Source organism: Enterococcus caccae ATCC BAA-1240, from assembly GCF_000407145.1.
GTDB classification, from domain to species: Bacteria; Bacillota; Bacilli; order Lactobacillales; family Enterococcaceae; genus Enterococcus_L; species Enterococcus_L caccae.
In genome coordinates, this window is the sequence record NZ_KE136473.1 from 1 (window position 1) to 115343 (window position 115343).

The 115343-nt window shown below is 36.2% G+C and carries 100 protein-coding genes, 25 tRNA genes, 1 riboswitch and 3 other annotated features (1 of these 129 running past the window's edge); of the genes, 107 read left to right on the plus strand and 18 right to left on the minus strand.

The genetic code is table 11. The features are described from left to right. Positions 1-11: 11 nt before the first annotated feature. The 37 genes from I580_RS05485 (at position 12) to I580_RS05665 (ending at position 14292) form a co-directional block, all read left to right on the plus strand. Positions 12-84: transfer RNA gene (locus tag I580_RS05485), tRNA-Val, on the plus strand. A 6-nt stretch (positions 85-90) separates the two neighbouring features. Then, a tRNA-Lys gene (locus tag I580_RS05490) sits at positions 91-163 on the plus strand. Between the two features lie 12 nt (positions 164-175). Continuing rightward, a tRNA-Leu gene (locus I580_RS05495) sits at positions 176-257 on the plus strand. A gap of 31 nt (positions 258-288) precedes the next feature. After that, positions 289-361: transfer RNA gene (locus I580_RS05500), tRNA-Thr, on the plus strand. Positions 362-369: 8 nt separating this feature from the next. Next, positions 370-441: transfer RNA gene (locus tag I580_RS05505), tRNA-Gly, on the plus strand. A gap of 10 nt (positions 442-451) precedes the next feature. Then, positions 452-537, plus strand: a tRNA-Leu gene (locus I580_RS05510). Positions 538-580: 43 nt separating this feature from the next. After that, positions 581-654 (plus strand) — tRNA-Arg (locus I580_RS05515). A gap of 10 nt (positions 655-664) precedes the next feature. After that, positions 665-738, plus strand: a tRNA-Pro gene (locus tag I580_RS05520). A gap of 10 nt (positions 739-748) precedes the next feature. Next, positions 749-821 (plus strand) — tRNA-Ala (locus I580_RS05525). Positions 822-839: 18 nt separating this feature from the next. Further along, a tRNA-Met gene (locus I580_RS05530) sits at positions 840-913 on the plus strand. A gap of 19 nt (positions 914-932) precedes the next feature. Next, positions 933-1006, plus strand: a tRNA-Ile gene (locus I580_RS05535). Positions 1007-1043: 37 nt separating this feature from the next. Next, positions 1044-1133, plus strand: a tRNA-Ser gene (locus tag I580_RS05540). 134 nt (positions 1134-1267) lie between these two features. After that, a tRNA-Met gene (locus I580_RS05545) sits at positions 1268-1341 on the plus strand. A 62-nt stretch (positions 1342-1403) separates the two neighbouring features. Continuing rightward, positions 1404-1477: transfer RNA gene (locus I580_RS05550), tRNA-Asp, on the plus strand. A 12-nt stretch (positions 1478-1489) separates the two neighbouring features. After that, positions 1490-1560, plus strand: a tRNA-Gly gene (locus I580_RS05555). 4 nt (positions 1561-1564) lie between these two features. Then, positions 1565-1638: transfer RNA gene (locus I580_RS05560), tRNA-Ile, on the plus strand. Positions 1639-1655: 17 nt separating this feature from the next. Beyond that, positions 1656-1743, plus strand: a tRNA-Ser gene (locus tag I580_RS05565). Between the two features lie 9 nt (positions 1744-1752). Beyond that, positions 1753-1824 (plus strand) — tRNA-Glu (locus tag I580_RS05570). 17 nt (positions 1825-1841) lie between these two features. Next, positions 1842-1931, plus strand: a tRNA-Ser gene (locus I580_RS05575). Positions 1932-2065: 134 nt separating this feature from the next. After that, a tRNA-Met gene (locus tag I580_RS05580) sits at positions 2066-2139 on the plus strand. Positions 2140-2201: 62 nt separating this feature from the next. After that, positions 2202-2275, plus strand: a tRNA-Asp gene (locus I580_RS05585). An 18-nt stretch (positions 2276-2293) separates the two neighbouring features. Next, positions 2294-2366 (plus strand) — tRNA-Phe (locus I580_RS05590). A gap of 17 nt (positions 2367-2383) precedes the next feature. Then, positions 2384-2454 (plus strand) — tRNA-Gly (locus tag I580_RS05595). A gap of 11 nt (positions 2455-2465) precedes the next feature. Beyond that, positions 2466-2539 (plus strand) — tRNA-Ile (locus tag I580_RS05600). Positions 2540-2550: 11 nt separating this feature from the next. Then, a tRNA-Glu gene (locus tag I580_RS05605) sits at positions 2551-2622 on the plus strand. Between the two features lie 254 nt (positions 2623-2876). Continuing rightward, complete coding sequence (gene licT / locus I580_RS05610; RefSeq protein WP_010770984.1) at positions 2877-3716, plus strand: BglG family transcription antiterminator LicT; 840 nt, start codon at positions 2877-2879, stop codon at positions 3714-3716. A 155-nt stretch (positions 3717-3871) separates the two neighbouring features. Further along, positions 3872-5773, plus strand: coding sequence for a beta-glucoside-specific PTS transporter subunit IIABC (locus I580_RS05615; RefSeq protein WP_010770985.1), 1902 nt, complete (start codon positions 3872-3874; stop codon positions 5771-5773). A 73-nt stretch (positions 5774-5846) separates the two neighbouring features. Then, positions 5847-7280 (plus strand): 6-phospho-beta-glucosidase, encoded by a 1434-nt coding sequence (locus I580_RS05620; RefSeq protein WP_010770986.1) that lies wholly within the window; start codon positions 5847-5849, stop codon positions 7278-7280. Between the two features lie 16 nt (positions 7281-7296). Then, on the plus strand, positions 7297-8118 hold the full coding sequence (locus I580_RS05625) for a histidine phosphatase family protein (RefSeq protein ID WP_010770987.1): 822 nt from the start codon (positions 7297-7299) through the stop codon (positions 8116-8118). Between the two features lie 130 nt (positions 8119-8248). After that, positions 8249-9010, plus strand: a complete 762-nt coding sequence (locus tag I580_RS05630) for a tyrosine-protein phosphatase (protein WP_010770988.1) — start codon at positions 8249-8251, stop codon at positions 9008-9010. 29 nt (positions 9011-9039) lie between these two features. After that, the gene (locus I580_RS05635; protein ID WP_010770989.1) at positions 9040-9522 is read left to right on the plus strand and encodes a nucleoside deaminase; all 483 of its coding nucleotides are present in this window, start codon (positions 9040-9042) and stop codon (positions 9520-9522) included. A gap of 168 nt (positions 9523-9690) precedes the next feature. Next, entirely contained in the window at positions 9691-10011 is a 321-nt protein-coding gene (locus tag I580_RS05640; protein ID WP_010770990.1) for a cupin domain-containing protein, read from the plus strand. A gap of 18 nt (positions 10012-10029) precedes the next feature. Beyond that, positions 10030-11667: a peptide ABC transporter substrate-binding protein gene (locus tag I580_RS05645; RefSeq protein ID WP_010770991.1), complete on the plus strand. Its 1638-nt coding sequence runs from the start codon at positions 10030-10032 to the stop codon at positions 11665-11667. A 122-nt stretch (positions 11668-11789) separates the two neighbouring features. Further along, positions 11790-12473 (plus strand): DUF1003 domain-containing protein, encoded by a 684-nt coding sequence (locus I580_RS05650; RefSeq protein WP_010770992.1) that lies wholly within the window; start codon positions 11790-11792, stop codon positions 12471-12473. A gap of 10 nt (positions 12474-12483) precedes the next feature. Then, the gene (locus I580_RS05655; protein ID WP_010770993.1) at positions 12484-13005 is read left to right on the plus strand and encodes a GrpB family protein; all 522 of its coding nucleotides are present in this window, start codon (positions 12484-12486) and stop codon (positions 13003-13005) included. An 18-nt stretch (positions 13006-13023) separates the two neighbouring features. Continuing rightward, positions 13024-13476, plus strand: coding sequence for a GNAT family N-acetyltransferase (locus I580_RS05660; protein ID WP_010770994.1), 453 nt, complete (start codon positions 13024-13026; stop codon positions 13474-13476). A gap of 384 nt (positions 13477-13860) precedes the next feature. Further along, positions 13861-14292, plus strand: a complete 432-nt coding sequence (locus tag I580_RS05665) for a hypothetical protein (RefSeq protein ID WP_010770995.1) — start codon at positions 13861-13863, stop codon at positions 14290-14292. A gap of 274 nt (positions 14293-14566) precedes the next feature. Here the strand turns inward: I580_RS05665 and I580_RS05670 are convergent, their stop codons facing one another. Beyond that, positions 14567-14887: a hypothetical protein gene (locus I580_RS05670; RefSeq protein ID WP_010770996.1), complete on the minus strand. Its 321-nt coding sequence runs from the start codon at positions 14885-14887 to the stop codon at positions 14567-14569. A gap of 360 nt (positions 14888-15247) precedes the next feature. On the opposite strand from I580_RS05670, the gene I580_RS05675 reads away from it, so the two are divergent. The 11 genes from I580_RS05675 (at position 15248) to I580_RS05725 (ending at position 28834) form a co-directional block, all read left to right on the plus strand. Beyond that, entirely contained in the window at positions 15248-15949 is a 702-nt protein-coding gene (locus I580_RS05675) for a response regulator transcription factor (RefSeq protein WP_034860124.1), read from the plus strand. A gap of 314 nt (positions 15950-16263) precedes the next feature. Then, complete coding sequence (locus I580_RS05680; RefSeq protein ID WP_010770998.1) at positions 16264-19680, plus strand: isopeptide-forming domain-containing fimbrial protein; 3417 nt, start codon at positions 16264-16266, stop codon at positions 19678-19680. 22 nt (positions 19681-19702) lie between these two features. Further along, a complete protein-coding gene (locus I580_RS05685) occupies positions 19703-20041 on the plus strand; it encodes an EF2685/EF0750 family sortase-dependent surface protein (RefSeq protein ID WP_010770999.1) in 339 nt (112 codons plus the stop codon). Beyond that, complete coding sequence (locus I580_RS05690) at positions 20038-20847, plus strand: WxL domain-containing protein (RefSeq protein ID WP_010771000.1); 810 nt, start codon at positions 20038-20040, stop codon at positions 20845-20847. Before I580_RS05685 ends, I580_RS05690 begins: the two co-directional genes overlap by 4 nt. 44 nt (positions 20848-20891) lie before the next feature. Beyond that, positions 20892-21665 carry a WxL domain-containing protein gene (locus I580_RS05695; RefSeq protein WP_010771001.1) on the plus strand — a complete coding sequence of 258 codons (774 nt, stop codon included), beginning with the start codon at positions 20892-20894 and terminating at the stop codon, positions 21663-21665. Positions 21666-21786: 121 nt separating this feature from the next. Continuing rightward, positions 21787-22857 carry a WxLIP family cell surface protein gene (locus I580_RS05700; protein WP_010771002.1) on the plus strand — a complete coding sequence of 357 codons (1071 nt, stop codon included), beginning with the start codon at positions 21787-21789 and terminating at the stop codon, positions 22855-22857. 30 nt (positions 22858-22887) lie between these two features. Then, positions 22888-23550, plus strand: coding sequence for a hypothetical protein (locus I580_RS05705; RefSeq protein WP_010771003.1), 663 nt, complete (start codon positions 22888-22890; stop codon positions 23548-23550). A 12-nt stretch (positions 23551-23562) separates the two neighbouring features. Next, on the plus strand, positions 23563-24279 hold the full coding sequence (lepB, locus tag I580_RS05710) for a signal peptidase I (protein ID WP_245558635.1): 717 nt from the start codon (positions 23563-23565) through the stop codon (positions 24277-24279). Positions 24280-24542: 263 nt separating this feature from the next. Further along, a riboswitch (SMK box riboswitch) is annotated at positions 24543-24658 on the plus strand. Then, entirely contained in the window at positions 24656-25843 is a 1188-nt protein-coding gene (gene metK / locus I580_RS05715) for a methionine adenosyltransferase (protein ID WP_010771005.1), read from the plus strand. It overlaps the preceding riboswitch by 3 nt. 491 nt (positions 25844-26334) lie before the next feature. Next, positions 26335-27801, plus strand: a complete 1467-nt coding sequence (locus tag I580_RS05720) for an MDR family MFS transporter (RefSeq protein WP_010771006.1) — start codon at positions 26335-26337, stop codon at positions 27799-27801. A 244-nt stretch (positions 27802-28045) separates the two neighbouring features. Further along, positions 28046-28834: an alpha/beta hydrolase gene (locus I580_RS05725; protein ID WP_010771007.1), complete on the plus strand. Its 789-nt coding sequence runs from the start codon at positions 28046-28048 to the stop codon at positions 28832-28834. Between the two features lie 54 nt (positions 28835-28888). Here I580_RS05725 and I580_RS05730 read toward each other — a convergent pair whose 3' ends face one another. Then, positions 28889-29536: a TetR/AcrR family transcriptional regulator C-terminal domain-containing protein gene (locus I580_RS05730; protein WP_010771008.1), complete on the minus strand. Its 648-nt coding sequence runs from the start codon at positions 29534-29536 to the stop codon at positions 28889-28891. A gap of 228 nt (positions 29537-29764) precedes the next feature. On the opposite strand from I580_RS05730, the gene I580_RS05735 reads away from it, so the two are divergent. Both I580_RS05735 and I580_RS05740 read left to right on the plus strand, forming a co-directional pair. Continuing rightward, a complete protein-coding gene (locus tag I580_RS05735; protein WP_010771009.1) occupies positions 29765-31474 on the plus strand; it encodes an ABC transporter ATP-binding protein in 1710 nt (569 codons plus the stop codon). Beyond that, positions 31467-33236, plus strand: a complete 1770-nt coding sequence (locus I580_RS05740; RefSeq protein ID WP_010771010.1) for an ABC transporter ATP-binding protein — start codon at positions 31467-31469, stop codon at positions 33234-33236. The genes I580_RS05735 and I580_RS05740 overlap by 8 nt, the downstream gene beginning before the upstream one ends. Before the next feature lie 80 nt (positions 33237-33316). On the opposite strand, the gene mnmM is transcribed toward I580_RS05740, so the two are convergent. The 5 genes from mnmM to I580_RS05765 all read right to left on the minus strand — a co-directional run bounded on the left by mnmM (position 33317) and on the right by I580_RS05765 (position 37383). Further along, positions 33317-33880, minus strand: coding sequence for a tRNA 5-(aminomethyl)-2-thiouridylate-methyltransferase MnmM (gene mnmM / locus I580_RS05745; RefSeq protein ID WP_010771011.1), 564 nt, complete (start codon positions 33878-33880; stop codon positions 33317-33319). Then, the gene (gene mnmL, locus I580_RS05750; RefSeq protein ID WP_010771012.1) at positions 33880-34848 is read right to left on the minus strand and encodes a tRNA modification radical SAM protein MnmL/YtqA; all 969 of its coding nucleotides are present in this window, start codon (positions 34846-34848) and stop codon (positions 33880-33882) included. The genes mnmM and mnmL overlap by 1 nt, the downstream gene beginning before the upstream one ends. A 14-nt stretch (positions 34849-34862) precedes the next feature. Then, positions 34863-35513, minus strand: a complete 651-nt coding sequence (locus I580_RS05755; RefSeq protein WP_010771013.1) for a phosphatase PAP2 family protein — start codon at positions 35511-35513, stop codon at positions 34863-34865. A 180-nt stretch (positions 35514-35693) separates the two neighbouring features. Further along, on the minus strand, positions 35694-36725 hold the full coding sequence (locus I580_RS05760; RefSeq protein WP_010771014.1) for a DUF4097 family beta strand repeat-containing protein: 1032 nt from the start codon (positions 36723-36725) through the stop codon (positions 35694-35696). A gap of 1 nt (position 36726) precedes the next feature. After that, entirely contained in the window at positions 36727-37383 is a 657-nt protein-coding gene (locus I580_RS05765; RefSeq protein ID WP_034860127.1) for a DUF1700 domain-containing protein, read from the minus strand. A 294-nt stretch (positions 37384-37677) separates the two neighbouring features. Here I580_RS05765 and I580_RS05770 point away from each other — a divergent pair, with 294 nt between their 5' ends. From I580_RS05770 to wrbA, 13 genes are all read left to right on the plus strand, one after another. Further along, positions 37678-39759, plus strand: coding sequence for a LysM peptidoglycan-binding domain-containing protein (locus I580_RS05770; RefSeq protein ID WP_010771016.1), 2082 nt, complete (start codon positions 37678-37680; stop codon positions 39757-39759). Positions 39760-39808: 49 nt separating this feature from the next. Then, positions 39809-40035, plus strand: a binding site (T-box leader). Positions 40036-40530: 495 nt separating this feature from the next. Beyond that, complete coding sequence (leuS, locus tag I580_RS05775; protein ID WP_010771017.1) at positions 40531-43044, plus strand: leucine--tRNA ligase; 2514 nt, start codon at positions 40531-40533, stop codon at positions 43042-43044. 590 nt (positions 43045-43634) lie between these two features. Then, positions 43635-45236, plus strand: coding sequence for a ribosomal protection-like ABC-F family protein (gene abc-f / locus I580_RS05780; protein WP_010771018.1), 1602 nt, complete (start codon positions 43635-43637; stop codon positions 45234-45236). A 400-nt stretch (positions 45237-45636) separates the two neighbouring features. Continuing rightward, the gene (locus I580_RS05785; RefSeq protein WP_010771019.1) at positions 45637-48288 is read left to right on the plus strand and encodes a fibronectin type III domain-containing protein; all 2652 of its coding nucleotides are present in this window, start codon (positions 45637-45639) and stop codon (positions 48286-48288) included. A gap of 10 nt (positions 48289-48298) precedes the next feature. Further along, on the plus strand, positions 48299-48829 hold the full coding sequence (locus I580_RS05790) for a hypothetical protein (protein ID WP_010771020.1): 531 nt from the start codon (positions 48299-48301) through the stop codon (positions 48827-48829). Positions 48830-48892: 63 nt separating this feature from the next. Beyond that, the gene (locus I580_RS05795; RefSeq protein WP_010771021.1) at positions 48893-49549 is read left to right on the plus strand and encodes a hypothetical protein; all 657 of its coding nucleotides are present in this window, start codon (positions 48893-48895) and stop codon (positions 49547-49549) included. 23 nt (positions 49550-49572) lie between these two features. Next, positions 49573-49896, plus strand: a complete 324-nt coding sequence (locus I580_RS05800) for an EF2685/EF0750 family sortase-dependent surface protein (protein ID WP_010771022.1) — start codon at positions 49573-49575, stop codon at positions 49894-49896. A gap of 561 nt (positions 49897-50457) precedes the next feature. After that, complete coding sequence (locus I580_RS05805) at positions 50458-51291, plus strand: PRD domain-containing protein (protein ID WP_010771023.1); 834 nt, start codon at positions 50458-50460, stop codon at positions 51289-51291. Positions 51292-51462: 171 nt separating this feature from the next. Beyond that, positions 51463-53367 carry a beta-glucoside-specific PTS transporter subunit IIABC gene (locus I580_RS05810; protein ID WP_010771024.1) on the plus strand — a complete coding sequence of 635 codons (1905 nt, stop codon included), beginning with the start codon at positions 51463-51465 and terminating at the stop codon, positions 53365-53367. 131 nt (positions 53368-53498) lie between these two features. Next, on the plus strand, positions 53499-54221 hold the full coding sequence (locus tag I580_RS05815; RefSeq protein ID WP_010771025.1) for a glucosamine-6-phosphate deaminase: 723 nt from the start codon (positions 53499-53501) through the stop codon (positions 54219-54221). Positions 54222-54224: 3 nt separating this feature from the next. Further along, positions 54225-55691: a glycoside hydrolase family 1 protein gene (locus tag I580_RS05820; RefSeq protein ID WP_010771026.1), complete on the plus strand. Its 1467-nt coding sequence runs from the start codon at positions 54225-54227 to the stop codon at positions 55689-55691. Positions 55692-55877: 186 nt separating this feature from the next. Continuing rightward, positions 55878-56195, plus strand: a complete 318-nt coding sequence (locus I580_RS05825; protein ID WP_010771027.1) for a rhodanese-like domain-containing protein — start codon at positions 55878-55880, stop codon at positions 56193-56195. 164 nt (positions 56196-56359) lie between these two features. Then, a complete protein-coding gene (gene wrbA, locus I580_RS05830) occupies positions 56360-56965 on the plus strand; it encodes an NAD(P)H:quinone oxidoreductase type IV (protein WP_010771028.1) in 606 nt (201 codons plus the stop codon). An 80-nt stretch (positions 56966-57045) separates the two neighbouring features. On the opposite strand, the gene I580_RS05835 is transcribed toward wrbA, so the two are convergent. The 6 genes from I580_RS05835 to I580_RS05860 all read right to left on the minus strand — a co-directional run bounded on the left by I580_RS05835 (position 57046) and on the right by I580_RS05860 (position 62656). Next, positions 57046-57678: an ATP-binding cassette domain-containing protein gene (locus I580_RS05835; RefSeq protein WP_010771029.1), complete on the minus strand. Its 633-nt coding sequence runs from the start codon at positions 57676-57678 to the stop codon at positions 57046-57048. Then, entirely contained in the window at positions 57675-59834 is a 2160-nt protein-coding gene (locus tag I580_RS05840) for a hypothetical protein (RefSeq protein WP_010771030.1), read from the minus strand. The genes I580_RS05835 and I580_RS05840 overlap by 4 nt, the downstream gene beginning before the upstream one ends. A 95-nt stretch (positions 59835-59929) precedes the next feature. Beyond that, the gene (locus tag I580_RS05845; protein WP_010771032.1) at positions 59930-60316 is read right to left on the minus strand and encodes a hypothetical protein; all 387 of its coding nucleotides are present in this window, start codon (positions 60314-60316) and stop codon (positions 59930-59932) included. Between the two features lie 183 nt (positions 60317-60499). Further along, positions 60500-61318, minus strand: coding sequence for an amino acid ABC transporter substrate-binding protein (locus I580_RS05850; protein ID WP_010771033.1), 819 nt, complete (start codon positions 61316-61318; stop codon positions 60500-60502). Between the two features lie 15 nt (positions 61319-61333). Further along, positions 61334-61969: an amino acid ABC transporter ATP-binding protein gene (locus tag I580_RS05855; protein WP_010771034.1), complete on the minus strand. Its 636-nt coding sequence runs from the start codon at positions 61967-61969 to the stop codon at positions 61334-61336. A gap of 45 nt (positions 61970-62014) precedes the next feature. Beyond that, a complete protein-coding gene (locus I580_RS05860; RefSeq protein ID WP_010771035.1) occupies positions 62015-62656 on the minus strand; it encodes an amino acid ABC transporter permease in 642 nt (213 codons plus the stop codon). Positions 62657-62713: 57 nt separating this feature from the next. Continuing rightward, positions 62714-62959: a binding site (T-box leader), on the minus strand. Positions 62960-63135: 176 nt separating this feature from the next. Further along, positions 63136-63364: a binding site (T-box leader), on the minus strand. A 255-nt stretch (positions 63365-63619) separates the two neighbouring features. Between I580_RS05860 and I580_RS05865 the strand changes: the two genes are divergently transcribed. From I580_RS05865 to I580_RS05890, 6 genes are all read left to right on the plus strand, one after another. Next, complete coding sequence (locus I580_RS05865) at positions 63620-64342, plus strand: gamma-glutamyl-gamma-aminobutyrate hydrolase family protein (protein ID WP_010771036.1); 723 nt, start codon at positions 63620-63622, stop codon at positions 64340-64342. Positions 64343-64481: 139 nt separating this feature from the next. Continuing rightward, the gene (locus I580_RS05870) at positions 64482-66128 is read left to right on the plus strand and encodes a peptide ABC transporter substrate-binding protein (protein ID WP_010771037.1); all 1647 of its coding nucleotides are present in this window, start codon (positions 64482-64484) and stop codon (positions 66126-66128) included. Positions 66129-66514: 386 nt separating this feature from the next. Continuing rightward, complete coding sequence (gene amaP, locus I580_RS05875; RefSeq protein ID WP_010771038.1) at positions 66515-67078, plus strand: alkaline shock response membrane anchor protein AmaP; 564 nt, start codon at positions 66515-66517, stop codon at positions 67076-67078. Positions 67079-67092: 14 nt separating this feature from the next. Continuing rightward, positions 67093-67308 (plus strand): DUF2273 domain-containing protein, encoded by a 216-nt coding sequence (locus I580_RS05880; protein ID WP_010771039.1) that lies wholly within the window; start codon positions 67093-67095, stop codon positions 67306-67308. Positions 67309-67347: 39 nt separating this feature from the next. Beyond that, positions 67348-67818, plus strand: a complete 471-nt coding sequence (locus I580_RS05885) for an Asp23/Gls24 family envelope stress response protein (protein ID WP_010771040.1) — start codon at positions 67348-67350, stop codon at positions 67816-67818. Between the two features lie 37 nt (positions 67819-67855). After that, positions 67856-68104 (plus strand): GlsB/YeaQ/YmgE family stress response membrane protein, encoded by a 249-nt coding sequence (locus I580_RS05890; protein ID WP_010771041.1) that lies wholly within the window; start codon positions 67856-67858, stop codon positions 68102-68104. 61 nt (positions 68105-68165) lie between these two features. Here I580_RS05890 and I580_RS05895 read toward each other — a convergent pair whose 3' ends face one another. Beyond that, complete coding sequence (locus I580_RS05895) at positions 68166-68486, minus strand: DUF960 domain-containing protein (RefSeq protein WP_010771042.1); 321 nt, start codon at positions 68484-68486, stop codon at positions 68166-68168. Between the two features lie 360 nt (positions 68487-68846). Continuing rightward, on the minus strand, positions 68847-69461 hold the full coding sequence (locus I580_RS05900; RefSeq protein ID WP_010771043.1) for a 50S ribosomal protein L25/general stress protein Ctc: 615 nt from the start codon (positions 69459-69461) through the stop codon (positions 68847-68849). Between the two features lie 643 nt (positions 69462-70104). On the opposite strand from I580_RS05900, the gene I580_RS05905 reads away from it, so the two are divergent. Further along, positions 70105-70860: a 16S rRNA pseudouridine(516) synthase gene (locus I580_RS05905; RefSeq protein ID WP_010771044.1), complete on the plus strand. Its 756-nt coding sequence runs from the start codon at positions 70105-70107 to the stop codon at positions 70858-70860. After that, the gene (locus I580_RS05910) at positions 70850-71533 is read left to right on the plus strand and encodes a YjjG family noncanonical pyrimidine nucleotidase (RefSeq protein ID WP_010771045.1); all 684 of its coding nucleotides are present in this window, start codon (positions 70850-70852) and stop codon (positions 71531-71533) included. The genes I580_RS05905 and I580_RS05910 overlap by 11 nt, the downstream gene beginning before the upstream one ends. A gap of 50 nt (positions 71534-71583) precedes the next feature. Here the strand turns inward: I580_RS05910 and I580_RS05915 are convergent, their stop codons facing one another. Beyond that, entirely contained in the window at positions 71584-72036 is a 453-nt protein-coding gene (locus tag I580_RS05915) for a GNAT family N-acetyltransferase (protein ID WP_010771046.1), read from the minus strand. A gap of 145 nt (positions 72037-72181) precedes the next feature. On the opposite strand from I580_RS05915, the gene udk reads away from it, so the two are divergent. The 28 genes from udk to lepB (I580_RS06055) all read left to right on the plus strand — a co-directional run bounded on the left by udk (position 72182) and on the right by lepB (I580_RS06055) (position 100328). Further along, positions 72182-72811 (plus strand): uridine kinase, encoded by a 630-nt coding sequence (udk, locus tag I580_RS05920; RefSeq protein ID WP_010771047.1) that lies wholly within the window; start codon positions 72182-72184, stop codon positions 72809-72811. Between the two features lie 599 nt (positions 72812-73410). Further along, positions 73411-73752: a type II toxin-antitoxin system PemK/MazF family toxin gene (locus tag I580_RS05925; RefSeq protein ID WP_010771048.1), complete on the plus strand. Its 342-nt coding sequence runs from the start codon at positions 73411-73413 to the stop codon at positions 73750-73752. 262 nt (positions 73753-74014) lie between these two features. Beyond that, the gene (locus I580_RS05930; RefSeq protein WP_010771049.1) at positions 74015-74989 is read left to right on the plus strand and encodes a Gfo/Idh/MocA family protein; all 975 of its coding nucleotides are present in this window, start codon (positions 74015-74017) and stop codon (positions 74987-74989) included. Positions 74990-75653: 664 nt separating this feature from the next. Then, complete coding sequence (locus tag I580_RS05935; protein ID WP_034860130.1) at positions 75654-77522, plus strand: BglG family transcription antiterminator; 1869 nt, start codon at positions 75654-75656, stop codon at positions 77520-77522. Positions 77523-77527: 5 nt separating this feature from the next. Next, entirely contained in the window at positions 77528-77866 is a 339-nt protein-coding gene (locus tag I580_RS05940) for a PRD domain-containing protein (RefSeq protein WP_010771051.1), read from the plus strand. A gap of 57 nt (positions 77867-77923) precedes the next feature. Continuing rightward, a complete protein-coding gene (locus I580_RS05945) occupies positions 77924-78277 on the plus strand; it encodes a glycine-rich SFCGS family protein (protein ID WP_010771052.1) in 354 nt (117 codons plus the stop codon). A 207-nt stretch (positions 78278-78484) separates the two neighbouring features. Next, on the plus strand, positions 78485-78859 hold the full coding sequence (locus I580_RS05950) for a DUF4312 family protein (protein ID WP_010771053.1): 375 nt from the start codon (positions 78485-78487) through the stop codon (positions 78857-78859). Further along, positions 78860-79642, plus strand: a complete 783-nt coding sequence (locus I580_RS05955) for a DUF4311 domain-containing protein (RefSeq protein ID WP_010771054.1) — start codon at positions 78860-78862, stop codon at positions 79640-79642. Positions 79643-79666: 24 nt separating this feature from the next. Next, a complete protein-coding gene (locus I580_RS05960) occupies positions 79667-80329 on the plus strand; it encodes a DUF4310 family protein (RefSeq protein WP_010771055.1) in 663 nt (220 codons plus the stop codon). A 123-nt stretch (positions 80330-80452) separates the two neighbouring features. Beyond that, positions 80453-81772, plus strand: a complete 1320-nt coding sequence (locus I580_RS05965) for a PTS sugar transporter subunit IIC (protein ID WP_010771056.1) — start codon at positions 80453-80455, stop codon at positions 81770-81772. A gap of 54 nt (positions 81773-81826) precedes the next feature. After that, entirely contained in the window at positions 81827-82078 is a 252-nt protein-coding gene (locus I580_RS05970; protein ID WP_051091059.1) for a hypothetical protein, read from the plus strand. Between the two features lie 5 nt (positions 82079-82083). Further along, on the plus strand, positions 82084-83172 hold the full coding sequence (locus I580_RS05975) for a DUF871 domain-containing protein (protein WP_010771057.1): 1089 nt from the start codon (positions 82084-82086) through the stop codon (positions 83170-83172). Positions 83173-83180: 8 nt separating this feature from the next. Next, a complete protein-coding gene (locus I580_RS05980) occupies positions 83181-84290 on the plus strand; it encodes an amidohydrolase/deacetylase family metallohydrolase (protein ID WP_010771058.1) in 1110 nt (369 codons plus the stop codon). Further along, positions 84280-85374, plus strand: coding sequence for a DgaE family pyridoxal phosphate-dependent ammonia lyase (locus I580_RS05985; protein ID WP_010771059.1), 1095 nt, complete (start codon positions 84280-84282; stop codon positions 85372-85374). The genes I580_RS05980 and I580_RS05985 overlap by 11 nt, the downstream gene beginning before the upstream one ends. A gap of 28 nt (positions 85375-85402) precedes the next feature. Further along, positions 85403-86146, plus strand: coding sequence for a 2-dehydro-3-deoxy-phosphogluconate aldolase (gene dagF / locus I580_RS05990; RefSeq protein WP_010770858.1), 744 nt, complete (start codon positions 85403-85405; stop codon positions 86144-86146). A gap of 407 nt (positions 86147-86553) precedes the next feature. After that, positions 86554-87564 carry a sugar kinase gene (locus I580_RS05995; protein WP_010771060.1) on the plus strand — a complete coding sequence of 337 codons (1011 nt, stop codon included), beginning with the start codon at positions 86554-86556 and terminating at the stop codon, positions 87562-87564. Positions 87565-87762: 198 nt separating this feature from the next. Beyond that, positions 87763-88773 (plus strand): hypothetical protein, encoded by a 1011-nt coding sequence (locus tag I580_RS06000; RefSeq protein ID WP_010771061.1) that lies wholly within the window; start codon positions 87763-87765, stop codon positions 88771-88773. 27 nt (positions 88774-88800) lie between these two features. Next, entirely contained in the window at positions 88801-89250 is a 450-nt protein-coding gene (locus I580_RS06005; protein WP_010771062.1) for a YaiI/YqxD family protein, read from the plus strand. 500 nt (positions 89251-89750) lie between these two features. Further along, a complete protein-coding gene (locus tag I580_RS06010) occupies positions 89751-90827 on the plus strand; it encodes a D-alanine--D-alanine ligase (protein WP_010771063.1) in 1077 nt (358 codons plus the stop codon). Between the two features lie 111 nt (positions 90828-90938). Next, positions 90939-92306 carry a UDP-N-acetylmuramoyl-tripeptide--D-alanyl-D-alanine ligase gene (locus I580_RS06015; protein WP_010771064.1) on the plus strand — a complete coding sequence of 456 codons (1368 nt, stop codon included), beginning with the start codon at positions 90939-90941 and terminating at the stop codon, positions 92304-92306. 335 nt (positions 92307-92641) lie between these two features. After that, the gene (gene cshA / locus I580_RS06020; protein ID WP_010771065.1) at positions 92642-94177 is read left to right on the plus strand and encodes a degradosome RNA helicase CshA; all 1536 of its coding nucleotides are present in this window, start codon (positions 92642-92644) and stop codon (positions 94175-94177) included. Positions 94178-94408: 231 nt separating this feature from the next. After that, positions 94409-94762, plus strand: coding sequence for a holo-ACP synthase (gene acpS / locus I580_RS06025; protein WP_010771066.1), 354 nt, complete (start codon positions 94409-94411; stop codon positions 94760-94762). Between the two features lie 125 nt (positions 94763-94887). Further along, entirely contained in the window at positions 94888-96006 is a 1119-nt protein-coding gene (alr, locus tag I580_RS06030) for an alanine racemase (protein WP_010771067.1), read from the plus strand. Between the two features lie 15 nt (positions 96007-96021). Then, the gene (locus I580_RS06035) at positions 96022-96402 is read left to right on the plus strand and encodes a type II toxin-antitoxin system PemK/MazF family toxin (RefSeq protein ID WP_010762593.1); all 381 of its coding nucleotides are present in this window, start codon (positions 96022-96024) and stop codon (positions 96400-96402) included. A gap of 409 nt (positions 96403-96811) precedes the next feature. After that, complete coding sequence (locus I580_RS06040; RefSeq protein ID WP_010771068.1) at positions 96812-97513, plus strand: hypothetical protein; 702 nt, start codon at positions 96812-96814, stop codon at positions 97511-97513. 34 nt (positions 97514-97547) lie between these two features. Beyond that, entirely contained in the window at positions 97548-98903 is a 1356-nt protein-coding gene (locus tag I580_RS06045) for a coiled-coil domain-containing protein (protein ID WP_034860136.1), read from the plus strand. Positions 98904-98935: 32 nt separating this feature from the next. Further along, positions 98936-99301, plus strand: coding sequence for a LysM peptidoglycan-binding domain-containing protein (locus I580_RS06050; protein WP_010771070.1), 366 nt, complete (start codon positions 98936-98938; stop codon positions 99299-99301). 169 nt (positions 99302-99470) lie between these two features. Then, positions 99471-100328 carry a signal peptidase I gene (gene lepB, locus I580_RS06055; protein WP_010771071.1) on the plus strand — a complete coding sequence of 286 codons (858 nt, stop codon included), beginning with the start codon at positions 99471-99473 and terminating at the stop codon, positions 100326-100328. A 215-nt stretch (positions 100329-100543) separates the two neighbouring features. Here lepB (I580_RS06055) and I580_RS06060 read toward each other — a convergent pair whose 3' ends face one another. After that, a complete protein-coding gene (locus I580_RS06060) occupies positions 100544-102025 on the minus strand; it encodes an AcpB/EbpR/MafR family transcriptional regulator (RefSeq protein ID WP_010771072.1) in 1482 nt (493 codons plus the stop codon). Positions 102026-102215: 190 nt separating this feature from the next. Here I580_RS06060 and I580_RS06065 point away from each other — a divergent pair, with 190 nt between their 5' ends. From I580_RS06065 to I580_RS06100, 8 genes are all read left to right on the plus strand, one after another. Next, positions 102216-103559, plus strand: coding sequence for an FAD-dependent oxidoreductase (locus I580_RS06065; RefSeq protein ID WP_010771073.1), 1344 nt, complete (start codon positions 102216-102218; stop codon positions 103557-103559). A 503-nt stretch (positions 103560-104062) separates the two neighbouring features. Then, positions 104063-104290 carry a hypothetical protein gene (locus tag I580_RS06070; protein WP_010771074.1) on the plus strand — a complete coding sequence of 76 codons (228 nt, stop codon included), beginning with the start codon at positions 104063-104065 and terminating at the stop codon, positions 104288-104290. A gap of 252 nt (positions 104291-104542) precedes the next feature. Continuing rightward, positions 104543-107242: a YhgE/Pip domain-containing protein gene (locus tag I580_RS06075; RefSeq protein ID WP_010771075.1), complete on the plus strand. Its 2700-nt coding sequence runs from the start codon at positions 104543-104545 to the stop codon at positions 107240-107242. 593 nt (positions 107243-107835) lie between these two features. Further along, positions 107836-108999, plus strand: a complete 1164-nt coding sequence (locus I580_RS06080) for a cation diffusion facilitator family transporter (protein WP_010771077.1) — start codon at positions 107836-107838, stop codon at positions 108997-108999. A 147-nt stretch (positions 109000-109146) separates the two neighbouring features. Then, positions 109147-109488, plus strand: coding sequence for a hypothetical protein (locus tag I580_RS06085; RefSeq protein WP_034860138.1), 342 nt, complete (start codon positions 109147-109149; stop codon positions 109486-109488). Between the two features lie 113 nt (positions 109489-109601). Further along, a complete protein-coding gene (locus tag I580_RS06090; protein ID WP_010771079.1) occupies positions 109602-111263 on the plus strand; it encodes a MutS-related protein in 1662 nt (553 codons plus the stop codon). A 245-nt stretch (positions 111264-111508) separates the two neighbouring features. Further along, positions 111509-113332 (plus strand): amino acid permease, encoded by a 1824-nt coding sequence (locus I580_RS06095; RefSeq protein ID WP_010771080.1) that lies wholly within the window; start codon positions 111509-111511, stop codon positions 113330-113332. Between the two features lie 142 nt (positions 113333-113474). Continuing rightward, on the plus strand, positions 113475-114383 hold the full coding sequence (locus tag I580_RS06100) for a prenyltransferase (protein WP_010771081.1): 909 nt from the start codon (positions 113475-113477) through the stop codon (positions 114381-114383). A gap of 369 nt (positions 114384-114752) precedes the next feature. Here I580_RS06100 and I580_RS06105 read toward each other — a convergent pair whose 3' ends face one another. Continuing rightward, positions 114753-115343, minus strand: the 3' portion of a protein-coding gene (locus I580_RS06105) for an ABC transporter permease (RefSeq protein ID WP_010771082.1). The gene runs 84 nt beyond the window's last position; the window shows 591 of its 675 coding nt (coding positions 85-675); its start codon lies off the right edge, out of view — the gene reads right to left on this strand; its stop codon occupies positions 114753-114755.

Consider the following 115343-nt stretch of genomic DNA (forward strand, 5'->3'; position numbering starts at 1 on the left):
AGTGTTGTCTTGGAGGTTTAGCTCAGCTGGGAGAGCACCTGCCTTACAAGCAGGGGGTCGGCGGTTCGATCCCGTCAACCTCCATTTTTTGAGCCGTTAGCTCAGTTGGTAGAGCATCTGACTTTTAATCAGAGGGTCGCAGGTTCGAACCCTGCACGGCTCATAGAAATATTTTGCGGGTGTGGCGGAATTGGCAGACGCACTAGATTTAGGATCTAGCGCCTTACGGCGTGGGGGTTCAAGTCCCTTCACCCGCATTTTTAGTCTCGTATAATACTTGGCGAATACGCCGGCTTAGCTCAGTTGGTAGAGCATCTGATTTGTAATCAGAGGGTCGAGGGTTCAAATCCTTTAGCCGGCATCCAAATTGCGGAAATAGCTCAGTGGTAGAGCACCACCTTGCCAAGGTGGGGGTCGCGGGTTCGAACCCCGTTTTCCGCTTAGCTTGTTCGCCGGGGTGGCGGAACTGGCAGACGCACAGGACTTAAAATCCTGCGGTGAGTGATCACCGTACCGGTTCGATTCCGGTCCTCGGCATTGCTTTGACACATTATGAATGTTGGAAAGCATAAAGTTTTAAGCACCCATAGCTCAACTGGATAGAGTGTTTGACTACGAATCAAAAGGTTAGGGGTTCGACTCCCTTTGGGTGCATTTGTAAATACGGGAAGTAGCTCAGCTTGGTAGAGCACTTGGTTTGGGACCAAGGGGTCGCAGGTTCGAATCCTGTCTTCCCGATTTATGTTGTGGGGCCTTAGCTCAGATGGGAGAGCGCCTGCTTTGCACGCAGGAGGTCAGCGGTTCGATCCCGCTAGGCTCCATTAGTACTTTATTATTTTCGCGGTGTAGCTCAGCTGGCTAGAGCGTCCGGTTCATACCCGGGAGGTCGGGGGTTCGATCCCCTTCGCCGCGATATTCTTTTTAAGAGCCAAGGACCTTTAGCTCAGTTGGTTAGAGCAGACGGCTCATAACCGTCCGGTCGTAGGTTCGAGTCCTACAAGGTCCATTGTAGTGACGTTTTAGTGAATAGTACTTTTTATTTCGGAGGATTACCCAAGTCCGGCTGAAGGGAACGGTCTTGAAAACCGTCAGGCGGGTAAAACCGTGCAAGGGTTCGAATCCCTTATCCTCCTTTACTGAGAATCACTGTGATTGGTTTTGCCAGAACAGATGATGAAGAGTACTTGGCGAACAAAGTGAGTGAAGTATCCTTACTAGAAATCACCAAGAATAACACCTTTCTATAGTCATATAGACTATATATTATCGCGGGGTGGAGCAGTCAGGTAGCTCGTCGGGCTCATAACCCGAAGGTCGTAGGTTCAAATCCTGCCCCCGCAATTGCTTTTGAAAGTTATTTCAAAAGTATAGCAATAAAATAGTGACGCAACATATTTACTATTGGTTTGGTAGTTCAGCTGGTTAGAATGCCTGCCTGTCACGCAGGAGGTCGCGGGTTCGAGTCCCGTCCAGACCGTTTTAAATTTTTGCGGGTGTAGTTTAGTGGTAAAACCACAGCCTTCCAAGCTGTTGTCGCGAGTTCGATTCTCGTCACCCGCTTTATGGGCCTATAGCTCAGCTGGTTAGAGCGCACGCCTGATAAGCGTGAGGTCGATGGTTCGAGTCCATTTAGGCCCATTTTAAATTATTTTCTTGGGGAAGTACTCAAGTGGCTGAAGAGGCGCCCCTGCTAAGGGTGTAGGTCGGGAAACCGGCGCGAGGGTTCAAATCCCTCCTTCTCCGTTTCATAGCGGCCCGTTGGTCAAGCGGTTAAGACACCGCCCTTTCACGGCGGTATCACGGGTTCGATTCCCGTACGGGTCATTTTTTAATATTATTTCGGAGGATTACCCAAGTCCGGCTGAAGGGAACGGTCTTGAAAACCGTCAGGCGGGTAAAACCGTGCAAGGGTTCGAATCCCTTATCCTCCTTTACTGAGAATCACTGTGATTGGTTTTGCCAGAACAGATGATGAAGAGTACTTGGCGAACAAAGTGAGTGAAGTATCCTTACTAGAAATCACCAAGAATAACACCTTTCTATAGTCATATAGACTATATATTATCGCGGGGTGGAGCAGTCAGGTAGCTCGTCGGGCTCATAACCCGAAGGTCGTAGGTTCAAATCCTGCCCCCGCAATTGCTTTTGAAAGTTATTTCAAAAGTATAGCAATAAAATAGTGACGCAATATATTTACTATTGGTTTGGTAGTTCAGCTGGTTAGAATGCCTGCCTGTCACGCAGGAGGTCGCGGGTTCGAGTCCCGTCCAGACCGTTATCATTATAGTTTTTTGGCGCAGTAGCTCAGTTGGTAGAGCAACGGATTGAAGCTCCGTGTGTCGGCAGTTCGATTCTGTCTTGCGCCATTTCAAAGAAGAAACATGCGGGTGTAGTTTAGTGGTAAAACCACAGCCTTCCAAGCTGTTGTCGCGAGTTCGATTCTCGTCACCCGCTTTTTTCTTTAAGGGCCTATAGCTCAGCTGGTTAGAGCGCACGCCTGATAAGCGTGAGGTCGATGGTTCGAGTCCATTTAGGCCCATAATTTCAAAAGGCCCGTTGGTCAAGCGGTTAAGACACCGCCCTTTCACGGCGGTATCACGGGTTCGATTCCCGTACGGGTCATGTATTCAAAACATTTTGCTAACGGCTGAATGTTTTTTTATTTTTTTAAAAAAATTTTTATGAAAACGTTGACATCATTGTTGTAATAAGGTATTCTATGCTTGTACACAACAAGTAAATAGTTGGATAGTGATTGTTTAAATACAAGCTAAACCTAATTTTTCCAATGAAGAGGAGTTTCTTCTTTTTTGGAAAGGTTGGGTTTTTCTTTTTTTACAATTAGAGGAGTTAAGTGTGAAGAAGGGAGGGAAAAAATGATTATTCAAAAAATTTTGAATAATAATGTTGTGATTACGTTGGATGATCATAAGCAAGAGCAGATCATTATGGGAAGGGGGATTGCGTTTAAAAAAAAAGTAGGAGATTTTATTCCAGAAGAAGTAATAGATCAGGTATTTCGCCTAGCAAATCAAGATACATCTTTAAAATTTCAAGAATTGCTGGGCGATTTGCCTATGGAAGTAATGCAACTTTCTGATGAAATAATCAAATATGCTAAAACGAAACTTGGAAGAAAACTAAATGATACGATTTTTATTTCTTTGACCGACCATCTGCATACCGCCCTAGAGCGAATTCGACAGGGCATTGAAATTAAAAACTTCTTATTATGGGATATCAAACGTTTTTTTTCAGATGAATATTTTATTGGTCTTAAAGCCATTGAAATGGTTAGGGAAAAATTTGATGTTCAATTGCCAGAAGATGAAGCTGGGTTTATCGCGTTACATTTAGTCAATGCAGAGATGGATGAAGAAGTTGGGAATGTTTATGAGCTCACAAAAATTATGCAAGAGATTACTAATATTGTTAAATATCATTTCAAAATGACGTTCAATGAAGATTCAGTTTATTTTTATCGTTTTAGTACTCATTTAAAATTTTTTGCTTATCGTTTATTAAATCATAAAGAATTTCATGATGAAGATGATGGAGAATTATATGAAGTTATCAAAAAAAAATATTGCAATGCCTATAATTGTGTAAATAAAATTGCTGATTTTTTGATGGAAGGGTATTCTTATTGTATTTCCAATGAAGAGAAAATGTATTTGATTATTCATATTGCACGAGTAGTACAGACAAATAGTTAACAAGATTCTTAAATCTTAACATAGATTAATCATAAAATGAAAGGTGGATAGATGGAACTACCAAACAAAGAAAGACCCCTTGGATAGTGACATTAAGTTGGCTAAACCTTCAAAAGTATTGTACAGAAAAAACTAAATTTTGGAGGAACAAAAAAATGGGAAAATATTATGATTTAGCAAAACAAATCGTCGATAACGTAGGCGGCAAAGAGAATATTAATAGTTTAACGCATTGTATTACACGGTTACGTTTTAAGTTGAAAGATGAATCAAAAGCAAATGATGATGTATTGAAAAATATGGACGGCGTTGTGACTGTAATGAAGAGCGGTGGACAATATCAAGTGGTAATTGGGAATCATGTGCCAGCCGTTTATGAAGATGTTGTAACTATTGCTGGGATTTCAGCTGATGCAGAACAAGAATCTTCTGGTGGGAATCTTTTTAATCGTTTGATCGATATTTTAAGCGGCTGTTTCCAACCGTTCTTGGGGGCACTGGCTGCGGCCGGCATGGTAAAAGGATTGAACGCTTTACTGGTATTCTTAAAATTATATTCAGCTACTTCTGGAACTTATACAATGTTAAATGGTATTGGAGATGCAATATTTTATTTCATGCCAGTCATTTTAGGGTATACAGCAGCTAGAAAATTCAATTTAAACCCAATGGTGGGAATTGTTATTGGGGCAGCTCTTTGTTACCCTACAGTGCAAGGAAGTGCCTTACAAGCAGCATTTGAAACAACTGCTGGGGCTGGTGCGGCAGCGCCTTATAGTCTATTAGGTTTACCAGCTTATGATACGTTTTTAGGTATTCCATGGGTTGGTGCTGGTTATACAAGTAGTGTGGTACCGATCATCTTCATTGTTGCTTTTGCAGCCCAAATTCAAAAACTCTTTAAGAAACTTATTCCTGAAGTTGTTCAAACATTCTTGGTACCATTCTTTGTGTTATTGATTGCATTACCAATTGGTTTCTTAGTAATCGGTCCAATCATCAGTATGTTAACAGATTTACTAAGTGCAGGTTTCCAAGCGTTGATGGGCTTCTCACCAGCATTGTATGGTATTATCCTTGGATTCTTCTGGCAAGTATTAGTTATTTTTGGTTTACACTGGAGTGTTGTACCGCTTGCAATCATGCAAATTACTCAAGAAGGGGCAAGCCAAGTGTTGGTTGGTTCTTTTGCTGCAAGTTTTGCTCAAACAGCAGTTGTTATGGCAATGTTCTTTAAATTAAAAGATGCGAAAATGAAAGCACTGTGTCCTCCTGCAATCATTTCTGGGATTTTCGGAGTAACTGAACCTGCAATTTATGGTATTACATTGCCAAGAAAAACACCGTTCATTTTTTCAATGATCGGAGCAGCAGTTGGTGGTTTATATTTAATGATCAATGGCGTAACTTCTTATACAATGGGCGGATTAGGAATTTTCGGTGTATTAAACTTTATCAATGGTGATGACGCAAGCGGAATGATTCATTCTTTCGTTTCAATCTTGATTGCTGTCGTAATCGGTTTTGCATTGACATTTTTCTTCTGGAAAGATGATACAGTTGTAGAAGAAGTAACTGAAAATAAAAAAGCTCAAAAAGCAATAAAAGAAGCAGTTTTAAGTCCAGTTAAAGGACGTGTTTTACCATTAAGTAAAGCAAGTGACCAAGCATTCGCACAAGGCGCTTTAGGAAAAGGTGTTTTGATCGAACCAACAGAAGGCGTTGTTAGAGCACCATTTGATGGCACAGTCATGACATTATTCCCAACATTACATGCGATTGGTTTGATATCAGATCAAGGGATGGAATTATTGATTCATATCGGTATGGATACAGTGCAGTTAGAAGGAAATGGTTTTGAAGGAAAAGTAGCACAAGGTGATAAAGTGAAAAAAGGACAAGTTTTAGTTACGTTCGATATTGATGCAATCAAAGCAGCTGGTTATAGTGTAGAAACGCCAGTTATTGTGACCAATACTGCTGACTATTTGGATATTGTTGAAACGCAAGAGCGTGATGTTACGTCCAATGATACTTTAATTACTGGATTGACTTAAAAATAGATGAGGATGAAGCTTGTAGTGAAGCGATGAGCTTTACTGCAGGCTTGTAAAAGAAAGGAATTTTGACATGGCATTTAGAAAAGACTTTTTATGGGGTGGCGCAACAGCTGCCAATCAATGTGAAGGCGGGTATAACGAAGGCGGACGCGGGTTAGCGAACGTGGATCTTGCACCTGTTGGACCCGATCGTTTTCCAGTAATCACAGGTGAAAAGAAAATGTTTGCTTTTGATGAAGAACATTTTTATCCAGCCCAAAATGCAATCGACATGTATCACCGCTATAAAGAAGATATCGCCTTATTTGGCGAAATGGGCTTTAAAACCTATCGTCTATCGATCGCATGGAGTCGGATTTTCCCTCTAGGAGACGAAACAGAGCCGAATGAGGAAGGGTTGAAGTTCTATGAAGATTTGTTCAAAGAATGCCGTAAATACAATATAGAACCCCTTGTAACCATCACTCACTTCGATTGTCCAATGCACTTAGTAGAAAAATATGGTGCATGGCGCAGTCGTGAAATGGTTGGTTTTTACGAAAATCTATGTAATGTGATTTTCAATCGTTATAAAGGCTTAGTAAAATATTGGTTAACATTTAACGAAATCAATATGATTTTACACGCACCATTTATGGGGGCTGGTCTTTACTTTGAAGAAGGCGAAAACAAAGAACAAGTCAAATATCAAGCAGCACATCACGAATTGTTGGCTAGTGCCATCGCAACGAAAATTGCGCACGAAGTCGATCCAGAAAATCAAGTTGGCTGTATGTTAGCGGCTGGGACAAACTATGCGTATACGTGTAAACCAGAAGACGTTTGGGCAGCACGTAAAGCAGACCGTGAGAATTTCTTCTTTATCGATGTCCAATCTCGTGGGGAATATCCAGCGTATGCTCTTAAAGAATTAGAACGCGAAGGTATCGAATTACCAATTGAAGAAGGTGACTTAGAATTACTAAAAGAACACACAGTCGACTTTATTTCATTTTCGTATTACTCATCACGTGTGCAATCAACGGATCCAGCGATCAACGAAAAAACAGCTGGGAATATCTTTGCCTCGGTGAAAAACCCATACTTGGAAGCAAGTGAATGGGGCTGGCAGATCGATCCGCTAGGCTTGCGTACAACAATGAATGACTTATATGATCGTTACCAAAAACCATTATTTATCGTTGAAAACGGCTTAGGAGCAGTGGATACACCAGATGAAAACGGCAATGTGATCGATGATTATCGTATTGAATACCTGGCAGCACATATTCAAGCGATGAAAGATGCGGTAGAGCTAGACGGAGTTGATTTACTAGGTTATACAACATGGGGCTGTATCGATTTAGTTTCTGCTGGAACAGGTGAAATGAAAAAACGTTATGGTTTTATCTATGTCGATCGTGATAACGAAGGCAATGGTACGTTGAAACGTTCGAAGAAAAAATCGTTTGACTGGTATAAAAAAGTTATTGCGACTAATGGGGAAGATCTAACGAACATATAAAATAGGGGGAGATCAAATGAAAAAGAGCATAAAACTGTTAGGGGTTTTAATGTTAGGTTTATTAATCGTTGCAGGTTGTAGCAATGGCAATACCCAAAAAGATGCTGATTCAACTGCCAAAAAAACACCAGAAGAATTAACGCTGTACATTGTTCGCCATGGTAAAACGATGTTAAATACAACGGATCGTGTTCAAGGGTGGTCTGATGCAGTCTTAACGAAAGCTGGCGAAGAAGTTGTAACTGCAGCTGGAGTTGGTTTAAAAGATATTGATTTCCAAAATGCTTATAGCAGTGATAGTGGACGAGCCATTCAGACAGCTAACTTGATTGTAAAAGAAAACGAAAAATCATCAGATTTAAAGGTCATTACAGATGAACGCTTACGAGAATTTAACTTTGGAACCTACGAAGGGGACCTAAATCATACCATGTGGCAAGATATTGCGGATGATCAAGGCGTTACATTAGAAGAGTTTATGAAAAATATGACACCAGAATCATTTGCGAATAGTGTTGCTAAGTTAGATGCTAAAAATATAGAAGAAGCAAAAGTCAACTGGCCTGCTGAAGACTATAAGACAATCACCACTCGTCTCAAAGCAGGAGTAGATGATATTGTCAAAAAAGAAATGAACAATGAAGGTTCTGGTAATGTGTTAATTGCTTCTCATGGATTAAGTATTTCAGCACTGTTAGCTACATTATTTGATGATTATAAAATTCCCGAAGGTGGTTTGAAAAACGCAAGTGTTTGTACTGTAAAATATAAAGATGGAAAATATACATTAGATAAAATCAATGATTTAAGTTACGTTGAAGCAGGACAAACAAAATAATCAAACTGGGCGAAAACCAATAAACAAAACTTATGGTTCAACCTCATGTACACAAAATTCGATCAAAGAAACATTTTTGATCGAATTTTGTGTATAATAAAATCAAAAAGAAGGAAAAGGGACTAAAATTATGGTAACTATTACAAATTTCCGTGATATCGGCGGTATCAAAAACAAAGACGGTAAACACATCAAGAAAGATGTCTTTCTAAGATCAGGTGAGCTATCAAAACTAACAAAAGAAGACGAGCAACGTTTAGAAACGACTTATCGATTAGGGAAAATCATTGATTTAAGAAGTGAGGCCGAAGTAGAAGAAAGACCAGATATGTCTGTTCCAAAAACAGAGTATATTCATATCGATATTTTAGAAGATATCCAAGATGAAGGAGCTTCAATCAGTGATTTTGTCAAAATTGGTTCTCCTGAAAAATCAGCATCTTACATGGAAAAATTATATGCTGATATCGCGCTGAATAACACAGCTCAAAAAGGATACAATAAATTCTTTGAAGAAATTTTGGCTTTGCAAAAGCAAGAAAGTATTTTATTCCATTGTTTTGCAGGAAAAGATCGTACTGGGATTGCTGCATTATTGGTATTAGAGACGTTAGATGTACCACGAGAGGCGATTTACAAAGATTATTTATTAACAAATGAATTGAGAAAAAAAGAAAATGCTGAAATTTTAGAACAAGCAAGAAAAGCAGAGTTAGAAGAACAAAATTTAGAAGCTTTACATGTGGCATTAAATGTAGATAGTCGTTACCTAGATAACTTTTATCAAACAGTCGAAGCACAATACGGTGATGTCTCAACTTATTTGAAACAAGCGATCAACATTGACAAAATAACGAAAGATACATTGAATCAACGCTTTCTTTTAGATTAAAGTAAATGATGAGAAGAAGGAGACTTATGATGACTAAAAATCAGCACATTGCATTACTGAATCGTTGTATCGAAATTTCTCAAAATGCTCGTGAACATGGAAATACGCCTTTTGGTGCATTATTAACGGATAAAGAGGGCAATATTTTGCTGGAACAAGAAAATATTGAGGTTACAGAAAATATCTGTACAGGTCATGCGGAGACAACACTTGCTGCAAGAGCTTCTCAAAAATACAGCAAAGAATTTTTATGGGAGTGTAAGTTGTATACGACTGCAGAACCTTGTGCAATGTGTACTGGGACAATTTATTGGGGAAATATAGGGACCATTGTTTATGCAATGACTGAAAAACGTTTGTTGCAGCTAACAGGTGATAATGAGCAGAACCCGACATTTGATTTACCTACAACAGAAATATTGAACCGTGGTCAAAAAGATATCCAAGTAATTGGCCCATTTCCAGAAGTTGAGCAAGCAGCAGCTGATGTACACCAAGGGTACTGGAACTAATCAAAAAATGGGGAGCCTTCATTTTGTGGAAGAGCTCCTACTTTTTTTCTAAATTATCAATAAAAAAGTAAAATGTCAGAATTTTCAAAAATGTTGTTGACTTATTTGGAGCTTAAGGCAATAATAGATAAAATCACCTATTAAATTAGAAAAGGAGTGAGCGACCGAATGATGATCAAACCATCATTGCCTCAAGAAATGACGATTTTTTTTGATGCAGAAAATCAACCCAATGAAAATGTCCAGATGGGCGTAGTGATTTTACAACCAGGCGAGAAAAGACCATTAGAAGGATTCGCCCGACATGGCCAAGACGAATACTCTTATGTTGTTTCAGGTGAGGCCCATACGATTTTAGAAGATGGCCAAGACTTAGTAGGGAAACCTGGTGATGCGCAACTGATCGAGGCTGGGGAAGGACACATCAACTATAATGACGGGGAGCAAGCGGCAGTTGTCGTTTGGATGTTAGTTGAACGTGTAGAATAAAATATAGAGGAGAAGCGTATGAAAAAAGCAATTAAACCATTCATCGGACTAATGCTAGTGATGATGATCGTTTCGGGATGTTCAAGCGGTACGGAAACAAAACAAACACAGGCAACAAAACCATTAAACCTAATGTCACCTTCCGAATTGACTACATTGGATACATCAGTCATGCTAGATTTTCCTGATGCAATCGTTCAAACCGCTGCATTTGAAGGTTTGTATGCATTGAATGATAAAGACCAACTGATTCCAGCGGCAGCAAAAGCTATGCCGGAAATTTCTGAGGATGGAAAAACTTATATTATCAAGTTAAGGGATGACGCCAAATGGAGTAATGATGATCCAGTGACGGCAGCAGATTTTGAGTATGCTTGGAAAAAAATGATCGATCCTAAAAATGGATTTGTCTATAGCTTCTTAGTAGCAGATACAATTTTAAATGCAGAAGACATCTCAAATGGGAAAAAGCCAGTAGAAGAGCTTGGTGTAAAAGCAATGGATGATCAGACGCTAGAAATAAAATTAAAAGAAGCAAAACCATACTTTACTTCAGTTCTTGCCTTTCCAACCTTTTTCCCGCAAAACCAAAAATTTGTTGAGGAAAAAGGCAAAGATTATGGTACTACTAGCGAAAACGTTGTATACAATGGTCCGTTTATTGTAGAAAATTGGAAACAAACTGATTTAAGTTGGGACTTAAAGAAAAATGAAAAATATTGGGATCAGTCAAATGTAAAGTCAGACCAAATTCATTATGAAGTAGTCAAAGAGGCATCGACTGCATTGAATCTATTTGAAGATGGGCAATTAGATGTAGCCACAGTCACTGGTGAATTAGCCAAACAAAATCAAAGCAATCCAGATTATCACTCTTATCCAACCGCAACGATGAATTATATAAGGTTAAATCAAAAACGCAAAGAGAAAGATACGCCTTTGAAAAATGAAAATCTAAGAAAGGCGTTATCACTTGGAATCGATAAAGAGAACCTAGTCAATAATATTATTGCAGATGGGTCTAAACCACTGTATGGAGCAATTACCGAAGGGTTTGTCAGTAATCCTAAAACGGGCGTAGACTTCAGAGAAGAAGCCGGTAATTTGATGATATACAATAAAGAAGAGGCGCTGAAGTATTGGGAATTAGCTAAAAAAGAATTAGGAGACAAAATCACTCTAGATTTGATGGTCACAGATGATGGATCCTATAAAAAAATGGGTGAAAGCCTTCAGGGAAGTCTAGAAAAGCTGTTCTCTGGTCTAACAATCAATGTCACAGCACTACCAACAGAAACAGCGTTGAATCTCAGTCGAGAAAGTGATTATGATCTATTCCTGATTTACTGGACACCAGATTATCAAGATCCAATTTCTACATTAAATATGTTGCGAACTGGTAATGATCGAAATTACTCTAACGCAAAATATGATGGATTATTGGATGATGCTTCTCAGAAATATGCAACCGATTTAGAAAAGCGCTGGGAAACCTTGATTGCGGCAGAGAAAGAAGGAATTGAAAATACAGCTGGAATGATTATTATCAGCCAAAATCAACAATCCGTGTTACAAAACGAACAAGTCAAAGGATTAAGTTATCATACATTTGCGGCACCATTAACACTAAAGAATGTGTACAAAGAAGCAAAATAAAGTTTTTCCGAAAAAACCTTTCTTTTTGAAAGGTTTTTTTGGTCAAATCAATGTATGGAATCAGCAGAACGTTGTATGATAGGTTTATAATATAGGACAAAAAAGTAAAGGAGTAGAAGCAAATGACAAAACAAAGCCATAAAAATACAATACTGCTGAAAAATGTAGAAGAAGAAATTCGGGTCTTTATTCTTAAAATACGTCCTGAACTGACTAATGAATCAAAAATCACTTTTCCAGATCTACTAAACTATCGATTAGATTACATAAAACAAATGATTTCAACTGATTCCGGAAAAATGGATCAACTAAATGAAACGATTGTTAAAAGTATTAAAGACAACACGACGATCACTGACAAATTAAATCCTCCAGCAGTTAAAAAATTAACAACTGGCCAAAAAACAGCGGATGGGATTGCTAAGTTTGGTGGAAGCTGGCCGTTCATTTTTATTTTTATCCTAGTCTTGGCAGTTTGGATTATTCTTAATTCTACGATGATTTTTTTCAAGCCATTTGATCCTTATCCGTATATTTTGCTGAATTTAGCGTTATCTTGTTTAGCGGCGATTCAAGCACCAATCATTATGATGAGTCAAAATAGACAAGAGCAACGGGATCGGGCAGAAGCAAATAATGATTATCAAATCAACTTGAAATCAGAAATAGAAGTTAATTTACTACATGAAAAAATGGATTATTTGATCAATAGCCAATGGCAGCACTTAGTTCAAATGCAGAATATGCAGATTGAATTACTAGGAGAGTTACAAGAACAGATCAACGAGTTAAAAGAAAAGAAATGAGCGGAAGAAAATGACTAGAAAAATCACAGTGGTGCCACCACAGAAAAGTTGGGCAAAACAATATGAACAAGAAAAAATAAGGTTAAAAGAAATCTTCACTAGGCAAATAATAGATATCCATCATATTGGGAGTACAGCCATCAAAAATTGTCAATCAAAACCAGTGATTGATATTTTATTAGTTGTAAAAGAGATTCAGAGTGTCGATATGCATAATCAAGAAATGCAAAAAAACGGATATGAATGTTTAGGAGAAAATGGTATTTCCGGTCGGCGTTTTTTTAGCAAAGGTGGAGATAACAGAAGCCACCATCTTCACGTTTTTCAAGAAGGAAATCCAGAAATTCACCGCCATTTGTTGTTTAGAAATTTTATGAATAGTCACTTAGAAGAGGCTATAGCCTATAGTCAACTGAAAGTAGAATTAGCGAATAAGTTTGCATATGACGCTGAATCTTATAGTGTTGGGAAAGATGAATTTATAAAAAATATCGATCAAAAAGCTCAGAAATGGTATGATAAAATTAGATAAAAGATTTAGGAGAATAATATGAATTACCACCAAGCACAAATACACGAATACCCTCAACTTGTCGATATTTGGGCAAGATCAGTTAAACAGACACACGATTTTTTACAAGTAGAAGATTTTAAAAAGATAGAAAAAGAATTACCAACTTATTTTCCTCACTTAGATGTAAAAATCTGGACAGATCTAGAAAAAGTTATTGGTTTTTCTGGTGTAGATGGAAATAAATTAGAGATGTTTTTTTTAGATCCAAAATATATTGGAAAGGGATATGGCAAACGGATAGTAAGATGTTTACTTGAAGAAAGTAAGATTCAATTTGTTGACGTTAATGAGCAAAATCTCGGGGCAAAAAACTTTTATCAAGTCATGGGGTTTGAGGAATATGACCGAAGTGAAGTAGATGATGCAGGCCGCTCTTATCCGATTATACATTTAAAAACGAATAGTGATTCACTTAAGAACCTTGAATAACGATTAAAAATAATTTTTTGAGCGTTATCGTTTTATCTACGACTAATACTGTGTATAATTAATTATCTAGTAGCTGTCTATATTTAAGCAAAATTAAAGCGTTTATGCCTAATAAAGAATAATAAATATAGTTTATGAAAAAATATAAAAAATAATACTATACAAATGATGACGAAACAATAAAAAAAGTCTGAAACCCTTGTGAATACTGGTGGGTGGGCTTTTTTTTTATTTTAAAGTCTAAAAAAAGTAGACATAGGAATGAAAAAAATGACAAAAAAACTTCAATTTAATAGCATATTACTTGATATAAGAGATCGAGAGATACTATAATGAACATAAGTCAGCGGTTTTAGCTGCTTAGTTATGGGAGGAGAGAGCATTATGTTCAGTTATACAGATATGATTTTGTCAGTAATGCAACGGATTGAAGTCTACAATGAGATTTTTAATGCCATTTCTAAGGAAGTACAAGAGAACAGCTGTAGTCAAGCCATTAACAGAAGAGGTAGAGATACCTATGTATTTTGCCGGACCAATGTTAATCGATTCTTCGTGGAAGAAGCAAGTTTCAGAAAAAATTTAGTATTCTATGGCGAAAAAGAAGCAACAAAAATATTGTTAGAAGGCTTAGATACCTACAAAGAGGGAATCTACTTTTGGCTAGAAGCATTAAATGACAAGTGCGAAGTGATTGATGAGATTAAATACAAACGTGGATTGAATAGTACAGAAAGTTCGTTTAGATTGATCAATCAAGCGTGTAAAGAAGCTTGTGGCGGTATTCAAAGTGCACATAGTGTACATAAAATGTAAGGATAGGTCGTTAATAGTATCCAGATTTTGGAATAATCTCTCTTTTTTTTGAAAATAAAAATGTTTTAGTTGAAATAATTATTCTTAAAAATAAGTACTAAGGTAATTTTATTTTATTCATATTGTAATTTTTTAATTATTTTTTTGAAATATCTTAAATGAGATTTGGATAAAAGGAGTTCTAAAGGAGCGACTTTCGTCTTATTGTTTATTCGGATTTTAAGGGGCTGAGATATAACTCGAAGAGTTATGTCCCAGCCCCTTTTTTATATTTCTACAGAAGGTGTGTAAACTTTTCGATCAAAGCATCCAATGCTAAGTCGATTTCATCCATATTGTTTGTGTCTCTTATTAGAAACAATGGTGGAGAAGGAACCATATCAATCAATTTTATTGCGATTGGGAATGGTTTTGTTGCTAAGGAAACAGTAATTTGCGGGTGAACAATTGACTCTCCGCAAGGACCAGCAATCAAATAGGCTAACTCTATCGTATCTTCGTTAATTGTCCGAATACGATAATACCCATCGAGAATAAATTTTTTTTCTTCAGTAAAAACGGTCATTAGTTTATCAAGCTTCTTTTTTCTATTCATTTTTTCGCTCCTTTTTAATTATTGTATCATATTGAATTAAATAGAGATGAATCATTAAATGATGTTATAAATAGAGATTTCAAATGTTGACTATTCAAAATGAATACGCTCAACTTGAATAATAATTCATAAAACACTCACATAATTCTCAAATATTTGTGTTATTTATCAAAAACGTGATAAATAAAAGATTGGATTTGTATGGACTTGGCAAATAAAATAGATTAAACTTATTTTAGTTTCGTAAATATATAAAATTTATATAGTATTTATAACTTTTTTGAATCGTTTTTGTGAGTTGATAAGAACTGATAGTAAGTATGGCTGATTAGCCAACAAAATTATAAAGGGGAACACCATATGTACAACATAGGATTTGTCATGTTCGATAATACAGATGAAGAAAAATACATAGACCTGCTCAAGAGTACGCAGCTACATGTACATCCAATCAATAAAAAGGAAGTAGCAGAAACAATAGGTAATTATGAGGGGATTATTATCAATGAGCAGCACGCACATAATATTGGTATGATCTGTGAATTGATTATTCTATTAAAGAAGAAATCAGATATGTTTATCTGGGTAATTTCAGAACGTATGAATAAAATGAATCATATTGTTTATTTACAGCTGGGTGTTGATGGAATCCTTGATAATGAATCTGATTTAGAAGAAAGTAAACTTCTTATAATAAATGCATTCAACAGATACAATCAAACTCATCCAGATAGGGAAAAAATTGCAAACAATTACGATGGTAATATCGACTTTCAACTACGACCATGTAATTTTAGTGTGCTTTTAAATGGAGAAGAAATCAGTTTAACGAAATTAGAATTTAAAACAATCGAGTTCTTACATACGCAACAAGGTGTTGCCGTTTCTTATGAAGAGATTTATAAAAACGTTTGGGAAAACGACGGAGCTGACAAGCAGTATAGGGTATCAAATTTAATTTTTCATCTAAGACAAAAAATTGAAGCAGATGCAGCACATCCTAAATACATTAAAACAGTTCGTTCTAAAGGGTACAAGTTAACAGTAGAAAAACATCCATAGAACGATTTCTAACCACAAATGTCATGGCGGTTGTTCTAAAGACGATGACGGTGACAAACTACATTAAGTTTTCTCTTTTTCAAGCCAGTTGTTTAGCATAAACAAAAAATAGAGAAAATCAGTGTTCTTTTTGAAAAATCCAGTTAGAGAACAGCCATTCTCAATGGATCAATTATCAAAAGTAATCACTAATTTTCCCCTGCATTGTGAATGTATCAAAAATTAAGACAATTGGCAAGGAAAATAGAAATAAATTGTACGTTCTTTTAAGACAGACGTGCACAAAATTGTTTTTGGGGAGGAGTTGAGAATAGATGAAAATCGGAAAAAAGTCTTATTTTATAATTGCATTCGTTTTTCTAGTTAGTATTTTTACTACTATTTTATTGAAAAACACTACTCCAATGAAAGCATCAGAAGAAAACTATTCTATTACAACAGAAAAGGCCAATGCTGCTGGACAAGTACCAGTAACATTGACGATTTCTGAACCAACAGATGAAGAATTGATACTTTCACTTGAAGGATTCAACGATTTAAGCGCTACAGATTTAAATAATGGTGTTTCAGAGGAAAATCACCAAAAGATAGTAGTAACAGATACGAAAGATTCTAACGTGAAAAAAATTACTACCAAAAGTAGTGAAAAACCTCTAGAAATTGTTTTTTTCGCTAGTCAAGAAAATCAGACAATAGAAGGTAAACTAACGCTAACGAATGCAAATCAAGAAGTACTAGCTTCTAATAAAGTAATATTTTCAACTAATGAAACAACATTGGTCGATAAAATTGTTGAAAATAATTTATCTCTAACAAGAGAAGCAAATGAACCAACAGAAGGACCTGTTCCAGCTACACCAGAAGAAAAAGCTGCAGCAAATACTGCCGCTAATGTAAGATTTGGTTTTGATCCGTCGCAAAATTCAGTAACAGTTGATACTTGGGCAAACTTTAAGCTTGCATATCAGGATAACACCGTTACGAAAATTACGATGACAAAAGATATCTCGAATAGAGGAGTGAGCGGAGCCGCTAGTAACCTTGGTGAGAGATCTAAGTCCATTGAAATTGATGGTGGAGGTTTTTTACTTGATTTAAACGATCAAACACTTCGTTTAGCTGGTACACCAACAGATGGAATTGGTTTTGTCCACGTGCATAATATGTCTATCAAGCAAAATGTAACAGATGCTGGTTACAATGGCGGAACTTACAGTTGGGCATTTATCATGGGAAATAACGGAACCGCTTATGCTAGAAACTGGTACTTTAGAGTTGGAGATATTCGTAGTTTTGAAGAGGTCAATGGTGAAAAAGTTGCTCGTTTGATTCGTGGTACACGCAGTGAAATCACAGTTTACGGAAAAATGACACTATATACAACTTCTGAAAACTTTTATGCTGGTAGTGTCATTATTGAAGATGGTACAGAATGGTATGGCGTAAATACGACCTCTCCTTGGTCGTTGGTTTGGTATGAGCAAAATTCCTCTGGAACAGATACGGGTGCGGCTCAGAAATATATTGTAGGAAAGCATAGTTATATTTACTTACAAAATAGAGGAAACAATCCTACCTATCCATCCGTATTCAGCTACTATAAAGAATTAGAGGTTGGAGAAAACTCAATTTATAATGCAAATATGGCGGGAAATTCTGTAAGATTTGATAATCCGGGTGTTATGACCGTAAAAGCAAATGCAGTAGTCAATTTGCTGAGCCGAGGATCAGGTGAAGTCCTTCAATATTCTTCAAATGATGCTTCAGTGGTGGTTGAACCAAAAGGAAGTTTGTATGTTGTTGGAAATACAACAGGTGGAGTTGTCGGTTTAAATGGTGGAAGCAATCGTTCGCTAACGTTGAATTCACCAAAAGGATATGACATTCGAAACCGAAACAATAGTGGAAGAGCGATTGCAATGACTGCTGTTGCAACACAAACATTCAATATAAATGATTCTGATATTGATTTATGGACAGTTGGTAAAGATATGGCAGGCCCTTCACAAGAAACCTATGCTTTAGTGACAAACTTCAGTTCTACTGGTACGAACGTGATTACCACTTCTGAACCTGGGTTACAAACATTCAGATACGCAAACTATCGAAGAATTACTGGTATGAACTCTAAGCCTACAATGGAATGGTCACCAGTAACTGATGCAGATAAAACCTACCAAGCGAAAGTTAAAATTGGCATGACCCCATCAGATGATTTTGATGAAAATGGTAATGTCGTTTTGGTTCCAGTGTATGCATCTAAAGGTCAAGCATCTGTAACCTATACAGATACTTTCAATGAGATACACACAGCGTCAACTTTAGATGACGGTTTAGCACCATTTACTGACACAAAATTCAATATTGCGGGTAAACAAATCAGTGCTCATGCAGTTAGAGGACCATGGGTATCAGAACCTGATGAGGTAACAACAGTGATTGATGTTACTCCGCCGGAACCAGCAGTTGTAACGGGTGGAAAAGTCACAAATGCCATGAAGCAGCTAAGCGGGAAAGATGCCGAACCAAAAGCAAAGATTTACCTTGATATCAATGGTGTGCGTCAAAATGCCGTAGGAACTGTTAATGATGATGGAACATGGACATACAATCTACCTCATTATTTAGAAAAAGGCGACACAATCCAAATTTTCTTAGAAGATAATGCAGGGAAAATTACTGAATCACTGACTCCAGCAGCGCCATCTACTAACAGTGATACTGGTAATATCAATCCAGCAGCAAATATGACATATCGTGATGCAACATTTAAAGCTGCAACAAAGTATACAGTAGAAGATGTTCTTCCAGATAAACCGTTGATGGAAAAAACAGTTACTTCTTCAGGAGGGACCACAACGCAAGTTGGAGATAACTTGACGTATACACTAACAGCTAAAAACAATAAAGAAGCTTCCTATACTACACTTTGGACAAATACTATTGTGACAGATACGATTCCTACAGGTTTAGATTTTGATCCAGCAACTGCTGAAATAACAATTGACGGAGTTGTTGCTGAAACGCCTAAAGACTATTCTTATGATTCAGACTCACGATTATTAACAGTCAAATTGGGAAATCTAGCAACTGGGGAATCATCCGTTATCACGTTTAAAGCTCAAGTTGCTTCTTCTGCAGTAGGTACTGTGATTAGTAATAAGGCGGATGTTGTTGGCGATTCACCAAGAGAAACTCCGTTTGTTGAAGGACCGACTGATCCAGATGCTAAACACGAGACTTACAGCGCAACTTCTCAGGAAGCTAAAAACCCTGGGGGGACAGTCTTTGGAGTGCTAGAATTAGCTTCTGCACCAACAGAGATTGATTTTGGAAGCGTGAAGTATCAAGGGAAAAAGACTCGTATCAATTCAGCTGAGCATCGTGGAGCAGATTTAGTGGTCAAAGACAGCCGAGCAAATAAAAAAGGCTGGTCATTAACTGCGAAACTTACAACGCCGATGACGAGCAAAAATCCTGATGTACCAGAATACACATTGGATGGTGCTCTTAAATATGTTTACAAAAATAATGAGATTACCTTAAATGGTGGTGCTCAGGATATTATGATTCAAAATGCTAATGCCTCAACAGCAGAAACAACATATAACATTAGTGATACGTGGTCTGAATCTGGAGATGGTTTCAAATTTGAAACTTCAGCTCAAGATGTGAAAGCGCTAGGGACTTACCAAGGTGAGATCTTATGGGAATTGGGCGATACTCCATAAGAGTAAAGGAGATTTTTAATTTATGAAAAAAATATTCAGATCGATGATCGTCTCCTTTACTTTTGCATTAACGTTGGCAATCGTTTATCCGCTGAATGCTGCGGCTAAAGCAAATGGAGGAGAAGTTCAAACCAATGGTGTAATTAGCTTTTATGAAGACAGCTCGTCAACAGAATCTTCATCTGTACCAGAACTAACAACAAGTGACTCCAAAGTGGCCAAACCTGTTGGTCGTTATCCGAGTACAGGTGAGATGGTGAAAACAAGCCTTGTCTTTACAGGGGTTGCTTTAGTGGTAATTGTCTTACTTCTGCTTTTCTGGAAACGTAAGAAAGAGCACGAAGGGCGGGAAGAACGATGAGAAAAAAATCTAAATTAGTTCCATCATTCATTTTGTCGCTCGCAGTAGCCTTTTTAGTAGCAGGGTCAGGCCCGTATGCTTATGCTGAAACGGGATCGATTAGTGGTCCTGGAACAATTAAATTTGAGGGAGAGTATCCTCAAAATATTGTTGACCCTGAAAAACCAGGTGAAATTGTTGATCCTGGTGAATCTCCTAAATTAGAGGGAGATTTAAGAATCGATTTTGTGCCGAAATTCGATTTTTACCAGAATAAAATTTCTGATAAAGATGAAGTCTATTACGCCAATGCCCAAAACTTCTTTGGTGCAACGAAACCTAGAGGTAACTTTGTTCAGGTTACTGACTTGAGACAAAAGCCAACAGGTTGGACTTTACAGCTTAGACAAGAAATGCAATTCACCAACAATGATACGAAACATAAAGAAATCAAAGGCGCAATGCTTTCACTAGATAAATCTTGGGTGAATTCTACCAAAAATCTCAGTGAAGCACCACAGTTGTCAAAAGAAATTATCAACATAGACAATGTTGGGGCTTCCTACAATTTAGCTCAAGCTAGTTCAGGACAGGGCAGTGGAACTTGGACAATTTCTTTTGGGGCATCAGAAGAAAATAACAGTAACCAAAAGAATACATTAGAACCAAGACTGGATAAGGAAGGACAAGCGGTGCTTGATCCAATCTTTGATCAAAAACCTGTCTATCAAAATAAAGCAATTTCATTATCGATACCAGGAACAACGCTTGTTGATCCTGTACCGTACACTACGGTGTTAACTTGGATATTAGCCGAGTTGCCATAAATAACACACACACAACACACACACAATACTAGGAGGAAACACACATGAAAACAAAAACATTATGTTCAGTAGCATTATTAGCAGTAGTAGGAGCAAGCTTATCTTTACCAGTAGGGGCAAACGCTGAAGCAAAATCACAAGCAGCAAAAGGGACAATGACTTTTACTGAAGATAACGATCCTAAAGACGTGGTTGATCCAGAAGATCCAGAAAAACCGATCGTTGATCCAAAAGAACCAATCATCGTTAATCCAGATCGCGGTTCATTCAGTATTGATGCAGTAACTGAATTAGACTTTGGTACTGATAAAGTTAAAGCTTTTGCAACAAACCCTGAATATTTTGCGGCTGCTATTCCAGCGAAAAATGCTGAGGGTGATATCACTCGTGGAAACTTCGTTCAATTTACAGACGTACGTGGTACTGCAAACCATAAATATACGGTGAGTGCACAATTAACAAAACAATTTGAAGCTGGTGCAAATGCGGGTACTTTCTTGAAAGGTGCTACAATTGATTATTCAAATGCAGCAATCACTTCTAAAGACCCAGCAGCTCAATGGCCAGCAACTACAGTTGCAGGATTCCAATTGGCAGCTGATGCAGCTGGAACAGGCGCTGGAGATTCAGTACCAGTATTGGAAAACAAAGATGCTTCTAAAGGTATCGGAACTTATACAATCGAATTTGGTCAATATGGTGACGGAACTGCTGATACAACAGCTGAGTCTGTTAAATTAACTGTACCAAATACAAATATTTTATTAGCTGATACTTACACAGCTGAAATCACTTGGTCAATTGCTGAAGTATTATAATTTAAACTAAGTAATAGGTTGGATTATAAATGATACTTTAAGTAGTCATGTTTCAAATGAATGGCGAGACAGAAATTAAGAAGTACTTCTGTCTCTGCCTTTTTTAAAGAGAGGGATATCGATGAAGAAAAAGAATCTATTGTTTTTATTAACAACAGTTATTATCGCAGTATTTCTGCCAGTCACAACCTATGCGGAAGACAGCAGTAGCGGCAACGCAACTGGTTTTACATATGAATCGATCAAACCGGAAAATCAAAGAGACACAGGGGCAGGTTACTTTGATTTAAGGATGACACCTGGACAAAAACAAACAGTCAAAATTAGAATCAAAAATTTAGCTGCAGAAGAAATCGAAGTCTCTGTAAAACTCAATAGTACTAAAACAAATGCTAATGGAGTTGTAGAGTACGGTCCAACGACAATAAAAAAAGATAAATCGCTAAAATATGATTTTGAAAAAATAGTCAAAGCACCTGAGACAGTTAAAGTACCAGCAAAAGGTGAACAGGATGTCGACATAGAAATCAATATGCCAGAAGCTTCATTCGATGGAATGATTGCGGGTGGAATTCAACTACAAAAAGTTGAAAAAGAACAGAAAAATGAACCGAAGAAAACAGGGGTTATCAACAAATATGCTTATGTCATTGGGATGATCCTTACAGAAACAGATAAAGAAATACTACCAAATTTAGAATTAAACAAAGTTTATGCTGATCTAAATAATTTTAGAAATACTTTTTTCGTCAACTTCTCTAACGTTGAGGCAGCCTATTTAGAAAATATGACAACACAAGTTCAGATCATGAAAGATGATAGTGATGAAGTATTATATGAAACAAAACGTTCAGGTATGAGAATGGCGCCAAATACACTGATCAATTTTCCTGTGAGTATGGAAGGTGACCGGATGATAGCTGGAAATTACCATGCGAAAATCCTTGTAACAGCAGGGGATAAAAAATGGAACTGGGATGAGAACTTTAAAATCACTGATGAAGAAGCAGATAAGTTTAATAATCAAGATGCTGGTTTAGAAGATGTTCAAACGTTCAACTGGAAATTAATCGCAGGAATTATTGGTGGCGTCGTTGCCTTAGCAGTAATTATTTTCCTCGTAATCAGAACGATCAGTAAAAAGAATCAAGCGAAAAAAAAGCTAGCAAGAAAAAAGAAGTCAAGAAAATAACTAAAAAGGAGAAAGTGAGGAGGTAAAGAAATGACGATATTAGATTGGTTTTTTATTATTTCTTTGTCTCTAGCCAGTATCGGTTTAGTATTCTCAGGTATTTCTTTTTATCTGATGGCTCAAACGAAAAAGGCTTTAAAGAAAGTAAAAAGAACAAAAGTCAGTAAGAAAAAACGTAAACAAAAGAAATCTAAAGTCAAAAAGATGATGCAGAAAAGTAAAAAGCAACGTAACTGGGGTATGGCCTTGGTTATACTCTTTTTATTCTCTGGATTTGCTGCAGGTTATTCTTTGTACTATCAAGCGATGCATTTAAGTCAGAAAGATTCCAAGGCAGTGGTTCAAGGGTATTATCTAATGGATAATCTAGAAAAGGAACTAAAAACAGCAAAGACAACAGAGAATGATGTGAAATCAGGAAAAAATATCAAGCTACTAGCAGGACAGCTATCTAGTTACGGCATTTATAAAGCGACAATCAGAAATAGTGAAACTGGGCAAAAAAAATTGAATAAATACTATAAATCAATGAAAGAGTTAGGTATTAATCTGTCCTCTCAACCGAATGATTTCTTTAAAAATGAGACTCTTTTAACTGAGTTTGAAACAGATTTGACTGCAGTGAAGAAAAATCATGAAGAAGTTGTTCGCTACTTTAATATTAATAAAAATGCGTTGGTAAATAAAAAATAGCCTGGTGATTTTATGAAAAAAACAACTCAGAAAAAAGAGAATAGAGCTGTTAAGAAGAAGTCAGGGCAAAAAAGACAAGTCAAAGTGTCTCAGAGTGTTTCTAAAAAAATACGGAAGACATCAAAGAATAGTCAACCGAACAAACGAAGAAGAAAGAAAAAAAATAAGCGAAAAAAAAGATTTAGAAAATTCTACGTTCTTTTTTTGGAAATAGCGTTAACTTTCCTTGTGACGCTGAGTATTTTATATGTTCTTTCTCTTTTTACATTTGCATGTGCAAGGGTAGAAGGTTATTCGATGAGTGAAACGTTGGATGATGGTGACGTTGTTATGGTCAATAAAATGGCTAAAAAGAAGCGATTTGATCTTGTTTATCTCAAGGTGCCAAATTCAAAAGATAAGTCTGTGCGTCGAATTATCGGGTGTCCAGGGGATAGTTTATATTATAAAAATGGACAGCTCTTTATTAATGAACAAGAAAAAGATGAAAGCTTTATTGCGGATTATAAAAGACAATTTGAACAAGATGGAATGATTTATACAGAAGATTTTACATTAAAAGCATTGGCCGGCACTCCGACTATTCCTAAAGGAAAATACCTTGTTTTAGGAGACAACCGTCCCTACGCCACTGACAGTCGCTACTATAAACTTGTGGATGAAAAAGAGATTATTGGAAAAGTGGAAATGAGAGTTTTACCGCTGCATAAGATTCAGAAAGTTAAATAAATTATTATGAATATGTGATAATGTGGAAAAACTCCTAGCGCTGATAATCAAGTAAGTGCTGTGCAACATAAGCTCGAACCTTACTGTGTTCCAAAGTAATTTCGGCTTATTTCTGTAGGGGGTGCTTCTGCTCCAACCATTTATCTGGATTGCAAGGAGCTGAGATATAACTTGAAGAGTTATGTCTCAGCTCCTTGCGTTTTTTAGTGAAAAATAAAGTCAGTTAAAAAGCAAGTTTTTTCTAGCGATATCTGTTATAATTGAAACGTTACAAGTTCCCGAAAGGATTTGTCTAGAGCTGTATGAAAGTATAGGTGATACTCTCATTGTTTGACAAAGATGCCTTGTAACCGAATATAACTAGGGGGAATACATTATGACAGAGAGACATTTATTTACATCAGAATCCGTTTCAGAAGGACATCCAGACAAGGTTGCCGATCAAGTAAGTGACGCAATACTAGATGCCATTTTAGAACAAGATCCGACAGCCCGAGTAGCATGTGAAACAAGCGTTACAACTGGTTTAGTTTTAGTTTTTGGAGAAATATCTACAACAGCTTATGTAGATATTCAAAAAGTCGTTCGCCAAACGCTGAAAGATATTGGCTATACACGTGCTAAGTATGGTTTTGACGGAGACACTGTTGCTGTTTTAGTTGCAATTGATGAGCAATCACCAGATATTGCACAAGGTGTAGATGATGCGCTGGAAACACGCGGTGATAAAGATACTAAAGATGATATTGGTGCTGGAGATCAGGGCTTGATGTTTGGTTTTGCGGTTGATGAAACACCAGAATTGATGCCGTTACCGATTTCTTTAAGTCATAAACTTGTTCGCCGTTTGACGCAACTGCGAAAAGAGGAAAAGCTTCCTTATTTACGTCCAGATGCAAAATCTCAAGTGACTGTAGAATACGATGAAAATGGTAAACCACAGCGTGTAGACACCGTCGTGATCAGCACACAACATGATGAAGAAGCAACGTTGGAACAAATTCAAAAAGACGTGAAAGCTCTCGTCATTGATGAAGTGATTCCAGCCGAATTATTAGATGAAGAAACAAAATACTTTATAAATCCGACAGGTCGATTTGTTATTGGCGGACCGCAAGGCGATGCTGGTTTGACTGGACGAAAAATCATCGTCGATACCTACGGCGGTTATGCCCGTCACGGTGGCGGAGCCTTTTCTGGAAAAGATGCGACGAAAGTCGATCGCTCTGCAAGTTACGCAGCACGGTATATTGCTAAAAACATTGTTGCAGCTGGCTTAGCTGAAAAAGTTGAAGTTCAACTAGCTTATGCAATTGGCGTAGCACAACCTGTATCCATTTCAATAAATACTTTTGGAACAAGTGAAGTAGCTGAAAGCAAATTGATTGAAGCGGTTCGTAAAAACTTTGACCTGCGTCCAGCAGGAATAATAGAAATGCTTGACTTACGCCGTCCAATCTACAAACAAACGGCAGCATATGGTCATTTTGGTCGTACAGACATTGAACTACCTTGGGAGCAGACTGACAAAGTCGAGGCAATCAAGAAAAGCTTGATGGAGTAAACGAGGCGGCGCTACTAATGAAAATTAGTGGCGCCGTTTTGCTGTGAATCACCACGACTGGCTTCGCCAGAGTGGATGATTCACAGTACTTGGCGACCAAAGGGAGAGAAGTTACCATACTAGTGAAACACCAAACGCTGTAATACAAACTAACCAATAGAAGTTAGCAACCAAAGTGCTTGAAAGTACCAAACGCTGTAATCCCAAGTAACAAATAGAAGCTAGCAACCAAAGTGCTTGAAAGTACCAAACGCTGTAATCCCAAGTAACAAATAGAAGCTAGCAACTAAAGTGCTTATAATCACCAAATGCCATAAACCAAACAACAAATAGAAGCCAACAACTCACAAATTAGTTATGGATTAGGTTACAATAAACCTAAAAACTCTAATAGTAATGCAAAGTCTCACAACAATACCAAATAAACCTCTGTAAAATAATCATAAGTAACTAAACTACTAACCTAAAAAATACAAAAAGGATGGAGATACATGGAAAGAAAAACAAATGTCAAACTTGTAACGATCAGTGTTTTCGTTGCAACATTTATGACAGCAATCGAAGGAACAATCGTTTCAACCGCAATGCCGACGATCGTAGGCTCATTACATGGCATGGAGATCATGAACTGGGTATTTTCTATTTATTTATTAACAAATGCGATGTTAACACCTATCTATGGGAAATTAGCAGACAAAGTTGGACGCAAACCAATTTTTATGATCGGTATTATTATTTTTATTATTGGATCGTCTCTTTGCGGCTTGGCACAAAACATGATGACCTTGATTATTGCCCGAGCAATTCAAGGAATCGGAGCAGGGGCGATCATGCCTGTTGCTTTAACAATTTTGGCTGATATTTATTCAATTGATAAGCGAGCAAAAATGTTAGGCTTGAATAGTGCTGCGTGGGGGATTGCAAGTATTTTTGGCCCGCTTGCTGGAGGATTTATTGTAGATACCGTTGGCTGGCACTGGATTTTCTTCATTAATGTGCCAATCGGTCTTGTCTTAATGGGATTGATCGCTTACTTTTTAGTGGAGCCAAAACGAGAAAAAAGCAAAGTACCAATGGACATCTTAGGTAGTGTTCAACTGATGTTCGTTTTATTGACTCTATTACTAGGGTTTCAATTAATCGGTGATGGCGGTTTTGATTTAAAAGTGTTCCTTTGTTTAGGTGCGTCTGTTTTATTTTTTATCATGTTTATTTTTGTGGAAAAAAGAGCCAAAGACCCTGTTATTGATTTGATGCTGTTTAAAAACTCTACTTTTGTGATCGTCAATATTGTAGCTGCTTTGATCAGTGGCTTTTTAATGGGAGTAGAAGTATATATTCCAATGTGGATGCAAGGAGTGCTAGGAAAAAGTGCGGGAATTGGTGGTTTAGTATTGGCACCAATGTCGATTTTATGGATGGTAGGTTCGTTTATTGCCAGTAATCTAATGGAAAAACATACAACCAAACGAGTATTAACAATTGGTCTAAGCATTACTTTACTTGGTGGTATTTTCTTAGTATTGGTACCGGCAACAGTATCATTTGTTTGGTTTTTTGCGATTTCTTCTGTTTTAGGAATTGGTTTTGGGATCACGATTACAACCACAACAGTGACAGCTCAAAGCAGTGTGGATCCATCAGAAATGGGGGTAGCAACGTCATTCAATACGCTAGCTAGAACGATTGGTCAAACATTGATGGTGTCAATTTTTGGTGTCATTATTAATGCAGTGACAACTTCAGAACTAGCAAAAAGTACGTTGAAAGTTGATTCTGATGTCATGAATCAGCTTGTTAATCCACATACGGCTAACACGATTCCTGCTGATTTACTTAGACCTTTACGCGGTATGCTTTATACAGGACTTCATAACGTATATGTAGTCGGAATTGGGTTGATTATCGTTGCGATTATTTTGAATAGTAGTGTTAAAAAGAAAATAGTAAACGAATAGCAGTTAAACTTTCTTTATAAAATAGGACCATAGAATACGTGATTTTGACACACAAAGTTCATATTTACGTTGTACTATATAAACATACCCACAAAACAACAACATAAACAAAATTATTTTTCATTTTTAACTCCTCCTCTGCTCGTTCTTCATAGAAGAACGAGTTTTTTGTTTTGTTTATTTAATCAAAAAATAACTGATTTAGTGCTACAATGATAGAAAACAGAAAATGAGGGATTGTTAGATGGCTTTTTTACAAGCAAGTATTTATTCAAATGTGTTAGAAATGGAAGTGTCAGTAAACGTTATATTACCACAAAAAACCGAGAAAAAAATAGGCACTGCAACCAAAGGAAACCTGACAGATGTTCCAGTGATGTATCTGCTTCATGGAATGGGTGGAAATCACAGTGTATGGGAAAGACGAACATCGATAGAACGCTATGTTGCTGATTTAGGATTAGCAGTGATCATGCCTTCTACTGATCTTGGTTGGTATACAGATACGTGTTATGAAATGAACTACTGGACGTTTCTTTCCGAAGAATTGCCGAATATTTGTCAGGAACTATTTCCTCAATTAACAACGAAAAGGGAAAAAACATTTGCAGTAGGGCTTTCAATGGGAGGATATGGAGCTTTAAAACTTGGATTGGCTAAGCCAGATAATTTCGGTGCGGTGGCTTCTTTATCAGGTGCTGTGAATCTTGCTGACAGAGTAGAGGATCTTTTAGCTATTAGAGGAAAAAAATTCTGGGAAGGTATTTTTGGGCCGTTTGAACAGATTAAAGGTTCAAGCAATGATCCAATGTTTTTACTTGAACAGCTCGTAAAAAGTGGCAAAACAGCTCCTAATATTTTTCTTTGCTGCGGTGAAGAGGATTTACTTTTATATGGAAATAAAAAGATGGCGGCGGCCTTGACTGCCAATACAATCGATCATACCTTTGAAACGGGGCCTGGTAATCATGACTGGATTTTTTGGGATGCCTGGATTCAAAGAGTTTTAGAGTGGTTACCGTTAGAAAAATAAATACGCAAAAAGCTTGGATCAATAAAAATATCCAAGCTTTTTGCGTATTTACTATTAGAGGAACGTATCTAAGCCATTTAGAAATACCCGCAATGTTTTCATAAAGAAATCCTTTTGTTTTTCTTTTTGTCGGTACTGAATACTCGCGCTGATATTATTCAATTCATGGTCTTGAACATATTGTTTCATTAAAATAATTTGTTTTTTTAAATAGTCATCCCCAGCCATGACTCTATTATATAATTTCTTTTCCTCTGAAGAATCCATCAACATACCAAATAATAGATGCTGTAAAGAAGTAATAGTCATGTAACTTAGCTCAATAGAAAAACCAGCTTCATTTAAAATACCAAGGATTGCATCTAGATTTCTTAAACGGGATGGATAAGAAGGGATAGTTTGAATTTCAATTTCTATAGCGCATGGGTATTGCTGATACAATTCATAATAATTTTCCATATATGCATAAATGGTTTCTTTCCAATTTTTTTGAGGTTTTGGTGGTACAAAATGATTTTCTATTTCTTCAGCCATACTTTGGAGTAAGGCTTGTTTATTTTCAACATGCCAGTATATTGCAGGTGCTTGAATCCCTAATTTTTGAGCCACTTTTCGCATGGATAATTTTTCTAATTCAGGGTTTTCTGCTAGTAACTGAAATGCAGCTTGAATGATTTTGTCTTTTGATAATTTTGAGTCCAAATTTTTTCATCCTTTTATCTAAAAATAGAAGCTAACTTCTTGAATTTCATTTCCAAAAATGGTAAATTGTTATGCAGCCTAATTTTACAGTGTTAAGTTTGTGAAATTATTGAAGGTAATGGTGTCTTGCCTCCTTCACATCATAACACTAAATGGTCATTGAAAGTTGCACAATGAATCAGATTAAGCTAGATTTACAAAGAAAGTTGGGATCACGTGAGTATTATTATGGAACATGTCAAAAAGTACAAGCTGGAAGTTTCCATAGCTTTGATTACTGTTGTTGTCATGGTCATGTCGGCTTTATGGCAGCCTAAATTATTACAAAAAGTGTTAGAAGCAATTATTAAAGATGATAAGAGTCAGATGAAAGAACTTGGACTATACTTGATTGGGATTGCAGGATTGGGCTTGGTTGCAGGTGTATTCAATACGATTTATTCTGCTAAAGTTGCACAAGGTGTGAGTGCAGATATTCGAGAAGCAACATTCCGTAAGATCCAAACATTCTCATTTGGTAATATTGAGGAATTTTCAGCAGGTAATTTAGTTGTTCGTTTGACCAATGATGTCACTCAGATTCAAAATGTGATCATGATTGCATTACAGTCATTATTTAGAATTCCGATTCTGTTTATCGGTAGTTTTATTTTAGCAATGATGACGTTACCGCAGTTGTGGTGGGTGATCGTGTTATTAGTTGTCGCAGTATTCATTATTACAGCTTTATCATTTTCGCAAATGGGTAAACATTTTATGATTATTCAAACGTTGATCGATAAAGTGAATGGATTAGCAAAAGAAAACCTGTTAGGCATTCGAGTAGTTAAATCATTTGTTCAAGAGAAGAACGAACTCACCCGTTTTACAAAGGTTAGTGAAGAATTGACGAAACATAACTTGATTGTGGGAACACTATTTTCTGTGATGATTCCATCGTTTATGTTGGCAGCTAATTTAGCTGTTGTAGGATCAATTTTTCTAGTAAGCAATTTAGTAAAGGATGACCCGACTGTTATCGGTAGTATTGCATCATTTATGAGTTATTTGATGCAAATCATGATGGCGATCATTATTGGCGGAATGATGATGATGATGACTTCTCGTGCGGCGGTTTCTATCAAACGGATCAAAGAAGTGATGGACACTGTTCCTGCGCTTACGTATAAAGATGTGCCTGAGCAAGATCTAAAGGGGAGTGTCGTTTTTGATCATGTTAGTTTCCGTTATCCAGGCGATGAGGTGGATACACTAAAAGATATCTCGTTTTCTATTGCACCAGGTGAGATGATCGGGATCGTGGGCGCTACAGGAGCAGGAAAATCGACTCTAGCACAATTGATTCCACGATTATTTGATCCATCTGAGGGAAGCGTAAAAATTGGTGGAGTTGATTTGAAGGATGTTAATGAACATAGTTTACGTAAAGCTGTGTCATTTGTTCTACAAAAAGCGATTCTTTTCTCAGGGACAATTTCGCAAAATTTACGCCAAGGGAAAAAAGATGCCAATGAATCAGATATGAGTCGAGCAACTGAAATTGCGCAAGCCAAAGAATTCATTGAGAAGTTAGCATTACAATATGAAGCACCTGTGGCTGAAAGAAGTAACAATTTTTCCGGTGGGCAAAAACAAAGACTTTCTATTTCACGTGGTGTCATTGGCGATCCTAAGATTTTGATTTTAGACGATAGTACCAGTGCTTTGGATGCTCGCTCAGAACGATTGGTCAGAGAAGCTTTAGATAATGAATTAAAAGAAACGACAACGATTGTGATTGCGCAAAAGATTTCTTCCGTTGTTCATGCAGACCGAATTTTGGTATTAGACAAAGGACAATTAGTGGGTGAAGGAACACATGAAGCGCTAGTTAAAACAAACCCTATTTATCAAGAAATCTACGAAACTCAAAAAGGAAAGGATGAAAATAATGACTGATTTAATAAGAGCAAGTAAATTCTTTTTTCATTATTTAAAACGTTACAAACTTTCCTTCTTGTTTATCTTTGTGACAATTGTTATTGCAACGTATCTACAAGTGAAAGCCCCACAATTTGTTGGTGAAGCGATTCAAGAATTAGCAAATTATGTGGGCGCTTTGATGCAAGGAACAGATGATAAGAGTAAGTTTATGGAGATTATCTGGAAATTGTTGATTTTCTATGTATTGACAAGTGCAGCTAACTTCATTTACAGTATTTTATTTACTCAAGTTGTTGGGAAGTCAACGAATCGGATGCGGATCGGTTTGTTTAATAAATTAGAAAAATTGACGATTCGTTTTTTTGATTCCCATCAAGATGGTGAAATTTTGAGTCGATTTACTAGTGATTTAGATAATATTCAAAATAGTTTGAATCAAGCGCTACTACAAGTATTGACTAATGCAGCTCTATTTGTAGGAATTTTGATCATGATGTTCCGTCAAAATGTCCAGTTGGCATGGGCCACAATTGCCTCAACACCAGTTGCGATTTTGATTGCGGTAGTTGTAATCAGTAAAGCACGTAAATACGTTGATATTCAACAAGATGAAGTGGGTAAATTGAATGGCTATATGGATGAAAAAATTAGTGGACAACGTGTAATCATCACCAATGGCTTACAGGAAGAAACCATTGAAGGGTTCTTAGAACATAATGAAACAGTCCGTAAAGCTACATTTAAAGGACAAGTTTATTCGGGGCTATTGTTCCCAATGATGCAAGGAATGTCGCTTGTAAATACCGCTATTGTGATTTTCTTTGGTGGTTGGTTAGCATTGAATGGTGACCTAGAGAAAACAGTAGCTTTAGGGTTAGTTGTCACCTTTGTTCAATATTCACAACAATATTATCAACCATTGATGCAGATTTCTTCTGGTTATAGCATGATCCAATTAGCAATCACAGGAGCTCGTCGCTTGAACGAAATGTTTGATGAACCAGATGAAATCAATCCAAAAGATGGAAAAGAAATCAATGGTGTTAATGAATCAGTATCGTTGAATCATGTTGAGTTTGGTTATGATCCAGAAGTGCCGATTTTAAAGAATGTCTCGATCAATGTCAGCAAAGGCGAGATGGTTGCGTTAGTTGGTCCGACTGGTTCGGGAAAAACAACTATTATGAACTTATTAAATCGTTTTTATGATGTAAATAGCGGTTCAGTTACTTTTGACGGAACAGATATTCGTGAAATTGAGCTAAATAGCTTACGAAGTCATGTGGGAATTGTTTTACAAGATTCAGTCTTATTCTCAGGAACGATTCGAGCGAATATTGCTTTTGGTAAACCGGAAGCAACGGAAAAAGAGATTATTGGCGCTGCTAAACAAGCCAATATCCATGAATTTATCATGGAACAAGAAAACGGGTATGACACTGAAATTACAGAGGAAAACAATATTTTCAGTACAGGTCAAAAACAATTGATCAGCATTGCTCGAACCATCATCACAAATCCATCATTATTGATTTTAGATGAAGCTACAAGTAATGTAGATACTGTAACAGAAGCAAAAATTCAAAGAGCAATGGATGAAGCAATCAAAGGTAGAACTAGCTTTGTGATTGCCCACCGCTTAAAAACTATTCTGAATGCAGATCGTATCGTTGTTTTAAGGAATGGTGAAGTGATTGAGGAAGGAAATCATCATGAATTGCTGAAACAAGATGGTTTTTATGCAGAATTGTATCATAACCAATTTGTGTTTGAATAGTGTAGAGAAATCAATCGAAAAAGCGCTAAAACTAAAATTTAGTTTTAGCGCTTTTTTCAACTTTCAGCAACCTATTGGGGTTATTTTTTCTCAATACAAAATAGAATCGGTGGGTTATTTTTCTGGTTAATAAACTGATAAGTCATTACACTATAAATCTCTTGTGGAAGCTTTTTTGAATAATCTTGTACTAACATTAACTCTGATTCTCCGCCAGAATGACCATAGTAAACGACTAAAATGATTCGGCCTTTAGATTCTAATCTAGCAAGCAGAGCATCTAAAGCTTGCTTTGTTGTATCTGGTTTTGTAATGATCTGTTTATCACTTTTGGGTAGATACCCTAGATTGAAAATAGCCGCACGTAAGGACGTATCTTTTGGAATAGCGGTTGCGATTGTTTCGTGACCTTGATGCAATAGACGGACTTGAGCTTTTATGCCTGATTCAACAAGTCTTTTTTCAGTATTTTGTAGAGCTTGTTTTTGAATATCGAAAGCGTAGACTAAACCACGCGAGCCAACTAGTTGTGCTAAAAAAGCTGTATCATTACCATTTCCCATCGTAGCATCGACAACTGTATCGCCTTCTTGAATGATTTCCTTCAAAAGCGTATGACTAAAATGCAGCGCTGTTTGTAACATTAAATAAGTACCTCCTTAGCCTTACGAACATCATTAATTCCTTGAAAACTATTCCGACGCTTCATTTCATCATCGATCGCATTCAAAACTTCCCATTTTTTCAAGCTCCACATTGGACCTACTAAAGTATCCGTTGGTGCATCACCTGTTAGGCGATGGATCACGATTTCTGGTGGAATCATTTCCAGTTGATCACAAATAACATTGACATAATTTTTTCGTGTCATCAATTGTAAACGTCCCTCATGGTAATCACGCAGCATACGAGTATTTGTCATTAAATGAAGTAGATGTAACTTGATTCCTTGAATATCTGAATCAAGAATCGTTCGGCGCACATTTTCTCTCATCATATCTAGACTTTCTCCAGGCAAACCATTGATTAGATGTGTACAAACGCGTATATTATGCTTGCGCAATTTTGCAACACCATCTAGATAAGTTTGGTAGTCATGGGCTCTGTTGATTATAGTGCTAGTGTTTTCATAAGTTGTTTGCAAACCTAATTCCACCCATAAATAATAGCGTTGATTTAGTTCTGCTAGATATTCGACTACTTCATCAGGTAAACAATCAGGGCGAGTACCGATTGAAATGCCGACAACGCCTTTTTCATTTACCACTTGTTCAAAACGGTGTCGAATCACTTCAACAGGTGCGTGGGTATTCGTAAAATTTTGAAAATAAACAATATATTGATCAACTTGAGGCCATTTTTTATGCATCATCTGCACTTCTTTTTGAAATTGGATCGGCAAGGGATCTTGAGGTGCAACAATCATATCCCCTGATCCTGAAACACTACAGAAGGTACATCCACCCTTAGCAACTGTTCCATCACGATTGGGACAATCGAAGCCACCGTCTAAAGGTACTTTAAAAATCTTGCCGCCAAATTGTTGACGTAAGGCGTAATTCCATGTGTGATAGCGTTTGTTGGGATCTTCAGTATAGCCAAAATCAGACATCTTCATTCTTCTTTCTATTGTTGTTTACTTCTAAAACGCCAGATAAAACGTTTTTCTAAATAAATTGGATAGGTCATCAATAACCAAGCTAAACCAAAACAGAATCCGCCTAAAACATCACTTGGGAAATGGACCCCAGCATAAATCCGACTGATACCAATCAGTAAAATCCCAAAACCTAAGATAACTTGTAAAAGTAGACAAAGATTTTTTTGTTTAATAAATTGTGGTAAAAGCAAAATGATCGTTCCGTATAATAGTACACTTCCAGTAGAATGACCACTAGGAAAGCTGTAACTATGTTCTGTGACTAAATGATTCAATGTTGGACGTGGACGCATAAATACTAACTTAATCAATGGGTTTGCTATACCGGCAATCAAACCTGTGTTGATTAAAAGCCAAAGCATCTCAGCATAATATTTTCCTCTAAATAGAATAAAGGCAATCGCCAAAGTGAGAATCCCAACAGTCAAAGGATCAGCAAACTTTGTATACCAAATGAAAAACTGATTGGCTGAAGGATAAGGAGTTCTTACAAATGCAGTGATTGCTTGATCAAATCCGTGCAACCAGTCTGGATAAAAACGAACGACATATCCTAAAAACATAAAGACAACTAAAAAACAGCTGCCAGCAAATTGATAGTATAATTTATTCTTCATGAAAAATCCTTTCCAAATTAGATAAAACTCATTATAACATCAAATAATGAAGAACACATCTTAGAATCTAAAAAAAAGTGGCTAGGAAATAACTCTATGAGTCATTCCTAGCCACAAGGAATCCGAATAAACGGGGGAGCAGAAACAACTCGTCCCGACCTTTTTGAAAGCAAAAGAAAATTAGTTGTCTTCTTCATCCTCATAATCCGATGGTCCTTCAACAGAAATATCACCAGAATTTGTTTGTAATGCGAAGGATTTTGTTTCTTTTCCTCGTTTGTAAGAAGTTCGTTCTTTACCGAAAATAGTACTATCACCTAACTTAGTTTTAGTTTTGATTATTACATCATATAAAATTTCTTCTGTATGCAAATCAATGCTCCCTTGCTGTGTCTCAACTTGTAATTCTTTAGGGAGCTCTGTTCCATATAGCGAGAAATCTCCAGTGACACTTTTCACTTTTGCTGTACCTTTAAGGTCAGTTGCTTGGATTTCACCATTGGTTGTTTCTATGTTACCAATCCCTTTGACTCTAGTTAAAGAAATATCACCAGAGCTACTTAGCGCAGACCATTTAGAAGCAACAAAATCATTTACTTGAATTTCACCATTTGTCGTTTGAAACGTTGCTTCATCTGTTCGAACATCCGTATGGGTGTTAAGATCTCCGTTAGTAGTTTTGATTGCTAATTTTTCTGTATTGACATCACTGACACTAATATCTGCATTGTTCATTGTGATAGCTAAATCTTTTGTTGTTACAGTCGAAAGGTTGATCGTCCCATCTGCTTTTCCATCTATGACCAAGCGTTCAGTATCTTCCGGAATTGTTAGTGTTACAGCAGAACCTCTATCGAAAATATCGAATTTTAAACCATCTAATTCCATCTTTTTCTTATTACTATTTACCGAAATGGATAGTTGATCATTTTTCTCTTTAACATCTAAAGAACTATTTAGTGAAACGGGCACAGAACTTCGAGTATTCATTGTTACTTTATTTGAGTTTTCAGTTAAAATATAAAATTCAGCGTTACCTGAAAGGTCAAGGTGTATTTCTTTTGTACTTTGCTTGTTTTTTATCTCATAAGTTTGAGTTTTCATATCTGTCATGGAATGTTCAGCGCGTCTGAAATAAACAGCACTGCCAATTCCGCCAATGATCATGGCTAAAACTCCGATGGTTAGAAAAAAAGCAGTTGTCTTCTTCATACTAAATCTCTCCTCTTAAAACACGAATAGTCCATTGTAGGTAACGTCTCAATACTTTCCCAAAAAATTTTGTTAGTGGCGTCAGAATCAATAGACCGATTATTCCAGCACCAGAAAGGAATATACTTAGGAACAATTGGAACATCGTTCCATCATTAAAACCAGCAAAAATTGAGATGCCTCCTAAAATTGGTGAAAATAAGAAAAGGACAGCAGTTAACCACCCAGAAAATAAGAGCATAATAGAAGCAAAAATCATCCAAAACATAAAAAGAAAGTTAAATAAAAGGATACCTGCTATCTGACAGAATCGGGTAAAGCCATTATGGTGTGGACGTTCATAGGTGCGATAAGTATCATCATAAGGATGTTCTGGTATGTCTTCATAGTAATAATCGTTATTTACAATCGGCTGAATTTCTTGCCAGCCATCTCGTTCCAGTTTTTTTTCAGGAACACTGATATCAAACTCTTGTAAAATCTCTTCAGCGATTCCTCTAGGTTTGCCTAAGCTTTTTGCAATTTGTTCCTCTGTTTCTCCAGCAGCTGAGCGCTCCTCAAAAATTGTTTCATATTTATTTAAAATAAATACTTGCTGTTGGTTAGTTAGAGGTTTTAAATAGATTTTCAATTCGATCAAAAAGTGTTCTTTATTCATCGTTTTCCCCCATTTCATTTTACATTCCTGCTACTTCTTCTCCACTATAATTTTTTTTTGAAGGAATAACAAGTGCATAATCAAAAAATCAGCCTAAGGTAAAGAGAGGTATCGGACTTGAGACCTAGTCATCAAAAATAATAAAAGAATTATGGGAAAAGTAAGAAGAAATCCCTCGAAATTCTAATTGTAAATTAAAGAAAGAAAAAATTAAAAAATATTTCTATTTTCTTTGAAAAAAGGGTATACTATAATTCAAAGAATACTTTTTTTAGAAAATTCGGAGGATATATTATGAAGAAGTACACAACATCAAGAAAAGAGCGGAGGAAAGCCGAACAGAACAAGCTTGCTTACGATCAGTTAAAAAAAGGAACAACTGTGCTTAGCTCTGCAATTGTTGTTTCCTCAATTGCCGCACCGATTGCCGCACCAAAGATAGCTGAAGCGGCAGAAGACCAAAGTTCAAGTGCACAAGTAAGTTACTCAGATACAATTACACATACAGAAGCCGTTCAAAAACAAACGACAACTGACACTAACGATTCGATGACATCAGAAACGGAGACGACAACGCCTGAATCTTCAAGTGAAGAGACTTCGGAAACACAAGAATCATCAGAATTAAATACATCAGAAACAACAGAAAGTACTGAGACAACTGAAACTACAGAGTCAACAACGGATTCATCAACAACTGAAACAGAGAAACCAGAAGTACCAGACACACCAAATCTTGCGATGCGTTCAGCATTTTCTGCGCAGTCTAGAAGTATTAGTCCAAGTGCGTTTATCGCTGAAATTTCTGGACATGCTCGTTCTGTAGCGGCTGCAAATGATTTATATGCATCTGTAATGATGGCTCAAGCAATCCTTGAAAGTGATTGGGGAAGAAGTACGCTATCGGCCGCACCAAACCATAATTTATTTGGTATCAAGGGAAGCTATCAAGGGCAATCTGTTACAATGAAAACATGGGAAGTAATCAATGGACAGTGGATTCAAGTAAATGCAGCTTTTCGAAAATATCCTTCTTATTCTGAATCATTCAGTGACAATGCATATGTCTTGAGAAATACTTCCTTTCAAGCTGGAGTTTATTACTATTCTGGTGCTTGGAAAAGCAATACGAATTCATACAAAGATGCAACCGCTTGGTTAACAGGGCGTTATGCAACAGATCCTAGCTATAATACAAAACTGAACAATATTATTACAACATACAATTTAACCCAATACGATACGCCATCATCAGGTGGTGGCAACAGTGGAAATACAGGTGGCAATACCGGAGAAGGCAATACGGGTAATAATGGTAACGCTGGAGGGAATACGGGTGAGACCGGTAATCAAAATGTGACCCACACGGTAAAAGCTGGTGATAGCTTATGGGCGTTATCTGCGCAATATGGAACATCAATCGCGAACATCAAGAGCTGGAACAATCTTTCTAGTGATGTCATTTACGTAGGACAAAAACTGATTGTGAAAAAGGGTTCTGGAAATGCTGGTGGAGGTAGTACTGGTGGGAACAACGGTGGTTCAACTGGAAATACAGGTGGATCAGGCAATACAGGTACATCTAATACGTATTACACAGTCAAATCAGGTGATTCATTATGGGCTATTTCTAACGCAAATGGTGTAAGTATTGCCAATTTACGTCAATGGAATAATTTAAACGGAGATATCATTTATCCTGGCCAAAAATTAATTGTGAAGAAGAGTTCTGGTAATACAGGCGGAGGAAGCACTGGAGGCAACACAGGTGGTTCAACTGGAAATACAGGTGGATCAGGTAATACAGGTTCGAACTCCTATTACACAGTCAAATCAGGCGATTCATTATGGGTCATTGCTAATGCAAATGGTGTAAGTATCGCTAATCTACGTCAATGGAATAACTTAAATGGAGATATCATTTACCCAGGCCAAAAACTGATTGTAAAAAAAGGTTCTGGAAATACCGGTGGAGGTAGTACTGGCGGGAACAACGGTGGGTCAACTGGTAACACAGGTGGCGCTAACAATACTGGTACGAACAATAGTAATTATACAGTCAAAGCTGGTGATTCGTTATGGGCCATTGCTAATGCAAACGGAGTAAGTGTTGCGAACTTACGTCAATGGAATAACTTAAATGGAGATATCATTTATCCAGGTCAAAAATTGATTGTAAAAAAAGGTCAAGGGAACTCGTCAAGTCCATCTGGTAATCAAGGGAATAATCAAACATCAGGATCTCACACCGTAAAAAGTGGAGATACACTCTGGGGACTTGCGCAGAAATATGGAACAAGCGTTCAAAGAATCAAACAATTGAACGGATTATCTAGTGATATCATTTATATTGGTCAAAAATTGAAAGTCAAATAAAAGATTGAACTTGGCTAAGATATTTGGTAGTATAATAGCACATAGAGATATAGAAACAGTGAAGAGGAATAGTAGAAAGAACCATGTTTTAGAGAGCGTATGGTTGGTGAAAATACGTACAGAAGCTTTCGAACTCGCCTTTGAGTTATTTTACTGAACAAGTTAGATGTATTCACTTTACTAAGTAAAATCGGCGGCGGTCGTTACAACGCTGAGGCTTGTATATATACAAGTGAATTTAGGTGGTACCACGTTGTCAAATCACACGTCCTATAGGAACTTTTTCCTGTAGGACGTTTTTGTTGTGAATCACTACGATTGGCTATGCCAGAGTAGATGATGAACAATACTTGGCGACCATCGGGAGAGAAGTTACCATACTAAGGAATCATTATCTTTTGCTTTGATTGTATGAATTTGTAAGAGCAAAGTATTAGAATTAGAGAACTCTAATTGGCTATGCCAGAGTAGATGATGAACAATACTTGGCGACCATCGGGAGAGAAGTTACCATACTAAGGAATCATTATCTTTTGTTTTGGTTGTATGAATTTGTAAGAACAAAGTATTAGAATTAGAGAACTCTAATTGGCTATGCCAGAGTAGATGATGAACAATACTTGGCGAGCACCGGAAGAGAAGTTATCGTTCTAGTGAATGACAACCAAGTAAACACTATAAAAAGTGTGGAAAACGATCCTGAGAAATAGGTGAATAAATCGCCATCAAAAATCATTATTAAAAAGTTACCTAAATAGGAGGAGAAAAAACGTGAGTTACGACCACAAGCAAATCGAGAAAAAATGGCAAAAATATTGGGCGAAGCATAACAGCTTTACGACACATGATGATCCGAATAAAGAAAAATTTTATGCGTTAGATATGTTCCCATATCCATCAGGACAAGGGCTTCATGTAGGTCATCCAGAAGGATATACAGCAACAGATATTTTATCTCGAATGAAAAGAAGTCAAGGATACAGTGTTCTACATCCAATGGGGTGGGATGCATTTGGATTACCAGCCGAACAATATGCATTGGATACAGGAAACGATCCTGCTGATTTTACGAAAAAAAATATTGAAACTTTTAAACGTCAAATCAATTCATTAGGATTTAGTTATGATTGGAATCGTGAAATCAACACGACAGATCCAGAATATTATAAATGGACACAGTGGATTTTTACAAAATTATACGAACATGGTCTAGCTTATGAAGCGGAAGTTGCAGTAAACTGGGTGCCAGAATTAGGAACAGTAATCTCAAATGAAGAAGTTATTGATGGAAAAAGTGAACGAGGCGGCTATGACGTTGTTAGAAAACCAATGCGTCAATGGATGCTTAAAATCACAGCATACGCAGATCGTTTACTGGATGATTTAGAGTTAGTTGACTGGCCTGAAAACATCAAAGATATGCAACGAAATTGGATTGGACGTTCTGAAGGTGCTAATGTTGATTTCAAAGTTAAGGGAAGTAATGATATAATCACCGTTTTCACAACGCGTGCAGATACTTTATTTGGTGCTAGTTATTTAGTCGTTGCGCCTGAGTTAAAAATAGTTGATGAGATTACAACACCAGAGCAAAAAGCAGCAGTAATAGCTTATCAAAAAGAAGTAAGCAAAAAATCTGATTTAGATCGTACAGATTTATCTAAAACCAAAACAGGGGCTTTTACAGGGGCATATGCGATCAATCCGGTGAACGGCAATGAAATCCCAATATGGATCGCAGATTACGTTCTAGGAAGTTATGGAACAGGCGCTGTCATGGCTGTTCCAGCTCACGATGAAAGAGACTACGCATTTGCTGATAAGTTTGGCATCAAAATGATTCAAGTTATTGAAGGCGGAGATATCACGAAAGAAGCCTACACTGGGGATGGTCTCCATATCAATTCTGGGTTTCTAGATGGTCTAACAAAAGATGAAGCAAATGAAAAAATGTACCAGTGGTTAGAAGAAAATGGCTGTGGTAAAAAAGAAGTCACTTATCGCTTGCGTGATTGGCTATTTTCTCGTCAACGCTATTGGGGTGAACCAATCCCTGTGATCCATTGGGAAGATGGTACAACAACAACAGTTCCAGAATCTGAATTACCATTGAGATTACCGAAAACAGACGATATCAAACCAAGCGGTACAGGAGAATCCCCACTTGCGAATATTACTGAGTGGATCAATGTAGTTGATCCTGAAACAGGTAAAAAAGGCAAACGTGAAACAAATACAATGCCACAATGGGCAGGTAGTTCGTGGTATCATTTACGCTATATTGATCCACACAACAAAAATGAACTTGCCAACTATGAAAAATTAGAACGTTGGTTGCCTGTAGATATCTACATTGGCGGAGCAGAACATGCAGTACTTCACTTGCTATACGCACGTTTCTGGCATAAATTTTTGTATGACATCGGTGTTGTGCCAACTAAAGAGCCGTATCAAAAACTGTATAATCAAGGAATGATTTTAGGTCAAAGCTTCCGCGATAGCCGTGGAGTACTAGTTCCTACAAATATGGTGGAAAAACGAGATGGTGTATGGGTAAACAGCGAAACAGGGGAAAAACTTGAAGAAGCACCAGCTAAAATGAGTAAATCATTGAAAAATGTTGTAAATCCTGATGATGTTGTTGAAAAATACGGCGCAGATACACTAAGAATGTATGAAATGTTCATGGGTCCACTTGATGCATCAATTGCTTGGAGTGAAAATGGACTTGAAGGAAGTCGTAAGTTCTTAGATCGTGTATGGCGTTTGATCGTAGATGAAAATAATAAAATGCGTGATCGCATCACAACTGTAAATGATGGCCGCTTAACTAAAGTCTATAATCAAACAGTGAAAAAAGCGACAGAGGATATGGAAAACTTACACTTTAACACAGCGATTTCTCAGTTGATGGTCTTTGTGAATGAAGCCAATAAAGTTGATGTTTTGCCGTATGAGTACATTGAAGGATTTGTTCAATTACTAGCACCAATTGCGCCACATATCGGTGAAGAGCTATGGTCAATTCTAGGAAATGAAGACAGTTTGACGAATGCGCCTTGGCCAACATATGATGAGGCTGCACTAATCGAAGATGAGGTCGAAGTTGTGTTCCAAGTGAATGGAAAAGTTCGAGCAAAACTAAGTATTGCTCGAGGTTTGAGTAAAGAAGAATTAGAAGAAAAAGCATTAGCAACAGAAGAAATCCAATCATTTATTGAAGGAAAAACAGTGCGAAAAGTTATTGTTGTTCCAGATAAATTGGTGAATATTGTAGCGAATTAAATAATTTAGTAATGAGTCAGGGACAGAGGCATTTAACTTCAAAAAATAAGAAGTTTGAATGTTCCTGTCCCTACTTCAGTTACTATTTCATTTAAAGAATCATCCAGCCAAACTTCACCCAAAGCATCAGAAAAGCATAAAACCCACTTTGCACAATTTAAAACATCATGCTACAATACAACTAAGAAATGACGAAGGTGGTGAATAAGTACAATGGTCAACATGCCAAAAATAACAGCAAGTATTTCATATATAATAGCGTACCTAGCTTTTTGTCATGTTATTATTTCCAATTTTTTATCTCAAGGGACAAGTGTGTCCAAAAAGGGATAATCAATTGAATAAAACAGACCATTCAGACTTATTTACTTAAAAATGATCAGTCATAAAATAACAAGATGATCACAGTTGGATCAAGCCAAAACTGTCAACGATCGAACAGTGAGGAATTTGTAGTTAATAGTAGATAATGAAGGTTGAACAGAGAATGTTGTTCAGCTTTTTTGTGTACGCTAAAAATAGCTTTACTAGTCTAAAAAAGATAATCATCATTTGTGTTCATCTGTCTGAATGGCAGAAAGAGGAAGAAGATGTTAGTACAATTACAAAAAATCACCAAAAATTACGGGACAGTACCACTTTTTGAAGAATTAAATCTACAAATAAACGCAGGCGAAAAAATTGGCTTGATCGGCACAAATGGATCAGGTAAATCAACGATTTTAAAAATTATTACAGGAGCAGAAAGCATTGATTCAGGAACGATCAGCTGTAAAAAAAATAGTCGGATCGGCTATCTAGCACAAATACCAGAAGCAAGTGAGCAGAATGTAAAGACTTATTTATTAGAAACCTTTACATTATTGAATGACATTCAAAAACAATTAACCTATTTAGAAGAACAAATGGCAGTACAAGAATGTGACCTAGAAAAAATCTTAACTCGCTACGGTCAAAAACAAGAGGAATTCCAGCAGGCTGGCGGCTATGAAATGGAAAATCAATTGGAAATGATCACGAATGGCTTAATGATCGCTCATTTATTACCAAAAAAACTTTCAGAATTAAGCGGTGGTGAACAGACGATCGTTGCATTGGCAAGAATTTTACTGCAAAAAAATGATCTTGTATTACTGGATGAGCCGACCAATCATCTGGATGCGAAAAGAATCACTTGGTTGGAAGGGTATTTAACTCGTGAGAAAATGGCGTATTTGATTGTTTCTCATGATCGGTTATTTTTAGACCATACGGTAGAAAAAATCATAGAATTAGAAGATGGACGTTTACTGGAATACAAAGGAAATTATTCTGCGTATAAAAAACAAAAAGAAGAGTATCTTGAAAAATTGAGAAAAGATTTTTCTGAGCAGCAAAAAGAGATCAAAAAAATAAAATTAGCTATCCGTCGCTTTAGGCAATGGGGACACGAAGGCGATAACGAAAAATTTTTCAAAAAAGCGAAGGAACTTGAAAAACGATTAGAAAAAATCCAAAAAGTTCCTAAGCCTAAAGAAGACACAACTAAAATAGGTAAAAAATTTAAAGAAACAGACCGATCGGGTAAAGAAGTACTTCAATTTAAAGAAGTCAGTAAAAGTTATGCTGGACGAAAACTATTTGATAAAGCGGTATTTTCTCTATTTTGGAAAGATCATTCTGCGATCATAGGAGAAAATGGCGCAGGGAAAAGTACATTGTTAAAATTGGCTTTAGAATTAGAAGCGCTAGATAGTGGCGAGATCAAGCGTGGGACGAATCTTCATATCGGTTACTTACCTCAAGTTATTCAGTATGAAAATCCTAATCTGACGATTTTACAAGAATTCAATCAAGCGTGCAGTCTTGTTGAACAAGAAAGTCGACGAGTTTTAGCAAAGTATTCCTTTTACAGTGATGATGTCATGAAGCAAGTTCGATTCTTAAGTGGTGGTGAAAAAATTCGTTTAGAATTAGCAAAACTAATGCACAATAAGGTCAATTTTTTAGTGCTTGACGAACCGACCAATCATTTAGATATCGAAACGAGAGAAGAGATTGAAGAAATACTGGAAGAGTTCAACGGAACACTGCTTGTTGTTTCACATGACCGTTTCTTTTTACAAAAAATGTTTGATACATTTTTAATCGTTGACCAACAGAAAATCAGGAAGGAAATAGGAACTTACTTAGAGATCCTCACTTCTAAATAAATAAAATTTAAAAAAAGGCAAGAGGTTGGAACGGAAGTTTAGTAGTTTCATCTGCTCCCGCCGTTTATTCAGATTACAAGTGAGTAGGGCGTAACTCAAGGAGTTATGTTCCACTCACTTAATTTAGTTTCATCAACACAAACAGAAAAATCATCAAAAATTAAAAATAATGTTAGAATATTTAAAAAAACTTAACAATTGTGAATTGGTGATCAAAAAGGCTTGAACTATGATGAAACATATATAATTTCAAAAATAATCGGTAATAACGATAAAATAATTATATAAATTTAAAAAAACTATCGTTATTAAATTGATATTAAATTCGAAGTGCAATACAATAATAGGAGAAAGATATATTATTGTTATAATTTATATAAAATAGTAGAGGAGGTCGGTCATGAAAAAAAATATTCACTTGATTTTTATCAGCTTTATCATTTTAATAATTTTTCCGATTGATTGGTCCTATGCTATAGAAATTGAATCATCAGTTGAAGAACCTTCTGTAACAACGGAGTCAACCAAAGAAAACGAATCGTCAGATTCATCAGAATCAACTGTCAGTGATTCTTCATCTAGCCAAGAATCGACTGAGGAAGAAGAATCAATAGAAAATGAAAAAATAACGGATAGTAATGATATGAAAAATTCGATTGATGGAAATGATTCTGAAATAAATAGTAAAAACATGCTAAGAGCAGACGCGTTACAAGATGCAGACGGCTTCTGGCTAGTGGATTCAGCAGTTACTTTAACTGAATATTTAAAAGATAGTCAAAAGCTAAAATTTCGTTTAACCAATAATATCGACTTAGGAACTGCTGGTTATCAACTAAAAGACAGCATGATTATTGATGGTGCAAATCACATTATTACGTATAATAAAGGAGCTTCAGCTACTAGGGGTTTTTATGCAAATCAGGCAAATGCTGTAATCGAGATTCGGAATACTCAGTTTGGTAATAGTGATGGCTCTGGTGCAGTGGGGTATTATGGCTTTTTATCTGGAGGCTCCGCCGCTAATATGACATTTATCTTTGATGGTGTCGATTACTATTCAACAAATGGTCAAATGATTTATAACATAAACGGTTCGGTCATTATGCGAGGGCAAAACACGATCGATCAAAGAGGTACGAGTACATATTCCCAGGAATGGGCAGAAATCAATTACGTAGAAATTCAAAGTGGTCATACTTCGATTAAACATTCTTCCAATCAAACCAGTGCATTTATTTGGTCAACGAGCAGTTCTTCAGCGAATCCTTATGCAGGAAAATCTCAAATTGTAGTTAGAGAAAATGCACAACTTGATATCCAAACGAACAGTAATATGACATATGGTACTTTGGCGCCAAGTTATATCGTTGAGAAAAATGCAGTTTTTAATTTGGATAAAGTAAGTCTTGCTACAGGTGGTACAAGAAATCAATTTTTTGCTTCTTCTCAAACCCAACCAGTACTATTTGATTTTCAAGAAAACGCTCAAGTTGATTTCAAACTCCCTTCACCAATCAATCTTTACTCAGCTAAAGGTGGACTGACGATTGCAGAAAATGTAGATGTTTCAATAGATGTTGCGAGTGGTGCAATTTTCACAACCGCAGCTTCTAGTACATTTGCAATCAGTATGAACAAAGCAAAACAAGTCTCATTTTCTGGAACTAGTCTGGGTACTATTGGTCTAAACGGTGCGAATGGTATAAATAACTTGTCATTTACGAGCAACTATTTACAAAAAATTGAAACCTTTTCTAGTAAAACAAATAGCACACCAACGCAAGAAATATTTAAGAAAGCATCCGATTTAAGTATACAAGGAACAAATTTTACGAATATTGCAGGTACACCAGATTCATTCTCCGCTCAAGAAATTCTAGCCTTGAAAAATTCGCAGAAACTTGTCTTTAGTGAATTTATGGATGTGCCAGATCAGTTAGGATTGCGTGCTACGGAGGAAACAGATACATCCGTTTCTCTAGATGGTTCATCGGTTAATAATGGGAGTCCAGCATCAGAAGTTAAATTTTTCTTATTTACTGATAAAGGTGATACCAATGATCTAAGAAGAGCCAAGCATATTGTGACCTTGAACAATTTTGATGGACAAGAAAACACAGTGCTTGATTCAACCTATAAAGTAAAGGTAAATGATTTAAATCCCAATACCACTTATTGGGCGCAAATGGTTGTCATCAACCAAGCAGGAGAAAGTAATTTTTCCGATGCAACTAGTTTCACTACAAAGCCTCAGCTAAAAAATATCACGGCAGATGTGACAACGACGTCAGCAATCATCAACGGTGAGTTGGCAAGTGATACAGGAAAATGGACAGACTTTACAAATGGGGAAGCGGCAGCTCTTCCTGATCAAATTGCTTATTATGGTGGGAATTATCAGCAAGTCAAAGTGGAATACAGCAAGAGTAAAGACTTTCCAGCTGATGCAACAAAATCACAAATTGCGACTTTGACAGGCAATAAGAATCAGAAATTTTCAACGAAATTAAAAGGTCTTGATGGAGACGTTACTTATTATGTGCGTGTGAGAGTTACTGGAGTATCTGGAGAAGAAGTTGTTTTAGCAATGAATCCTTTAACTGAATTTCAAACAGTGACAGAAATTATCAAAGTAGAAGTTCCTATTGAAATGGCTTTTCAGACTCAAAATAAAGACCTGGGCACCTCAAAAGAAGGCGAAGTATCTTCTGGTGAATACCAAGTCGTAAACAAAGGAAATACCCCAACAAAACTATCGATAACAAACCTAACGAAAGAAAACGCCGCGGCGAATCAACTGCAATTGTTAGATAGTTTGTCAGGAAAATCTGGACAAGATGAACTAGCATTGCAAATGCTGGTAGACAACAACCAAGCAGCACCACTATTTTTAACAAGTGAATTGTCCAAAAACCCTTTATCGATCGGTGTTTTAAACGTGAATGAAGAAAAAAGTTTGAGCCTACAGGGCAAGTACTTTAATCCGACAAAGCAAGCGGTATTTCCAACCTACAAAGTGACATTCAAAGTTGAAAAAAATGAAGAATGAGAGGAATTCTATGGATAAAACAAACGAAGAAAAGAAGAACAAGAAACGACTGCTGATTTTACTGTTATTGTTTTTGGTAGCTGTATCAGCAGGCGGCTTATATTATTATTTTTCAACTAAAACAGAACCTGTCCAAGTCGTTTCTGGCGATTATTTACCCGATACAAAAGGCGCTAAAAAAATGAGTGACAAAGAAGTGAAAGCGGCTGAGCAAAAAGCTGTGGATGCTAGTAAGTTCAATATGGTCATTAAATCAGAGGCCGTATTTGAAAATGGCGACAGTGAAGGCAGTCTGTATATTCAAAATCCAGTCGAAAACGGCTATCCCATCAATGTAGTGATTCGTTTAGACAGCAATAATGAACAAGTTTATTCCTCTGGTGCAATTCAGCCGGGATATGAAATAAATGGAGCAAAATTAGAGAAAAAACTTGCTCAAGGAGATCATCCAGCGACAGCCACGTTTGATATTTATGATTCAAAAACAAACAAAAAGCGTGGACAAGTTCAAGCTGGAATTACAATCCGTATCAACAACTAATATCGTTATTTAACAGATTTTCTGTTGAAAATAAATCATCTTACACATAGAAGGAGAGACAATATGAAAACAACTAACTTTTTACTTGCTGCAATGATGCTCGGTCTAAGCGTATCAGGGGGAACACAACTAGTCTTAGCTGAAACAATCGATGGAGAAAATTCAGTCGATGTCATTATCAACGGAACGATTGGTAAGCTAGATAATACAGATCCAGATACGAATATCCCAGAAGGGTCTGATGAATGGATCAACGTGACTGTTGATACAGCGACAGCTTTCCATACAACAACTGCAAGTGCCCACAAAAACATTGAGTCTGCTGATTATAGTATCGTGAATAATTCAGGTCGTGGTGTTGCTGTGACATTGAATAAAATGGAAGGAACACCTAAGTATGTTGATACCTTAACAATCAATGCAAAAGGCAATGGTTTAGTTGCGACACCTGCTGCGACTAATTTGATTGAAAGCAATGCTTTAGTTGATTTGACAAGTGCACCTGTTTGGATGCGTTTAGCCAATAAAGATGGACGTCTGAATATCGCTACGGATGCTGCTTCGGCTTATGCAAATTCTGCAAAATTCAATTATACTGGTACGACAACGGCTAGTTTACCAACTGACGTTAATGAAAATGCAGCAACAGAAAACTACACACTAACATTGAAATTCACATCGATCCAAAAAGATGGTACAACACTTGGTGTAACACCATAATCAAATAAAGGCTGTGATAAACAATGAAGAAATTTAGTTGTCACATCATTACGATCATTCTTATGGCAGGCTGTATTAGTTTGTTCCAAGCTTCTGTTTATGCTTCCACTGCTGAAATAGAGGTAAATGGACAAATAGGCGGGAATAAAACCAACCCGCAACCGCCAAAAAAACACGAGCAAGAACTAGATACACAGTTAGCACAACCAAAACAAGCACATATAGAACTAAGAAAATTTCCAAATACTGGTAGTCTTATCGAAACAATCGCTCCGATTGGCTTCGTATTACTATTGATTTATTTACTTCTCAGTAGATGGAAAGCACATAGAAAAAACTATCCATAATGATAAGCTTAAAGCAGAGGATCAAACTTCTGCTTTTTATGTTTATCTAAGAGTTATGATTCTATAAGTGGTAAAAATGATAGAAATAATACTAGAAAAGGTTAATTGAAAAAAGTAAAAACGAATAAAAAAGAAATTGACAGCGTTTTCTTTCCGTGATATATTAATCGTAGTTAATGGAATTGTTACTGATTTTTCAGGCATAACCATAATATAGCAAAGATGATAAAGGCTTCTTTATCGTGATTGCTATATTATGGTTTTTCTTATTTTTCTATGAGACTGAACGAGCTTTTTCAGCTTTTATATGTCTAGCATCAAAAGCTAGTCTCTAGGAAAAAAGATAAAAATGGACTGAGACAAAAAGCGTCTCAATCAATTTATCCTATTTTTCTACGAGACTAAACGAGCTTTTTCAGCTTTTATATGTCTAGCATCAAAAGCTAGTCTCTAGGAAAAAAGATAAAAATGGAATGAGACAAAAAATGTCTCAATCAATTTATCCTATTTTTCTACGAGACTAAACGAGCTTTTTCAGCTTTTATAGTAAGGAGGTGGAACATGTATATAAAAAAGCGAATTAATAATAATGTTGTGTTGGCTGTCGATGGAGAATTAGAAGTGATTGTTGTTGGCAAAGGGTTGGGATTTCAAGTGTATCCCAATGATCCTGTCGATCCCACGTTAATCCAGCAAGTGTATCTGCCTACAGAAAAAATGAATGTTAAGCAGATGGCTGTTTTATTAAATGAAGCGAGTTATGAGGAAATTTTATTAGTCGAGAAAATAGTAAAAATGGGTGAAGAAAAATTAGGAAGAGAGATTAATCCCGTTATTTTATTTAGCTTACTGGATCATCTATTATTTGCCTTTAAACGACATGAAGAAGAATTGAAAATTCGAAGCCCAATCGAATGGGAAATCAAACAGTTTTATCCTCAAGAAGTTGAAATTGGTCTTCAATCAATTGCATTAATCGAGGAAGAAAAAGGGATTGTTTTAGCAGAATCTGAAGCAATATTTATTGCGATGCATTTTGTGAATTATCAATTCAATCAAGAATCAATGGAAACAACAATGGATTATATGGAAGCAATGGCTGATATTACCCAGTTAGTTCGTTACTATTTTCAAGTAGATTTAGATGAAACTTCAATCAATTATCACCGATTTTTGAATCATCTCAGGTATTATTTGATTCGGTTGAATGACCAAGAAACCGTAAATTCTCTAGATAACGAAGAAATTGTTTTAACTGTTAAAAAGAAGTATCCGAAAGAATTCAAATGTAGTTTGAAAATCAGCAATTATTTAGAAGATCGTTACAAGAAACAAGCGACAATTGATGAACAATTGTATCTGACATTGCATTTAGCTCGCCTATTACATTCATAAATATCAATACGAGGATTCGTTACAGCTCGGCTGGCAAGACCTGTTTGAAAAAGATTATTTTCTAAAGAAAATAGTTTTTTTGAACAGGTCTTGATTGTTTATAAAAAAGTGTTTCACGAAACTGAGATAAGAACCAAAAATAAAAATACTGAGCAGAAAAGAGGAGAAACTATGCAGGATTTAGCCCAAAAAATCATTACACTTATAGGTGGTGATGAGAATATCATCAGTCTGACTCATTGTGTCACGAGGCTACGATTTAATTTAAAAAACGAATCAAAGGCACAAACGCAAGCGATTGAAGAACTTGATGGCGTTATGGGTGTACAAAGACAAGGCGGACAATACCAAGTGATCATCGGCGGAAAAGTCAGTAAAGTTTATGCAGAGATCATCAAGATAATGCCTCGCCTAGATAGCAATGAGGAGCAAGCAGAAATAAGTATAGAAAAAGATTCACTGCTTAATCGCTTGATCAATACTTTATCAGCTATTCTAGTCCCAAGTTTAGCTCCAATCGTTGGTGGCGGGATGTTAAAAGGTTTTTTATTTATGTTGACAAGTTTAGGATGGGCAGATCCTGAAAGTGGGACAATGTTTGTGCTTAATATGACTGGAGATGCAATGTTTTATTTCTTCCCATTTCTATTAGCTGTCAGTAGCGCACGCAGATTTAAAACCAATGAATATATGGCTTTAAGTTTAGCTGGTGTATTGATGTATCCAACGTTGATCAATGCAGCAATTGCAGGAGAATTAACAAACGTTCAGTTTTTAGGCTTTCTTCCTGTTCCAGTCGTAAATTACAGTAGTTCGATTTTGCCAATCATTTTAGCTGTTTGGTTATTAAGCTATGTGTATCGTTTTTTTGAGCAGGTCATTCCAAGCATGGTGACAGTTATTTTTACACCGTTATTGACCTTAATTTTGATGGTTCCAGTGATGTTGATTGTTTTGGCTCCCATCGGTTTTTATGTTGGAGAATACATTGCACAAGGGATTGAAGCATTGATAAACTTTTCTCCGTTAGTGTCAGGATTTGTGATTGGTGCAAGTCGTCCTTTATTAGTATTGATGGGCATGCATCATGCGATTCGTCCAATTACACAACAGCAAATTGCCACATATGGTTATTCAACAATGGGGGCGATGAATTTTATGAGTACGATGGCTCAAGCAACCGCTGCTTTCGCTATTTATTTCTTGATTTCGAGTAAAAAGATGAAGCAAGTAGCGTTGTCTTCCACTGTTTCTGGGTATTTAGGCATCACGGAACCTGCTTTGTATGGTGTTTTAGTAAAATACAAAGCCGCTTTTGTAGGCGCATCTTTAGGTGGCGGAATCGGTGGAGCTGTTGGTGCTCTTTTAGGTGCAAAATCGATGGCTCCTGTAATGCCAAGTATTCTTTCGATTCCAGTTTTTCTGAACGATGCTGCGGTAGGATTTATTATTGCTTTAGTTGTTACATTGATCGCAACGTTTGTCAGCACATTTTTACTGGCAAAAAGTGTATTGAAAATTGATGGACAAACTGAAAATAGAAGAGAAAAAGAGGTGATTGTAGATAAAGATCAAGAGATTGTAACGATTTGCACACCTGTTTCTGGTATCGTTTATCCAATCAGTGATGTTGCAGATCAAACCTTTTCAAAAGAATTAGTTGGAAAAGGAATTGCCATCATGCCTGATGAAAACACAATTGTTTCACCAATCACAGGAGCAGTGACTGTCGCTTTTAAAACAAAACATGCAATAGGTTTGATATCAAAAGAGGGAATAGAGGTCTTGATTCATGTCGGATTAGATACGGTTGAATTGGAAGGACAGCATTTTGAGTTATTGTGTAAAGAGGGGCAAACAGTTCAGGTGGGAACACCGTTGATTCAATTTGACCGTGAAAAAATCAGTGAATTAGGGTACGATATAAGCGTGGTCATGGTTATTACAAACTCTGATGAGTATCTATCTGTTTTGGCGATGGATGATCAAAAAAAGGTTAAAGAAAACGATGTTTTGATTACGATAGTTCCAGGAGTAAGACATGGTGAAAATGAAGTGGGTTTAGTTGTAGAATGAGGGAAGAAAGGCAGTTTAACGGGTTCGCTTAGAAAAAATGATTGAGGCAAAAAGCACCTCAGTGATATTTTCCTATTTTTCAGTCAGCACTGAACGAGCCCGCTACGCTTTTATATTAAGGAGGAAATGAAATGAAAGTTATTGTAGTAAAGGATTATGATGAATTAAGTAAAGTTGCAGCACAGATGTTAATTGGTGAAATGTTTCAACGGCATGAGCGTGTGAATTTAGCGATAACAGCTGGTACGACGCCCATTGGTATGTACGAAAAACTAGTTGCTGAAGTGAAGGATAAGGATTATTTTGACAATGTACACTATTATAATTTCGATGAAATTCCCTATAAATCGGGCATACGTGAAGGGGTCACGATCGGTGATTTAAGAACGTTATATTTTACGCCGGCAGGGATTTCGGAAGAACAAATCCATATTTTAGATGGAGAAAACTATGAAAAACAGGATGAACGAATTGCAGATGCTGGTGGTTTAGATGCTATTTTATTAGGAATTGGTTCTGATGGACATTACTGCGGTAATTTACCTGGAACAACAACGTTTACTGATTTTACCACGAAAGTTGATTGTGATGAAGCAATGAAAGAACGAATCGCTCCACATTTTGAAGATCCTGCTGAAACACCTGATTTTTATGTTACAATGGGACCTAGAAGTGTGATGGCAGCAAGACATTTAATTCTTTTTGCAAGTGGAATAAAAAAGGCTAAAATTATGAAAGCGTTTGTTGAAGGCGCCATCACGGATGAAATCCCTGCTTCTATTTTGAAAATGCATCCGCATTTAACTGTTATTCTTGACGAAGAAGCAGCCAGTTTATTAGGTAAGGAGAAATGATCAATGAGTAAATCAGTCTTTCCAGAAAATTTTTTATGGGGCGGCGCTACAGCTGCAAATCAATACGAAGGTGGTTATCTTTCAGGTGGCAAAGAGTTAAGTACGCTCGATGCTATAACGGGTGGTAATCATACAACACCAAGAATGATCACTTATAAAACCAAAGAAGGTAAAATTGAAACATGTACCAGAGGAGCTGCTTTGCCAGAAGGTGCAGTTGGCTATGTTGACCCAAATCAATATTACCCAAGTCATGTGGCAACAGATTTTTACCACCACTATAAAGAAGATATTGCTTTATTTGCAGAAATGGGGTTTAAATGTTTTAGACTTTCAATTGCTTGGTCTAGAATTTGTCCTAAAGGGACAATGGAACTAAATGAAGAAGGGCTAGCTTTTTACGATAAAGTATTTGATGAGTTATTGAGCTATGGGATTGAACCAATCGTAACAATCAATCATTTTGATATTCCGATGTATCTAGCTGATGAGTTAGATGGATGGTCAAATAGAAAAGTGATCGACTACTTCTTGTTTTTCTGTGAAACCGTATTTAAACGTTACAAAGATAAAGTTAAATACTGGATGACGTTTAATGAAATTAATTTTTTGCGTAGCTGGACTCAAATCGGTATTCATCAAAATGATCAACAAGCAAAGTACCAAGCTGCTCATCATCTATTTGTAGCAAGTGCCAAAGCTGTAAAATTAGGTCATGAGATTAATCCTGATTTCAATATAGGGATGATGGTCGCATATATCCCGAGTTACCCGATGAGTTGTAATCCAGAAGATGTGATGGAAGCAATCAAATTTAATCGTGAGCAAGAATTTTATATCGATGTACAGGTCAAAGGATATTATCCAGCACACAAAATAAAAGAATTTGAACGAAAAAATGTTGTTATTAAAAAAGAAGCTGGCGATGATGAGATTATCAAAGAAGGCACAGTAGATTACATTGGTTTTAGTTATTACATGTCAACTGTTTCTGCTGCTAATCCAAATGAAGTGAAATATGTTGGGGGCAATCAAATGCCTGCAGTTAAAAATCCATATTTACAAGAATCTGATTGGGGTTGGGCTGTGGATCCTCTAGGGTTGCGTATTTCATTGTGCAAATTGTATGATCGTTATAATGTGCCACTATTTGTTGTAGAAAATGGATTTGGTGCGATAGATAAAATCGAAGTGGATGGTACGATCCAAGATGATTACCGAATTGACTATTTTAGCAAGCATGTGGCTGCAATGAGCGATGCGATTGAATTAGACGGCGTTGAGTTGATTGGTTATACACCGTGGGGATGCATTGATTTAGTTTCAGCTGGAACTGGAGAAATGAAGAAACGTTATGGTTTTATTTATGTTGATATGGATGATGAAGGCAATGGAACTCTAGAGCGTTCGAGAAAACAATCGTTTTATTGGTACAAAAATTTAATTGCCGCAAACGGTATGCAAGAATAATGCGTATGAAACTTACTCCAACAATCAATTGGGAGTAAGTTTTTTTTATGAATTTCAAAAAAAGGACGTAAAATGTTGTAGTAAAGATCAACAATGGTATACTGCTAATGAGGCAAATTTACTGATTATAGTGTTTTGCGCTAATTGTCAGATAATCGAGAAAGCTGCAGGGGGAATAATACTAGGATGAAAAGAGTATCAATCAAGGAATTAAAAAAATTAATCGAGTTAACGGTGAATGAACCAGTTTCGATTATTGATGTACGAGAAGTAGATGAATTTGCGGCAGGTCATATCATGACAGCTAAAAACTATCCATTATCCACTTTACCAGAAGCAATGTCACAGATCGATCGAGAACAACCCCATTATGTTATTTGCCAACATGGTGTGCGTTCTGAGCATGCATGTTCTTTTCTTGAAAATTATGGATATAATGTTGTTTCAGTATCAGAAGGTATGTCCGTTTGGGATGGCGAAAGTAACGTCAATAGTTATAGATAAGAAAAAAACGTGATGAGTTGAGTACTCATTTCGTTTTTTTTTTAGAATGAATAAGGTTTTTTGGGAAACTTATTTTTAGTAAGTAAAAACACTTGTAAGTTCACTTACTTTTTGTTAGTATATAAATGTAGATAAGAAAACAATAGTTATTGGAGGAAAAAAACATGACAAGCAAATTATTAATTGCATATTACAGTTCAACAGGAACAGGAACACAAATGGTAAAATGGGCAAAAGAAGCAGCTGAAGCTAATGGTGCCGAAGTGCGTTTGAGAAAAGTCCATGAACTGGCACCAGATGTGGCAATCGATTCAAATCCAGCTTGGCGTAAAAATGTGGAAGCTACTGCTGACATTCCAGAGGTTACAAGTGATGATTTATTATGGGCGGATGCTTATATTTTCTCTTCACCTTCACGCTTTGGTGTAATGGCTAGCCAATTAAAACAATTCTTTGATTTACAAGGTGGTCTATGGGCACAAGGAAAATTGGCGAATAAATTTGTTACGGCATTTTCTTCTGCACAAAATCCTAATGGTGGACAAGAGCAAGTGATTCAAGGAATTTACACAGTTATGCAACACTGGGGGGCAATCATTGTACCAGCAGGTTATGTCAATGCCTCAACTTTTGCAGCAGGTGGAAATCCTTATGGAACAAGTGCTTCTATTGATGGCGAAGGGAATATGTTAAAAGCTAATGAAGTGAAAGCTGCGATTCAAGATCAAACAAAACGTTTGGTTGATGTAACAAGTCAATTTTTAGGTTAATAGAAAAGAAAAAACCGTTAGTTGCTATGTACTGTTAGCAATTAACGGTTTTTTGTATGGAGTGGAACAAAATGGATGATTCAAGTTGCGCTTAAATCAATGATTGTGTTTGCTTTTTTGATAAGTTCAGTATCATGAGAAACGTAAACCACAGTTTTATTCTGCTGGTTTAATTTTTTTAAAACATTGAATACAATATCCCGATTGTATTCATCTAAATTTCCAGTAGGTTCATCTGCAAAAATATATTGGGGGTCTTTAAGAAGCATTCGAGCAATTGCGATTCGCTGTTGTTCACCGCCACTTAACTGATAAACTTTCTTTTTTAAGCAATCATGAAGCTCAAGTTGTTGGAGGGCGTGAATCATTGCTTCTACTTGAGCTGATTTTGAAAGTTTACTATAAGTCAAAGCGATTTTAAGGTTTTGGGCAACAGTTTCATTTTCGATAAGTGCGTAGTTTTGAAAAAGGTAACCGATTTTGTGACGTTGGAGCATAAGAATCTGCTTTGAAGAAGGATCATGGATCTGATCAAACGTGATTCTTCCATTCGATGGTTTTTCAAGTAAACTTATAATATTGATCAAAGTTGTTTTGCCGCTACCACTTTTTCCACATAAACAGATGAAATCACCTTCGGAAATAGTATAGGAGAAGTTATCGATCACTTTATTTTTTCCATAAGTTTTTGTAATATTTTTAACAGAAATCATTCTAATTCCCCCTTGCTTAAGATTGTTGAAATTTTTTTATTCATCGCAAAACAACTTCCCAAAAGAAGAAATCCTTGCATAAATATAATAAAAGTCACTGGTATAAGTAGGCTGTAATTATTTAAGGAGATGATTACGATAAGTGAAACGAATAGATCGATAAAAATGGTAACAGCAACGAAGCGAACTAATATTTTTGCGTAACTATAGCCAAAAACTCGTTGAATAGCAAAAGTATGTTTGTTTTTTTCAAAGTAAGCAGAAAAAAAGCTAATACAATTTAATGTAAGTACAGCAAAAAGAATGGCTATCGAAACCTTCAGATAAAAAATTTTTTCTTTTAAGTTATTGATCGTTTCCGCTTTTTCGTTGTAAATGGATTTAACACTTTGAACACTAGCTAAATTATCTGTTTCTTTAATGCTAGGTAACAGATAGGAGTAACCATCAGTATTAGGTGCTTCAAATAATACGGATCGTGTCAGCCAGGAACTATAAAAACTGGCATCTACATTATTCGTATCTACAATAGCAATAGGATCTAAAATTGAATGTTGATTTTTTGCTTCAATAGTGGGGTTAAACGTAAAGTAATTTTGGTTATTTTTCACATAAATAATATTTGAGGATAAGTCTTCTTTTTGACTGACAGAGTCAATTACATTTTTTTTAAATTGAAAATCTTCTAAGTAATTGGCAATAATATCCTTTTCGTACTGTTTTAATTTTACTGGAATCAATAGGTTTAGTGTATTTTTTTTTCGAATCATATCTTTGTCAGAGACTGGTTTGTTGTTTTCTTTTTTTATAGGATTATGAGTTAAGTAATTGGTATTGATTGTAACGCTGCGTCCACCAGCTGATATGAGTTGTTCGTGTAATGTATTTGTATTTGCATCATATAGATAGCGTCCATCAGAAAGTTTTTCATAGTTTGTTGCATCGATTAAAAATAGGCCTTTTTTCTCCGCAACTTCATAGAAATTTTTTAGTTTTAATTCGTATGGACGGTATTTGTCAGTATCTTGTGTAATAAAACGTAATTCAGTTGCATAAATATCTTGTGTTTTTTCCCAGTTTTTTTCACTAGCCAACTCAATACTAAGGCTATTTGTTGATTTTATTGTCTGAGAAATGGCTAGTAAAATGACAACAATAAAAAAGACTTTGATTACGTTATTAAGAAATATCATTAGGCCTAAAGGCTTTCTCCCATTGAGACTGTCTGGTAGGTTTATTTTCCTTTTTTGGATGAATAAGATAAAGGTAGCTGTACTGAAAAATAATAGAAGAAGTACGCTTGAGACGATAAGTAATCCTTGTAAGAAGAAAAGATTAGCATAAAAACCACCATAAATAAGTCTCTGATAAAAAAACGTTCCAATATAAATAAGGGCATTAAATATAATCATGCTATATAAGATAGGCTTTAAAAGCATTCCTAATTTAGAAATAGAGGGTAAACCATTTAATTGATAAATGGCAAGTTTTTTATTGTTTTGGATAACATAGTAGCTATAGACAAATAAATTAACGATTAAGACTACAAGTATACTGATAAATAAAATCGGGTTAGCAAAAAGATTGATCAACAGAATATGCTGTTGATTAAATGATGCGTATTGTTCTACGTCGCCTAATTTTTGTTGGAGTTCGGAAATAATAGGGACAATTTTTTTTGTATCAGTGGAATTTATGTAATAGATTCCATCTATACCCGTTTCTGTGATAGTTGAAAATGATTTAACCGTAAGTCGCTGATTATTATTTGTCCATAAAAATTGACCGACAGTATCTTTGGATGAATCTGGAAAACTGGTGATTTTTTCTCTGGACTGCTTAGCAGGAAGATGCCCTTTGATTAGAATTAATTGCTGGTCTTTCGTGGGATCGGTTGCATATATAGTAATATCCTGTTCGTTTTTGAAGATATATTTATAAAAAGAAACGTTGTATTTAGTAGCTAAATTCTCAATAAAATCAACTTGCTGTTCAGAAGAAGTTATTTTTTCTTTGTCCTGTTTAAGCAAGAGTGAAATTTTAGAATTTCCTTTATAAAATAGCTCATTCCTTGATAAGTTGTTGGATACATTGAGGAGCAATAAGCTGATTAACATCATTTCAATTCCTAACAAAAAAATACAAATTTTTTTCATGAACATCCCCTCCAACTAGTTTAGATGAAAAAAAGATTAGGATATGACTCAAAGAGTTATGTCCTAATCCCATTGTTAATCCTCTATTCTATTGTTCAACGATAATTATAATACGCATGATTACCGCCAAATAGTGTCCAACCTACACTGGTTTTACTCCATTGATAGCTAGATTTCCAGCCACCGTTACCGAATGTCCCGTTTCCATTTTCGCAAGAAGCGTGTCCTTGTTTTGAGTAGTGTTGATACTCTGAAATATTTCGGTTGCCATTTTTGCCTCTGCGCCACCAACCTCCGCCAACTGCGGATGAAGCATATCTTGAACGTGGGTTGTCTTTTGATTCAACGATTGATGTGTAATGATCAACATTTTCTTGACCGCCACCTAAAATAGTTTCACCTAAAACTGTAGCACTTGAAATAAGGGGGAATAATGAAAAGAGACCTAAAACAACAACAAAGCTTAATATTTTCTTTTTCATAAAGATACCTCCAACATATATTTTGTAGTACTACAAAATCATATTACCATAATATTTTGACGTTTGTAAACGCTTTTTGTTAAATGAAACAAACCAAAAGATATGTTTTGCGTTCTAATAAGAGGGATATTTTTTAACTTAAAACTGTTAGTGAATTGGATAAACCAATTTTCTTTCTGCTATTTATTTCGTTACATCTTCTCCAAACCATTCTTTAGAAATCTTAGCTAGTTCACCAGTTTTTCGTAGCTTTTCAAAAGCAGTGTTGATTTTCTTAGCCAGTTCTTTATCTGATTTTCTCAAGCCAACTGCAAAAGCTTCGCTTTCAAATTGACCGCTGACGATTGAAAAATTCGCTAAATTATCTTCATGAGAAAGATAATAATTAGCATAAACCCGATCGATCAGCAATCCGTCGATTCGTCCAGATTTTAAATCCATAAAGGCTTCATTGAAACCGTCATACAAAATAGCGGTTTGATCTTTAACAAGGTTCTTCAGAATTTTAGGTTGTTCTTCAAAGCTATTGTAACCAGAAGAACCATTTTGAGCGCCTAGGATTTTTCCTTTCATATCAGTGAAGCTGTTGAGATTATTTTTTTTCAAGGACACTACGACTTGCTCATTTTTCATATATTCATCACTAAACAAGACCTTTTCTTCCCGCTCAGCACTTTTAGAATAGCCATTCCAGATCAAATCGATTGTCTGATTTTGTAATTCATTTTCTTTCATTGACCAATCGATTGGTTGAAAATCAACAGTGATTCCATACAAATCAAATACAGCTCGAGCTAAATCGATATCAAAACCAATGATTTCTCCTGATTTATTCTGAAACCCCATTGGGACAAATGAATCATCTAAGCCGATGATTACACGTTTTTCAGAATGGATTCGTGCCCATTGATCTGTTTCAGTTTTTTTTCTACCACATCCAACTACTGCTAAAATGGCGAGTAATATAATCATCGTAAGTAGGCGATATTTTTTTTTCTTCATAATAGTCTGTCCTTTCTACTGAACAGGTGTGACTGTTAGTAAGTTATCAGCAATATTTTTGGCAAAAGTCATATCATGGGTTACAACGATTTGTGTCATACCTTGAGCTTTAAGGGTCAAAATGACCTCTTCAACTTGTTGGCGCAGTTCAGGATCAAGAGCGCTGGTTGGCTCATCGTAGCCTAACACTTTAGGTTTCATTGCTAAGGCTCGTGCAAGAGCAACTCGTTGTTTTTGTCCACCAGATAGTTGATATGGATATAAATGTTCTTTACCGCTGAGTCCAAATTTTGTTAGCAATTCAAGTGCTTCTGATTCGCTAGCTTCTTTTGTTTGCTTTAGCGAAAGGATTGGTGCTAGCGTAATGTTTTCTAAAACGGAGAGGTGAGGGAATAATTGAAAATCTTGAAAAACGATCCCTACAACTTGATCTGCATTATCCATCTCAACAGGATTGAACGGTACACCATCCATGGTGAGCTTGCCTGAATCGATTGTTTCAAGACCGGCTAGACATCTTAGTAAAGTTGTTTTCCCACCTCCTGAAGGTCCTACGATTGTAAGGATTTCTCCATCTTTGATTTCTAAATTCAATTGGTCAATGATTCGACGACCATCGAAACTTTTCGTTAAGTTTTTGATTAATAACATGACTTTCCTCCTAAATTAAAATGGTAATAAGGTTCCTTTTATTAATTATTTATAATATTGATAGTGTTTTTCTAATTTTTTAGAAGCTAAAGTTAATACGGCTGTTAATAATAAGTAAATGATTCCAACTAAAACTAAGGGAAGTAAACTGACATCGCGGCTCATCGCAATTTTTCCTGCCCGCAGTAAATCTCCTAAGCCAAGGACATAAATCAAAGATGTGTCCTTTACTAAGTTGATGACTTCATTACCGATCGAAGGTAAGACCACTTTGACCACTTGAGGAAGAATAATCCTCGTAACTGTTTGAAAACTAGTTAAACGTAAAACTTTAGCTGCTTCATATTGGCCTTCAGGTATTGACTGGATTCCACCACGGAAAATTTCAGCGAAGTATGCTGCATAATTTAAAATAAAAGCAAATAAGGCTGCATCGTATCGTTCAAACACGACCCCAATCAATGGTAAACCGTAAAAAACAAAAATAAGTTGCAGTAGTAACGGTGTGCCCCGCATTAGCCAGATATAAATGTTGATTAAAAAAGTCAAAGGTTTAAAATTTGTTTGTAAGGCAAAGGCTATGATGATCCCGAGTGGAATCGATCCTAATAGTGTAAAAATAAAAACTTTCAACGTCATAAGTGCACCGTCTAGTAAAGCCGGCATAATTTCTAAAATATAGTCCATCATTTTTCCTCCAGTGTTTTGTTTTGTATGAAATGCAAAAAGCCCCCTTGGCAATGCCAAGAGGACGAAAGAATCGTGGTTCCACCTCAATTTGTTACTACCTCACGATAGTAACCTCATAGAATCTTTAACAATACTAAAGATTCATTTCCGATAACGGAGAAAGCCGCATTTTCTTACTTGATTCAGAAGATGACTGAAACAGATGTGTTCATCACAGGTTTCCAGCTTTTTCTCTCAGCGAATAAAAAAGTCTCTGTCAGGAAATAGTTTATGATTACTTGTTCTGAGTATACGTGTTGATTTTATTAGAATGGTTGGTAGAAATTGTGTAACAATTTGCTTTTGTTAGATGTAAGCCGTTTGGTGATTTACCAGCACAGAGATGTCTCTCCTGTTAGTCGCCAAGTACTATACATCATCTACTTTGGCAAAGCCAGTCGTAGTGATGTATAGCAAAAAGTCCTCTAGCTATTAAGCTAAAGGACGTAAAATTCGTGGTTCCACCTTTTTTTATTATCGCTTCACAACGATAACCTCATGAAGTCATAGACTTCTATTGCTGTAACGGGCATACCCGAACTTTCCTACTTCGTTTCAAAAAGTTAACTCCCAGATGTGGTTCGCTTTATTCTTCTGTCTTTTTTCACCAACCAAAGACTCTCTTGAATGAAATAATAAAGGTACTCTTCTGTTCTTTGTTTTTTATAACTTTACCATCAGTTTTTCTGTCTGTCAACTACTGATTGTATAGAATATTCAGAAAATAATTTTTTTTAAGCATAAAAGTTACTGATTTAGTGAAGTTAAGGTAAAATAGAAACAGTGAATTACTTTTAAAAAGTAAGTGAATGGTGATAGTTAAAAACTATCGCACAGCTTCGATTTATACTATCCTTTCATATATATATCTGATACACTATGTACAATTATTATCGGAAAGTACAAAAGGAGTGGTGTTGGTTGGGACGATCAGTTATAGGGATTGCAGCGAATGAAATAGAGGATGCAGGAGCAAAATTGTATCATTTGCCGATTAGTTACACTCCGTACGGTTATGTGAAAGCAGTTCAAAATTCAGGAGGATTACCGTTGATTTTACCAGTTGGTTCTCCTGATTTGGCTAAAGAGTATATTACCCAGATCGATAAATTGATTTTAGCTGGTGGGCAAAATGTATCCCCAGCATTATATGGGGAAGAGATTCAAGTCGAAGAAGCATCGTTATCTAAAGAGCGTGATCAATTTGAATTAGCATTGATCAAAGAAGCAATTAAACAAAAGAAACCTATTTTTGCGGTTTGTCGTGGGTTGCAGTTGGTCAATGTAGCATTGGGCGGTAGTTTATACCAAGATATCAGTCATTTAAACCAGAATGCCATTAAACATATGCAAGCACCAATATCTAGAGAAATTCCTACACATCTGATTCGGACAGAAACTGGGAGTATTTTACGCAAAATCTATGGGGAAGAAACAAAGGTTAATTCATTTCATTTTCAATCAGTAAAATCGTTAGCAAAGGAATTAAGTGTTACAGCACTTAGTGAAGATGGCGTCATCGAAGGTGTGGAGAGCAACAATTCTGGTCTCGTCTTTTTAGGAGTACAGTGGCATCCTGATTTTGCTTATGATCACTTAGAACAAGAGATGGCTATTTTTCGTTATGTGGTTGAAGAATTATAAAGAAATCAGCTTTACAGAATAAGTTCCTTAGCAATTAGACAAATCACCTGGAAATCAAAAGGATGATTCTAAGTGGGTTTTCTAAATAGCTCAGAAAGTAAGTCTTCTGTTTAGCTTAAAAAAGAGGAGGAATTAGAGGATGAAGAAAAAATTTGGTGTTTTTGTTTTAGCGGCAAGTTTGTTATTGACTGCTTGTAATAGCGGTAAAGGAGCAACGGATTCAACTGGTGAAAAGAATGGCGGTAAAACAGCACAGACACAAGTAATCAAGGTAGCTTCAGGTGGAGAATTGTCAACGTTAGATAGCGCTCATTATACAGACGTGTACAGTTCAGATATGATTGGTCAAGTTGTCGAAGGACTTTATCGTATGGACAAAAACCATGATCCGGAATTAGCTGTTGCAGCAAGTGAACCGACCGTTAGTGATGATGGACTTGTGTATACCTTCAAATTAAAAGAAACTAAATGGAGTAATGGCGATCCAGTCGTGGCAGGTGATTTTGTGTCTGCATTCAAAAATGTGGTTGATCCTGCTTTTGGGTCAAGCAGTAGTAATCAAATGGATATTTTCAAAAATGGTCGGAAAATTCGTGAAGCTCAAGCGAATTTGGATGAATTAGGTGTAAAAGCCATCGATGATCAAACACTAGAAATGACCCTAGAGTATCCGATCCCTTATTTAGCTCAAGTTTTAGTAGGGACACCATTTATGCCTAAAAATGAAAAATTTGTCAAAGAAAAAGGTGAGGCTTATGGCACCTCAACAGACAATTTTGTTGGAAATGGCCCATTCGTGATTTCTGGTTGGGATGGTAACACTGAAAATTGGAAGTTAACAAAAAACAAAGACTATTGGGATCAAAAAAATGTTAAATTAGATACGATTGATGTTCAAGTCGTCAAAGAAATTGGTACAGGGACCAATCTATTTGATGCTGGGGATTTAGATTATACAGTGTTGGCAGATACGTACGCATTACAATACAAAGACTCACCTCAAGCACATTTTACGCCGAAAGCAATGGTTGGTTATTTAAGTCCTAACCATAAGCGTGAAGTAACGGGGAACGTAAACGTTCGTAAGGCGATTTTACAAGCAATTGATAAAGAAACGTTTGCAAAAGACATCTTAGGTGACGGTTCAACGGCAATCAATGGATTTGTACCAAAAGATTTTGCGAAAGATCCTAAAACAGGTGAAGACTTCCGCAAAGAAAATGGTGATTTTTTACCATTTGATTTAAAAGCAGCTCAAAAAAGCTGGGAAACAGCTAAAAAAGAATTAGGCAAAGACGAAATTGAACTAGAATTACTTTCGGCTGATTCTGCTCTTGCCAAAAAGACGATTGAATACGTCCAAGGTCAGTTACAACAAAATCTACCAGGCTTAAAAATTAATTTAAAATCAGTACCATTGCAAAATCGTTTAGATTTACAAACAGCGAGTAATTTTGATTTAGTATTTGGAACTTGGACACCAGATTATGCAGATCCAATCAATTTCTTAGAATTTTATGATTCTAAAAGTGGGTTGAATACAGCAGGTTATAAAAATCCAGAGTATGATCAAGGGCTGAATGATGCAAGAATTACCTTAGCAAATGAACCAGAAAAACGCTGGAATAAGTTAAAAGAGTTAGAGGAAACATTGATTAAAAAAGATGCTGCTGTATTACCTCTCTACCAAGGAGCGATTGGCTATCTTAAGGCGGATAAATTAAAAGATTTACAAGTATTTCCATTTGGAAGAACTGTTTCTTATCGTTTGGCACATGTGGAATAAGTATTAAAAAAATGAGTCAGCAAGTTGTTAGGATGGAAGTGTTTCATCCCGAGCACTAAGTAGGTACTGTTCTAGATCAACTCGTATCTCGTTTTGTGTTAAAGCAATCTTGGCTTATTTTCGAAGGGAGTACTTCTGCTTCCGTTTTTTATCTGGATCACACGTGAGTGGGATATGACTTGAAGAGTCATGCCTCACTCACGTGCTTTTTTTTATAATAAATTTCATGGATAGAAGGTGCTCGTACTAGGATTCGTAAGAGAATTATACTTGGGAAGCTAATAAAAGGTATGCGTATCTTTTGTAATTGTTTGATAATGCGTTTAACATAAAATATAGAAATAGAAAGAATATGTTTGAAAAAATCAACGTTGGAGGGAAATTCTATGCGAGTGATTAAAGGACTTATCGCGTTAGTATTAATAGCGAGCATTGTTGGCGTTGTCGGCTTATATTCTCAATTGGAAAACTTAGGCGTTGTAACGACTTTTTTCCAAGACTTAGCGTTTCAGTATGATTGGCTGTTTTATTTTTATCAAGTGGTTCTGTACGTACTGTTACTATTGTTGTTCCTTGCTTTTTTGGTGGTTTTATTCAAACCAATCCGCAAAAAAGAAATTCATGTAAAAAAAGAAATGGGACAAATCAATGTACCATTGCACTCATTAGAATCAATTGCTAGATCTTCGCTAAAAGATATTGTAAATATTGAGGATACACAAGTAAAAATAAGCTTGACGAAACATCAAAAAGCAGATGTAGAGGTCACGGTAGTTGATGAAAAACAGCAACAGCTTTTGAGTAAAGGCAAACAGATTCAAGAGAAAATACCTTTTGCTTTACAACAGATGGTGCATCTTGACACGAATAAAACGAAAGTCGTTTTCAAAAAGAAAAAAGTGGAATCGTCTTTGCTTCCGAATGCTAAAAAAGCGCCACGTGTGTTGTAAGAGGAGGAACTATCTTGAAAAAATTAAAGACATTCACTCCTTACCGCAATCAAATTATCTTTACAAGTTTATTTGTAGTCGTGGCGATTCTTTTTATGACAATTGGTTTTTGGAAGACAATCTTACTTATTCTTTTTACAGGAATCGGTTATCTTATTGGTATGATGCAAGATGAAAAACGTTCTATCTCTTCAATTTTAGCTTTTGTACAAGCTTTTTTTGAAAGGTGAAAATAAATTGAAACAAATTACAGAAAGGTTGAGAAGAATATGGATAACAAAGCAAATGTAAACACAACTGAAGGAACAAATGCAAATGGAATCAAAACAAAGCTAACATTTGACGATCAAGTCGTGAAAAAAATTGCTGGTATCGCCGTATCAGAAATTCCTGGAATTTTAGGATTGAGCGGAAATGCCATTACAAACTTGACCGACAAATTTACGAATGGGAATAATCCGACTAAAGGAATCAGTGCTGAAGTGGGAACCAAACAAGTAGCAATTGATTTGGATGTCATTGGAGAATATGGTAAAAATATTGCCCAAGTCTTTGATACAGCGACGAAAAAAGTTGCCGAAGAAGTGAAAAATATGACTGGTTTAGATGTTATTGAATTTAACATGAATGTTGACGATATTATGACGAAAGAACAGTATGCTGAGAAATTTGAAAATAAGAAAAAAGAAGATAGCGATAGCGATAAAAAAACAGAAAATACGACACGGGAATTACAATAATAGGTAGTATTACTTAAATCTTAGGAGGTAATTAATTATGTTAAGTTTTATTTGGTCATTGATTGTTGGTGGTGTGCTAGGAGCTATTGCCGGAGCAATTTTAGGTAGAGATGTACCAGGTGGTGTGATTGGGAATATTATTGTCGGTTTTATCGGAAGCTGGGTTGGTACGATGTTGCTAGGAAATTTTGGTCCAATTATTGGAGGATTTCCAATTATTTCCGCATTGATTGGAGCAATAATCTGTATCGCCATCTATTCGTTTATTGCGAAGCGAATGGCATAAATCTAAAAAATAAAAACAGTTCGAATCAATTTACTCATTGATTCGAACTGTTTTTTTTTGCTTATTCCAACATTTCTGCCGGCAGTAAGATCGTTTCTTTATGGCCGTCATCAACGGCAAAAATCTGAGATGGATAGGCATCAGAATAAGGAAAAGGCAGATCAATGGCCATTTGGACATCACTGATTTCTTGAGAAAAATGAACGGTTACTTTCCCACCGTTATCAATCAAATCAAAGTACAACATATTTGTGAGTGGAATCACCCCTTTTAAATCCAAATCAATAATCAGCCAGATACTGTCAATCAAGGCACTAGGTAGGCTTTCGACCACACCAAGAGAAGCATAACGACTACGATGACTGTCAAAACTTTCAACCATTTATTTGACCTCCTTTATCTATTACTATTCATAGTATACCTTATTTAGACTGACCTGGCTTCTGTCATGTTTGATGAAAAAAGCAACTAGAAAGCTTGCGAAATTCGGTTAATCAATAGTTAAAGAAAAGGGGCTGAGATATAACTTGAAGAGTTATATCTCAGCTCCTTAAAATACGAATAAACGGTGGTAAAAAAGCAGCTCCTTCTGAAATAAGCCGAAATTTACAAAAATTTGAAAAACAATTTTTGTGAATTCTTTCTTACGTTCTTGAAGCTAGGCGCTTTTTGTCCCAACCTCTTGGAATCTAAATAACGGTTGTAAAAAGCAGATTCTTTAAATCTATTTATAGTCAAATGATTATTCTGGTTTTTCACCGATTACTGTAGGTTCTGCGGCGTCTTCAGAGCTTTCTTCTTCCGTTGCTGATTTCGCTTCTACAACGGCTGCGATTTGTTCTTCACCATCAGTAACAATGTCATAATCTTTATTAACAGGCAAATCAGCAACCGTAATGGCATCACCAATCACAAGTTTCGTAATATCGACTTCTACACGTTCTGGTAATTTATCTGGAGTAGCTGAAACTAAAACATTATACAAGTTTTGAGCTAGTTCCCCACCGGCTTTCACACCTTCAGATTCACCGACAAGAACGATTTCAGCTTCCACTTCGGTTGTTTCTTTCATGTTTACCGCTAGAAATTCAATATGTTTCATTTGATTTGTAAAAGTGTCTAATTGGGCTTTAAAGACTAGTGTATTGATTTTTTTACCACCAATCGTCATTGTAATGACAGCATTAGCACCATTATCTCGTAAAATTTTTGTTAATTCTTTTTGATCAACTGAAATAGGGGTACTTTCAATATCATACCCATAAACGACTGCAGGAACTTGACCAGAGTGACGTAGTTGATTTCTTAGGGAACGTGGACGGACAGCTCTTTCTTTAACTTCTAATGATACTGACATAACCAAAATCCTCCTTAAATTTAAAGCGGAACAAATCTCTTAATCCTGTAGAAAATTAGGAAATGGACATTGAGACGTATTTTATCTCACTGACAATTTATCTATTTTCCTAAGGAATGATTTGTGCAGCTAGATATGATTTAAAGCTAAACGAGTTCATTTAGTCTTGACTACTCGAAGCCTAACCCGTAAAGCACAATAAATCAAAATGAATTTGTATTTGGTTATCTACAAAACGCAACATGATGGAAAATAGGAGTGTTACTTGTTGCTGTGAATCCATGTAAAAGCAATTACTTAGCTAAGTATTCCTGTCCAGATGAAAATTGAACAAATAGCTTCTACAAAACGCACTGCAAAAACAAAAAATCCCGAATAATTGTGCACAATTATCCAGGGGAAAATTCCTATAATACGCTATTCTCTCCCAGGTCATTACGCTGTTTTTGAGAAACCTTATTCACTTTCTATATCAACCATAACGCGAATCCAAACTTAAGTCAAGGGAAGTGGAGAATAGAAAAGAGTCTTTTAAATAGTACTTAAAGTTTATTATGTAGAAAGGTGAGTCGGTCTTGTATTCTATTTTCTTTCCATTCTCCATCGTTTATACTAAAATATTAAGTGAAATGAGGAAAAATAGATGCGTTTAGATAAATTGTTGGAGCTAGAAAAGATTGGTTCTAAAAGAAAAGTTAAAGCACTGATTCGTAGTAAACAGGTAACCGTTGACGGAATGGTCATCATGAGTGAAAATCAAAATGTGGATCCAGCAGTGCAAGATATTTATGTTGAGGGAAAAAAAATTCAGCGACATTCCCATGTCTATTATATGCTGAATAAACCTCAAGGTGTTGTGACGGCAGTCAAAGATGCACAACATCAAACGGTTATTGATTTAATCAGTTTAGATGATCAAAGAGCAGGGTTATATCCAGTTGGTCGTCTAGATCGTGATACAGAAGGATTTCTATTGATTACAGACAATGGTCAGTTAGGTTACCAATTATTATTACCACATAAAAAAGTTTCGAAACGATATGAAGTTGTCGTGAACGAACGATTGACAACATTAGACAGTCAAGCTTTTGCTGAAGGGATCGTTTTTGCAGATGGGAAAAAGTGTAAACCTGCGAAATTGCAGATTTTATCTTCAGAAAAAAACGAAAGCCACGCACATTTGGATATCACAGAAGGAAAATTTCATCAGGTCAAAAAAATGTTTTTATCTGTTGGAAAAAAAGTGATTTATTTAAAACGTTTATCCATGGGACCGATTCAATTAGATCCTGCACTTGGCTTAGGGGAATATCGTTCGTTAAATCAAGAAGAACTGCAAGCATTACGACCGTATTTTACTATTCATAAAAAAGAAAAGAGTGTGGAACATGAAATTTAAAACATTATTATTTGATGTTGACGATACATTGCTAGATTTTCAATTAACAGAAAAAAAGGCGTTACAAGCACTGTTTGAAGAAGAGGCATTAACATTGACGGATGAAATAGAAGCAATGTACAAAAAAATCAATCATCAATTGTGGCGAGAGTTTGAACAAGGAAAAACAGATAAAAAAACTGTGACCGATACCCGTTTTAGTTTGTTATTTTCTCAGTTGAACAAAAAGGTAGATGGGAAAAAAATGGGAGAACAATATCGTTATCATTTAAGTCAAGGTCATGATTTGCTAGGGAATAGTAAAGAAATTATTGAACAGCTTAAACCCGATTATGACTTATATATTGTGACAAATGGTGTAGCAAAAACGCAGTATCAACGACTAAATGATTCAAACATGACGAGCTTTTTTAACGATATCTTTGTTTCTGAAGAAGTGGGGTATCAAAAACCAATGAAAGAATATTTTGATTATGTTTTTGAACGAATTCCTAATTTCGAACATGAAAAAACAATGATCATTGGTGATTCCTTAGCTTCAGATATTCAAGGGGGAAATCAAGCGAAGATTCAAACATTGTGGCTAAATCCATCAAAACAATCAGCACCTTCAGAGATTCAGCCAACGTATGAAATTAGTCGTTTAGATGAGATTTTTAACGTATTAGAATAATAACAAAAGAGACCAAGCGTTTTGTGAAGACGTTTGCTCTCTTTTTTAGGTTATACATCCATACTTAAACGAACCATATCTCTCAAGATTAGCTTATTTTCCACGATTTCTTCTTCATAGTGACGAAGAAAAAAATCTCGATCAATGCTAGTCATACGGAAGCCACATTTTTGATACAGATATAATTGACCAAAACTAGTGCTACCTGTGCCAATCTCTACTGTTTTATAATTATTATTTTTAGCATAACTTAGTGCAAATTTTAGCAAGTTCTCGCCGATTCCGTGACCTTGATGACTTTCGGCTACAGCAATATTGACGACTTCCAATGTTTCTGGTCTAGTAGGAAGTAAAGCTAAAATACCTGCTGTAGTATCGTCAAATATAGCTTCAAAACAAACACTACGTTTGACATAGGCTTCAACTAAGTGTTTATCTGGATCTGCTAACAATAATAAGTCGTAGTGAACAGCTTGAAGTTCTTTGATTGCTCTAATTATCATTGAAGGGCTCCTTTCTAATACCTTGATTGAATAAATGAATAGTTTTTTTGAATTAAATAGATAAAATTGTAGCTTTCTTGCTCGTTTCTATTATAATAGAAAAAGGTTATTATGACTATTACATATAAGAGAGAGGTTTCGTTGAATGAAAAATACTCAACCAATCGTGATTGGTGTTACTGGCGGTTCCGGCAGTGGAAAAACTAGTGTTAGTCGGGCGATTTTCAATCATTTTCCCAATCATTCGATTATGATGCTGGAACAAGATTCTTATTATAAAGATCAAAGTCATTTGAGTTTTGAAGAAAGATTAGCGACGAATTATGATCATCCATTTGCATTTGACACAGAGTTATTGATCGAACATTTACAACAATTATTAAACTATCAAACAATTGAAAAACCCGTGTATGATTACGTTGCCCATACACGGAGCTCAGATATTATTATTCAAGAACCAAAAGAGGTCATTATTTTAGAAGGTATTCTGATTTTAGAAGATAGTCGATTAAGAGAATTGATGGATATTAAACTATATGTGGATACGGATGATGATATTCGTATCATTCGTAGAATCAAACGTGACATGGAAGAACGCGGAAGAACGTTAGATTCTGTTATTGAACAGTACTTGACTGTAGTCAAACCAATGTATCATCAATTTATTGAACCAACAAAACGTTATGCAGATGTGATTGTTCCAGAAGGTGGAGAAAATCATGTAGCTATCGATTTGATCACAACAAAGGTAGCAAGTATTTTGCATGAAACATAAGTAAATAAAGAGTGTGAAAAACAGTAATTGTATTTGGATTTCAGAAATACGATTACTGTTTTTGTTATTTTATTTTGAGCGTATCCATAAACAAATCATTCTTATAGAATTTAATAAGTACATCAAACTGTAGCTAGTTCTTTCCAAAAAGTTCTGATTCAGCGAAAAAATAAAATAAAATTTTGGTGAGAGAAAATTTCTTTTCGAAAAGGCTAAAGAAATGAAGTGGTTGAGCTAATCAAAAAAAATACTGTTTTTTATAGGGAAAACAAAAAATAAAGATAGTTTTTTTAAAAGAGTATGTATCTGTTTTTTTGAGTTGAATTGTGTAAATAAAGTGTTTTCTTAGCGAATATGATAGTTTTTATTGTTTAAAATTATATATATTCTAGTTTTAAATAAACATGAAAGTTCTATTTTTGTATATTCTATTTTTTTTATTAAAGAAAAAAGAGCGTTCTTTTTCTCATGGAATCCTCTTTTTAAATGAATTTATCAAAGATTTCAGGGATGGGTATAAAATATTGAAAATTTTTACTATAAAAGCATGATATAATTTACACGTATGAAGTTTTGTTAGTTAGGGGTGATAAACTATTATGATGCGAAGGGGAGAAATCTTTTATGCAAATCTCTCACCTGTTGTTGGTTCAGAGCAAGGAGGAATTAGACCAGTATTAATTATTCAAAATAATAAGGGGAATTTATTTAGTCCAACGTTGATTGTTGCACCTATCACTAGGAATGTGAATAAGAAAATGCAGCCAACTCAGGTTAAAGTGGATATACCACATGATGACGGCATGACACCGTCATTGGTATTGTTAGAACAAATTCGAACGCTGGATAAAGAACGAATCCTTCACAAAATTTGTCAGTTGCAAGAAGAAGATATGATGAAAGTCAACCAAGCACTGAAAATAAGTATAGGGATCCGTTGAACGGGAGTAGTACATAGGTAGAGATATACATAAATATTCGTAGGCAATGGATTGAAAAATTAGGGTGAGATAGAAGGAACTAAATAAAACGATTCGCGAATATGCTTTTTTGAATGGTACACAATAAGGCGAGCTTAGGACAAAACGGTTATTTCGTTTTGCCTTAGGTTCGTTTTTTTATGATTTGATATCACCAGCAAAAAGAAACTTTTTGAAATTTTCAACATTTATAGCTATAGTATGATCAAAGGAGTCGATCAGGATGAAGAAAATTTACTACGGTATTTTAAGCACTGCTCAAATTGTTCCACGTTTTGTAGAGGGGATCAAAAAAAGTCGTGCAGGGCAAGTGGCGGCAATTGCATCAAGAAGTTTAGCAAAGGCGGAACAAATGGCGTCAGAGCTAGCTATACCGAAAGCGTATGGCAGTTATGAAGAATTATGTAAGGATGAGGAAATAGATATTATTTATGTTGCTACATATAATAAAGGCCACTATGAAGCTGCAAAAATGGCGTTGAAGCATCGCAAACATGTTTTAGTTGAAAAACCATTCACATTACAAGCTGCTCAAGCAAAAGAATTATTTGAATTAGCTGAAAAAAATAATTGTTTTTTGATGGAAGCGCAAAAGTCAGTTTTTTTACCTATTAGTTTACAAGTGAAAGAAGCAATCAAGAAAAATAAAATTGGGCAGGTTTATTGGGTACAAGCTGTGACAACTTATCCTAGCGTAGATCATATCAGTTGGTTTCACTCATTAGAAGCAGGTGGTGGGACCTTACACGGATCGGGAAGCTATCCGATCCAGTACATGCAGTTTTTATTGGACCAGCCTGTCGAAGAATCCAGTGGTTGTGTGACTAGAAAAGCAGGTGCCACAGATGATCAAGTGAATTTGGCTTTGAAGTTTCAAAATCAAACGTTAGCCAATGTTTTTATTTCGGTGAAATTAGATATCCCTAGTAAAATGACAATCTATGGTGAAAAAGGTCGTATAGAAATTCCTTATTTTTGGAAAACCAAAGAGGCGACTATTTATTATGAAGATGGGTGTTGTGAACCATTAACAGGTGAATTTGAGAGTGAATTTATTTTTGAAGTCGAACATGTTAATGAGTGCTTGCAAAAACAGCTGCGAGAAAGCCCGGTGATGACAAAACAACTGACAATAGATACTGTCAGTTTAGTGGAACGACTATATGGAAAGTGGCTGGAAAAAGAGGAACAGGCATAAAGATATTGCAAACAAGACAGATCTATGATAAAGTAATCCTCATGCGACGAGTTGACTCAATCAGATAGCTTCGGCTGTTCCGTTTTGACGGCTAGTGATTGACAAAACAACAGAGGCACATATGTTAAGTCATACCTACCGGATGTAGGCGTGTCGGATAAATATTTTTGTGGAGAAGATTTTATCTATTTATTTTTATAAATACTGTGGCAAAAAAGAAGACTTCGGTCTTCTTTTTTGTTGTGTAGTAAAGAGGTATATTGTGTTAAACGAACTGAAATATAATGTACGAGGAGAGCAGAAAAATAGATCCATTTATTCGGATGACTTGTGGCTGAGATGTCAGGTGTATAGTGATGTCCCAGCTACTTGAATAGTCTATTCTCTATTTTTACTGGTAAAATTGTAGCATTAGTTGGTGCAAAAAGTATTCAATAATGGATAATTCGGGTTGCACTAAGCAGGAATGGCTGCAAAACCCTTTTATTTCGCTTAAAATAAGTGCATACATTCATATAAAATAACGTTTTATAAATTACAAATTTTCCGAATAAAATAGTATACTAATAAAGTTGCACTTGTGTAAGTGCAACTTTTTTGTGTTGTTATGCAATAAAAATCAAGCTATAGTTCAAATGTAAGGGAAAGAAAGTTGGTGAGTAGGATGTCGCTGCACTTATCAAAAAGGGAAATAAAAATTTTGTTGTTGCTTTTAGATTTAGAAGACAGTGTGACAACAAAAGAATTGGCTGAAACCTTTCATGTTAGTGTTCGGACGATCAAATACGACTTGGATAATGTTCGGGATTGGTTCAAAGAACAAAATGTCGTATTACAAACGCGTCGTAATAAAGGGATTTGGTTAGAGATACCTGATTCGGAACGATTAACGTTGAAAAATGAAATTATCGAAGTGGAGCGATTTGAAACATATCCTGATCAGGAGTTACGAGTAAATCAGCTGATTTTTCGTTTACTTTTAGCGGAGAAGCCATTAACATCGCAGGAACTAGCTGATGGTTTGCAAGTTAGTCGAAATACAATCGTCAGTGACCTAGATCGTGTGGAAGAATTGATTCAAGCGTATAGTCTTGCCTTGACTCGTCAAAGTCGTCAAGGATTTTCGATCACGGGAGAAGAAAGTAAGATTCGTTTGTTGATGGAATATATTACGCAAAAAGAAATAACCGAATATGATATGTATCAAATCATGAGTTATTTTGTTCAATCGGGACAACAGAAAAAAATGCAAGAAGTACATGTGGGCGTCAATACGATTTTTCAAAAAATTTATCAAGTTGCTTTGAAAGAAATGACAAATCTTTTAGATCCATCATTATTTGATCAATTTAATTATGCTGAGATTTTGTCGATTACTTTACGTGTGGCAATTGCTACTTCTAGAATGCAATTACATCATACTGTTGGTGGGTATAAAATGCTAGCAAATCAAAAAGTCCTTCAGCAAAAACAGGAATTGCCCTTTTTATTAATGAAAAAAGTATTTGATCATTATGAGTTGCCACTTTTGGCAGATGAGTATCTTTACATTTATAGTGATGTATTTGTGGCAAATAATCAACAGGATATTGTTGGGTTGACAGAAGAATTAATTAAAGATGTATCGGAAGAAATCAACTTTCCTTTTTATCGAGATCGACAATTATTTACGAATTTATTTGCCCACTTGTCGTTACGTTTGACCAAAAAACATCTTTTTATTAATGAGTATAATCCTTTTGTTGATGATATCAAAGCGAAATATCCACAATTATTTTCAGCAATCCAACTTGCCAGCCAGAGTGATATTGTAGGATCCGCTTTGTTGATCAATGATTCGTTTATTGCCTACATTGCGCTACACTTTCTAGTTGCTTACGAAAAAAATCTCCATGAAGTCAATGTAGTGCGAATTGTTTACGTTTGTTCAACTGGTTTGGGTGTAACAAGTTTGATTGAACAAAAAATTTTGGAAGAAGTGTCAAATGTTGAGATTGCAGGATTTGCATCGGTGTTGAATGCAGTGGATGTTATAGAAGAAAAAAATCCGGATTTGGTTTTAAGTATTTTTCCTATTGACATTGTTAATCGGCCATTTATTAAAGTAAATCCGTTGCCAACGACAGCTGATATTCACAGTATACAAGAAGAGGTCAACAAAATTTTGACTCATACTCATTCTGGAAAAGTACCTCGTTTGATTCCTCGTCAGCAAATCAAAGAAAAGCAAGGAATCGAGGCTGAAAGTCGGGATATAATCGTACGGACATATGTGATTTATGAAGAGTTACTCAAAGCCTTTGCAGGAAAATTGACGCAAGAATATAGAGAAGCTTTTTTACTACATGTCATGTTGATGGTTCACCGAATCACGTTTGACAGTCAGTACGAGAATGAAGGCAATATTGTGAAAGAAACGTTATTAGCACAGCAAGTATTAGTCGAACAAATCGAACGAATTTTTGCTAAAAATGATTTAATGGTGAATCAAGCAGAAATCACTGCTTTATTGAATTATATAAGGGAGGAGTAGCACGCATGAAGTTAAATGACGATGCTCAAAAAATAATTGATGAGAGTCCTAATAAAGTTGCGTTAGAAGCATCATTAGAAAAGATTAGTGAATTACTAGTGGAGCAATCGATTCAACCAACGGAATTACAGTGGACGATTTTGATCAATCATGTTAATGAAATGATCAAACGCTCAATTGCGGATGAAAAAATGTCAGGTGTTGATCCAGTGATGTTTGAAGAAGTTTCTGAAGAAGCTTTAACGATCGCTGACAAAGTTGTTCAGTATATTGGAAATCTGCCGCAAGATGAAATGTATGTTTTGTCGATTCATTTTGAGGCAGCAAGACAAAACGAATTGTAAAAAAAAGTTGAAGTGAATCATTATCAGCTTTTAAATAAAAAATTGGAGGAATTATACATGATAACAGTAGTAATCGCAGATCGTTTAGGTAAAGGTCAAAATGTTGCAAAAGGAGTAGAGGCTGCAGGAGGTAAAGCTGTTGTTGTTCCTGGAATGGGTGCAGATATGCGTTTAGGAGATGTAATGCAACAGGAAAATGCCGATTTAGGGATTTCATTTTGCGGAAGCGGTGGTGCAGGAGCCTTAACAGCTGCTACAAAATATGGTTACCCAGAGCGCCATGGTATGCGTTCGATCGATGAAGGTGTAACAGCTATCAATGATGGTAAAACGGTTTTAGGTTTTGGATTTATGGATCAAGAGGAATTAGGGAAGCGAATCGTTGAAGCATATATGAAAAAGAACGGTTAAAAAGTGAAACTATCAAGTTTCATGAACTAGCCACTACGTTCAGCTTCGATCAAATCAATTCCTACAAGCTAACGCCTAAGGATTGAAGGTTCGGAAAAAGGATAAAAATAGAATGAGACAAAAAAAGTAACTCAATCACTTTCTCCTATTTTCCAGTCAACGCTGACCGAACCCATTATGTGTTTAAATTACGGGGAGGAAAATCTTATGGAAAAAGTAACGACGAAACAACGCCAGATTATTCAAGTCGAAGGTACTGGGAAAGAAAAAAATCAGGCGTTTGCGAATGCATTGAATCAAATCCATAATCGTGTATTGAAGGGAAAAAATGATGTGATTGTGCGGATTGAACCGCTTGATATCCAGATTATCAAAGCAGAACAAGAATCATTCACAGAACGCTTTTTATTTTTCTTCTTGCCTCGCACACGTGTAGACTATCGTGTGTTATTAGATGTTGAAGTGGAGATTACATTGATTGAAGTGGAATCAATCAAATTTGTGGAAAAAAGAGTTACCGATCCAAACGGTCTTCCTATCCCTTTTGGAAAGAAAAAAAGAATACAGAAGGAGGCAAATTAAATGGATGTTTTAGTGGTTTTACTCAAGTCTTTATTGATTGGGGGATTAGTAGGATTTGCAGCAGGAGCAGGGGCAGCAAGGATGTTCCATGCGCCAAGCACCCAAGGTTTAGGTGCTTTTAGAACATTAGGTGAAATGAATGCATGTGAAGGGGATGCGGCCAGTCATTTTTCATTTGGATTAGGTTTTTTCTTTAATGCGTGGGCTTCAACAGTTGGAGCAGGAGCATTTACACAAGATGTGGATCACCGTGTCATTCCTAACTGGGCTGCGGCGGCTTTACTAGTGAAAAATAAAAATGTCGCTGAAACAATGCATAACCCTAAGAAAATGGGAATCTCTGGTGCGATTGTAGGAATGTTAGTTGTAGCTTTCTTGAATACAACTGCTTCAGCGATTCCAGAATCACTTCAAGTGACAGCGGTTGCCGTTTTAGTACCAGCAGCAAATTTGCTGATTAATACAGTAATGCCTGTTTTATTCTGGTTAGCAGCGATCGATGCTGGTAAACGCTCAGGTCTTTGGGCAACGATCTTCGGAGGTCTTGCAACAATGATTATGGGCAATGCAGTTCCAGGAGTAGTACTAGGTATTTTGATTGGTAAAGGTGTGGATGAAATCGGTTGGAATAAGGTGACGAAAAGTATGATGGCAGCAGTTATTTTATTATTTGTCTTTAGTGCCTTTTTCCGTGGATTTGATCTACAAATGATCGAAAGTTTCCGTTTGCAGATCCCAGGTTGGTTGCAAAATATGCATGACGTTTTTAGTGTAGGGAAATAGTGAAAGGGAAAGTGAGGAACAGTGATGGATGAAATAGTAGAATTAGAAAAAAAGAATTTTTGGTTTGCTGATTGGTCATTCCCGATCTTAGTTGGATTATTATCAGCTGGTGTATTTGCTGGAACGCATATGTATTTTGAACATGGTGTTGGAGCTTTCAATGAAGTGGCGATTGTTGCGATGCTCAAAGCTGGAATGGACGGTGGTTCATATGGTGCGGCAGCAGCATTTGGTGCGAGTTTCTTATTTGCACGAATTTTGGAAGGTTCGCTTGTGGGGATTTTAGATATTGGTGGTGCGATTTTAACGGGTGTTGGAATTGGAGTTCCTGCTATTCTATTAAGTATGGGGATTACAGCGCCAGTTGAAAACTTTGGACTGTCTTTATTAACTGGAATGATCCTCGGTCTGATCATTGGTGGAATTATTATTATGATCCGTAAGTTTACGATCAATCAGTCGAATTCTACTTTTGGGGCAGATGTTATGATGGGAGCAGGGAATGCTTCTGGTCGTTTCTTAGGACCTCTGATCATTATTAGTGCATGTGGAGCCTCTGCCCCAATCGGTATTGGTTCAATTATCGGTGCTGTGATTTTCTATGTCTGGAAAAAACCTATCGCTGGTGGCGCTATTTTAGGCGCAATGATCTTTGGTGCAATATTCCCGGTTGATTTACCTAGTTAAGATCGATTAAAGTTGCACTTTTCTTTTGAAAACCGTTTACATTATAATGTTACCATGTTATTATGAATGAGAAATAATTTGATTTTTTATTCATAATACTATTTTGAACGGGGGACAAAAGAAATGAATGGTTTTGTGCAGTGGATGGAAGTAAAATTGATGCCGGTTGCGAATAAATTTGGTTCGCAGCGGCATATGACAGCGATCAGAAAAGGACTTATCGCAACGATGCCTTTAACGATCGTGGGTGCCTTTTTTACAGTATTTCAGAATATTCCAATTGATGCGTATATGAAATTTATTGAACCGTATCAAGCAGTTTTGGATATTCCGTCACGTTATACAATGGGGATCTTAGCTCTTTATGCAACATTTGGGATTGCTTCTTCTTTAGCAACGAGTTACAAGTTGGATTCCTTAACGTGCGGGATTTTAGCAGTGATGGCCTTTTTAGTCACAGCAGCACCTCCAACACGTGTTTTTGAAGACGTGAAAGATGTTATTGGTGCAGGGCGTTATATTAATTTAGCCAATATCGGTTCTGCTTCATTGTTTGGCGCGATCGTTACAGCGCTTGTTTCGGTAGAAATTTATCGTTTCTTTATTCAAAAGGACATTACGATAAAAATGCCTGATGGTGTTCCACCAGAAGTGTCTAACTCATTTATTGCGTTGATTCCTGGAGCGGTGATTTTATTACTATTTTGGGTGATTCGTCACGTTATCGGTTTTGATTTAAATGGATTTTTAAGTACATTACTAATGCCTTTGAAAGATACCTTAGCTGGGAATAGCTTATTTGGTGGATTACTTACAGTCTTCTTGATTTGTTTCTTCTGGGTTTTAGGAATTCACGGACCAGCAATCATGGGACCTGTGATCAGACCGTTTTGGGATATGTCGATTGCTGAGAATACACTTGCTTTCCAAGAAGGTGCCTCTGTTCATAATTTACCGAATATTTTCACTGAACAATTTTTACAATGGTTTATTTGGATCGGTGGAGCCGGTACTACTTTAGCTTTAGTCGTTTTAATGATGTTTTCTAAATCAACATACTTGAAAAGTTTAGGACGTTTGTCCTTCTTGCCAGGATTATTCAATATTAATGAACCTGTGATTTTTGGTACACCGATCGTGATGAATCCGATTTTGGGAATTCCATTTATCGTGGCACCACTGATCACAACAACATTTTCATATTTTCTAACAGTGACCAATGTGATTCCAATGATGGCAGCGCGTTTACCATTTGCAATACCTGCGCCGATTGCTGCTTGGATGAGTACAAACTGGAGCGTTCCAGCAGCACTGCTTGTCTGTGTCAATTTCGCGATTACTTTGGCGATTTACTACCCGTTCTTCAAAGTATATGAAAAACAACAATTAGACAAAGAAGCAGAAGAGTTGGCAGCAGAACAAAAAGCAAAAGCAGCTGCTTAATTGAGATAGAGAGGGAGGGGAGTAGCTTTACTGCCCTCTTTGGTGATGAAGGTTATGATAATTTGGTTCATCGTATTTTTTATTTTTAGTCAAGTAATGATTGAAAGAAAATGGCTGCCTGAAAAATTTATGGATTTAAGGCTACTGCATCTATGTGTTGCTTCAATTGGTTTGATTTTCTTAGCGATTGTGGTAGGAATTTTAGTCAAGCAACCAATAGTTGTAGTAGGAACCGTCACTATTTTTTGTAGTTCAGTCCTTTCTTGGAAATATCGTAATAAATTCGACCATATAAAGCGAGGGTAAAAGAAATGAAAAGAGCATTAGGTGTATCTGTTTATCCAGATCATAGTGATATAGAAAAAGATAAAGCTTATTTAAAAAAAGCCAGTGAATGTGGATTTTCACGGATCTTTATGAGCATGCTAGAAGTAACCGAAGGCAAAGAAGTCGTAAAGGAAAAATTTAAATCATTGATTTCTTATGCAAAGGGCTTAGGTTATGAAACGATTTTAGATGTGGCACCAAACATTTTTGATGAGTTACAAATTTCATATGATGATTTAACATTCTTTTATGAAACTGGAGCAGACGGTATCCGTTTAGATGCAGGCTTTGACGGAAACAAAGAAGCGAAGCTAACATTTAATCCATTCGAGTTAGCCATTGAATTAAATATGAGTAACGATGTAGCATATCTGGATAATATTTTAACTTATGAAGCAAATGTTCCGTTTCTTTATGGGTGTCACAATTTTTATCCGCAAGAAGGGACTGCTTTGCCTTACGATTTCTTTGAGCGGTGTAGTGTGCGTTTTAAAAAACATGGAATTCGGACAGCAGCATTTATCAATTCACAAGCGGGTAAAATCGGTCCTTGGGATGTTAATGATGGCTTACCAACACTTGAAATGCACCGCCATTTACCAGTAGATGTCCAAACAAAACATCTATTTGCAACGGGTTTGATCGATGATGTGATTATTGGCAATGCCTATGCATCTGATGAAGAGTTAGAATTGTTAGGCAGTTTAAATCGCTATCAATTAGAATTAGCAGTTGAATTTACTGAACAGGCAAGCGAGCTTGAAAAAGAAATCGTGTTGACGGAACAACACTTCCGCCGCGGAGATATCACTGATCAAGTAGTTCGTTCAACCGAAGTTCGTAAAAAATACAAAAATGATGCCAATCCTGCTCATGACAATACACAAGAATTTCAAGTCGGAGATGTTGTGATCGGCAACGATGCATTTGGGAAATACAAAAATGAGCTGCAAATTGTTTTACAGCCGCATTCAGACGACCGTAAAAACAAGGTAGGTCAAATAACAGAGAAAGAATTGTTGTTGTTGGATTTTGTAAAACCCTGGACAAAATTTAGATTTAAAGAAAAGTAGGGGATAAAATGAGTTACGACTTAATTATAAAAAATGGGAGAACAATTGAAGGTAAACCGATAGAAATAGCAATAAATGCTGGGAAAATCGCAAAAGTTGCGGATAAAATCGAAGCAGATGGGAAAGAATTGATCGAACTATCAGCTGATACCTATCTATCAGCTGGTTGGATCGATGATCATGTTCACTGTTTTGAAAAGATGACTTTGTATTATGATTTTCCAGATGAAATTGGTGTGAAAAAAGGCGTAACAACAGTAATCGATGCAGGTACAACAGGCGCTGAAAATATCCATGAATTTTATGACCTAGCCAAACAAGCAAAAACTAATGTTTATGCGTTAGTGAATATTTCGAAATGGGGCATTGTTGAGCAAGATGAATTGGCAGATCTTAGTAAGGTAAAAGAAGAGCTCGTTCATAAGGTGTTGACTGAATTGCCTGATTTTGTTGTAGGGATCAAGGCGCGTATGAGTAAAACAGTGATCGGTGACAATGGGATCACTCCTTTAGAGATGGCGAAGAAGATTCAAAAGGAAAACAATGACCTGCCGCTTATGGTGCATATTGGATCAGCTCCTCCAGAGCTAAACGAGATACTAGCTCATATGACAAAAGGGGATGTGTTGACCCATTGCTTTAATGGAAAACCCAATGGTATTTTAGATCAGTCAACAAATAAAGTTAAAGATTTTGCTTGGGCTGCCTATAATAAAGGTGTTGTATTTGATATTGGTCATGGGACGGATAGTTTTAATTTCCATGTTGCTGAAACAGCTTTAGCAGAAGGTATGGAAGCAACTTCGATCAGTACAGATATTTACATCCGTAATCGTGAAAAAGGTCCAGTTCATGATTTAGCCACTACGATGGAAAAATTACGTGTGGTTGGCTATGAGTGGCCTGAAATTATTGAAAAAGTGACCGCAGCACCTGCTGAAAACTTCCGTTTTGAGACAAAAGGTCATTTAAAAGAAGGCTATGACGGAGATATCACAATTTTTACGATTGAAGCTGGCCAAAAGACATTGACTGATTCAAACGGATTTACCAGAGAAGCAAAAGAATTGATCAAACCTGTAAAAACCATTATTGGAGGAACAGTTTATGACAATTAGTTATGAAAAATTCAATCTAAAAGAAGTCATCAATGCCTCAGGGAAAATGACGATCTTAGGCGTATCGAAAGTCTCAGAGAATGTCTTAGCCGCGCAAAAATTCGGTGGGGAACATTTCTTTGAGATGAGTGAGTTAAGCATTCAAACAGGCGCTTACCTAGCTAAATTATTGACTGTCGAAGATGCTCAAGTCGTTTCTTCCGCATCCGCTGGTATCGCCCAAAGTGTGGCAGCCTTGATCGGTGAAGGTTCAGTGTATCACGCCTATCATCCATACACAGATAAAATCACCAAACGTGAAATTATCTTACCTAAAGGGCATAACGTAGATTACGGCACGCCCGTTGAAGTAATGGTCGAACAAGGTGGGGGACAAGTTGTGGAAGCAGGCTATGCCAATATGTGTTCACCTGAACATATTGAAACGATGATTACCGATCAAACCGCAGCGATTCTCTACATTAAGAGCCATCACACTGTTCAAAAAAGTATGTTAAGTGTGGAAGAAGCCGCGACAGTTGCGAAGGCTCATAAGTTACCATTGATCGTTGATGCCGCAGCGGAAGAAGATCTATTCAAATACATCGAAGCAGGCGCAGATCTAGTGATCTACAGTGGGGCCAAAGCTATCGAAGGACCAAGTGCAGGACTTGTGATCGGCAAAAAAGCCTATATCGAATGGATCCGCCTACAAGGAAAAGGCATCGGCCGCGCAATGAAAATCGGTAAAGATAATATCTTAGGTTTTACCCAAGCGGTAGAAGATTATGTGAAAAACGGCAGTGAAGCAGGGGATTCCATGCAAGCACGCTTAGCACCATTTATCGCAGCATTAAATCAAATAAACAATATTGAAGCCAAAAGCGTTCAAGATGGCGCTGGCAGAGATATTTACAGAGCGAGTATCAAGGTCAGTGGAGAAAAGTCAGCGAAAGCAGTCATCCAAGAATTAAAAGCTGAAAGTCCCGCTATTTATACCCGAGAATACCAAGCCAACAACGGAATCATCGAATTCGATATCCGTTCTGTCAATGAAGAAGAAATGACTAAAATCGTGACTCGTTTAACCGAGATCATGAATTAAAAAACTACTAAACAGGAGTGAATCAACCATGACATTAACACCAAACTATTTAGAAGACCGTATTTGCCTAAACGTTTTAGCCAACTCAGTAGAAAACGCAAAAGACTGTTACGAAGCTGCCGAAGGGCATATCGTTTTAGGGGTTCTTTCAAAAAATTATCCAACCGATGAAGCCGCAATCGAAGACATGAAAAAATACGCCGCAGAAACCAATAACGCGTTATCAGTTGGCTTAGGTGCAGGCGATCCAAACCAAAGCCAAATGGTGTCAAGAATCTCAAAAGAACTACAACCACAACACGTCAACCAAGTCTTTACAGGCGTTGGGACATCTCGTGCTTTATTAGGTCAAAATGACACGATCGTTAATGGCTTAGTCTCACCAACAGGCAAAGTCGGTATCGTCAATATCGCCACAGGTCCCTTAAGTTCCCAAACACCAGCAGGTGAAGTGACGATCGAAACAGCGATTCGTTTATTACAAGATATGGGCGGTAGCTCTATCAAATTCTTCCCTATGAAAGGATTAGCGCATATCGAAGAATACAAAGCAGTCGCAGAGGCCTGTGCCAAATATGATTTCTACCTAGAACCAACAGGAGGCATCGATTTAGAAAACTTTGAAGAAATCGTGCAAATCGCAGTGGACGCAGGCGTGAAAAAGATCATCCCTCACGTATACAGCTCAATCATCGACTCAGAAACAGGCGATACAAGACCAGAAGATGTGAAAACATTACTAGGTATGATTAAAAATACGTTGAACAACTAAAAGCAGAATGAGCTCGATTAGGGCTGACAGAAAAATAGGGAAAGTTGACTGTGGTGTATTGTGCCACGGCTCACTTTCATCTTTTTTCCGAAGCACTAGCTCATGAAGCTAGATAAACTAAAAGCTGAATGAGCTCGTTCAGGGCTGACAGAAAAATAGGGAAAGTTGATTGTGGCGTATTGTGCCACGGCTCACTTTCATCTTTTTTCCGAAGCACTAGCTCATGAAGCTAGATAAGCTAAAAGCAGAATGAGCTCGTTCAGGGCTGACATAAAAATAGGAAAAACTTGACTGTGTTGTACCACAGTCAAGTTTTATCATCTTTCTGAAATCCTTCAATCCTTTGAGCTTTAGCTCTTAGAAATTGTTGAGATTGAAGCAAAGCTAGGAAATAGGAAGGGGTCGACATGAGAATTGCAGCGTTTGGTGAAATAATGATGCGTTTTACGCCACCAGAATATCTAATGTTGGAGCAAACCAAAGATTTACGTTTAGATTTTACAGGTACGGGAGTCAATATTTTAAGTAACCTTGCTCATTTTGGTTGTCAAACAAGTTTATTGACAAATCTTCCTGATAATCGATTAGGCGAGGCTGCCAAAGCAACTATTCGTCAATTGGGCATTCAGGATCGTTGGATCGGTACTTTGGGTGATCACATTGGGTCATATTTTGCTGAAATGGGATTTGGAGCTAGACCTACGCAAGTAACCTATCAAAATCGCCGTAATAGTTCATTTGGTATGAGTGGTACGGCTGATTATGATTTCGATACTTTTTTAGCTGAAATCGATTTAGTTCATATTTGTGGAATCTCACTAAGTTTGACCAAAGAAACACGTGAGGCTGCATTTACTTTAGCTGAGAAGGCTCATACTTTAGGGAAAAAAGTTTGCTTTGATTTTAATTTTCGCCCTAGCTTGAATGAAGTTCATGGGACCTCCTTCATGAAAGAACAATATGAAAAGATGCTACCTTATTGCGATTTAGTTTTTGGTAGTCAGCGAGATTTAACAGATCTATTAGAAATGACGATGGACGAAGCGATAGAACCTTCTAAGCAGTTTGAAGAATTAGTTCATCGCTTTATGACAATCTATCAAATTGATTGCTTTGCTGGAACCATTCGTCAAGGCGAAGGCGACAAACGCTATTTAACGGGCTATATCTTTGATTCAGAACACTATGTACAAGCAGCGCCTAGAGAAATTATTCATTTGGATCGAATCGGAGCAGGTGATGGCTATGCAGCTGGTATTTTACTTGGATACAGCGAATCATGGTCATTGCTAGAAAGTGTAGAGTTCGCTACAGCAAATGGTGTTTTAGCGCATACAATCCAAGGGGATGTGCCGTTAACAACACGTAAACAAGTCAGACATATCATGGAACATCCTACAGTGGATTTGATCCGCTAAAAGAAAGAGTAGAATGAAATAGTGTAAATCCGTTTATACTACTTTCGTTCTACTCTTTTTTTCATTATAATAAGAAGAGCAGTGATTTTTGCGAAACCATTTACGTAACTCAGATAAATTGGTATGCTAAGGATCGACAGCAATTATTTTGTACGTTATTTTTTATATTAGAAAAGACTGTTTACAGGAGGAGATCATATGACCGATGAAACTATTTGGAAAGCGCTAGATGATGATGTTTTAAAAGTTAGTATTCGAAAACGACCAAGTATGTATATTGGTGGGATTGGTCCGACTGGTTTGGAAAGTATGGTCTTGCAAGTCTTAGACCATCTATTACAATTAGCAGTTGATTTAACGCAGACAGAACTTTCAATTGAACTTTCAGAGAGACAATTTATTTTTTCTTTTTTCAGTAAAAAAGGACTATTTTTAGATAAAACGCCAGAAGAGCAATATACTCCACCTTATCTTTTTCTTTCTGTTGTCAATGCATTATCAGAGCAGTTAGGTTTTGGCGTAGAAAAATTTGGAAAGCGAACAATCCAAATCTATCAAAATGGACAGTTGAATAAAAAAGCTTTGATTCCGTCTGAAGACGAAGGACAACGGATCGAGCTTGCGTTTACACCGGATGAAACATTATTTGGAAATAAGCCGCTATCATATTTTATTTTATTGAATCGTTGCCAAGAATTAGCGATGTTAAATAGTGGCTTAACCATTTCATTGACAGATGGAACAAAACAGAAAAATTATTTTCACTATGATCAAGGACTTGTCGAATATATTTTCCAAAAAGATGATAGTATTACTAGGAACGGTCAACCACTGATCATCAATACAATCAGTGAAGGTGTTTCGATCCAAGCCGTAATCTCCAAAAATGGCTCCACTAGTATTAAAGATAGCTTTGTCAATGGGCATCTACCTTCAGACGGTGGGACTCATCTTGATGGCTTTGTTCAAGGAACCGTGGATGCAATTAATCAATTTCTAGAAGAAACGAATCGTCTGAAGTATCTCACAATTGATAATTTTCCAGAACGCTTTGATGTTGTTCTCTCCATCAAGGTCAAACGCCCGAGGTATACTGGTGCAGTCAAAAAGAAAATTAGAAATCCAGAATTGTATAAAATTGTGAAAGAAGCTGTTTTTACGGAAGTATCAATCTTTTTAAAACGCCATCCAGCTTGGTATTTAAATTAAGTGTACATCGCTAAAGGGGAACAACGTATGAGGATTTTTGTTGATGGTGACGGTTCACCAGTAAAGGATTTAACGATAGAAGTTGCGCTAACGTATTCGATTGATGTGGTGATCGTGACAAGCATCGATCATTACTCAATGAAGGAATACCCTGAAAATGTTTCTGTTATCTATGTGGATAAGGGAGCGGATGCTGCTGATTATAAGATTGTTCAGTTGATTGGAAAAGGCGATATTTTAATTACTCAAGATTACGGATTAGCCTCGTTAGTATTACCAAAAGAAGTTCGTGTACTCCATCAATTAGGGTATGAATATACTGGGGAAAATATGGATGGGTTATTGGAGCAACGCTATTTTAGTGCAAAAGTCAGAAAAGGCGGTGGTCGTACAAAAGGGCCAAAAGCTTTTACTCAGGCAGACCGGGAAAAGTTCAAGGAAAAGTTGCTCTTGTTGATTGAACAAAGCATTCATTAGACATATAAATAAAGTACTTAGCAGCCTGATAAGAGCAGTGATTCCAAATTTTTTCCGTTATTTCGTGATTTGTTTCTATTCTGACTAAAGCTTTTATGCTAAAATATGGAAGAACTATTTTGACTGTATTTACTAATACTATCATTTGTGTTATCAAGTTCTATGGTCGGCTGATCTCCAAGGAACTTTAAAGAGTATCTAGTTTTGCAGACGAACACTACGCTCTGCCCCGATGTCAACAATTTCTAGGAGCTAAAACGCTAAGAGTTGAAAGTCTTCGGGAAAAATACAATTGACATGGATAAAAAGCAGTACAGTCAATTTTTCAGTTAGAGTTAAACAGGTCCGCTATGCTTTAAAAATTATCTAGCTTTAAGAGCGAGCCTTTTGGAAAAAAGATAAAACCTGAATGTGATAAAGAACATCATGGTCAAGCTTTTCTATTTTCCAGATGAGGCTGAACGAGCTCTGTTAGCTTTAAAAATTAGGAGGAAAAGCATTTGAAGATTACTTTGCTATATGGTGGGAGAAGTGAAGAACACGACGTTTCGATATTATCTGCCTATTCTGTTTTAAATGCGATCTATTATAATTACTATCAAGTTCAATTGGTTTTTATTAGCAAAGATGGTGAATGGGTCAAAGGACCGCTTTTATCGGAAAAACCGGAAAGTAAAGATATCCTCAATTTGACATGGTCTACTGATGGTGAAGTAGACAAGTGGGGAGAATATACAGGGCGTGTGATTATGCCATGTGAAATTAAAGAAGAAGATACGATCGTGTTTCCAGTTTTACATGGACCAAACGGTGAAGATGGAACGATCCAAGGTTTCTTAGAAACATTGGGATTACCGTATGTTGGTGCGGGCGTATTGGCAAGTGCTAATGCAATGGATAAAATCATGACAAAATATTTATTGCAAACTGCTGGAATTCCTCAAGTACCGTTTGTTCCAGTACTAAGAAGCGATTGGAAAGAGAATCCTAAAAAAGTGTTTGAGCAATGTGAAGGTTCACTGATTTATCCAGTATTTGTTAAGCCAGCGAATATGGGTTCTAGCGTAGGAATCAGTAAAGCAGAAAATCGTGAAGAATTACAAAATGCGTTAGAAGAAGCATACCGTTATGATTCCAGGGCAATCGTTGAGCAAGGAATCGAAGCTCGTGAAATTGAAGTAGCGATTTTAGGTAATGAAGATGTTCGGACGACATTACCAGGTGAAATCGTTAAAGATGTTGATTTTTATGATTACAATTCAAAATATATCGATAATCAAATCACGATGCAGATTCCAGCTGAGGTAGCAGATGAGGTACACCAAAAGGCACAAGAATTTGCCAAGAAAGCATATACTATTTTAGATGGTAGTGGTTTAAGTCGATGTGACTTCTTTTTAACGAGCAAAAATGAGTTGTTCTTAAATGAGCTGAATACAATGCCTGGTTTTACAGAATTTAGTATGTATCCATTGTTATGGGAAAATATGGGCTTGAAATATAGCGATTTGATTGAAGAGTTAATCCAATTAGCTTTAAATCGTTTCAAACAAAGACAAAGTTTTTATGAAAGATAGAACACTAAGAGGGAGGAGACAAAACGTAGCACGTTTTGTTTCAGCCCTTTTATATATGATCAGTTGTTGATAAGCGCTATGAGGTTAAAGCAAATTTAAGGAGAGAGACCGATGAAACTTACTTTTTGGGAAACAGCCAAAGCCGTACAAGCTACGAATAATTGGGAACAATGGACAGATTTTGAATTAACAGGTATCGAATTTGATAGCCGTCTGATTACACAAGGAAATCTTTTTGTACCGCTAAAAGGTGAAAATGATGGACATTCATTTATTAAAAATGCTATAGACAAAGGGGCACAAGCTGCATTTTGGAGCTCGAAAGACATGGCACCCGCTCAATTACCAATATTACATGTAACGGATACGTTGAAAGCTATGCAAGACTTGGCTGTTTATTATCTAAAGAAAATGCAACCGACAGTAATCGCGATTACTGGAAGCAATGGTAAAACGACAACGAAAGATATGACGGAAGCTGTTTTAGCTAAACAGTTTAAAACGTACAAAACGCAAGGGAATTATAATAACGACATCGGATTACCCTATACTATTTTACATATGCCGGATGAAACAGAAAAACTGATTTTAGAAATGGGCATGGATCATGCCAACGAGATCGATTTCTTATCGAAGCTGGCGCAGCCTGAGGTAGCCGCAATTACAATGATCGGTGAAGCTCATATAGAAAACCTCGGCTCAAGAACAGGCATTGCAAAGGCAAAAATGGAAATCACTTCAGGACTTGCTGAAAATGGTTTGTTGATCATTCCAGCAAGTGAACCATTATTAGTACCATTGACACAAGGACTACCACAAACGATCAAAACATTTGGCTTAGAGCAGGCTGATTGTCAAGCAGAAATCATAGAAGTACAAAAGGAATATACTTCTTTTAAAATCAATAGTTCAAAAACGCTGTTTACCATTCCAGTACCAGGCAAATACAATGTTGGCAATGCGTTGATCGCCATCACCATCGGACAATGGTTTAATATATCAGAAGAAAAGATACAGGTGGGATTATCCGAGTTTCAATTAACTAAAAATCGAACAGAGTGGCTGCAAAGTAATACGGGGATTGAAATTTTAAGTGATGTTTATAATGCCAATCCAACGGCTATGAATTTAGTCTTAGATAGTTTTAGTCAAATGCCAACACAAGGTAAGAGAGTAGCCGTCCTAGGAGATATGCTTGAATTAGGACCAGATTCAGCTGAGATGCACGCTTCTGTGAGTGAACACCTAAATCCAAATGAGATCACAGAAGTTATTCTTTACGGAAGCGAAATGCAGGCGCTACATGATGAAATCAAAAAAAAATATCATGAAAATCAAATCCATTACTTTGAAAAAGAAGAAAAAGCAGCTTTAATAGAAACTTTAACATCAATTTTGACCCCCAAAGATATGGTTGTTTTGAAAGCTAGTAACGGGATGGGATTAAATGAAGTCGTTACTAAGCTTCTGGAAATATAGTGAGCTTTCATAAAACTTGCTGAAAATATAAAAATATGTTAGAATAACCTATTGCCGAAAGATCGAAGTAGATATAACGAAAGTACCTATTGAAGATACTTTTCTATCATATAAAGATTAAAAAAGCTGAACGAACTCGTTTGGCTTTTCTAGTGCCTGTAGCTTCATAAGGTGGATTTTTCGGTAACACTAATGAGAAAATAAACGCAACCTATGTTGAAAGGTTACTGATTCCATGAACATTTTCGAAGTTAGTGAAAGTCAAATCACCTGTAACATCAATCTTAGAAGAAACTATTTTTCTTCTGTAACAAACATTATTAGGAGGATATCATTTGAAATTTAAAGAACTAGGCTTAGAACCAAACTTATTAGCATCAATCGAGCGCTCTGGATTTGAAGAAGCAACACCCATTCAAGAGGAAACAATTCCTTTAGCTTTAGAAGGAAAAGACGTTATTGGACAAGCACAAACGGGGACTGGTAAAACAGCTGCTTTTGGCCTACCAATGTTGCAAAAAATCGACACAACTAATCGTGTGTTACAAGGTATCGTAATTGCACCAACGCGTGAGTTAGCGATCCAAACACAAGAAGAACTATACCGTTTAGGGCGCGACAAAAAAATCCGTGTTCAAGCAGTATATGGTGGTGCAGATATCGGCCGTCAAATTCGTGGACTAAAAGAAAATCCGCATGTCGTTGTCGGAACACCTGGACGTTTATTAGACCATATCAATCGTCGCACATTAAAATTAGACACAATCGAAACATTAGTTTTAGATGAAGCAGATGAAATGTTAAATATGGGATTCTTAGAAGATATCGAAAAAATCATTTCTAAAATTCCTGCAAAACGTCAAACATTACTATTTTCAGCAACAATGCCGCCAGCAATCAAAAATATTGGCGTGAAATTTATGAAAGAACCTGAACACGTGAAAATCAAAGCCAAAGAGATGACGGCAGATTTGATCGATCAGTACTATGTCCGCTCAAAAGACTTCGAAAAATTCGATATCATGACTCGTTTATTAGACGTTCAAACACCAGAATTAACGATTGTTTTCGGACGTACTAAACGTCGTGTTGATGAGTTGGCACGCGGTTTAGAAGCTCGCGGATACAAAGCAGAAGGAATCCATGGAGATTTATCACAACAAAAACGTATGAGTGTTTTACGTTCATTCAAAAGTGGTAACTTAGATATTTTAGTTGCGACAGATGTAGCGGCTCGTGGACTAGACATTTCAGGCGTTACCCACGTTTATAACTATGATATCCCACAAGATCCAGAAAGCTATGTTCACCGTATTGGCCGTACAGGTCGTGCTGGTAAAGGTGGAATGTCTGTGACCTTCGTTACACCAAACGAAATGGGTTACTTACATGTTATCGAAGAATTGACTAAAAAACGCATGACACCATTACGTCCGCCAAGTGAACAAGAGGCATTCAAAGGACAATTAGGCGCAGCACTTGAAACAGTTGAAGAAAAATTAGCAGAAAATGGTCTAGAAAATTACTTACCTTCTGCTGAGAATCTTTTAGAAAAATATTCTGCTGAAGATTTAGCCGCATTATTACTGAAAACTATTTCTAAAGACCCAACAGATGCAGTACCAGTAAAAATTACGCCAGAACGTCCATTACCTTCAAATAAAAAAGGTTTCAATAAAAATAATCGCGGTGGCGGTAGCAATAACCGTAATCGCAATAAAAATGGTGGCGGTGGTTACCGCGGAAACAAAAATAACAAAGGCACGGGCGGAAGCAGCAACGGTGGCTACAATAAGAGTAAAGACAATCGTTCAGCGAAGCGCCACAATGATAAAAAACGTAGCTTTGTTATCAGAGATAACTCAAATTAATAGATCAATAAAAGGTGGAAGTAAGAATTAAATTATTTTACATTTACCAATTGTTGAATTGATAAGAGGATAGAACAAAGCTTAAAAGCTTTGTTCTATCCTCTTTTATTTCATCTAAATAGATGACTTGTTCAGCTTTTTATTAATTTTTTACATTATTATGTGGAAAAATTGCTAAAATTTGATAGAATAAGAGTAATTTATAAAATAAAAAAAGAAGGGCTCAAAGGGATGATTAAGGGAATTGGTATAGACATGGTAGAACTGCCAAGAATCGAAAAGATTATCGAAAATAAAATGTCTTTTGTCCAACGGGTTCTCACGAATAATGAGTATGTACTTTTTCAGCAATTACCGCATAAGCGCCAAGTAGAGTTTTTAGCAGGACGTTTTGCGTGTAAGGAAGCATTCTCTAAAGCTTGGGGAACAGGAATTGGAAGTGTTGGTTTACAGGACATTGAGGTTTTAAAAGAAGAGAATGGGGCTCCTAAAGTAACAAAATCACCTCATAAAGGAAACGTATTTGTATCTATTTCACATACAGATACTTTTGCAGTCGCACAAATTATTTTGGAAACAGATTAAAAAGAGGTAGCGAATAAAGGTTGAGTTAAACGGCAGCCATCAAAGAAACACTGAACTTTTTTAGTGGAAGGACAACGTAAGTATAGGCTGTTTTTATTTCAATCGTAAAAGAAAGAAGGACACATATGGCAGTAGGATGGCATCGTCCCACCAAGTTAGTGATCGATACACAGGCAATCAAGGAAAATGTTTGGAACGAAGTAAAACGAATGCCGCAAGGGTCTGAATTGTTTGCTGTAGTTAAGGCAAATGGTTATGGACACGGAGCTGTTCAAACAGCTAAGGCGGCCATCCTTGGAGGTGCTACAGGTTTTTGTGTAGCAATCTTAGATGAAGCGATAGAACTACGCGAAGCCGGTATTACAGAGCCGATACTTATTTTAAGTATCGTGGATGTTTCTTACATAGACGTGCTGCTGAAATATGATTTATCTGTTACAGTAGCAACTCAAGAATGGCTAGAGCAAGCAATCGATCGATTAAATCATATAGAAACGCAGGGACCATTAAAAATACATATAAAAGTCGATACAGGTATGGGGCGTATTGGATTTACTACCCCAAAAACTGTAAAACAAGCAGTTGAATTAGCACAATCAACACAGCTGGTCGTTTGGGAAGGATTATTTACTCATTTTTCAACAGCAGATGAAAAAGACGTCAGCTATTTTGAAAAACAAACGCAACGCTTTCAAGCAGTCTTGTCAGCACTTTTTGAATTGCCGAAATATGTACATGTTAGCAATAGCGCAACAGCACTTTGGCATCCAGATAATGTGGGCAATATGATTCGCTTTGGTATAGCCATGTATGGACTGAATCCGTCAGGGCATATGTTACCTGAAGTTTATCCTTTGAAGCCTGCGTTGAGTTTGGTATCACAATTGATTCACGTGAAAGAACTGGCAGCTGGGGAAGGTATTGGTTATGGAAATACCTATACGACAACGGAAAATGAATGGATAGGCACTATACCAATCGGTTATGCTGATGGTTGGTTGCGTCATTTACAAGGTTTTTCAGTACTAGTAAATGGTCAAAAGTGTGAAATTGTCGGAAGAATCTGTATGGATCAATGTATGATTCGATTACCAGAAAAAGTATCTGTAGGAACAACAGTAACATTGGTTGGACACGATCATGGAGCGGATATCACACTACAGATGGTGGCAGACAAATTAGAGACAATCCACTACGAAGTAGCATGTACATTTTCAGATCGCATGCCAAGGGAGTACAAATAGAATAGGAGGCTTCAAATGGTCAAAAGGGGTGACATATATTTTGCAGACTTATCCCCTGTTGTAGGATCAGAACAAGGGGGAGTACGTCCAGTACTAGTCATACAAAATAATTTAGGTAATCATTTTAGCCCAACTATTATCGTAGCCGCAATTACAGCGAAAATGGCTAAACCAAAATTGCCAACACATATAGGCATCAACTCAGAAGAAACTGGAATTGAACGAGATTCGGTCATATTACTAGAACAGATCCGCACCATTGATAAAATACGTTTAAAAGAAAAAGTTTGCCACTTAGGAATAGAAATCATGGATTCAGTAGACCGTGCATTGGGAGTTAGCGTAGGCATTTTCGAAGCTGAACTAGAAGAAGAAAATCTTGGTACATATCGGTAAGGTTTCGCGCACTTGAGTTGAAAGCATAAGACATATCCAGTTTTTATAGACATTAGGATAGCTGGTTGCAACAACATAATCTTATATTGGATCATATTGTTATTTACTTATACGTTGTTATTTTTACTAAGTAGGAATTAAAAGTAAAAATGCGAACATTAAAAATTGTAAACTATAAATTAATAGAATAAAATTGCGATTCCTTCATTGGAATAATAAAAAAACACTAAATTTTGATGCTTGAACTCTTATGTTTATTGACTTTTCGTTGCGTTTATAAAAAAAAGTTGGCAATAACGTGACGTAATGTTACAATAAACTATGTATAATTGGGTAGAAAGTGGATAACTTTCAAAAAAGTAGATATATTTAGTGTTTTTTTATTAAGGGATAAAGGAGTTTATATTTGATGACGATTTTTATGTTCGTACTAGTAGTACTATTGTTTCTTTTTTTCAGTTATCAGTTGTATGTACGATTCCAGTTGGAGAGCTTGGATTCTGATAGTCCAAAAATGAAACGTAAGATCAATTTTTATAAATACCAAGAGAATAATCGATCATTATTATTTTTGATGATTGCAGCCATTATTTTTTGCTTAATACTTTTTGGGATACTTTACAATCAAGATACTTTAAGGAAAGATAATAAAGATTTACAATTGAAGATAGAAGAGATTAAAGAGAACAAAGGCACAGCTTCTGGTGCTGAAATTGAAAGTTACAAAGAGAACTCATTGAAATTAGCCGAATTTCCTTGGAAAAAAGTTGTAGAAAGTCGAGATGCTCAAGCACTAGATAACTACGAACTTTCACTTTTAAGAGATTGGCAGCCCTTTTTCGGTGAAGCAAATGTGGCGATCATGATCAGTCAAAAGACAGAAACCTTGACTGTTTCTGTTTTTCCTACGGCATTGACATTTAATGATTTCCAAACAGCTGAAAAAAATATTGAAACGTTTATCAAAGAGTTGCAACCGGTGAAAGAAATCACGATGATTGATTTTAACTTTACATATCGAGATAAAACAAACAAACTATCTAAACAGTCGATCGTTTATACAAGAGAGTCGAAAGACAGTAACTTAGAAAAAGTAGCATTGGATAAATAAAGTAAGCTAGAAATAAAAGACGGGGTGTAAAAGCATGGCAAAGAGACGGTTAATTAAAAAAATTAACGAGGTTTCAGAGGAAGAATTGACGCAAGAAGTAGAGTTCAATTCACCAGAGGAACAACGACCAGTTTCAGTAACGACAACAAACAATAGCAGCTTATTAGCTGAACAAGAACAAGAAATCACACGTTTAAGAGAATTGATTGAAGAATATAGATTACAAGAGTCTGAATTTGAACAAAATAAAGAGGAAAACTTCCGTTTATCTCAACAAAACAAACAACTAGTCCTAAAGGTTGAAAGCAACCAAAACGAGCTTGAGTTACTAAAAGAGAAAAATGATGACTTGGCAACCCAACTCAATCAAAAAGAAACAGAGATTTTTGAATTAGAAGATGTTCATGAATCCAATGATTCTTCAGAAGAAATTAATCATTTAAAAGCACAAATCGAAGAATTGAAAACAGAAAATATCCGTGGACAAGAACAAATTGCTAATCTAGAAACAGCACTTGTTGAAAAAGACCAAGCATTAGATGGACAAATTATTGAAAAAGAAAAAGAAATACAACAATTACAAGCAGATTTAGCAGCCCGAGGAACGATCGGAGAAAAACAAGAAGCATTGGAGACGGTGAAGATGGAATTAGAAACATTGAATGAAAAACTTCAAACTACTGATAAAGAAAATCAAGAGTTAACACAAAAACTTGCTGATCTTCAAGCACAAATGCACCAATTACAACAAGAAAACCAAGAATTAAAAGAAAAAGAAATCAATTTATCAACAACTAGCGATGCATCTGTTGATAACAGTCGTGTTGAAGAGTTGAAAAAAGAATTAGAGACTGTTCTAAAAGAAAAAAGTGATCTAGAAACAAATCTTGGCCGTATCCAAGGGTTAAATGATAAATATTCTATCCAAAAAAATGTGTTTGAGTCTGAACTAGCAGGTTTAAGAAGTATTTATAAAGAAAAAGAAGAAGAACTAGAAAACTTGAATGCTGAGCTTGAAACAATGCGTAACATGTCTACAACAGGTGAAGCCACTGGTACTCAATTAGCTGAGTTGCTACAAGCGAAACAACAAATTAATGATTTACTGCTTAAAAACCAATCACTACAAGAAGAAGCGCTAAAATCGCAACAAGAAATCGGGGAAGTTATGGTTTCTGCTAAGAAAGAAGCGAACCGTATTATTAGTGAAGCACAAGTTGAAGCCAAACATATGGTCAACTCAGCTGAACTTGAAATGTTGAACATTGGGAACCGTGCGAAAAATATTTCAAACGAAGTAGAAGAGTCTAAGAATGAAGTCATGACTATTTATCGTGAATTAGAGGAACGTTTAAGCAAATTATCACGTTTAGATAAAAGTGGAAACTAAGCGATCAAAGATCGAATGAAGGGAAGAACAATATGAAAAATCGAATCAATAAAAAATATCTTACTCTGTTGATTTTTTCTGCAATATTGTTTAGTACTGCTATTTACTTGAGTTCTAGTTCGTTCGTTTTAGGTGCTTCAGTGGGGGGCGAAACTGTCTCAGCTATTCCTATCCCGATTCCAGCAGCGCCAACAGCAGAAACACAAGATGCAGCAGCTGAAAAGGCTAGTACTGTAAGCAAGGAAAACGAACAACCTAAAGAAGTCTACCTTGTAAAAAAAGGTCAGACACTATGGGAAATTGCTCAAGAGTCAGGTGTATCGATCCAAACATTAATGAATAAAAATCAGCTTGGTAGTAGTGTTATTGTTGAGGGGCAAGAATTAGTAATGAATTGATAGTGAGTTTAGGTGGGGGGAGCAAAACTCTAAGAGTTTTGTCCGCTCACTTTTTCATTAGTAAGAGAACTTGCTATAACGCTTTAATTCGCTAGCTTTTGTATGGAAAAATGGACAGCAGTCTGTTATCCTTAATTGAGAGTATTAATCGGTATGATTGAGGTGTATCATGGATGAAATAAAGGAACGTTTTGAACGACTAAAACGAAAACTAAAAAGGAAGTTCAATAAAAAACAAAAGGCGAAAAATTATAATAATAAAAAAAGAAAACCTACGCAATCTGGGAAGACAGGTACAAAAAAGAAGCGTCCTTTGCAACCTAGAGAACGAATTGAAGAAACACGGGAAGAACCTAAAATCAGTTCAAGACCGAGAGAAGTAGTAGGTAGAAAACCAAAACCAGTCAAAAAAAATCAGAAAAAGAAAAGAATAACCAAAGAAGAATTTGAAAAAAGAAAAAAGAAAAAAAGAAAAGAAAACATTGTTGAAATCATTAAATTTATGTTTCCAGTTGTATTGTTTGCAGTATTTGTTTTTTTCTTTATCTTAAATACGTCACCCCATATGGTTGACGGTGATTCGATGAAACCTACATTGCTTAACGGCGACCGTGTCATTGTTCGTCGTACAAAAGAACCAAAACGGTATGAAATCATTACCTTTAAACCTCCTGTGAAAAGTGAGTTTCAATATGTAAAACGAATTATTGGAATGCCAGGCGATCTTGTTTGGACTGAAGGCAGCGACCTGTTTATCAATCATCAAGCTGAATCGCTACCTAAGGCTTCGGAACTATCAGCTGCAAGCGAATTGCCAGACGGAACGATTAAGATAAATCTATCAGAAGACAGCTTGGCCCAAATGTCACAATTGAAAAAAATTCCGAAAGGCTATTATTTCGTATTAGGCGATAATCGAAATAATTCTAGTGACAGTAGAACATTTGGTTTAGTTGAGGGACAGTCGATCGAAGGGGTTGTTTCCCTTAGATTTGCTCCTTTTAATAATATTGGATGGATTAAATAAAAAAACGATGAATTTTCATCGTTTTTTTGTTTTTTTAATAAAATAGATGCTTTATAATTAGTACAACAACAAATAAAAATAAATAAAAGAAGAGTATTATTTGCTCAATTTACACTTATTCTCATTATATTTAATAGGTATAAAGAAAACAGAGAACTTAAAGAGTATGTTCTCTGTTATAATTTTAATTAGTGATATATAGAACAAATGCTGTTTTAGCGTGTATCAATCAATTGAATAATCAGTTTTTCGATTTCATTCATGTCATAGCTGTTGCCGATATCAGAAAAAATATAGACTAATTCTTGTTTTTCAGAAATCGTTTCACTATAAATGTTGGAAAGTAATATATCATAGTGACTGTCTTCTTTGAAAGCTTCTGCTTTAATCGGATATTTATGACCTAAAACATTGGTCAAATGTTGAATCACTAATTCGCCAATGAATGGATTGAGTGAATGATAGACACCGATGGCAATTTTTTCTTCATTTAATTCAGCAATATGATTTAATATGATTGTATAGTGGATTTCAGTGAATTTGTTTTTATAACTTCCTTTTTCACCATCTTGATCAAACTTTTTAGTGGCAATATCCATTAATTCCAGCACTTCATTACCGGAAAACGGATGCCGATGTGCATTGACGATAGATTTTACTGTCCAATTATCAAATGCCAAGATAAAACCATCAAAATAATAAAGCAGAGAATGCAGTTGAAACAGTAGGTTTTCAATGTATAATAAACGAGCGGATGATGCATAGCTCGACAAATAGCCTTGTTGCTTTAGATATTTTAAGATTACTTTATTCATGTAGTTTAAGTAAGAACTTTCTCTACGTTGTTTTTCTGCCAATCTAAATGCAAAAGAGGAATTGGGTGAAAAATTATTCATAGAGCAAAAGAAGTCATAAAACATGTATGCTTCATAAATAGTATATGGACGGTCGATTTTTTTCATATATGTATGTAAGGCTAAATTAATTTCTTCAAATAACGGTCGATCAGGATAATCATAATTCGGACTGATGACTGGGTTATATTCTGTAGTCAGTCGCCTGAAGGATATTTTCATCCATAACTTGATTTGCAAAACTTCAGTCGGATCAAAGACTAAATTAAGGGATTCCTTTAAAATATCAACGAAACCAAGGTATTGATTAGCCGTTTCTTTTTCTAAGCTTGTCTTATCTTCAAAAAGAAACCAGAAAAAACTAAAGAAAAAGTAGCGGATCTGTTTTTCTTCTCCAATGAGTTTTCCGCGTTTGATTTGTAGACGAAACTCTTTTAAAAGATCATTTAGTTCAGTAATCTTTCGATAATACGTTGCAGAGCTTATCGCATAATTTAACTGGAAATAGTCGCAAGTCAACTCACCTTTTGAAAACAACTGATTGACCATTTGAAATTTGATCGATTTTTCCAGAAAAAGGACAACAATCTTTTTTAATGGAAATGTTGGTTCTTTTTTCAAGAAGATATTTTCACCATGTAATGTTATTTCAACCTGCTTGTTCACTTCATTCTCTTCGAGAAAACTTTGTAGGAAGGATAAATATTCATTTAGTGTTGGTAAGCTAATTTGAAATTCACTGACTAGCTCGTTTTTTGTTGCGCGCCCTTGATTGTTGTATAAAAATAATAATATATCATTCATATAATCAAAAGGCTTTTCTAAAAAATCACGTTTTAGCATAATAGACACCTCACTTTAAGGATACTTGATTCATAAGGAAATGGCAATACGCAACTTATAAAAAGAAATTTACTGCTTAATATTATTTTAAAAAAACGAATTTTTATATGAAATGTGATAGAATGTTGTTGTTATTTTGTATATATATAAATTTAGAGCTCCATATTTGATTGAAGGGAGAAGAACCTTAGTGAAAGTAATAATAATCGGTGCCTCTCATGGAGGCCTTCAAGCCGCATTAACATTAAAGAGATTAAATCCTCAAACTGAGGTTATTCTAATTGAAAAAAGAAGTGAGATCAGTTTTGTTTCAAGTGGGATTATATTGAGAATGAATCAATTGGTTGATGAATTGGACAAAGTGAGATACCTCTCTTTGGAAGAGTTGACGAATCAAGGAGTAGATATTTTAATCAATGCCACAGTTAATACAATAAATCCTGAGAAAAAAACAATTGTTTATGAGGATGCTTCTAACCAGTCATTTGAACTGAGTTATGACAAGTTGATTTTAGCGACTGGCTCAAATCAATTTTCAACTAATCTGACATTACCAAGTAAAGATAAAGTAACGGTCTTTAAAAATTATCCTAGTTCTGTGGAAGTCTTAAGTAAATTGGAAAAGTCAAAATCAATCTCGATTGTCGGTGGTGGGTATATCGGGGTAGAATTGTGTGATGCACTGAAAGGACAAGGAAAAGAAATTCATTTGATCGAAAGCGCAGGTTCAGTTCTTTTTCGTTATTTAGACAAGGAAATTTCGTCGCTAATAGAACAAAAGATCGTTGAGTCTGGCGTAAAAATTCATTTGAACGAAAGTGTTCTTGGTTTTTCAGGACTAGAGGAAGAGTTCTTTGTTACGCAAACAACCAATGAAGAAATTAGAAATGATTACGTCATCATAGCAGTGAATGCTCGTCCAGATAGTACTTTAGTCAAAGACTTTTTAGATCTAAATACTAATGGAACGATTCGTGTTGATGAGCACATGCGGACAAGTGATCCTGATATATTTGCTTTAGGAGACGTGATCTCTTATCCAGTTCGTAACAGCTATCGTAAATCTTTTATTCCTTTAGTGAATAATGTTGTTAGAAGCGCAACGGTTGCAGCGATGAACGTGTTGGGAAATACGATGAAGTATAATATGACGCAAAAGACAACCGCAACCAAAATTTTTAATAGTTATGTCGCTAGTACAGGATTAACAGAGGAGGAAGCACGATTTGAAGGAATCGATGTTGAAAGCACCTTTTTAACATTACCATGTCAACTTCCTTATCTTGAGTTACAGGAAGAAGTACATATCAAATTGGTGTTTGAAAAAGGGTCGCACAAATTGATTGGAGGTCAATTGATGTCTGAAAAAGATATTACACAATCAATCAACACATTGTCCTTAGCAATCGGTAAAGAGACAACATTAGAAGAATTGGTTACGATGGATTTTTATTTTAATCCAGGAATTAATCAGCCAATGGGCATCATTGGGCAAGCTGCATATGAGTTTTTAATTCAAAAGTATAGAAAGTAATTTTAATATTAGTACCCTTTTGAAATTATTGGGTAATTTGTCTGGACATAAGCATTTTTTAGAGAAAGATTACTAGATTAATTGGAGAAATAGTAAGAGGTTGGGATAACGCTTAGCGCTGATAACCCAGTAAATACTGTTCTATATCAGTTGTGCCACACTGCGTTTCATAGCAGTTTGGCTTATTTCGGAAGCCTTCAACCGTTTAGTGATTTAGTAGGTAGAAAATAATGGAAGTAAGCTGTCTTTCGGCAACCTTATAGTATGTATAGTCGAATCATTTCGCTCTTCGTGATGTACAACAATGTGATCGAAGTATAATGAAGTAGCTACTTTTTTACCATCTTTTATTCGAATTTTAAGGGGCTGAGGTATAACCAGAAGAGTTATGACTCAGCTCCACTTTTATATAATTGTAATTTTTTTAGAATAAAAGCAAAATGCTACTACTTCTTGTTATTTAAGTTTATAATAGAAGAAAATTCTAGGGGGGAGCATCGTCTATGAAAGCAGAAGAAAAGAAATTTTATGACTTCATAATGGATCGAACTAAAGCTGACCATCAAGAAGACATGAAGCATTTACTAGCAGAATTGATGGAAAGACGATCAACGAATAAGCTTGATAAAATGTATCTTATGAGTGTGGTTCCTAGAGCACTTTCCTATTTAGATCCTGATTCAGTAAATGAAGTAAAAAAAGTTGTATCAGAGTTTTCAGCAAAACTATAAGCTAGAAAGATAAAGGCAAGCTGATTCATTTGGATGAGTTTGCCTTTTTTAGGGTGTCAGAAAGTATCCGTGTAATAAGCAAAACAAAGCAAAATAAGTAGTTGAGCCAAGTAAACAAATACATAGCTGGAAATCTCTACGACAATTCAAGAGACTTGTCGTAGAAATGGACAAAAATCGGAATTTTCATTTGTTATTGATAAAAAAATTATGCTAAAGTATATCAGGCATTAAAAAGAGTAGGTGAGCAGGATGAAACATATAAAAAATACATTAAAGTTATTTAAATTAGATTGGCAACGCATTTTTAAAAACCCGATCGCTACATTTTTGATTATTGCACTGATGATCATTCCATCACTTTATGCATGGTTCAATATCAAAGCTTTGTGGGATCCTTATGCCAATACTGGAGAGTTGCCAATTGCGGTATACAGCGATGACCAAGCTGCAAGTTTCCAAGGTAAAGAAGTTGACATTGGTAAAGAAGTCCTGAAAAATCTTCATGAGAACAAACAATTGGGTTGGAAGTTTGTTGATTCTAAACAAGAATTAGATAAAGGGGTAAGGTCAGGGAAATATTATGCTGGTATTTATTTACCGAAAGATTTCTCTAAAGACTTATTAAGTTTTACAACAGGTGATATTACTAAACCTAAAATAGAATATTCTATCAATGAGAAGATTAATGCAATCGCACCAAAAATTGCTGACAAAGGAGCCTCTTCTTTACAAGCCCAAATCACAGACCAATTTACCAAAACAGCTAGCAGTACATTAGTGAAGGTCTTTAACGACATAGGCTATAATTTAGACTCTAATTTAGTTAGTATCACCAAAGTCAAAAATATGATTCTATCAACAGATGAGAATATCGATCAAATTGACAAGTATACACAAGAAGTTGTCGCACTTCATGACAAAATGCCAGAGCTGAAAACAAAACTAGCAAAAGCAAATGAATTTGTCGACTATTTACCGCAAGTCGATGCTCTAGGAGCAAAATTAGTTGATCTAAACAACAAGATGCCCACAATCAAAGAGCAAGCTAAAGTTATTTTAACGCTACAAGAAAAAATTCCTGAAATTCAAAATGCGGGTAAACAATTAGCGATGATAGACGAAGATTTTGCTTCAGTTGAACAAACAATGAATGAAGGGATCAATGAAGCAAAACAAGGATTAGTGATTATTCAGCAAGTCCAAACTGCATTACCAGATATTGAGAAGCTGGGAGATCAAGCAGATCAACTAGCTACGGCAACAAGTGAAGGTGCTGCGAAACTTCAAGAAGCATTACCAAGTATTACTAGTAGTATCAAAGTCACTTTAGAGTCCGTTCAAACAATCGGTTCAAATGTCTCTGCTATTGCTGGACAAATCGGGCAATTAGTAACAGACAATGAACTAACACCAGAAGAACGCGCAGCTCTAAAACAAATGTTGCAACAATTTAGTGACAGTTTAGGGAAACAGCAAGCAGCGATTGATCAATTAGTTGCCATGTTGACAGATATTCAAAATTCATCAGGCAATCAAGATCTTCAACCAATCATTGATAATTTGACTAATTTAAGTGCCTTGGTTGGTGGGTTAAAAGCCCGTGTAGATAGTATTGATGCAGACTCGATTTCAGTTGACCAATTAAAAGCTGTTCTTGCGGAAATCGAAAGTATGGCCAATAATATTGCTGGAATTGCTGGAAGTATCAATGTCGATGCTGTTGCAGGACACGTGAATGATATTCTAACGAAATTAATCAATACGATCACTACTGCACAAGGTCTACTTAATCAAGCAAAACAAATCGATTTTGCTGCACTATTAAATTCAACACAAGCGACTGTTGCCAATGCAATCGTCATTTTAGAAAAATACCAAGCAGAGTTACCAGCAATCAAACAAGAAGTCCATGATGCTAATGTTTTGTTGAATGGTCACATGGATACGATTGTTAGTGGTATCAACAAAGGGGCAGAACTGTATAATAATGAATTACCAGTAGTCGAAGAAAAACTTGGGCTAGCTGCAAACTTTATTCAAAATGATTATCCAGGAATCAAAGAAAACATCACAGGTACGTTAAAAACAGTGAATAAAAAAATGCCCGATTTAGAATCTGCTTTAAACAAAGCAACTGATCTAGTTCAAAATGACTGGCCAAATATCAAGACAGGGCTCCATAAAGCTGCAGAAGCGATTCGCAAAGGTGAAAAAGATGTTGATCTTGGACAAGTAATCAAGCTTCTTAAACTAGATGCGAACGCTGAGAGTGATTTCTTTACGAAACCAGTTGAAGTATCAGAAAATAAAATTTATCCAATTGCGAATAATGGTTCGGCTAGTACGCCGTTTTACACAGCATTGTGTTTATGGGTAGGGGCAGTATTATTTTCAAGCGTTGCAACAACTGATTTTTATCTGGATGAAAAAGACCGTGGAAAATATTCTAAACGAGAACAATTTTCTGCAAGAATGTTGACATTCTTAATAATGGGCTTAGCACAAGGATTAATTGTTACGTTAGGAAATTACTTTATACTAGGGGTGGATGTTAGACAACCTGTGTATAGTGTCTTGTTTGCCTTATTGATCGCCTTTGCCTTTATGATGATGGTTTACGTGTTGGTAGCCTTGTTTGGTAACGTTGGGAAAGGTGCTGCAATCATTATTTTGGTTTTATCCATTTCAGGTGGTGGCGGTAACTATCCAATTCAAGTTTCTGGTAAATTCTTCCAGTTTATCAACCCATTTTTACCATTTACACATGCGGTAAATCTATTACGGGAGTCTGCTGGTGGTATTTATTGGCCGAATGCATGGAAAGCAATCATTATTTTGGTCATGATTTCAATTGTATTTTGTGTACTGGGGATATTTTTATATCCTTACATTGAAGAGAAAACGAAGAAACTTGCAAAAGTTTCTCATGAAAGTCATATTTTCCATTAAAGCAATAAGAATAGTGGACCATTTAAAAGAAGATTGGGCTGTGACTCGTAGAGTTATAGCCCAATCTTCTTTTTGATCCGTTTGCTAATGATTTAGAATCATGCTATCGTTTAGATGGAAAAGCTCTGAATATGGTTCCTTGTTAACAACGAGAAGGGGGGATTCAAAAAATCGTGTGCTGTGAAAGAAAGTAGGGAGAAAATGTCGGATTGGGATACTTTATTTTATGATGAAAAGAATATAGAAATGATCCCTGAACTTGAGGTCTTTAAATTTGTTGAATTTTTAAAAAGAGAATATCCAGGTGAGAAATTTTTCGGAAATCAATCCATTCAGATATACTACCTGGTACATATTGGCTAAAAGCGATAAAATAGGAGACTGTAATCAAGACTGATTTGTAAATGTTGGCCGTAGCCATTTGTGTATCAGTTTTTCAAGGTGTCCCTAACATAAAAACAAAGAAGTTCCAGTAAACAACTTGGGCCGTACTAAACAATAAAAAGTCACTAATAAAAACAGTATTTCACTATACAAATGGCTAAAATCATTTTATAGTTCTATGATATGCTAAAAATGAGGTAGGGATTACGATGATAAATTTTTTAATCGGTCATTTTGAAAAAAGACAAACCAAAAATGCAGATACGAGAACAGCTTTTGGTGTTTTTGCTGGAGTTGTTGGTTTGTTATCTAACTTATTACTTTTTGTAGGGAAATTTTTGATTGGTTTAGTTTCAGGTAGTGTGTCGATCATGGCAGATGCAATGAATAACTTGTCAGATACGGTCTCTTCTGTTTTGACTTTAGTTGGTTTTTATATTGCGGGGAAACCAGCCGATAAAGAACATCCATATGGCCACGAGCGCTTTGAATATATTAGTGGGATGTTGGTTTCATTGTTGATCACCTTTGTAGGATTTCAATTTTTTATGACATCGATCCAACGAATCAAAACCCCTCAAAGTATTCATGTCACACCGGTGATTTTGGTTATTTTGATTTTATCGATTTTGATCAAAGTTTGGCAAAGTGTTTTTTATAAACGGGTAGCGCAAAAAATCGATTCAAATACCCTTGTTGCAACAGCTAAAGACAGTTTGAACGATGTTTTTACAACGATTGCAGTTTTGGTGTCAGCAACTGTTGAAGGGGTTACCGGCTTAAAAATTGATGGGATCGTTGGTTTAATCATTGCTTGTTATATTATTTTTAGTGGTCTGCAATTGATTCGAGAGTTTGTAAATGAGTTGATGGGATTACGTCCTGATCAAGCCGCGATCGATAAAATGAAATTGTATTTATCGTCTGTTTCGGATATTGTGGGTTATCATGACTTGTTGATTCATCAATATGGACCAAATAAAACGTTTGCTTCAGTTCATATTGAAATTGATGATCGTTGGGATTTGACGCGAGCACATGAAACCATTGATGAAATCGAATTGGTTTTTAAGCAAAAATTAGGTGTAGATCTTGTTTGTCATATCGATCCAGTAAATTTATATGATCAAAGACAACAGTTTATTCATCAAGAACTAAAAAAAATTATTAAAGGGATCGATAATGAATTAAAAGGACATGATATTCGTTTAGTAGAACATGGTAACAAGCCGCGTATTTTATTTGATTTAGTTGTTCCAAATCATTTTAAGGCGACTGATCAGGAATTAAAAATACGTATTCAAGAACAAGTTTATAGAAACATTGGAGATTATCCAGTAGAAGTGACTTTTGATCATAATTATTTACTTTAATTCTACGGTAAATAATGAAATATCGAGATAAATATGTTTTATTTTCTCAAAAAAAGTATAAAATCAGTTGTTTTATCTAAAAAAATGAAAAAATATTCTTTTCTAACGTGGTACCATAAAGGTGGATTGTTAGGAGGAATTAAAAAGATGAATATTGATTTATTGGTTATCTTGTATTTTTTCGTTGTGGTGATCGTTGTTTTGACGTTGGTGATTGTCAGAGATAAACAATTTTTAAGAAATTTATTAGGCAAAAAAGAGTTACAACAAGAAGAAATCACGAATTTGAAATTGGAGAGAGTTCGTTTGAAGCATATTATAAAAATGCAGGATGAGACTATTGCTCATATGTTGAACACAAATACGTACCATTACTCCAAACCAATCGACTTTGACTCTTCAAAAAGAGCGATGATAGAAGAAGCAGCACCTTTAGAGTGGGATTTAGGTGAATATGAAAGTATGAACCAAGATTATTACCAGTTGTAAATAAAAAAGAAGTGAATGAGAGATGCCTTAACAGGATTTGTCTTAATCACTTCTTTTCTTGTTGTATGTGACTCTATAAAAACATATACTGAATTAAAAGAGGGGGGAGTTGAATGGAAGCTCAATTAATCGTACTTGGATTTGTAGGTTTGATTATCTTGGCAATTGTTGTGATGGATGTTTATAACCGTTTAAAACTAAAAGCAATGGTCAAAGATAAATGGGGAACATTTCCAAGTGCACGTTTTTTTGATAAGGAAGAAAGTTTGAAAGAAGCGTGGAAGAAGGCTAAAAAGTATAGAAATTACGATAGTGAGGTCGATGATATCACTTGGTATGATTTGGATGGCTTTACCTTGTTTGAACAAATCAATGCAACATACTCAAGCGTGGGATCTGAAGCTTTGTACCAGCGTTTACGGAATTTCAATTTTTCAAAAAAGAGTCATGAGCGTTTGGAAACATTGATCAATTATTACGAACAGAATCCCGCTACCAGACAAGAGATACAATTTCAATTTGCTTGTTTAGGCAAGCAAGATAAGAACAATGTAGAAAGTTATTTAAGTGAAACACGAAATCAAGAATTGCCTAATACAAAACTATACTTGTTTTGTGGATTATTACCGCTTATATTGTTGAGTTTCATACTTTTGTTTCCAACATCACTGTCGATTTTATTGCTTTTAGGTTCTATCTTATTCAATGTTATCTATTATCAAGTGAAAAAAGAAAAATTGCAGAGGGAGTTAGCTTGCATGGGGTATCTGGTGCAAACCGTTGCCTGTGCTAAAAAAATCGCGAAAATAAAAACTCCTTTTCAAGAAGAGTTAACTAAAAATCTCCAACCACTTGCTTCTATGACGAAGTTTGGCGTATCGTTTCGGATGAAGTCCAATAGTGATGCAGAGTTGATGTTTGAGTATGTTGCGATGATTTTTATGTTACCATTTATTTCGTATAATTTTGTGTTAGAAAAATTGACAAATTATGAGATGCAGGCAAAAGAAATGTGGCGTTTACTGGGAGAATTAGAAGTTGCAGCCGCAGTATTGAACTTTCGAACGGTGATGCCTGATACTAGCCAGCCTATTTTTTCTAAGGAAATTCAAGTGTTAGGTGAAGAAGTGTATCATCCTTTAGTAACAACCCCAGTACCAAATGAGGTGAATTGGACTAAAAACACCCTTGTAACGGGTTCTAATGCTTCTGGGAAGTCAACCTACGTCAAAAGTGTAGCCATCAGCTGTATCCTTTCTGCGACGATCCACACGGCCTTAGCTACAAAGTTCCAATTACCATTTGGTCATATCTTGACCTCGATGGCAGTTGAAGATGATATCTTTGAAGGAGACAGTTATTTTGTGGCAGAAACGAAATCTGTTAAACGTGTGTTGGATCTTGCTGAAACGAAAGTTCCTTGTCTGTGTTTTATTGATGAAATATTAAAAGGAACCAATACCATTGAACGAATCTCTGCTTCATCTAGTATGATTCATTGGTTAGGGAATTACCCATCGCTTGCTTTTGTCGCCACACATGATATCGAGCTGACAGAAATTTTAAAAGAATCATGCGCTAATGTTCATTTTGAAGAACAAGTAACGAAAGAACAAGGCGTGACGTTTGATTATCTCTTGAAGCAAGGACCCGCTACGACGAGAAATGCTATTCAGTTGTTACATGTACTGAATTATCCGAAAAGTGTTGTTGAGCTGGCGAAAAGAGAAGCGAACTACTTTGATGAACATCGTACGTGGCAAACATTAAAATAGAGGTCAAGACAAGAACAACCAATAAGGCGGTTCTTGTCTTTTTTTCTTAAAAGAGGTGCTTGATAAAATAAAGCCCTGAGAGTTTCTTTAATAAAAAAAGAGGAAGGAATGAATATTCAACTAGTTTAACAGGTAAATAATTGACAATCGTAATGTATGAGCGTAGCATATGTGATTGTTTATGGAAAAAGCATGTTTTTTCTGAAAACAGAAGAGAAATAATCAGAGAAGGAGAGATTGACCAAGTGGACTATTTAAAACGATTGTTTATCGGAAAACCTTTAAAATCTACTGATAATGATGAGCATAAATTAAGCCGATTTGCAGCGTTAGCTTTATTATCATCAGACGCATTATCTTCGATTGCCTATGGTACAGAACAAATTGTTGTTGTACTTGTTACATTATCCGCTGCTGCCATATGGTATTCATTGCCGATTGCTGCTTTTGTTATTATTTTACTTATTTCATTAACGTTATCTTATCGGCAAATTATTCATGCCTACCCTCATGGCGGAGGAGCATATGTTGTCAGTAGTGAAAATTTAGGGAAGAATGCAGGACTGGTGGCTGGTGGATCGTTGCTAGTGGATTATATGTTGACCGTTGCGGTTTCGGTTTCTGCAGGAGCGGAGGCAATCATTTCAGCGGTTCCTGCTTTGTATGGTCACCAAGTCGCGATTTCGATTGTGATTGTGTTGTTGATCATGTTGATGAATTTACGCGGCTTAAGAGAGTCCGCAAGTTTTTTGATGTTTCCTGTGTATAGTTTTATTGCAGTTATCACTTTGTTGATTGCAACAGGCTTATTTAAAATTATTACTGGAGCTGTTCCCTTACATGCTACAGCAATCCCTGGCACTGTGGTTCCTGGAATCACGATTGCGTTGATTTTACGAGCCTTTTCTTCTGGTTCTTCTTCATTGACTGGGGTTGAAGCAATCAGTAATGCGGTGCCTTTTTTCAAAAAGCCTAGAGCAAAAAATGCGGCAGGAACATTAACTTTGATGGCTGCGATTTTAGGTTTTTTCTTTGTTGGAATCACGTTTATCAATTACTGGTATGGAATTGTCCCTCAAAATGAAGTGACAGTGTTAGCACAAATTGGAAAAGCAGTATTCGGACAAAATCTTCTTTATTATGTACTGCAGTTTACGACAGCATTAATTTTAGCCGTAGCGGCCAATACAGGATTTTCAGCTTTCCCAGTGTTAGCCTATAATTTGGCGAAGGATAAATTTATGCCACATATGTATATGGACCGTGGGGATCGTTTAGGTTATTCAAATGGAATTTTGACTTTGGCAGCTGGATCAGTGGTCTTGTTATTGATTTTCCAAGGTTCAACGGAGCGATTAATTCCACTTTATTCAATTGGTGTATTTATTCCATTTGCTTTATCTCAGACAGGAATGGTGCTTAAATGGCGGAAAGAAACCAAAAAGTGGTTGTCAAAATCGATTGCGAATATTGTTGGGGCATTGATTTCTTATGGTATTATCGTTATTTTATTCATGTATCGCTTAGGTGATATCTGGCCATTCTTTATTATAATGCCCGTTTTGATTTTTGTTTTTTACAGCATCCATGCTCATTACAAAAATGTAGCGGAGCAATTGCGTGTGGAAGAAACGGCGGAACAGCAGAAATTTTATGGGAATACTGTGATTGTTTTAGTGGGAAACGCGACACAAGCCAATGTTGGTGCAGTAAATTATGCTCGCTCGATTGGTGACTATGTGGTTGCGATGCATGTATCATTAGACGAAAACAAAGAAAAAGAGCAGGAAATTGAAACAGAATTTAAAAAACATTTTCCAGATATACGTTTTTCTGTGGTTCATTCTTCTTATCGGTCGATCACCAATCCAATTCTTCGATATGTAGATATCGTCAGTAAAAATTCTGCGAAACGAAAGTATACGACGACAGTGTTGATTCCTCAATTTGTTCCGAATCGGCGCTGGCAAAATATTTTGCATAATCAAACGAGCTTACGTTTACGTCTAAAATTATCTTGGCGGGAAAATATTGTCGTTGCGACCTACAGTTATCATTTGAAAAAGTAAAACTAAAGCTATAAGATTATTCGTTTTTTGGATAACTTGTAGCTTTTTTTGTTGTGAAGGAGGGTAATATTATTCTTCTATCTTGAAAGAAGGTATAATCGTTTGTAAGTTATTCATAAAAAAGGGTCAGATTGGAGTAGAAATGACATTTAAAATTTTATGGGAGTTAGGAGAAATCTATACAACTCCGCTTGATTGGTTTTTGGTCTTATTGGGAATGGCTTATAGCGGTTATGCTCAAGGAAATTTTTTCAACTGGCGTATTCTTATTTTTTTAATTGTCTTATTTCTTTATCATATCACGATGAATGTGTTTAATAATTACATGGATTATCAAAATGCGAAAGATGATCATTATAAAAAACAAACGAGCACTGTTAGTAAATGGAACCTTTCTCTAAAAACAGTGAAAAGGACTTTTTTATTTTTTCTGTTCATTTCTTTGTTTTTTGGCGCTATTTTAGTTTTTAGTACGGATGGCTTAGTGTTGATTTTGGGGCTTGTAGGATATTATGTTGGTTTTGGTTATTCTTATGGGAGAAGACCGATCAATAGTTTACCAATAGCGGAGACGATTCCAGCAGTATTAAGTGGTTTTATGATTCCGATAATCAGTGCTTACTTGGCGAATTATGGGGAGTCTAGTTTAACGTTGCATTCACTTTGGGGCATGCTGATGGCTTTTATGCCGATGTTTTTCTGTATGTTTAATAACTTACTGGCAAATAATACCTGTGATCTTGAGGAAGATATTAAAAACGGGCGTAAGACACTTGTCTATTCTATTGGCAAGAAAAATAGTGTTTTGTTGCTTATCCTGTTAACGTGTTTAAGTTATGTTTCAATTTTAGTGGCTGTTTACTTAAAACAAGCTCCAGTCTTGACTCTAGGAATGATCTTATTATTTCCAGTTACTTTAAAAGTATTGCGACCTTATTTTAAACAACAAATAAAAAAACAGACTTTTCCGTTAGTCCTTAAAGGGATGTCTTTGATTATGCTTGGGTATCCGGTTGTTTATTTCATGGGAAGTTTTATTAATCAACAATAGACAATAAATGCTTATGGATACTGAGATGCAACTATGAATTGACAAGGTGGGAACAGATGGGAGCAGTATTGTTTTTTAGTATTGGTGGTACTGCTTTAATTAACTATTAAATAAAAAATGTAAACAAAAAGAGCTTCAATATATGAATACAAAGTTCGTTAAAGTGATTGGTTATGTCCTCATTTTTACATCACTATTGATATCGTGACTATTTAGTTTAAATCCTGATAACATTCTTAATGACAAAACGAAAACGACATTCACTACTTTCCTGCAGATTGATTGCAAAATAGTAGTGAATGTCTTTTTTTAAGTATCTAATTTACTTATAAGAGAAGCGCTTCTTATGGATAAAAAAACTGTTATTGTTTAATTCGTTGAATGTTTACTCGCTGGATCCAAGCGGCGTTCGATTATGCCTAATACCCAGTCCGTAATGATCGCCATCAAAGCAGTCGGTAACGCCCCAACAAGGATGATTGCTGTACCATCCGTCGCATTGGTTCCGCGAATAATGATATCACCAAGACCACCTGCTCCTACAAAAGCACCGATGGCTGTGATCCCGATCGCCACAACTAAAGCATTCCGAATCCCTGCCATGATCACAGAAACTGACAGTGGCAATTCCACCATGTAAAGTCGTTGCCACTTTGTCATACCCATTCCTTTACCCACATCTAAAATATTTCGATCGACCTGAATCATTCCAGTATACGTATTTTTGATGATCGGTAATAGAGAATAGAGAAAGACGGTAACGATAACTGTATTGACACCAAGTCCAAGACCGAGCATTAAAATTGAAAGCATCGCCAATGAAGGGACCGTTTGAATCAAGTTTGCGATACTCACGACCCAGCCAGCCATTTTTCTTCTGCGGGCAATGAAAATTCCAATCGGTATTCCAACAATCGCGGCAAATAATACACCGTAGATGGAAATCAGAAAATGTCGGAC

Coding starts and splice junctions, on each gene's coding strand:
- licT (WP_010770984.1), top strand. CDS start 2,877: ATGATTATTCAAAAAATTTTGAATAATAATGTTGTGATTACGTTGGAT.
- I580_RS05615 (WP_010770985.1), top strand. CDS start 3,872: ATGGGAAAATATTATGATTTAGCAAAACAAATCGTCGATAACGTAGGC.
- I580_RS05620 (WP_010770986.1), top strand. CDS start 5,847: ATGGCATTTAGAAAAGACTTTTTATGGGGTGGCGCAACAGCTGCCAAT.
- I580_RS05625 (WP_010770987.1), top strand. CDS start 7,297: ATGAAAAAGAGCATAAAACTGTTAGGGGTTTTAATGTTAGGTTTATTA.
- I580_RS05630 (WP_010770988.1), top strand. CDS start 8,249: ATGGTAACTATTACAAATTTCCGTGATATCGGCGGTATCAAAAACAAA.
- I580_RS05635 (WP_010770989.1), top strand. CDS start 9,040: ATGACTAAAAATCAGCACATTGCATTACTGAATCGTTGTATCGAAATT.
- I580_RS05640 (WP_010770990.1), top strand. CDS start 9,691: ATGATGATCAAACCATCATTGCCTCAAGAAATGACGATTTTTTTTGAT.
- I580_RS05645 (WP_010770991.1), top strand. CDS start 10,030: ATGAAAAAAGCAATTAAACCATTCATCGGACTAATGCTAGTGATGATG.
- I580_RS05650 (WP_010770992.1), top strand. CDS start 11,790: ATGACAAAACAAAGCCATAAAAATACAATACTGCTGAAAAATGTAGAA.
- I580_RS05655 (WP_010770993.1), top strand. CDS start 12,484: ATGACTAGAAAAATCACAGTGGTGCCACCACAGAAAAGTTGGGCAAAA.
- I580_RS05660 (WP_010770994.1), top strand. CDS start 13,024: ATGAATTACCACCAAGCACAAATACACGAATACCCTCAACTTGTCGAT.
- I580_RS05665 (WP_010770995.1), top strand. CDS start 13,861: ATGTTCAGTTATACAGATATGATTTTGTCAGTAATGCAACGGATTGAA.
- I580_RS05670 (WP_010770996.1), bottom strand. CDS start 14,887: ATGAATAGAAAAAAGAAGCTTGATAAACTAATGACCGTTTTTACTGAA.
- I580_RS05675 (WP_034860124.1), top strand. CDS start 15,248: ATGTACAACATAGGATTTGTCATGTTCGATAATACAGATGAAGAAAAA.
- I580_RS05680 (WP_010770998.1), top strand. CDS start 16,264: ATGAAAATCGGAAAAAAGTCTTATTTTATAATTGCATTCGTTTTTCTA.
- I580_RS05685 (WP_010770999.1), top strand. CDS start 19,703: ATGAAAAAAATATTCAGATCGATGATCGTCTCCTTTACTTTTGCATTA.
- I580_RS05690 (WP_010771000.1), top strand. CDS start 20,038: ATGAGAAAAAAATCTAAATTAGTTCCATCATTCATTTTGTCGCTCGCA.
- I580_RS05695 (WP_010771001.1), top strand. CDS start 20,892: ATGAAAACAAAAACATTATGTTCAGTAGCATTATTAGCAGTAGTAGGA.
- I580_RS05700 (WP_010771002.1), top strand. CDS start 21,787: ATGAAGAAAAAGAATCTATTGTTTTTATTAACAACAGTTATTATCGCA.
- I580_RS05705 (WP_010771003.1), top strand. CDS start 22,888: ATGACGATATTAGATTGGTTTTTTATTATTTCTTTGTCTCTAGCCAGT.
- lepB (WP_245558635.1), top strand. CDS start 23,563: ATGAAAAAAACAACTCAGAAAAAAGAGAATAGAGCTGTTAAGAAGAAG.
- metK (WP_010771005.1), top strand. CDS start 24,656: ATGACAGAGAGACATTTATTTACATCAGAATCCGTTTCAGAAGGACAT.
- I580_RS05720 (WP_010771006.1), top strand. CDS start 26,335: ATGGAAAGAAAAACAAATGTCAAACTTGTAACGATCAGTGTTTTCGTT.
- I580_RS05725 (WP_010771007.1), top strand. CDS start 28,046: ATGGCTTTTTTACAAGCAAGTATTTATTCAAATGTGTTAGAAATGGAA.
- I580_RS05735 (WP_010771009.1), top strand. CDS start 29,765: ATGGAACATGTCAAAAAGTACAAGCTGGAAGTTTCCATAGCTTTGATT.
- I580_RS05740 (WP_010771010.1), top strand. CDS start 31,467: ATGACTGATTTAATAAGAGCAAGTAAATTCTTTTTTCATTATTTAAAA.
- mnmM (WP_010771011.1), bottom strand. CDS start 33,880: ATGTTACAAACAGCGCTGCATTTTAGTCATACGCTTTTGAAGGAAATC.
- mnmL (WP_010771012.1), bottom strand. CDS start 34,848: ATGTCTGATTTTGGCTATACTGAAGATCCCAACAAACGCTATCACACA.
- I580_RS05755 (WP_010771013.1), bottom strand. CDS start 35,513: ATGAAGAATAAATTATACTATCAATTTGCTGGCAGCTGTTTTTTAGTT.
- I580_RS05760 (WP_010771014.1), bottom strand. CDS start 36,725: ATGAAGAAGACAACTGCTTTTTTTCTAACCATCGGAGTTTTAGCCATG.
- I580_RS05765 (WP_034860127.1), bottom strand. CDS start 37,383: ATGAATAAAGAACACTTTTTGATCGAATTGAAAATCTATTTAAAACCT.
- I580_RS05770 (WP_010771016.1), top strand. CDS start 37,678: ATGAAGAAGTACACAACATCAAGAAAAGAGCGGAGGAAAGCCGAACAG.
- abc-f (WP_010771018.1), top strand. CDS start 43,635: ATGTTAGTACAATTACAAAAAATCACCAAAAATTACGGGACAGTACCA.
- I580_RS05785 (WP_010771019.1), top strand. CDS start 45,637: ATGAAAAAAAATATTCACTTGATTTTTATCAGCTTTATCATTTTAATA.
- I580_RS05790 (WP_010771020.1), top strand. CDS start 48,299: ATGGATAAAACAAACGAAGAAAAGAAGAACAAGAAACGACTGCTGATT.
- I580_RS05795 (WP_010771021.1), top strand. CDS start 48,893: ATGAAAACAACTAACTTTTTACTTGCTGCAATGATGCTCGGTCTAAGC.
- I580_RS05800 (WP_010771022.1), top strand. CDS start 49,573: ATGAAGAAATTTAGTTGTCACATCATTACGATCATTCTTATGGCAGGC.
- I580_RS05805 (WP_010771023.1), top strand. CDS start 50,458: ATGTATATAAAAAAGCGAATTAATAATAATGTTGTGTTGGCTGTCGAT.
- I580_RS05810 (WP_010771024.1), top strand. CDS start 51,463: ATGCAGGATTTAGCCCAAAAAATCATTACACTTATAGGTGGTGATGAG.
- I580_RS05815 (WP_010771025.1), top strand. CDS start 53,499: ATGAAAGTTATTGTAGTAAAGGATTATGATGAATTAAGTAAAGTTGCA.
- I580_RS05820 (WP_010771026.1), top strand. CDS start 54,225: ATGAGTAAATCAGTCTTTCCAGAAAATTTTTTATGGGGCGGCGCTACA.
- I580_RS05825 (WP_010771027.1), top strand. CDS start 55,878: ATGAAAAGAGTATCAATCAAGGAATTAAAAAAATTAATCGAGTTAACG.
- wrbA (WP_010771028.1), top strand. CDS start 56,360: ATGACAAGCAAATTATTAATTGCATATTACAGTTCAACAGGAACAGGA.
- I580_RS05835 (WP_010771029.1), bottom strand. CDS start 57,678: ATGATTTCTGTTAAAAATATTACAAAAACTTATGGAAAAAATAAAGTG.
- I580_RS05840 (WP_010771030.1), bottom strand. CDS start 59,834: ATGAAAAAAATTTGTATTTTTTTGTTAGGAATTGAAATGATGTTAATC.
- I580_RS05845 (WP_010771032.1), bottom strand. CDS start 60,316: ATGAAAAAGAAAATATTAAGCTTTGTTGTTGTTTTAGGTCTCTTTTCA.
- I580_RS05850 (WP_010771033.1), bottom strand. CDS start 61,318: ATGAAGAAAAAAAAATATCGCCTACTTACGATGATTATATTACTCGCC.
- I580_RS05855 (WP_010771034.1), bottom strand. CDS start 61,969: ATGTTATTAATCAAAAACTTAACGAAAAGTTTCGATGGTCGTCGAATC.
- I580_RS05860 (WP_010771035.1), bottom strand. CDS start 62,656: ATGGACTATATTTTAGAAATTATGCCGGCTTTACTAGACGGTGCACTT.
- I580_RS05870 (WP_010771037.1), top strand. CDS start 64,482: ATGAAGAAAAAATTTGGTGTTTTTGTTTTAGCGGCAAGTTTGTTATTG.
- amaP (WP_010771038.1), top strand. CDS start 66,515: ATGCGAGTGATTAAAGGACTTATCGCGTTAGTATTAATAGCGAGCATT.
- I580_RS05885 (WP_010771040.1), top strand. CDS start 67,348: ATGGATAACAAAGCAAATGTAAACACAACTGAAGGAACAAATGCAAAT.
- I580_RS05890 (WP_010771041.1), top strand. CDS start 67,856: ATGTTAAGTTTTATTTGGTCATTGATTGTTGGTGGTGTGCTAGGAGCT.
- I580_RS05895 (WP_010771042.1), bottom strand. CDS start 68,486: ATGGTTGAAAGTTTTGACAGTCATCGTAGTCGTTATGCTTCTCTTGGT.
- I580_RS05900 (WP_010771043.1), bottom strand. CDS start 69,461: ATGTCAGTATCATTAGAAGTTAAAGAAAGAGCTGTCCGTCCACGTTCC.
- I580_RS05905 (WP_010771044.1), top strand. CDS start 70,105: ATGCGTTTAGATAAATTGTTGGAGCTAGAAAAGATTGGTTCTAAAAGA.
- I580_RS05910 (WP_010771045.1), top strand. CDS start 70,850: ATGAAATTTAAAACATTATTATTTGATGTTGACGATACATTGCTAGAT.
- I580_RS05915 (WP_010771046.1), bottom strand. CDS start 72,036: ATGATAATTAGAGCAATCAAAGAACTTCAAGCTGTTCACTACGACTTA.
- udk (WP_010771047.1), top strand. CDS start 72,182: ATGAAAAATACTCAACCAATCGTGATTGGTGTTACTGGCGGTTCCGGC.
- I580_RS05925 (WP_010771048.1), top strand. CDS start 73,411: ATGATGCGAAGGGGAGAAATCTTTTATGCAAATCTCTCACCTGTTGTT.
- I580_RS05930 (WP_010771049.1), top strand. CDS start 74,015: ATGAAGAAAATTTACTACGGTATTTTAAGCACTGCTCAAATTGTTCCA.
- I580_RS05935 (WP_034860130.1), top strand. CDS start 75,654: ATGTCGCTGCACTTATCAAAAAGGGAAATAAAAATTTTGTTGTTGCTT.
- I580_RS05940 (WP_010771051.1), top strand. CDS start 77,528: ATGAAGTTAAATGACGATGCTCAAAAAATAATTGATGAGAGTCCTAAT.
- I580_RS05945 (WP_010771052.1), top strand. CDS start 77,924: ATGATAACAGTAGTAATCGCAGATCGTTTAGGTAAAGGTCAAAATGTT.
- I580_RS05950 (WP_010771053.1), top strand. CDS start 78,485: ATGGAAAAAGTAACGACGAAACAACGCCAGATTATTCAAGTCGAAGGT.
- I580_RS05955 (WP_010771054.1), top strand. CDS start 78,860: ATGGATGTTTTAGTGGTTTTACTCAAGTCTTTATTGATTGGGGGATTA.
- I580_RS05960 (WP_010771055.1), top strand. CDS start 79,667: ATGGATGAAATAGTAGAATTAGAAAAAAAGAATTTTTGGTTTGCTGAT.
- I580_RS05965 (WP_010771056.1), top strand. CDS start 80,453: ATGAATGGTTTTGTGCAGTGGATGGAAGTAAAATTGATGCCGGTTGCG.
- I580_RS05970 (WP_051091059.1), top strand. CDS start 81,827: ATGATAATTTGGTTCATCGTATTTTTTATTTTTAGTCAAGTAATGATT.
- I580_RS05975 (WP_010771057.1), top strand. CDS start 82,084: ATGAAAAGAGCATTAGGTGTATCTGTTTATCCAGATCATAGTGATATA.
- I580_RS05980 (WP_010771058.1), top strand. CDS start 83,181: ATGAGTTACGACTTAATTATAAAAAATGGGAGAACAATTGAAGGTAAA.
- I580_RS05985 (WP_010771059.1), top strand. CDS start 84,280: ATGACAATTAGTTATGAAAAATTCAATCTAAAAGAAGTCATCAATGCC.
- dagF (WP_010770858.1), top strand. CDS start 85,403: ATGACATTAACACCAAACTATTTAGAAGACCGTATTTGCCTAAACGTT.
- I580_RS05995 (WP_010771060.1), top strand. CDS start 86,554: ATGAGAATTGCAGCGTTTGGTGAAATAATGATGCGTTTTACGCCACCA.
- I580_RS06000 (WP_010771061.1), top strand. CDS start 87,763: ATGACCGATGAAACTATTTGGAAAGCGCTAGATGATGATGTTTTAAAA.
- I580_RS06005 (WP_010771062.1), top strand. CDS start 88,801: ATGAGGATTTTTGTTGATGGTGACGGTTCACCAGTAAAGGATTTAACG.
- I580_RS06015 (WP_010771064.1), top strand. CDS start 90,939: ATGAAACTTACTTTTTGGGAAACAGCCAAAGCCGTACAAGCTACGAAT.
- acpS (WP_010771066.1), top strand. CDS start 94,409: ATGATTAAGGGAATTGGTATAGACATGGTAGAACTGCCAAGAATCGAA.
- alr (WP_010771067.1), top strand. CDS start 94,888: ATGGCAGTAGGATGGCATCGTCCCACCAAGTTAGTGATCGATACACAG.
- I580_RS06035 (WP_010762593.1), top strand. CDS start 96,022: ATGGTCAAAAGGGGTGACATATATTTTGCAGACTTATCCCCTGTTGTA.
- I580_RS06040 (WP_010771068.1), top strand. CDS start 96,812: ATGACGATTTTTATGTTCGTACTAGTAGTACTATTGTTTCTTTTTTTC.
- I580_RS06045 (WP_034860136.1), top strand. CDS start 97,548: ATGGCAAAGAGACGGTTAATTAAAAAAATTAACGAGGTTTCAGAGGAA.
- I580_RS06050 (WP_010771070.1), top strand. CDS start 98,936: ATGAAAAATCGAATCAATAAAAAATATCTTACTCTGTTGATTTTTTCT.
- lepB (WP_010771071.1), top strand. CDS start 99,471: ATGGATGAAATAAAGGAACGTTTTGAACGACTAAAACGAAAACTAAAA.
- I580_RS06060 (WP_010771072.1), bottom strand. CDS start 102,025: ATGCTAAAACGTGATTTTTTAGAAAAGCCTTTTGATTATATGAATGAT.
- I580_RS06070 (WP_010771074.1), top strand. CDS start 104,063: ATGAAAGCAGAAGAAAAGAAATTTTATGACTTCATAATGGATCGAACT.
- I580_RS06075 (WP_010771075.1), top strand. CDS start 104,543: ATGAAACATATAAAAAATACATTAAAGTTATTTAAATTAGATTGGCAA.
- I580_RS06080 (WP_010771077.1), top strand. CDS start 107,836: ATGATAAATTTTTTAATCGGTCATTTTGAAAAAAGACAAACCAAAAAT.
- I580_RS06085 (WP_034860138.1), top strand. CDS start 109,147: ATGAATATTGATTTATTGGTTATCTTGTATTTTTTCGTTGTGGTGATC.
- I580_RS06090 (WP_010771079.1), top strand. CDS start 109,602: ATGGAAGCTCAATTAATCGTACTTGGATTTGTAGGTTTGATTATCTTG.
- I580_RS06100 (WP_010771081.1), top strand. CDS start 113,475: ATGACATTTAAAATTTTATGGGAGTTAGGAGAAATCTATACAACTCCG.